Below are 93,549 nucleotides of genomic sequence, written 5' to 3'. Positions count from 1 at the left end.
GGACGCCGCCGAACAATTCTTACAGGAAAGCCCCGTGCCCATGGCACGGGGCTTTCCGCGTTTCCCGTGGTGTTTATGACGGCTCCACCAGCTTTGTGTCGTAGGCCAGGATCACCGCTTGGATGCGGTCCCTCGATCCCGTCTTTGCGAGGACGCGGCTGACGTGGGTCTTCACCGTCGATTCGGCGAGGTGGAGGCGGGTGGCGATCTCGGTGTTGGTCCAGCCCTGGCCGATGACGGTGAGGATCTCGCGTTCGCGCTCGGTGAGAGCGGACAGCCGGGGGTCGGTGTACGGGGCCGTGGGCGTGGAGGGGTCCTGGCGGGTGGACGTCGGCAAGTGGTGGGCGTAGGCGTCCAGGAGGCGGCGGGTCAGGCCGGGCGCGACGACCGCGTCGCCGGTGGCCACGGAGCGGATGCCGGAGAGGAGGTCCTCCGGCTGGGCGTCCTTGACGAGGAAGCCGGAGGCGCCGGCGCGGAGGCCTGCGTAGGCGTACTCGTCGAGGTCGAACGTCGTGAGGATGAGGACGCGGGTGCGGTCGCCGGCGGCGACGATGCGGCGGGTGGCCTCGATGCCGTCCATGCCGGGCATGCGGATGTCCATCAGGATCACGTCGGGGTGCAGTTCGGCTGTCATGCGGATCGCTTCGCTGCCGCCGGACGCCTCGCCGAGGACCGTCATGTCGTCCTGGCTCTCCAGCAGCATGCGGAAGCCGAAGCGCTGGAGGGGCTGGTCGTCGGCGATGAGAACGGTGGTCACTGCGGGGTTTCCTCCGGGAGATGCAGGTGGACGCGCCAGCCCTGTTCGGGGCGGGGACGTGGGCCGGCCTCAAGTGTGCCGCCGTACAGGGCGGTTCGCTCACGCATTCCGGGGAGGCCGCGGCCGTCGGCGGGAGTGTCCGTTCCGGCTGTGCCGGTGTCGGTGATCGTGGCCGTGACGGCGCCCTGGTCGCCGTGGACGAGGGTGATGTCGGCGGTGGTGTTCGCGCCGGCGTGCTTGAGGGTGTTGGTGAGGGCTTCCTGGATGACGCGGTAGACGGTGAGCTGGCGGCCGGCGGGCAGGTCGGCCCGGCCCTCGACCGTGGTGTGGACGGGGAGGCCCGCGGCGCGGACACCGTTGACGAGCTGTTCGAGGTCGGTGAGGGTGGGCTGGGGAGTCAGCTCGGCGGGGTGAGGGCCGGTCTCGTCGTCCCGCAGGACGTCCAGGAGACGGCGGAGTTCGCTCATGGCCTGGCGGCTGGTGGTGCCGATGGCGTCCAGTGCCTGGGCGGCGCGTTGTGGGAACTTGGTGGCCGCGTACTTGCCGCCGTCGGCCAGGCCTGTGATGACGGAGAGGTTGTGGCCGATGATGTCATGCATCTCGCGGGCGATCCGGGCGCGTTCGGCGGCGGCGGCGAGCTGGGCCTGCTGGTCGCGTTCGATCTCGAGGCGGCGGGCGCGGTCCTCCAGGACCTCGGTGTGGTTCTGCCGGGTGCGGACCGTGATGCCGATGAGGGCCACCACGACGACGGACGTCAGCTGAGAGCCGATCTGCTGACTCCAGCGGCCCTCCCCGTGACGTGCCGTGGAGACCGCGACCGGGGTGAGGACGAGGGCGGTCACCCACAACAGGTTGCGCAGCGGAAGGCGCAGGGCGATGTGGTAGATGACGACGAGTTGGAGGAGGGACGCCTGCAGGGCGGTGCCGGTCCATGCGTTGACGAAGGCGAACGGGGCCACAGCGAGCAGGGCCGCCGCGGGGTGCGTGCGCCGCCACAGGAGGGGCACGGAGAAGCCGACACTGAGCGTCAGGAGGAGCCAGGCCGGCGTGTCGGGGTTGTGGGTGGTGGTGAGCCAGCCGCCGCCGAGGACGTCGATGAGGGCGGCGGTCACCCAGAAGCCGGTGATGTGCAGGTCCCACGGCAGTGGGTGGCGCCGGTCCCAGGAGCGCACCCGCCGGGTGACGCGTTGGACGTACTGGGTGAGGGGTTCCGCCGTGCGCTCGCCGGTGCGTTCACTCGCCACCTCACCGATGCCCGCGCCTGTGCGTTCGCCCGTCCGCTTGTCCTCCGCCGCCTCCGCCGCCTTCGTCGTCTCCGTGGTTCTCGTCGTTTCCGTCGCCACGCGGTCCATGGTGGTCGGTTCGTCCGCCGGGCGGAACAGTGAGCGGGACACAGAGTGGAACACCGGGCGGAACACGGCGGGCGCCACGGCGTCGGACGTCCCGGCGGCGCATGGTCACCGCCGCTGCCGCGAGGGAGGCCGCCGCCCACAGGGTCAGGGCGAGCAGTGCGGCGCCGGGTGTGGCCGCGCCCGGGCCGTGCTGGGCGGCGGTGAGGGACTCCAGGGCCTTGGCGGGGAAGTAGCGAGGGGTTTCCTACTCGATCGCCGCGGCCACCTGCGAGGCGAGGACGGCCGAGGTCCTGCACCGCTTCTACGACATCCGCGTCAAGGAGTGGGCGCCCTGCGTTCGGCAAGCCGTCGACCGGGGCGAGGCGGCTGAGGGAACCGATGCCCACGAGGTGATCCGTGCTGTCTCCGTCCCCCCTCTACCACGGCCTGCTGACCACCGGCGAGCGCCTCGCCGAAGCCGCCGCGGCCTCGGCGCGCACGGGAGCGTACCTGCGGGGGTGAAAGGGCCTTGCGTGACCGGCTTCTCGCATCCGTCGCTGAGGGCGGGTCACCGTGCGTGAGCTGCGAGGGCACCGTGGCTCCAGGTCCGTCGGCCTCGGCGGCGAGCCGGGCAATGGACTCGGCCCTGTTCTCGTACAGCTACCGCCAGGTGGCGTGTAGCGCCGAGTAACTACTTGGGGCTGCGGTCGCGCTGCTGGAGGGCGGCGAAGTCGGCGTGCGCCATCTCGACGGCTCGGCTGGGCTGGCAGGGTTTCTTTGTGCGGATTTATGATGGGATGCCCGGGTGAGTGTGGGAAAGTGGGGTGCTACAGGGGGGGACCCCGGCCCGATTCCAGCGGGCCGGGGTCTTTATGTTGTGCTGGGGTGGCGGTTCGGTCAGTATCCGCCGTCTCCGCCGAATCCGCCGTCTCCGCCGAATCCGCCGTGTCCGCCGAAGCGGTGGATGACCCGGAAGCTGCCCACCACTCCGTCCTTGACGCGGACCCCCTTGGTGTGGTGCACCTTGATGCCGTTCGCTTCGCTGTGGGGGCCGACCGTGGCGACGGGGGCGCCGTTGTCGCAGGTCGCCCCGCGGAAGAACTCGACGGTCCTCTTGCTGTCGTTGCGGATGTTGAAGCTCTTGGAGCCCAGGCCGCTCACGACGGTCATGCAGCCGTCCGAGTGGGCGGAGAACGAACGCTCGTTGATCTGGATCCGGCCTTCGAAGCCCCGGCCCTCGTTGCCCCGGCCTTCGTTGCCTCGGCCTTCGTTGCCTCGGCCTTCGTTGCCTCGGCCTTCGAAGCCTCCTTCGTTCTCCTTGCCGGATTCGCCGCCCATGGGGGCCGAGGCGGGGGCGACTGCCTGCTGGACTACGGGGGCGGCCTGGGCCGGCTCGTAGGCGGACGCCGAGGCGTAGGTGATACCGGTGGCGGCCAGGGCCGCGGCGGCCGCGATGGCCGCGGTAACGACGTTGGGACGTGTGATCATCACGCGTTTCTCCTGTCTCGGGGGGTCGGCTGGCCTGCCGACTCGTGATGAACGTACTGACCGATTCCCATATCTGTCATATCGAGACATAAGGGGAAGTCCGTAGATTGACTCCAATCGGGTCATAGGGGGTGCTTGTGTGCCGTGTCGTGGCGTGCTGACGGATAATCAGGTGACTTTTCTTGTATGAGACTTGATGCCCCGATACGCCGTCCGGGGGACTTTGCTGGCACCTGCTCACCCACAGCCGCAGCGTGTCGTTCGTTGACATATCAGGTGAAACCGGCATTCCCGTTGTGCTACCGGGTGGCGAGCGGGGCCTTCGAGCACGCGGGCGGGCCGGTGATGTGACGCGTTGTCGTCCGAAGGGTGAAGTTCCCGTGGAACGTCTCGATGAAGGCGAAGACCTGACGTTGGCCCCAGATCCTCATCCCTGTGCACCTGTGCACCTGTGGCCGGCCGGCGGGTCCACGTGAGCGTCCTAGACGCGTGCCCGCCGCCCGCGACGGGCTCTGTTCATGGTGATGCGGGCGGCTCGTCCGGCGAACCGGAACCTGGTTCATCGGGTCGGAGGCCGGGTGTCATCGCCTTCGCCTCTTGGACGAGGTGGCCCGGCCGTAGTGGGGCGGGCCCGCTCAGAGCCACGGCGGCCATGACGACGACGATGCCCTGGATGACCAGCGAGCAGACGCCCAGGGGTTCCAGCCAGTTGCCGTAGTCGTCCTCGTCGGTGGGAACGGGCGTGGCACGGGTGACGATGTAGCCGATGGTGGTCAGCAACGCGGTGAGCCCTCCCACGACCCAGCCCAACCGCGGTCCGCGGGTCAGAAGAAGAAAGGCGCCCGCAGCGGTACCGACCACGGTGGCGATGAAACCGCCGATGAGGAAGGGCACGTCCGCGTAGATGACCTCGTAGGCGTGGATCCCGGCATCGGCCAGGAGAAGGACTCCGGCCAGGACGCGCGCCCCGCCGTGCTCCGCACGGCCTCGCGGGGTGGAGGCGGGACTGTCCAGCATGATCCATCCCGTGTTCGAGTCCTGGGTCAACAAGTCCCACGCGCCACCACGCGAGCAGGCCAAAGACATGATGCCTGTCGCCGCCGGCGAATCGCGGACACACAGGGTCGGCGTGTCCGGTGCCAGGCTCTTTCGCGCTTCCCTGCTCACCGGTCCGCCCCCTTCGCCGGGCATCTGCACCGGCCGGCGAGTGGACGGCGTGGACATGCCGCCATCCACGCCGTCGACTGCAGGCGGCATGCTGTCGTAGATCTTGGTGGGCGGCCGCAGAAGCCGCCCACTGACTTCCTCACCGAAGCCTGGAGCACCAGACCCGCCGCACCCACGCCCGAGCCGGAGCCGACCCCGAACGCCGACGCCGGCGAGTTACTCGCCGACGCCCGGAGCCTCACCGCGCCCCCGCCCCGACTGCCGATCCGGCCGACACCACCACCACCGCGGCGACGTCGCCGGCGAACGCGGCCCCGGCCGACGACGACCAGGCGGTAGGGCTGCGCGAGGCCCACGAACACCACCTGCGAAGTGCCGTCATCTTTCGTCGAGATTCACGAGGCGAGTGATCACCGACTGTCTCCGGAACCTACCGGCCATCGCTGTGCCTGGAGGTGAACGAAGCCACTCGGCCACGCCGCCACCTGATGACAGCCCCCGACCACCGCACCGAGATGACCATCCGCTTCGCCATCTGGACCAGCTGGTCGTGTACACAGTCAGGGACCGTCAGCGGCGTCCGCCGCGGTTCGCGGTGAGTCCCATCACCGGCGCGCTCGGCGCGCGCTTCCAGTGTGCCGCCCGGGCGGATCAGTACGCCGCCCGGGCGGATCAGCACGCTGCCCGGTCGCTCACCTGACGTAGGCAAGCCGACTCACCCATTGGGACAGCGTGAGCGAGGTGGCCAGGGCCCCTCGGGCCGCACTGTGCCGGGGGCGTCGGTGCCGCGAGCCTTGGCGGCACCCGGCCGACCCGGGCAGGTACGACGGCTGCTGCCGGCCGGGGTCGTACGCCAGGGCCTTGCGAAGAGAGGACAGGTGTGCGGCCACGGCCGTGAGGCAGTGATGCTCGTCCCGGCAGTCGGGGCAGGTCGCCAGGTGGGCGCGGACCGCGCTCGCCTCGCCGGGGTCCAGGACGTTGAGTGCGTGTCCTTCTAGCAGGTCGCCGATGGTGCGGCAATCCTGGGAGGGAGTGAGCATGGCGGGTCCCTTCGTGCAGGGGTGAGAATCGCACCGTCAACGGGGCCGGTGTACGGCTGGTGCGCCGGTACACAGCTCCGTTTCATGACCCCACCATCGCCCGGGGACGGCCCCTCGCGCGTCGTCCCCGTGCAGCAATTCCCGGGTACCACGGCCGCGGTATCCGGCAGGCCGGCCTACGACAGGGCCAGAACGCGCTCCGCGGCCACGCCGGCATTGTTTTTCGGGGAGGCCCTCGGCACCGTCTTCGGGGAGTACGTGGTCCGGGCCGTACGGGCCGGGGAGTGGCCCGCGGTGAGGGCGTTGCGGCCGGCCGCGTTGCGGGATCCGGTCGCGGACATCGCGTTCCTGGACACCTACGAGGTGGCGGTGATGCGTCCCGACGCGTACTGGCGGGAGCGGACGGCGAACGCGGCCGAGGGGGCGGGTGGGGTGCGGCAGTTCGTCGCCGAGACGGCGGACGGTGCCCTGGTGGGCACGGTGGCCGTGGTGGTCGAGGAGGCCGGTACGACGGACTGGGCCGGGGTGCCCGTCGAACGCCGGCAGGGGCATCTCGTCGGGGTGTACGCGGCGCCCGAGCACCGGGGGAGCGGGCTCAGCACGGCGCTGTTCGAGGCCGCGCTGGAGTGGGCGTGGAGGGAGGGCCTGGGCAGGGTGCGGCTCATCGTGCACGCGGAGAACACGCGGGCTCTGGGCTTCTACCGGAAGGCGGGGTTCACCGAAAGCGGGGTGACTGTGCTGTTGGAGGGGAAGCCGGACGAGCACGAGCCGGAGATGGTGGTCGAGCGCTGAACGCTCCCGCTCGGCCTGTCTTCGCCGCTCACACCGGGAGTTCGTCGTGTGGCCAGCGGGAGCGGGACTGTTCTCGGGAGCGGAGGAGGGCCAGGGTGGGCATGCCCCGGTCCGGGCCGGTGGTGAGGAGATCCGGGAGCTGGGGGAGGGGGGCCACGGCCGCCACGTCGTCCAGGATGAGGGTGAATGGTGGGTCGAGCCGACCGGAGGATGACCGTTCGGCCATGCGCCGGCCGTGCTCGACCACGCTTGCGGTGAGGGCCGTCAGCAACGGCATCGCGCCCGGACGGGTGCGGGGATCCTCGATGGATTCACCCACCACATACAGTGTGCCCCCTTCGTGGACGAAGGAATCCAGGGCGAGCGCATCAGTTCGGTGAGGTGTGCAGGCCTCGCGGACGTTGACCGTGGACAGGGCCGACAACGCACGCGTCGTCAGCTGCTGGGCGATGTCCCGGCGTTCCGGGTACGCGGTGAGGGTCGCCTCGAGTTCGCCCGCGGCGCCCGGGGCGGCCTTCGGGTGGGTGCGCAGGATGCGTACGGCGTCCTGGACCTGGGTGCCCTGCGCCCAGCGGTGGATGTGGCGGACGGTACGGCCGTCGATGGCGGCGGCGTGCAGATAGCTCCGCAGGAGGGTCTGGGCGGTGTCGCTGACGGCCTGGTCGAGCCGGGAGGCGGGGCGGACCGGGGCCAGCAGGGCGGCGGCGCGTGCGACGGCCGTGTCCTTGTTCTCGCAGCCGCTCGTGGGCGACCAGTGGAGACGGGCCGGGGTGTCGCAGCGGTGGGTCGGGTCGTAGAGGTGGGTGGGGCCGAGCTTGGCCCGCCCGTCCTTCGTCTCCTCCCAGAGGGCGGGGCTCGAGGTGAGGACGAGGGCGGGGCCCTCCGCGTCCCGTACGGCCGCGGCGGCGGTGGTACGACGGTTGTCCGGGGGGCCGTAGAACACCGGGTGGGCGGAGCGGGTCGAGGGCGCCGGGTTCCTCAAGGGCGGGAGGGCTTCGGACGGGGTGGTTCCGGACGGGGTGGTTTCGGCTTCCTGGGGTGGTGCCGTGACGGGCAGCGGTGCCGTTTCCCGCTCCCGCTCCCCCTCCCCTTCCCGTGCCCGTACGGGCTCAGGCCTGGGCTCGGGTGCCGCTCTCGGTGTCGGTACCTCGTGCTGGATCGGCTCCGCCGCCGTCGTGTCCGCCGCGCGCCCTGCCGCTCGCTCCGCCTTCTGCCGGGCCCGTACCGCCCTCCACCGGGCCAGCGTGCCCAGGACGAAGATGGTCAGGACCATTAGGAGCATCAGCTGGCCGATGAGCAGGCCCCAGAACAGCCCGTACCCCGAGAGGGCGGATGCCGGGGTGTCCGGCCAGGCGCCCGGGATGTCGTGGGGCTCGGAGACGAGGTGGCGCATGGCGACCGGGGTGCGGGTGAAGGTGACGCCGGACGGCCAGGAGCCGCGGGCGAAGAGGCCCGCGAGGCCGGTGGCCGTCCACACCAGCAGGGTGATGCCGAGCAGGAACGCGAGTATGCCGATCAGCAGCCCGTCGGGGATGCCCCCTTGGCTGTTCCGTCCCTGACCCTGCCCGCCGCCGTGACCGTCCGGTCTCACGTGGGATCCCTTCTCCCTACGCCACCGTCGATTCGGAGTCGCCGATGTGCTGTTCCACGAAGGCCGCCGCCCGTTGCTCCGCCTCCAGCTCGGCGGCGCGCAGGGCGTCGTCGGCGGCGGCGAGCTCGACGGAGGACTCGGTCATCGCGCGGTCGGTGAACACCAGGGGGCGTTCGGTCTCGGTGATGAGGTGTTTGACCACCTGCACATTGCCGTTGACGTCCCAGACCGCGATGCCCGGAGTGAGCGAGGGGATGATCTCCACCGCCCACCGGGGCAGGCCCAGCACTCTGCCCGTCGCCCGTGCCTCGTCGGCCTTCTGGGCGTAGATGGTCCGGGTCGACGCCATCTTGAGGATGGCCGCCGCCTCCTTCGCCGCCGCCCCGTCCACGACGTCGGACAGGTGGTGGACGACCGCGACGAACGACAGACCCAGCCGGCGGCCGAACTTGAGCAGCCGCTGGAAGAGCTGCGCCACGAACGGGCTGTTGATGATGTGCCAGGCCTCCTCGACCAGGAAGATGCGCTTCTTGCGGTCGGGGCGGATCCAGGTGTGCTCCAGCCAGACGCCGACGATCGCCATCAGGATCGGCATCGCGATGGAGTTGCGGTCGATGTGGGACAGGTCGAAGACGATCAGCGGCGCGTCCAGGTCGATGCCGACCGTCGTCGGGCCGTCGAACATGCCGCGCAGGTCACCGTCGACGAGCCGGTCCAGCACCAGGGCGACGTCCAGGCCCCAGGCCCGTACGTCGTCTATGGCGACGTTCATCGCCTCCGCCGACTCCGCCTCGGGGTGGCGCAGGCATTCGACGATGTCGGTGAGGACCGGCTGGCGTTCGACGATCGTCTCGGTGACGAAGGCGTGCGCGACCTTCAGCGCGAAGCCGGCGCGCTCGTCCAGGCCGTGCCCCATCGCGACCTCGATGATGGTGCGCAGCAGGGCGAGCTGGCCGGTCGTGGTGATCGACGGGTCGAGCGGGTTGAGCCGGATGCCGTGGTCCAGGGCGGCCGTCGGGTCGAGGCGGATGGGAGTGATGCCGAGTTCCTGCGCGATGAGGTTCCACTCGCCGGCCCCGTCCTCGCCCTGGGCGTCCAGGACGACGACCTGGCGGTCGCGGAAGCGGAGCTGGCGCATGACGTACGTCTTCTCCAGGGCCGACTTGCCGTTGCCGGACTCGCCGAGGACCAGCCAGTGCGGCGCGGGCAGCTGCTGGCCGTAGAGCTGGAACGGGTCGTAGATGTAGCCCTTGCCGGAGTACACCTCGCGGCCGATGATGACGCCGGAGTCGCCGAGACCGGGGGCGGCGGTCGGGAGGTAGACGGCCTGCGCCTGGCCCGTGGAGGTGCGCACCGGCAGCCGTGTCGTCTCGACCTTCCCGAACAGGAACGACGTGAAGGCGTCGGTGACGACGGACAGCGGATCCCGCATCAGAACTCAGCCCCTACCTTCGAATGCCGGTGGCGAACGGGAGTGTGTTCACGAAGGCGCGGTGGTGCTCGCGGTCGCACCACTCCAGCTTCAGGTACGACTTTCCGGCCGATGCCCTGATGGTCCGCTTGTCGCGGGCCAGCGCCTCGGGGTTGCGGGAGGAGACGGTGATGTAGCCGACGAGGTTGACGCCGGCCGCGCCGCTGGCGAGGTCCTCGCCGCGCTGGTCGAGGCGGCCATGGGCGGCGATGTCGCGCGGGTCGACCGTGCGGTTCATCTTCGCGGCGCGGGACGCCTCGGCCTCGTCGTTGGTCTTCTCCGTCAGCATGCGTTCGATGGCGACCTCGGTGGGTTCCAGGTCCATCGTCACGGCGACCGTGCGGATCACGTCCGGGGTGTGGACGAGGAGCGGCGCGAGGAAGTTGACGCCCACCGGGGTCATCGGCCACTCCTTCACCCAGGCCGTGGCGTGGCACCAGGGGGCGCGGGTGGAGGACTCGCGGGTCTTGGCCTGGAGGTAGGTGGGCTCCATGGCGTCGAGCTCGGCCGGCCAGGCGTTGCGCTTGGTCATCGCCTGGATGTGGTCGATCGGGTGGTCCGGGTCGTACATGGAGTGGATCAGCGAGGACAGGCGGCTCTGGCCGAGCGGCTGCCGTACGCGGATGTCGGCCTCCTGGAGCCGGGAGCAGATGTCGGTCAGCTCACGGGCCATGACGACGGCCAGCCCGGCGTCCCGGTCCATCTTGCGGCGGCCCTGGGTACGCACCGCGCGCGCCATCGCGTTGGCCTCGGCGGCCAGATCGCGGTTGAAGTGCATACAGGCGACGAGGTACGCGCGGTGCTGCTCGCTGCTGGTCGACACCATCGACTGCAGCTGGTCGTACGACTGCTGGAGCCAGTACGGCGCCTTGTCGTCCCCGCGCTGCGAGACGTCCTTGGCGTGCGCGTCGGGGTCGGCGGGCAGCGTGCGGGCGAGCATCTGGATGCGGGTGACGAAGCCGTCGCCGTTGGCCACGTGCTTGAGCAGCGTGCCGAAGCGGTCGACGAGCGCCTCCTGGTCCTCCGAGTCGCGCAGGCCGACGCCGGGGCCCTCGATCTCGATGGCGGCGGTCACCGTCTTGCGGTCCGCGTGCAACTGTACGGCGATCTCGTCGGGCCCGAAGGGGGCGGCGAGCCAGGTGATCCGGCCGATCCCGGGCGGCGGGCCGATCTCGATCTCCCGGCCGTCGAGCCGGGTACCGGCCTCGACGACGCCCGAGCGGTACGTCGTGCCCTGGCGCAGGGTCCGCTTGTAACTGCGGTTGATTTCGAACCACTTGTAGAAGGTGCGGCCCCTGTAGGGCATGTACACGGCGGCCAGCGCGATCATCGGGAGGCCCGCGAGCAGCACGATCCGCAGGGACAGGACGGGGACGAGGAGGCCGGCCATCATGCCGAGGAACGCGCCCATGACGATCAGCGCGATCTCACCGGTCTCGCGATTGCGGCCGACGATCGCGTTCGGCCGGGCCCGGCCGATCAGATACGTACGGCGGGGCGTGATCGGATGGGACATATGGGCTTCGGTCGTCAACGCCCTTCACCTCCCATGCTGTTGTTGCTGCTGTTGCGGTTCCCGTGGGGCGTGCTCACCGGGCTGCCCGAGCGGGGGGCGGGTGCGGCGGAGGGGACAGCTCCGCCACCGCCGTTCGAGGTGCGCGCGCTGTGCGCGGCGACTCCGCCGGAGACGGGGTTGGACGGGCGGGCACCGCCGGAGGACTGGCCGCCCCCGCCGCCGTTGTTGTCGGCGCGCGTGCTGTGGGTCTTGATGCCCTGCGCGACCATGGTCGCCGGGGAGCTCATCACGGCGGCGGCCTTGCCTTCGGCGCCCTGCATGAGACGGTTGTTGCGCGAGTTCGCGATCTCGTCGCCGAAGCCCGGCACGAAGCGGTAGATCATCGCACTGGCGAAAATGGCCAGAAGAATGATCGCCAGGCCGGACACCACGGCGGAGAACGCGTTCGGGCCGTCCTCGTTGGACAGCGCGCCCGCCAGACCCAGCACTATGACGATGACCGGCTTCACCAGGATCACCGCGATCATGATGCCCGCCCAGCGCCGGACGTGACCCCACAGGTTCTTGTCGACCAGACCCGCGTACACGACCGTGCCCAGCAGTGCGCCCACGTAGAGCAGCGCCGCGCGGATGACCAGCTCCAGCCACAGCACACCGGCCGCGACGATCGACACCAGCGAGACGACGATCAGCATGATCGGGCCGCCGCCGATGTCGTTGCCCTTCTTCAGGGCGCCGGCGAACGTGCCGAAGAACGTGCTGGTCTGGTCGCCGGTCGCGTTCGCCAGCACGTCGGTGATGCCGTCCGTGGCCGACACGATCGTGTAGAGGATCAGCGGGGTGAACGCGGAGGCCAGCACCGTGAGCCACAGGAAGCCGATCGCCTCGGACAGGGCCGTCGTGAGGGGGACACCTCGTACGGCCCGCTTGGCGACCGCCATCAGCCACAGGAGCAGCGTCAGGATCGTCGACGCGGCGAAGACGACCGCGTACTGCTTCAGGAACGTCGGGTTCGTGAAGTCCACGGCCGCCGTCTCCTCGACGGCGGCACTGAGCTTCTTGATCGTCCAGGACGCGGCATCCGCACAGCCCTGGGCGAGGGAGCCGAGGGGGTCGAGGACGGAGGTCGGGTCGTTGAGGGTGCCGGCTCCTCCGGAGCCGCCGCCGGAGGCTCCGCCTTCGCCTCGTTCGCAGTAGTCCTTGGCAGGACCGACGATGAGGTCACAGTTGTCGTCGTTCGACGGTGTCGGTGATGGAGTGGGGGCCGCGGCAGCACGCGTGGCCAGTAGCAGGGCTGCGGCCTGCACGGCTGTCGTTACAGCGGCGACCTTGAGTACGAGGCGTCGGCTACCGGGCATAGGTGAAGCCTCCGTACTCCTCGACGGCCTTGGCCATCTCCTCGGCGGTAGACGCCCTGTTGTCTCCGGGGACGGGCGCGGGGCCGTCCTTCTGCGCGAAGCTGTCGACCTTCCAGTCGCCGTCCGCCCAGCGCAGCTGAAGGGTCATGGTGAACCAGTCGCTGCTGACCGGGTTGGTCGTGTTCTCGCCGGTCGTGCCGAAAACGCCGGAGCACCAGACCTCGACAGCGGCAGCGGTGTCCGAGTAGCTCGTGACCTTGGTTCCGATCGGCATGGTGCGCGAGACGTAAGCGCTACCGGGGGCCGCCTCGCCGTTCTCGTCCAGGCCGACGTTGCTCAGGAACTCCTTGGAGTACGCCTTGTTGAACCGGTCCTCGAGCGAGGCCTGTTTGTCGGCGACGAACACCTGCTGGACGATCTCGGTCCGCTTGGCGGGCTTGAGGATGTCGGCCGAAACCAGCGCCACCGCGTAGTTCGCCGCCGCGCTTTCCGCCCCCTGGCGGTCGTGGGCGAAGCCGGAGGGGATGCCGGCGTTCGCCGACCGGACCGGCTTCTCCCCCGACGGGGCCGTTGCCGCCGCCTTCGGGGAGTCGTCGGTCTCGTCCGTTGAGGAATCGTCTCCTCCACGGTTCGCGAAGGCGATCGCGGCGATCAGGAGCACCACCACGCCGACCACCGTGACCAGGCTGCGGGACGATGCGCGGCCGCCTCTGCGCCCGCTGCCGTGCGGACCGCCGCCGCTGTCCGGCATGCGGGTGCGGGTCTGGCCCGTGCCGCCGTACCCGCTGGTGTTCTCGTACTCGTCTCCGAGACTCATACCGCGTGCGCCCCCTCAGCGTCGTGCGGAAACACCTCGTACTCCGCGTACTCCTGGTACGACGGTAGCCGTGCTGGTCCCCGCGCGGGCGCGGTGTTATGAGTCGACATCAGGGAAACGCAACCTCAGGCGGTGGGCGCGACGGGCGGGTGGGGTGGAGGGGAGTCCGGGCGTGCCCGGTCAGAGGCATGGGGCGGGGCCCTACACGGCCATTCCGTACACGATGGTGAACACCGTGCCCAGCGAACCGATGATGAAGACGCCGGTGAGACCGGCGATGATCAGGCCCTTGCCCTGCTCCGCGCTGAAGGTGTCCCGCAGCGCCGTCGCACCGATGCGCTGCTTCGCCGCGCCCCAGATCGCGATGCCGAGGCAGATCAGGATGGCGAGCGCCATGACCACTTCGAGCATGACCTTGGCCTCGTTGCCCAGGCTGCCGAAGGGACCCCAGTCGGGAGCGATCCCGCCGATGATGGTGTTGATGTCTCCCTCGTCGGCCGCGAAGAACATGTAAGTCACCGCCCCTGTCGGGTCGTTCCGTGCCTCTGCGGGCATGCAGAGGTCAGGGCCCATTGTCGCCGACGATGACACCGTCGCATGCCGACTCGGCGTCATTAGTTGGCGGGTTTCGTATGGACAACGGCTGTCACCGGCGCGCGCCGGTCCCCGAGAGGGGCGCGGGTCGGTGGGTGATGAATCGTATCGTCACTCTGTGTATCACGGCCGAGCTGTGAAATGGTCGAACTCACCCGCGCGCACGCCCAGGACAAAGGTGTCCCACTTGCGTCGATCCGTGGTGACGGTGGTGTCGGGGGCGGCGGTGGCGCGGATACGGACCGTGTTGTCGTCGCCGGCGACCACCTCGATGCCGGTACGCCGGCCGTCCGTCATCTGCCGTTCCCCCTTGAGCGTCTGAACAAGGATCAGGAAGTCGTCGGCCGTGGTGGTGAGTATTGCTCCGCTGGGGTCGGCGGACTCGGTTATGTGGATGGACCGGGCGGTGAGGGCTACGTGGACGCAGGAGTTACCTTCGGGGCAGTAGGACGACTTCTGCCAGTTGATGGCGGACGGGGTGGTGGCGGCTACGTGGACGCAGGAGTCGCCGTTGCCGCAGTACGACGACTTCTGCCAGGTGAGCGCGGGCATGAGGGCTCCTTCAGAGATCCTTGAGGATGCGGTGGATGAACGGCTGTGACGTCTCGGGGGCGAGGGCCGCCGCCTCCAAGCGGTCGAGTAGTACGCGGTACTTGTGCAGCTGGGCCTCGGCGTCCAGGAACACCGGGCCGTGCGACTGGTCGAGGTTGACCGTGTCGAGCTGTGGCACGGGCCCCTCGGTGTAGTAGATCGACTGGCCGGAGCCGGCGAAGGTGCCTGCGTCGAACGGGATGACCTGTATGGCGACGTGGTCCCGCTCGCTCATCGTCAGGAGGTACTTGAGCTGCTCGCGTGTGACGTCGGGCCCGCCGAACTTCATGCGCAGGGCGGTCTCGTGAATGATCACCTGCTGCGGGGTCGGAGGATCCCTGAAGAGCACCGCCTGCCGCTTGATCCGGAACGACACCCGGTGCTCCACGTCGGGCGGCGGAAGCTCCGGTACCGCCTGTCTGAAGATCTCGCGTGCGTACTCCGTGGTCTGGAACAGGCCGGGGATGTGCACGGTGACGGCGGTGCGCAAGCGCGTGGCGTGGTGCTCCAGCTCGGCCATGTCCAGCAGTGCGGCGGGCAGCAGTTGGCGGTACTCCTCCCACCAGCCGCGTTTCCGCTCGCCTGTCATTCCCGCGATGGCTTCGACCAAGCTCGCGTCCGGGCAGTCGTAGTGGCAGGCCAGGGTGCGTACGCGTTCGGCACTCACTCCGAGCCGTCCGGTCTCCATGTTGCTGACCTGTGCCTGCTTCATGCCCAGCAGTCGTGAGGCCTCCGTCGAGCTGAGGCCGGCTCGCTCGCGCAGCTTGCGTAGTTCGGCGCCGAACCGAAGTTGACGTCCCGTCGGGTTGTTTCTCACGGGTGACTCGCCCGCCTCCGCGCTGTTCGTCACCCACACGGGTGGATGCTCTTAAGTTTCGCTATCTATCGGTGAAGAATATATCTACAACCCGCTAGCTTGGTTGCAGGCGCCCCGCCCCAGAAGCGCACCGATCGACGGATCGGCACCGCCACTGGGCAACCACCGTACGCACTCCACCAACTGCCGTCAGTGATCGGAGACTTCCGTGTCCACCGTAACGCCGCCCTGGTCCTACACCCTTCAGCTCCCGCACGACCCCCGCGCTCCGCGCATCGCCCGGGTCACCCTGCGGACCGTGCTGGGGGCGCACGGTCTCGGTGAACTCGTGCCCACTGCCGAGCTGGTGGCCGCGGAGTTGCTGGCCAACGCGCATCTGCACACCACCGGCCCCTACGCCCTGCGGCTGCGCGCCGCGGAATCGGGGCGGTTGCGGGTCGGGGTGTGGGACACGGACCCGCGGGTGCCGCCCGGCTTCACCGAGGCGGTGGCGCTCGACGCGCCGCCGGACGACGCCGAGAGCGGGCGGGGGCTTCCGCTGGTGCGGGCGTATGCGTCCACGTGGGGTGCGGGGGCGGTGGGGGGAGGGAAGTTGGTGTGGGCGGAGTGCGGTTGAGGCCGTACGCCCGGGCCCGCGCGGCACGCGCGTTCCTCCTCTCACATGATCACCCCGGAGGGGGACGGTCGCCTCTACACTGACGTCGGCAGCGGACTCCTGGACGGCGAGGGGCGGTTGACGGTGCGTAAGGCCTGGATCGCGGCAGGGGTCGCCGGGGGCTCCGTGCTCGCCTTCGTCATGCTGCTCGCCGTCGGTGTCTACGTCGTCGCGGGGAACCTCGCGGGCGGGGTCGGTGGCGGGGCCGCCAAGACGCTGGCGAAGGGGGCCGTGCCGGCCGCGTACCAGCAGCTCGTGGCGACCTGGGGCAATCTCTGCCCGGCCATCAACCCGGCGCTGCTCGCCGCCCAGTTGTACCAGGAGAGCGGGTTCAACCCGAAGGCGCAGAGCCACGCGGCGGCGCAGGGGATCGCCCAGTTCATCCCCGGCACCTGGGCCACCCACGGGGTCGACGGGGACGGGGACGGGGACCGGGACGTGTGGGACCCGAACGACGCGATTCCGTCGGCGGCGACGTACGACTGCGCCCTCGCGGGCTATGTGAAGGACGTCCCGGGAAATGCGACCGAAAACATGCTGGCCTCCTACAATGCGGGGGCGTATGCGGTCATCAAGTACAGCGGGGTGCCGCCGTACAAGGAGACGCAGAACTACGTCCAGCGCATCCTCTCGCTGGAGAAGAGCTTCGCCGCTCCGGTCGGCCGGGTCGACCCGTCCAAGCAGGCGGCCGGAGCCATCGCCTACGCCCAGAAGAAGCTCGGCACGCTCTACCTCTGGGGCGGTAACGGCACCGCTGACCAGGGAGGACGCTTCGACTGCTCGGGGCTGACGAAGGCCGCGTACGAGACTGTGGGGATCACGCTGCCGAGGGTGGCGAACGATCAGTACAACGCGGGACCGCATCCCGCGCGGGACGAGTTGCTCCCCGGTGATCTGGTCTTCTTCTCGGACGACCTCACCAATTCTCGGGCGATCCGGCATGTGGGCATTTATGTCGGTGGTGGGTACATGATCAATGCGCCCCGTCCGGGTGCGGTGATCCGATTCGACCCGATCGACACACCTGACTACTTTGGTGCCACTCGCGTCACCGAGGATGGCGCGAAAGCGCTCCCCACGACGGTTTGAGCGGCCGCTGAACCAGCCCCTGAGCTGCGAAGACGTATCTCTCTTCGATAACGTCTGCGTGATCATTCAGTGGAGTTGGAACGTACGGGCAAGAGTCGTGCGTTCCTGTTGTCGTAGCCCGAACAGTCAGCGGATCTACACACCACGGGGGTGGCCGGAGTGGCGTATCGCACTGTGCGCCGAGAGAGATGACGAAGGGGCCTCAGCACCAATGGCTGGACTCGCCGATTCCGGGTCGAACCCCGACGTCGACCTGCTCTATGACATCAACGGCCTGGCGAAGGCCGCGCCCCCGTGGCTCGACCGCATCATGGAGTTCGTGGGCGAGTTCGGCCTGTTGTTCGCCCTGCTGGCGTTGGTGATGTGGTGCTGGTGGGGCGTCAGGAAGCGGGGCGGCGAGGACGCGGCCCCGACCGTGGCGGCCCTGGTGTGGGCCCCGCTCGCGGCGGGCATCGCGGTCCTGGTCAACGTGCCGATCCGCGAGTTCGTGGAGCGGCGCAGGCCCTTCCTCGACCATGAGGGGCTCGAGGTCCTGGTCGAGGGCAAGACCGACTACTCGTTCGTCAGCGACCACGCGACGCTCTGCATGGCGCTGGCGGTGGGGCTGTTCCTGGCCAACCGGCGGCTCGGGATCATCGGCCTGCTGTTCGGGGTGGTGGGCGGCTTCATCCGGGTCTACATGGGCGTGCACTACCCGACGGACGTCGTGGGCGGGCTCGCGCTCGGCACGGCGGTCGCCCTGCTGCTCTCGCCGCCCGCCATGGCGCTGTTGACCCCGTTGATGCGGTCGGTCGAGCAGTCGCGCCGGGGGGCGTGGCTGATCAAAGGGGGACAGGCCGACGCGCGGGTGATTCCCGGAGAGGCGCGGTCGTCGGAGACGGGGAAGCGGGACCTGGCGGCGTAGGCCGCGCGGCACAGCTCTTCCTGTACTGAACGCGGATCGCCTCGCAGATCGGTCGGTGGGGTGACCCCCCGGGTATGTACCCGGGGGGTCACCCCACCACGTGTTTCCGGCCCTCGGTGCGGGCGAGGCTCCTGGCTCTTCGCGCGGGGCCGCGCCAGCCGCAACTGCAGCGGGCGAAGCAGAAAGGTCCCAGTTCGGCGGTGGTGATCCGGTGCTCCGGGGAGTGCTCCTTGGTGTCCTGCTGTTCCACCTCACCACGGTACCGCCCGGACGGCACCGCGTGAAACGGCCCGTGACGATGTCCGTGACGGGGTTCCCTACCGGTCGTTAACCCTGAAAAAGGGATAGCCCGTGTCGGACGGAGCGGGGGTAGGCGGACCATGGCTGGACGGCAACCGCGGCGTACGCGGATCGGTGATGCGGTCGTTGTTCTCGGGGTGGCCGGCGGGCTGGCGCTCGGTGGTGTCTCGGGGTGCGGCCGCAGCGGGGCCGCGACCGGCGGCGGGGACAGTGGCAGTGGCACGGCCGCCGGTGAGGTGGCGGTGGCCGTGCGGGAGGCCGCGGACGCGCTGGTGGACGCGGGCAGCTCCAAGGCGCGTACGTCCATGGAGATGGCCACCGGCGGCACCCGCGTGACCATCCGCGGGGAGGGCGTCTACGACTACCGGAAGCGGATCGGCCGGCTGAAGGTGTTGCTGCCGCAGGACCCGTCCGGGGAGGCGGTGCGCCTGCCCATCACCGAACTGCTCGCGCCGGGCGCGCTGTTCATGAAGAACCGGGGCGCCGGAGTGCCCGCCGACAAGTGGGTGCGGGTGGACACCGGGACCCTGTCCGACGGGAATCTCGTCACCGGCGGCGTCACCGATCCGTTCACCGCCGCCGAGCTGCTGCGCGGGGCGCGGACGGCGACGTACGTGGGGAGGACGGAGCTCGCGGGCGCCGCGGTGCGCCACTACCGGGGCACCGCGGATCTGCACGAGGCCGCGCACGCCGCCTCGGAGGCGAACAAGGGGCCCCTCGGCGCGGCGGCGGCCGGGTTCGCCACCGCCGAGGTCCCCTTCGACGTCTACCTCGACGACCAGGGACGCATCCGCAAGGTCCGGCACCGCTTCAGCTTCGTGAACGAGGAACAGTCCGACCCGGTCGAGGTCGCCTCCACCACCCTGCTCTACGACTTCGGCGCCCCGGTCGACGTACGCCTCCCGGAGGCCGACGACATCTACGCGGGCCGGATCGCGGAGGAACGGGGCGGGGGAGTGGGCCGGGGCGCGGGCCGAGAGTGACCGGCGTGAACTAGCCCTTACGTGCCATGCGCGGAGGGCCGGGGGCTGCCTACGCTAGGGAGCCTCTGGCCGTATGACCGTATGGATGAGGTGACGTGTGTGGCTCCGCTCGGCGGTGGTGGGATGGTTCAGGACCATGTGGCCCTCGGCGAGATCGAGCTGTGCGGAGAGCTGATCATCGCCGCTTCCGCCGCCCAGGGGCCGCTCAGCCTGGAGAGCATAGACAAGGTGCTGAAGGTGGCCGAGGTGTGCACGGAGTCGACGGTCGGGTCGCGGGCACGCCGGTCGTAGGGGTCCGGCACGTAGGGGTCCGGCACGTAGAGGCTGGGGCCGTATTCGGTCCGTGGCGGTCCGGTCCGTGCGGTCGAAGCCGGTGCTGTTGGTCCGTGGTGGTCGGGGCCGGTGTTGCCCGGTCCGTGGTGGTCCGGGCCGTAGCGGTGCGGGCCGGTGTCGGTGGGTCAGGTGCGGAGCATGCGGGCGATGGCCTGGGTCGCTTCCTTCACCTTGGCGTCGATCTCGTCGCCGCCCTTGACGGCCGCGTCCGCCACGCAGTGGCGCAGGTGCTCCTCCAACAGTTGCAGCGCGAAGGACTGCAGGGCCTTGGTGGAGGCGGACACCTGCGTGAGTATGTCGATGCAGTAGACGTCCTCGTCGACCATCCGCTGGAGGCCCCGGATCTGGCCCTCGATGCGGCGCAGGCGCTTGAGGTGTTCCTGCTTCTCGTGGTGGTAGCCGTGGATGCCCCGGTCGTGATCGGTCACGATGCCGGGTGCGGTGTCGGCCGCCACGTCGGGGGACGTGTCGGTGGAACCATTCACATTCGGGGCATCGGTGATGCTTTTCGTTCCGGTTGTGGCCGTTACTTGCGTCACGTCCGTCACGTCCGTCCCGTCCGTTGCGTCCGGAGAAGAGGGCGCGTCCGCGCCGGCCTCGCTGGTCGTCATCGAGTCCTCCTGGTGCAATGGCGGGCGACATATACCCCTGGTGGGTATATGGTACCGAACTTTGCTGGGTATAGGGACTGTGGCCGGTGCCGTCGGCACCGGCCGTGGTACGGCCTGGGCCGCCCCCGTATCTGTCGGCCCACCTGATGGGTGACACTGGTGGGCGGCCCGTAGTCGTGGCTGGACGGTGCGCCCAGCATCAGCCACACCGAACCCGATGCACCCCGAGGACCCCACGTGCGCTTTCGCCTGACTCCCAGGGAGACGAGCTTCTACGACATGTTCGCCGCATCCGCGGACAACATCGTCACGGGCTCGAAACTCCTCATGGAACTGCTCGGGGCGGACACCCCTGCCCGGGGTGAGATCGCCGAGCGTATGCGGGCCGCGGAACACGCGGGTGACGATGCCACCCATGCGATCTTCCACCAGCTGAACTCCTCGTTCATCACGCCCTTCGACCGCGAGGACATCTACTCCCTCGCGTCGTCCCTCGACGACATCATGGACTTCATGGAGGAGGCCGTCGACCTGGTCGTCCTCTACAACGTCGAGGAACTGCCCAAGGGCGTCGACCAGCAGATCGAGGTGCTGGCGCGAGCCGCCGAGCTCACCGCCGAGGCCATGCCGAACCTGCGCACCATGGACAACCTCACCGAGTACTGGATCGAGATCAACCGCCTGGAGAACCAGGCCGACCAGATCCACCGCAAGCTCCTGGCCCACCTCTTCAGCGGTAAGTACGACGCCATCGAGGTGCTCAAGCTGAAGCAGATCGTGGATGTGCTCGAGGAGGCGGCCGACGCCTTCGAGCATGTGGCGAACACGGTGGAGACCATCGCCGTCAAGGAGTCCTGAGCCCCTTCATGGACACCTTCGCTCTGATCGTGACCATCGGGGTCGCGCTCTTCTTCACGTACACGAACGGCTTCCACGACTCGGCGAACGCCATCGCCACCTCCGTGTCGACCCGCGCGCTCACCCCGCGCGCGGCGCTCGCCATGGCGGCCGTCATGAACCTGGCCGGCGCGTTCCTGGGGTCCGGGGTCGCCGAGACCGTCAGCAAGGGGCTGATCCAGACCCCCGAGGGCTCGACGGGCATGGGGATCCTGTTCGCCGCGCTGGTCGGCGCGATCACCTGGAACCTCATCACCTGGTATTACGGCCTCCCGTCCTCCTCCTCGCACGCCCTGTTCGGCGGCATGGTCGGAGCGGCACTGGCCGGCGGGACGACGGTGTACTGGGACGGGGTGCTCGAGAAGATCATCATCCCGATGTTCCTCTCGCCGGTCGTGGGCCTGCTCGCGGGCTACCTGGTCATGACAGCGATCATGTGGATCTTCCGGAACTCCAATCCGCACAAGACCAGGCGGGGCTTCCGCATCGCCCAGACCGTGTCGGCGGCCGGCATGGCGCTCGGCCACGGTCTCCAGGACGCGCAGAAGACGATGGGCATCGTGGTGATGGCGCTCGTCATCGCCGACGTGGAGGAATACAGCGAGCCGATCCCGGTGTGGGTGAAGCTCGCCTGCGCGCTGATGCTGTCGCTGGGCACCTACGCCGGCGGCTGGCGGATCATGCGGACGCTCGGGCGGAAGATCATCGAGCTGGACCCGCCGCAGGGCTTCGCGGCCGAGGCCACCGGCGCGACGATCATGTTCGGGTCGGCGTTCGTGTTCCAGACGCCGATCTCGACGACGCACGTGATCACCTCGGCGATCATGGGTGTCGGCGCGACGAAGCGGGTGAACGCGGTGCGCTGGGGTGTCGCCAAGAACATCATCCTGGGCTGGTTCATCACCATGCCCGCGGCGGCCCTGGTGGCGGCGGGCTCGTACGGGCTCGTGTACCTGGCATTCCTGTAGCCGGTGCCGGTGCCGGCACCTGACATCTGGCATCTGGCACCTCCTGGTACCTGACACCTGGTACCTGGCAGTGGCCGGCATCTCGCGCCTCGGGCCTCGTGTCCGGCGCCGTACGGACGAACGAACGAATGGGCCCGCCCCCGGTAGTGGGGGCGGGCCCATCTGTGTCCTCGCGGTGGCACCGCCATGCAGCACCGCGAGGGGTTCGGATCAGCCGAAGCGGCCGGAGATGTAGTCCTCGGTGGCCTGGACCGACGGGTTGGAGAAGATGCGCTCCGTGTCGTCGATCTCGATCAGCCTGCCCGGCTGGCCGACGGCCGCCAGGTTGAAGAAGGCCGTACGGTCCGAGACGCGCGCGGCCTGCTGCATGTTGTGCGTCACGATGACGATCGTGAACCGCTCCTTGAGCTGACCGATCAGGTCCTCGATGGCGAGGGTGGAGATCGGGTCCAGGGCGGAGCAGGGCTCGTCCATCAGGAGCACCTTCGGCTCGACCGCGATCGCGCGGGCGATGCACAGACGCTGCTGCTGACCGCCGGAGAGGCCCGAGCCGGGCTTGTTCAGGCGGTCCTTGACCTCGTTCCAGAGGTTGGCGCCCTTGAGGGACTTCTCGACGACGTTGTCCAGTTCGGACTTCTTGTACTTGCCCGCCAGGCGCAGACCGGCCGCCACGTTGTCGTAGACCGACATGGTGGGGAACGGGTTGGGGCGCTGGAAGACCATGCCGACCTCGCGCCGCACGGCGACCGGGTCGATGCCGACGCCGTAGAGGTTCTCGTCGTCGAGCATGACCTTGCCCTCGACCCTGCCGCCGGGCGTGACCTCGTGCATGCGGTTGAGCGTGCGCAGGAAGGTCGACTTGCCGCAGCCGGACGGGCCGATGAAGGCGGTCACGGAGCGGGGCTCGACGGTCATCGAGATGTCCTCGATGGCGAGGAAGGAACTGTAGTAGGCGTTGAGGCCGCTGATGTCGATGCGCTTGGCCATGGGGATCACTGCTTCTTTCGGGTCCGAGTCGCCGACTCTTCGTCTGGCCGCGTCAGCGACCGGTCTTCGGGGCCTTCCAGCGGGCGATGCCGCGGGCCACGAGGTTGAGGATCATGATGAACGCGATGAGCGTCAGGGCCGCCGCCCAGGCACGGTCGTAGGCCGCGCCCTCGCCGCCGCTGTTCTGGTACTGCAGATAGATGTACATCGGCAGTGACGCCTGCGGGTCCTGGAAGGGGTTGGCGTTGATCACGCTCGTACCCCAGACCAGCAGCAGCACAGGAGCGGTCTCACCGGTGATGCGGGCGATGGCCAGCATGACGCCGGTGGTGATGCCGCCGATGGACGTCGGCAGGACGACCTTCAGGATCGTGCGCCACTTCGGGATGCCGAGCGCCAGGGACGCCTCGCGCAGCTCGTTCGGAACGAGCTTGAGCATCTCCTCCGTGGAGCGGACGACCACCGGGATCATCAGGATGCACAGGGCGAGCGAGCCGGCGAAGCCGGAGTAGCCCATGTCCAGGATGATGATCCACAGGCTGAGGATGAACAGACCGGCGACGATGGACGGGATACCCGTCATGACGTCGACGAAGAAGGTGACGGCCTGGGCGAGCTTGCCGCGCCCGTACTCGACCAGGTAGATCGCGGTCAGCACACCGATCGGGACCGAGATCAGGGAAGCGATTCCGACCTGCTCCAGGGTGCCCAGGATGGCGTGGTAGATACCGCCGCCGGGCTCGGTGTCGGCGACGACGCCCATGGAGTGGGTGAGGAAGTAGCCGTCGAGGACCTTCACCCCGCGCTTGAGCGTCTCCCAGATGAGGGAGGCCAGCGGGATGACGGCGATGATGAAGGCGACCCAGACCAGGCTGGTCGCGGTGCGGTCCTTGGCCTGGCGCTTGCCCTCGACCGTGGCCGACAGGACGTAGGAGCCGACGATGAAGAGGACCGCGGCGATCAGCGCCCACTGGATGCTGCTGTCCAGGCCGGCCACGGCGCTGATACCGAGGCCCAGCGCGACGGAGCCGACGGCGACGGCGACGGCGTACCACTTGGGGAGCCGGGCACCGTGCAGGGAGCTCGCGGACTTGGGGGTGATCATTGCGTGGCTCATGCGTTGGCCCCCGAGTACTCCTTGCGACGGGCGATGATCAGGCGGGCGCCGCCGTTGACCAGCAGAGTGATCACGAAGAGCACCAGACCGGACGCGATCAGCGCGTCCCGGCCCATCTCGCTGGCCTCGTTGAACTTGCTGGCGATGTTCTGCGCGAAGGTGCCGCCGCCCGGGTCGAGCAGGCTGGCGTTGATGTCGAAGGACGACGAGAGGATCATGGCCACGGCCATCGTCTCGCCGAGCGCGCGGCCGAGACCCAGCATCGAGGCGGAGATCACGCCGGAGCGGCCGAAGGGGAGCACCGCCATGCGGATGACCTCCCAGCGGGTGGCGCCCAGCGCGAGGGCGGCCTCCTGGTGCATCTGCGGCGCCTGCCGGAAGACCTCACGGCTGACGCTGGTGATGATCGGAAGGATCATCAGGGCGAGCAGGATGCCCACGGTGAACAGCGAGCGCCCGGCGCCGCCGTTCCACTCGAAGATGCCGGTCCAGCCGAGGTAGTCGTTCAGCCAGCCGTAGAGGCCGTCCATGTGCGGCACCAGGACGAGTGCGCCCCACAGGCCGTAGACGATGGACGGCACGGCGGCGAGCAGGTCGATCACGTACGCGATGGGGCCGCCGAGCCTGCGCGGGGCGTAGTGCGTGATGAACAGCGCGATGCCCACCGAGACCGGGACCGCGATGACCATGGCGATGACCGACGACACGACGGTGCCGTAGACCAGGACCGCGATGCCGAACTCCGGCGGGTTACCGCTGGGGTTCCAGTCGAACGACGTGAAGAAGTTGGCCTCGTTGTTGCCGAGCGCGAGGACGGCGCGGTACGTGAGAAAGCCCGCGATCGCGGCCATGATCGCGAGAACGAGGATGCCGGATCCCCGGGAGAGCCCGAGGAAGATCCGGTCGCCGGGGCGGGTGGCGCCGCGGGCGGCGCGCTTCTGCTCGGCCGACGGGGGGACGGGGGGCGGGGCGGTTCGTTGTGTGGATATGTCCATCAGGGTCTCCGGTCTGCGGGATTCCTCGCTGTTCGAGGGTCCCCCTGGCGGCGGTGCACCGGACGGTGCGGCCGGCCCCGGTTCTCGGGGCCGGCCGCACTCGGATCAGCTCAGGCTCGAGACGGTCTCGCGAACCTTGGTGATGATCTCCTTGGGCATCGGGGCGTAGCCGGCGTCCGCCAGCAGGCCCTGACCGTCCTCGGAGGCCATGTAGTTCAGGAAGGACTTCGTGGCGGGCAGGGTGTCCGCCTTGTTGCCCTTGTCGCAGGCGATCTCGTACGTCACCAGGACGAGCGGGTAGGCACCCTCGGCGTCCGGGGTGTAGTCCAGCTCCAGCGCGAGGTCCTTGCCGGTGCCGACGACCTTGGCGGCGCCGATGGCGGCCGTGGCGTTCTCGATCGTGGCCTTGACCGGCTCGGCGGCCTCGGTCTTGACGTCGACCGTCGTGATGTCCTTGGCGTAGGAGAGCTCGAAGTACGAGATCGCACCCGAGGTCTGCTTCACCTGCTGCGCCACACCGGAGGAGCCCTGAGCGGACTGGCCGCCCTTGGCCTCCCACGACTTGCCCGACTCGTAGGGCCAGGCCTTCGGCGCGGCGGCCTTCAGGTACTTGGTGAAGTTGTCCGTGGTGCCGGACTCGTCCGAGCGGTGGAAGGCCTGGATCTTGAGGTCGGGGAGCTTCGCGTCGGGGTTCAGCTTCGCGATCTTCTTGTCGTTCCAGTTGGTGATCTTGCTGTCGAAGATCTCCGAGATGGTGGCGGCGTCCAGGACGAGCGTGTCGACACCCGGGACGTTGTAGCCGACCGCGATCGGACCGCCGACCATCGGCAGGTCGATGGCCTGGCCGTCGGTGCAGATCTTCTTGGAGTCCGCGATCTCCTCCGGCTTGAGGGCCGAGTCGGAGCCGGCGAACGCGGTCTGACCCTGGAGGAAGGCGGTAATACCGGCGCCGGAACCGTCGGGACGGTAGTTGACCTGCACGTCCTTGCAAGCGGCCGTGTAGTTCTTGACCCAGGCGTCGATCGCGTTCTTCTGAGCGGAGGAGCCGGAGGCCTGGAGCTGGCCCTTGGCGTCGGCACAGTCGATGTTGCCGGTCTGAGCGCTTGCGGAGGCGTCACTGGAGCTGCTGGCACCCTTGCTGGTGTCATCCGAGCCGCACGCCGTGAGGGCCAGGGCGCCGGAGACGGCGAGAGCACCGAGAGCGAGGGCACGCCGGTTCTTGCGCTGAAGCTTCACTTGAGTTCCTTCCAGGAGCCGCCGTCCTGAATTCCGGCGGCGTGCGAAGTGCAAAGTCAGTCCGAGCGATGCGAGTGCCCGTTCGGCGGGCGGTTCGCATCGCGTAAGGCCGAAAGTAGGCAGAAGAGGTGAAGCAGCCCGTGGTCGCAAGTGAACGGGAGGTGAACCCCTGTGGACGGTGCGGTGAGGTCACGGAACGCTTACGTCGAGGACACGGGACGATACCGGGCCGATGTCGGGCAGGAGCGGGACAGTGGGACAGTGCGGACACGGCGCGGACCAGTGCGGACACAGTGCGGACACCGGTCGGACATCGGTGCGGCGCCAGTGCGGACAGGCGTGCGCGCAGACGAGGTGCCGGCAGGCGCTGACCGCCGCTATGCCGTCGGGCGGAACGTGGCGAGGAGGGCGTCCACCAGGTCCGCGTCCCTCGGCTCGGTGAGCCGGCGGCGGGCCATGTGCGGGGGGAGCCACAGGATGCGGTCCACCTCGTCGTTGGGGGTGAACGTGCCGGAGACCGCCTCGGCGGCCCAGTAGCGGACGCGCTTCGGGCGGCCGTTCGCCAGATAGTGCGCCGACGGGAGCTCGGCGGCCGCCACGGCGGAGTGCCCCGTCTCCTCGGCGACCTCGCGCAGCGCACCCGCGAGCGCGTCCTCGTCGCGCTTCAGCTTTCCCTTGGGCCAGGACCAGTCGTCGTACTTGGGGCGGTGGACGAGACACACTTCGAGCGTGCCCGTGACCGGGGAACGGCGCCACAGGACGCAGCCGGCCGCCTGGACGATCAGGCGGCCGGCCGGGCGCGGGCTGCGGTAGTCGTGGTCGGACGGGGTCGAGCCCACCGGGGCCTCCCTACAACGAGCCGAGGACATCCTTCTGCCAGCCGCGCTGGAACGCGTACCGCGCCGCCTCCACCTCGTGCCGCTGGTCCGCGTGGAGTACCCCGAGCGCGTACGCCGTGGCCGGGGTGATGCGCGGGGTACGGGCGGCGTTCGCCGCGGCCGCCGAGGCCTCGGACGCGTCCCGGTGCCGGTCGAGGGCCTCGCCGGCGATGAGGAGGCGGATGTCGGGGGGCGGGGCGGCGGCGGTTGTGGGCTCCGCGGCACCCGCGGTTCCGGTGGCCTCGGCGGTTTGGGTAGTCGGGGTGATTTGGGTGGCTTGGGTGGTGCCGTCGGCGGGAGTGGCTGGGGCGGGGGTGCGGTACAGCACCTCGCGGGCGTACCGGTGCAGGCGCAGCAGCAGGCGGACCTGGTGCCAGGGGGCGTCCTGCGGGTGCGGGGCCAGGTCCGGGGACAGCCCGTGGACCAGCGCCTCCGCGTTGTACGGGCTGCCCGCGGTGAGCAGGGGCAGCGCCGTGACGGCGTCGACGAGCCGCTCCCGCGCGGCCTCGGCCAGCGGGCGCAGGTCGACGGCGGAGGCGGCCGGGGTCAGCGGAACCTCGCTGGCCAGCACGGCGACCTTGTCGGCGACGGCGTGGAACCGGGAGGAGCCGAGGGCCTGGAGCGCCGTGGAATGCGCCCGGGTCCGGGCCAGGGTGAGCTGCCGGTCCAGCAGGGCACCGGCCTTGGCGGCACCCACGGTGAGGCTGCCGCGCTCGGTGGCGGTGGCGGTGGTCCCGGTTCCGGCGGCGGTGGCGGGGGAGGCGGAGGCGCCCCTGGCGGCGACGGTGGCCGGGACGGAGGACCGGGCCGGTCCGCCCGGTCCGCCCGCCGAACCGGCCCCGGCCGTCCCCTGGGCCGGGAACGCCGCCGTGCCGGACAGTCGGTGCAGCGCCTGGAGCAGCCGCTCCAGGCGCGTCGAGCAGGCGTGTTCCAGCGCCAGGGTGCCGGAGACCCAGGCCAGCTCCGGGCGCATCGCCTCGGACCAGTCGGGGTCCAGGACCGACTGGAAGGTGTGCAGGCTGCCGCTGATCCGGCGGGCCGACCGGCGCAGCGCGAGCGTCGCTTCGACGGACCCCTCCGAGGCCGCGCCCGCCCCCGTCTCCCGGTGGAGGCGCAGCGCGCGCAGGAACTCGGTGGCCTGGGCCCGTAGATAGCCCGCCAGGGCCTCCGCGGACACCGGAGCGGCCGTCGGACCAGTTGTCAGGCCGGTTGTCAGGCCAATTGTCAGGCCGGTCTTCGGGCCGGTCCTGGAGCCGGGTCCTGAGCCCGGTCCTGAGCCGGTTCTCGGGTCCGTCGGGTCAAGGTGTTGCTGTGCCACGCCGGCGCCTCCGGGCGTCTATGAGCATCTCCTGGATGTGTCGCAGGGGCTGGCCGTCCGCGTCCGTCGCGTGCCGGGTCCACTCGCCGTCCGGGCCGAGGTGCCAGGACGTGGTGCTGTCGGACATGCCGGTCTCCAGCAGCCGGTTCAAGGACGCCCGGTGGGCGGGGTCGGTGACCCTGACCAGCGCCTCGATACGGCGGTCCAGATTGCGGTGCATCATGTCCGCGCTGCCGAACCACACCTCGGGCTCGCCGCCGTTGCCGAAGGAGAAGACGCGGGAGTGTTCGAGGAAGCGGCCGAGGACGGAACGGACCCGGATGTTCTCCGACAGCCCCTCGACGCCCGGCCGGATCGCGCAGATGCCACGCACCCACACGTCCACCGGCACCCCCGCCCGCGAGGCCCGGTACAGGGCGTCGATGATCGCCTCGTCCACCATCGAGTTGACCTTGATGCGGACGTACGCGGGGCGTCCGGCGCGGTGGTGCTGGGCCTCCTTGTCGATCCGGGAGACCAGCCCGTCGCGCAGGGACTTGGGGGCGACCAGCAGCCGCCGGTAGGTCTCGCGGCGCGAGTAGCCGGAGAGGCGATTGAACAGGTCCGAGAGGTCCGCGCCGACCTGCGGGTCGGCGGTGAGCAGGCCGAGGTCCTCGTAGAGCCGGGCCGTCTTCGGGTGGTAGTTGCCGGTGCCGACGTGGCTGTACCGCCGGAGCGTCTCGCCCTCCTGGCGGACCACCAGGGACAGCTTGCAGTGGGTCTTCAGCCCGACCAGGCCATAGACGACGTGGCAGCCGGACTCCTCCAGCTTGCGCGCCCACTTGATGTTGGCGGACTCGTCGAAGCGGGCCTTGATCTCGACCAGGACGAGGACCTGCTTGCCGGACTCGGCCGCGTCGATGAGCGCGTCGACGATCGGGGAGTCGCCGGACGTCCGGTACAGGGTCTGCTTGATCGCGAGGACGTCCGGGTCGGCCGCCGCCTGCTCCAGGAAGGCCTGCACGGACGTGGAGAACGAGTCGTACGGGTGGTGCAGCAGCACGTCCCGGCTGCGGAGCGCGGCGAAGACGTCCGGCGCGGACGCCGACTCGACCTCGGCGAGGTCGCGGTGGGTGCCGGCGATGAACGAGCGGTACTTCAGCTCCGGCCGGTCGAGCCCGTGGATCCGGAAGAGGCCGGTGAGGTCGAGCGGCCCCGGCAGCGGGTACACCTCGGCCTCACTGATCTTCAGTTCGCGCACCAGGAGGTCCAGGACGTCACGGTCGATGGACTCCTCGACCTCGAGACGCACCGGCGGCCCGAAGCGGCGCCGCATGAGCTCCTTCTCCAGGGCGATGAGGAGGTTCTCGGTGTCGTCCTCCTCGACCTCCAGGTCCTCGTTGCGGGTGAGCCGGAAGGCGTGGTGCTGGAGCACCTCCATACCCGGGAACAGCTCCTCCAGGTGGGCGGCGATGACGTCCTCGACGGGGACGTAACGGCCCGGGGAGCTCTCCAGGAAGCGGGACAGCAGCGGCGGCACCTTGACCCGGGCGAAGTGCCGGTGACCGGTGACCGGGTTGCGCACGATCACGGCCAGGTTCAGTGACAGCCCCGATATGTACGGGAAGGGGTGCGCCGGGTCGACCGCCAGGGGGGTCAGCACGGGGAAGATCTGATGCCGGAAGAGGGTGAACAGGCGGGCCTGCTCCTTCTCCGTCAGCTCGCTCCAGCGGACCAGGTGGATGCCCGCGTCCGCCAGCCCGGGGAGGACGTCCTCGTGGAAGCAGGCGGCGTGCCGTGCCATCAGCTCGCGCGAACGGGCCCAGATCATCTCCAGCACCTCGCGCGGCTGGAGGCCGGATGCGGAGCGGGTGGCGACACCGGTGGCGATACGGCGCTTGAGACCGGCCACCCGGACCATGAAGAACTCGTCCAGGTTGCTGGCGAAGATCGCGAGGAAGTTGGACCGCTCGAGGAGGGGGGTGCTCGGGTCCTCGGCGAGCTCCAGAACGCGCTCGTTGAAGGCGAGCCAGCTGCGCTCCCGGTCGAGGAACCTGCCCTGGGGCAGCGGTTCGCCGCCCGTGTCCGACTCCTCGTAGACGTCCAGGTCCGAGTCGATGTCCGGTTCCAGATCGGAGACCGTCCCGGCCACGGTGTGCGGCCGGTGGGCGGCGATCGAGCCCACGGAGGGCTGCGCGTGTTGTACCTGATCCTTGGCGTTGGCGTCGGCTTTGGCATTCGACTGGCTCATGGATCCATTGTTCCGCGCCACGAGCCTCACGGGCGCGTCGGACAGCGCGGGTGGGAGCGACGGTGCCCCTGGGACGGCCCCGTTCCCCCTGCGGGACGGGGGCGGCTCTGGCGCGGCGGGATGCATTCGCCGAGCGTCGCAAGACTGTCTGAATCACCGGTTACGGCGACATGGCGTGCGGGCTATCGGGGGGCGGCCCGCGAGGGTCGGGGCGGGCGCGCGGAGGCCGGATGCCCGGCGCGCGCACCGGGCACCCGCACGCCGGTGGGGTGTCGCTCCGGTCGGGGGGTCCTTGGGGCGACCGTACGTGCTGGGAGGGGTGGGGGGTGCGGGTGGGGGTGCGCGAGGTCCTGGGCGGGGGCGCCGGGGGTGCCGGGGGTGCGGGGGTGCGCGGAGGCTCGGACCGGGGCTCGGGTGCGGGGGCTTGGGCGGGGGCGCCGGGGGTGCCGGGGGTGCGCGGAGGCTCGGACCGGGGCTCGGGTGCGGGGGCTTGGGCGGGGGCGCCGGGGGTGCCGGGGGTGCGCGGAGGCTCGGACCGGGGCTCGGACCGGGGTGCTGCGGGGGCTCGGGTGAGGGCTGGGTGAGGGCTTGGGCGGGTTCTGAAAGTCGGCTGGGATCGAGTGAACCGATCCGCAGAGCTCGTCCGATGAGAGGACGTGAGCGAAACGAGAAGCGATGGTGAGCTGCTGCGTGCCGTTGCCGAGGACGCCGACCGGCGCGCCTTCGAGGAGCTGTACCGGCGCTACGCCCCGTGGCTGACCGCCCGGATGCGCAGCCGGTGCGCCGATGCGGGGATCGTCGACGACGTCGTGCAGGAGACGTTCCTCGCGGTGTGGCGGGGGACGGCCCGGTACCGGGAGAACGCTGCGGCTGCGGTGGGTGCCGCCGGTACGTCGAGTGGAGCTCGTGGGGATGCCGCCGGGTGGCTGTGGCGGATCGCCTCGCGCCGGCTGATCGACGCGCTGCGCGGAGTCGGGGCGCGCGGCCGGCTGCGGCAGACGCTGGCCCGGCTGCGGCACCGGGACGAGGTCTCGGCGGAGGAACGCGTGCTCGCGGAGGTGGAGCACGGGGACCTGGCCGGCGCGCTGGTCCGGCTGTCGCCGGAGCTGCGCGCGGTGCTCCAGGCCACCGTCGTCGACGGGCTGACCACCCGCGAGGCGGCCGTGCTGCTCGGCATACCGCCGGGGACGGTCAAGACGCGGGCGATGCGGGCCCGCAAGCAACTGAGAGAGGCGCTGGCATGACGTACGACTCGACGGACGGCGCGGCCGGTGGTGTGGCGGAGGACGCGAACGGTGGCACGGCCGGACCACCGGTCGGTGGTCCGGCCGGGGGGACAGGGGGCGGCTCGCGGTGGCATGTGCCGGCGGAGGATCTACGGGCGTACGCGCGAGGTGAGCTGGCGGCGCCGATGCTGTGGTCCGCCGACACCCACCTCACCGCCTGCGCGCACTGCCGGGGCGTCCTCGCCGAGGCAGGGGACCCCGTCGCGCTCGACGCGGGCTGGGAACGGCTGGACGCCGAGCTGGACGCGCCCCGGCCGGGGTTCCTGGAGTCCCTGCTGCTGCGCCTCGGCGTCGCCGATCACACCGTGCGCCTCCTCGCGGCCACGCCGATACTGCGCCGTTCCTGGCTGGGCGCGGTCGTCGCCGTGCTGCTGCTGACCGTGGCCGCGGGCCATTTTGGCGCGGCCACCGGTTCGCCCACCGGTTCGCCCACCGGTTCGCCCACCCTCTTCCTCGCCCTCGCGCCGCTGCTGCCGCTCCTCGGGGTGGCGCTGTCGTACGGGCCCGTGCTGGACCCGACGTACGAGATGGCGGTCGTCGCCCCGATGCACGGGTTCCGGCTGCTGATGATCCGTACGGTGGCGGTGCTCGGCGCCGTGCTCGCCCTCAACGGCCTGGCGACGCTGGCCCTGCCCTGGTACGGCGCGGCAGCGCTGGCGTGGCTGCTGCCCGCCCTCGCGCTCAGCGCCACCGGCCTCGCGCTGACGGCCCGCCTGGGTCCGGTGCTGGCACCGTCCCTCGTCGGCGGCGGCTGGATCGCACTGCTGCTCGTCGCGCGGGCGGGCCGGGGGGCCGTGACCGACCCGCTCGCCCCGTTCACCGCGGCCGGGCAGGGGGTGTCGGCGCTGGTCGCCGTACTCGCGGCCGGCCTGCTCTTCCTGTTCCGCGACCGTTTCGACCTCAGCCGGGCGACGGGCACGGCCACGGTCGGTGGCGGTGGCGGTGGTGGCACGGTCTGAAGGCCGCTTCCGCCGTCCCACCTCTGTCGTCCCGCTTCGTCGGCTGCGTCGTCTCGTTCTCTCCCCTCTTCCCTTTCCCTTCCTTCTGCTTCTTCCACGACCTGTACGGGAGTTCTGTATGACCCCGACCGTCTCCGCCTCCGGGCTGAGTCTCCACTTCGGTGGCACCCGGGCCCTCGACGACGTGTCGTTGCGGCTGTCCACCGGTGTCACCGGCCTGCTCGGGCCCAACGGCGCGGGCAAGACGACCCTGTTGAGGGTGCTCGCCACCGCCGTCCCGGCCGACCGGGGCGTGTTCACGGTGCTCGGCCACGACCCCGGCACCTCGCGCGGCCGTCAGGAGGTCCGACGCCGGCTCGGCTATCTGCCGCAGGCGCCCGGTTTCCATCCCGACTTCACCGCCTTCGAGTTCGTCGACTACGTGGCGATCCTCAAGGAGGTCACCGACCGCGCCGCCCGGCACCGCGAGGTGCGGCGCGTACTGGACGAGGTCGGACTCACCGATGTCCGCGGAAAGCGGCTGCGGAAGCTGTCCGGCGGGATGCGCCAGCGGACCGCCCTCGCCGCGGCCCTGGTCGGCGGCCCCGCCTTCCTCGTCCTCGACGAGCCGACCGTCGGACTGGACCCCGAACAGCGCATGCGGTTCCGGGAGTTGATCGCGCAGGCCGGTGAGGGGCGGACCGTTCTGCTGTCCACCCACCAGACCGAGGACGTGGCGATGCTCTGCAACCGGGTGGTGGTCATGGCCGCCGGCAGCGTCCACTTCGACGGCACCCCCGCCGAACTGACCGCACAGGCCGCCGGGCGGGTGTGGAGCAGTGCCGAACGCGACCCCGGCGCGAAGGCGGGGTGGCGCACCGGCCTCGGCACCTTCCGCAACGTGGGCGACCCGCCCGACGGCGCCGACCTCCTCGAACCCACCCTGGAGGACGGCTACCTGCTCACCCTCGACGGTATCGGCGGCGTCGGCGTGGAGGTGGCGGCATGACCACGACGACCACCGCGACCGTGACCCCGCCCGCGGCGACCGCGTCGGCCGGACCGCGCGCGTCCTGGACGGCCGTGCTCGCCCTGGCCGGCTTCGAGGCCCGCAGACTGCTGACACGCCTGCCGGTCCTCATCGCCTTCGCCGTGTACATCGGCTGGACCGTGTGGCGTACGCGCACCTCCTTCGCGGGCTTCCCCGCCCTTCAGGACGCCGACCGCGCCACCCAGACCGCCCCCCTGCTCGTGGGACTCGCGGTGCTGCTCTCCGCCAACCAGGCCGTGCTGCGTTCGCGGCGGTACGACACCGAGCGGCACTTCGCCGTGCTGGTGCTGCCGCCGTGGCGCCGTACCGTCGCGCATCTGCTGTCCCTCGTACCGGCGGTGCTGCTTGTCGCGGCGTGCGTGGGAGGGCAGTTCGGGTGGGAGGCGCTCAAGCCCGGCGCGGTCGGGAACGGTTCGCCGGGCGAACTCCTCGTCGGGCCGCTGTCCGTGCTGCTGCTCGGGACGTTCGGGGTGTTGCTCGCCCGGCTGTTCGCCTCCGCCTTCGCGGCGCCGCTGCTGCTCGTCGTGCTGCTCTTCTCCTCCCTGTTCGCCGCGGTGCCCCAGGACGACGACGCGAGCCGGTGGCTGATGCCGGTGGTCGGCGAGTACAGCACCAGGACCCTGCCGTCCGAACTGCTGGACCGTCCGGCCGCCTGGCACGCCCTGTACCTCGCCGGGCTCGCGCTGAGCATGGCGCTGGCGGCGGTGCTGCTCTCCGGCGAGGGCGCCGGTTCCCGCTCCGGTTCCGGCCGGGGACGGGGCCTTCGGGGCCGGTTCGTCGGCAACTGGAGTGTTCATGCCGGGCTCGCCGGGGCGGTGGCGCTGACGCTGCTGGGCGCGGCGATGCAGACCGGCGGCGTGTCGGCACAGACGGAGAAGGCCCGTATACGGTACTCGACCGTCCCGCAGGACCTGCAGAAGTGCGTCGAACGGGACGGCACGTCGTACTGCGCCTTCCCGGAGTGGACCCCGCGCACCGACGACTGGGCCGAGGTCGTGGGCCAGGTGCGCTCCCTAGCGGGCGACGCCGTGCGGGACCGGCCGCTGGTCGTACGGCAGCGGGTCGAGGCACGGTACGGACTGACCGGCGACGCGGCGATGCCCCCGCTCACCGACCCGAACCAGGTGAGCGTCGGTACGACGTGGGGCGGCAACCGCGTCCCCGAGTTCGCCGTCGCCGTGGCCGGTGTGCTGGTCACCGGGAAGGAGGCGGAGGCGGGCGCCCTGTGCGACGGCCGGCTCGTCACCGTGATGTGGCTGGCGCTGGCCGGCCGGTCCGACCCGCTGTCCGACCTGAGCGACATCCGCCTCGACGACAGCACGTCCGGTTCGGCGATCGTCGTCTCGGAGACGGAACCGCTGTCCATGACCGCGGCGCACACCGAACTCGTCCGCGAACTGCTGGTCCGCCCGCGGGAGGAGACCGGCGCGAAGGTCACGGCGAACTGGGCCGAGCTGACGTCCCCGAAGGTGACGACGGACCGGACCGCGCAACTGCTGGGTCTGGACGCGCCGGAGGAGGCGGACGAGTGCCTGGAGTGAGCGGGGACATGAACCGGGGCACGGGGGCGTGGCGCGCGCTGGTGCGGCCGGTCGTACGGACGCTGCCGTGGCGGGCGATCGGGGTGGCGGGCGGCCTCGGGCTGCTGTTCGCCACCGCGCCCCGGCTGATGGGGGAGGACGCGACCGGCCGGCCGGCGCTGAACGCGCTGCGGATGTCCGCCATCGCCTTCGCGCTCGGCGCGGCCTTCCTGCTGGACGACCCGGCCCGGCACACCACCGCCGCCGTACCGACCCGGCGTGCCGTGCGGCACACCCTGCGCCTGGCCCTCGTGGTCCCGGTCGCGGCCCTGTGGTGGACGGTCGCGCTGCTGCTGGTCCCGGCGGGTGTACGGCCCCCGGTCGGCGGCGTCACCCTCGAAGCGGCGGCGACCCTCGCCCTCGCCCTGGCCGGAGCGGCGTTCGCCGTCCGCCGGTCGGACAGCACGCGGCCGGGCCAGGCCGTCGCGGGTGCCCTGTTCGCGACGGCGGTACTGGCATCCCTGCTGTGGCCGGAGCGCTGGGCCCTGTTCGTGGCGCCGGACGACGAGAGGTGGGCGGCGGCCCACGACCGGTGGACGGTACTGCTGTGCGCGGCCCTGGCGGTGTGGGCGACGTGCGGGGCGGAACCGGTACGGAGGCGGGGCGGCGGAGTCTTCGGGTTCCGCTCCTGAGGTCTGCGGGATCGGGGCGGAGGCCCGTGGGCCGGGGCCCGCGGTGGAGGCGATGCTGCTGGTCGATGCGGCCTGGCGTTCCGGGCTCCGCGAGCCTGTACCGCCGGAGCCGGGTACTCCGGCCGCGACCGTGACATATTCCCGGAAAGTGTCACGGTCGGCGGACTCATGCCCCAGGTCCGCCGGATGCGCCCACAGCGTCCGGAGGCCCGCGGACCCCGGGTCGAGGGTTGTGGGGCTCGCGGTGCGGGGCCGGGTCTCGGGCCCCGGGGCGGAGGCCGCGGGCTGCGGGGCTCGGGTTTCCACTCTCGTGCTGCGGGGCCGGGTTTCGGCCCGCGGGTTCAGGGCCCTACGGCTCAGGTCTCGGGCGGCGGGCTGCCGGTTCGGGTCTTGCGCTGCCGGTCTCGGGTCTCGGGCTGTCGGTTTCGGGTCTCGGGCGGCGGGCTGCCGGTTCGGGTCTCGCGCTGCTGGTTTTCGGGGCCCGGGTCGCGGGCTGCCGGTTCCGGGTCGCGGCGTCGCGGGCCGCGCGGGGGCAGGACTCAGGTCTCGGTGCGGTACATCAGGTCCGTCTCGTGGGTCAGGAAGCCCAGCCGCTCGTAGACGGCCACCGCCGCCTTGTTGTCGGCGTCCACGTACAGCATCGCGGTGGGCAGCCCCTGCTCGGCCAGATGCCGCAGCCCGATCGTCGTGAGGGACTTGCCGAGCCCGCCGCCCTGGGCCTGCGGGCTCACCCCGAGGACGTACACCTCGCCGAGGCTCTCCGCCCGGTGCGCCTTGGTCCAGTGGAAGCCGACGAGACGGCCGTCCCGCTCGGCGAGGAAGAAGCCCTTCGGGTCGAACCAGGGCTCGGCCTTGCGGTCGTCGAGGTCGCGCTGGGTGAGGGAGCCCTGTTCGGGGTGGTGGGCGAACGCGGCGGCGTTCAGCGCGAGCCAGGCGGCGTCGTCCTGGCCGGGAACGAAGGCGCGTACGGTCACGCCCTCGGGGAGCACCGGGTCGGGCAGGTCCAGGTCTGCCAACGGCCTCCGCATCTGCCGCAGTTCGCGGAAAAGCGTGAGGCCCAGGACCTGGGCGAGGTGCCGGGCGGCGGAGTGACCGCCGTGCGCCCACACCCGCAGCCGCTTGCCGGAGGCGCCGAGTAGCGCGGACCCGAGCGCCCGCCCGTGTCCCTGCCCGCGGTGCGAAGGGTGCACGACCAGTTCGGCGGCCGGGGGCTCGACCAGGTCGGTGTCCTCCAACTGGGCGTAGCCGACGAGTTCACCCGCGTCGGCATTGTTTCCCTCGCCCGTGAGGGAGAGCAGCAGATGCGAGACACCCGCCCGCTCCCCGCCGCGCAACTGCAACCGCCCCTGCTCGGACACCGCCTGCTGTCCGTCGGTCCCGGCGGCCTCGTCGAGCAGGGCGAGAACCGCCTCGACCTGCTCCGGGGAGAGCGCGGCGTGCGTCTGGAGCGAGCGGGTGCGGCCGGAGCGTGCGATGTCGTCGCTGGTCATGCGTACGAGGGTAAGCCGATGCCGCCGAAAACGGACGGGACACGGAGAACACCGTGACAGCCGATCGGGCCCGGCAACCACGGGCGGTGCGAAAGATAACCAGGATGTAACCGCGAACCCCCTGTCGTGCTACGCGCGTTGACCCTAGGCTTCCGGGCGGTCGGCGCGCCTCGCGAGGATCCTGTCCGGATTCACGTAGACCGGCCCCGGCCGACCCCGGACGCATCTCGAAGCACGCGGACTCGCCCGGATCCACGCACACTCACCCGGACCCACGCAGACCAACGCAGAACCACGCAGACCCACTGGGGGGCACATGCCAGCCACACCCGCATCACCGGCCTCGTCGGTACAGCGCCGCAGACGCCGTACGAACCGTCTTCTCGCGACCGCGGCCGGTGTGCTCACCGTCGGCGCGCTGACCGCGGCCACTCTGCCCGCCGGTGCGGCGAGCGCCGGTGAGGGCAAGGGCGGCACGTCGCACGGCCACCACAAGGGTCACGACGGCGGCAAGGGCGACAAGGGCCGCTACCAGGACGTGCAGTTGCTGTCCTTCAACGACCTGCACGGCAACCTCGAACCCCCGGCGGGCTCCTCGGGCCGGGTCACCCATCTCCACGAGGACGGGACGACGGAGAACATCGACGCGGGTGGGGTGGAGTATCTCGCCACGCATCTGCGCGAGGCACGCAAGGGAAACCGGTACTCCGTCACCGCGGCCGGCGGCGACATGGTCGGCGCGTCCCCGCTGATCTCGGGCCTGTTCCACGACGAGCCCGCCATCGAGGCGCTGAACAAGCTCGACCTGGACGTCACGTCCGTGGGCAACCACGAGTTCGACGAGGGCGCGCAGGAGCTGGCCCGGCTGCAGAACGGTGGCTGCCACCCCACCGACGGCTGCTACACGGACAAGAAGTTCAAGGGCGCCGACTTCCCGTACCTGGCGGCCAACGTCCTGAACGAGAAGACCAAAAAGCCCCTCCTCAAGCCGTACTGGGTGTGGAAGCAGAACGGCGTCAAGGTCGGCTTCATCGGCGTGACGCTGGAGGGCACCCCGGACATCGTGTCCGCCGAGGGCGTCAAGGGCCTGTCCTTCAAGGACGAGGTCGAGACGATCAACAAGTACGCCAAGGAGCTCCAGCGCCAGGGCGTGAAGTCGATCGTCGCCCTGGTCCACGAGGGCGGCTTCCCGGCCTCGTCCTCCTACAACTACGACTGCGACTCCCCGGGCGCGGGCGACGGCATCTCCGGCCCGATCGCGGACATCGCCAAGAACGTCTCGCCCCAGGTGGACGCGCTGGTCACCGGTCACACCCACGCGGCGTACGTCTGCACGATCCCGGACCCGGCGGGCAACCCCCGCATGGTCACCTCGGCCGCCTCCTTCGGCCGCCTCTACACGGACACGACGCTGACGTACGACCGCCGCACGGGTGACATCGCCCGTACGGCCGTGAAGTCGGCGAACCACGTGGTGACGCGGGACGTCCCGAAGGCGCCGGACATGACCCGGCTGATCGACAAGTGGAACACCCTCGCCGCACCCATCGGCAACCGCGCGATCGGCCACATCTCCGGTGACATCGTCAAGGACGGCACCGAGTCCCCGCTCGGCGACCTGATCGCCGACGCCCAGCTGGAGTACGGCAGGACGCTGGACCCGGAGACCGACCTGGCCCTGATGAACCCGGGTGGCGTCCGCGCGTCCCTCACCTACGCGGCGAGCGCCGCCGAGGGCGACGGCGTGGTCACCTACGCCGAGGGCTTCACCGTCCAGCCCTTCGCCAACACGGTCAACCTCCAGGACTTCACCGGCGCTCAGTTGATCCAGGTCCTCAAGGAGCAGGTGAGCGGCCCGAACGAGGCATCGATGAAGATCCTCCAGATCTCCTCCGGCCTGACCTACACCCTGGACCTGACGAAGACGGGCGCGGGCCGGGTGGTGACGGACTCCATCCGGCTGAACGGCGAGCCGATCGACGGGGCCGCCACCTACCGCGTGGCCACGAACAGCTTCCTCGCGGGCGGCGGCGACGGCTTCCCGACCCTCGGCGAGGGCACGGGCGACCTGGTCGGCGAGGACGACCTGACGGCCCTGGAGCAGTACCTGACGGCCAACTCCTCGGCCACGAACCCGATCGCGCCGCCGGCGGCGGACCGCATCACGATCGTGCGGTAGCCGACCGACGGCCTCGGGGAAGGCCCGGCGCACCTGGCAGGCCGTGCGAGGCCTACGGGACACTGTTGGCGAATGCGCGGGCCCGGGGCATGGATCCGCAGAGTGTGTCACTTTCCCGGAAAGTGACACGCTCTGCGGCAGGAACATCCCCGGGCCACCGCCGTGGACGCGCGGAGACCGGAACCATCAGGCGGGATTGACCAGCAGCGTCGGCCTACGGGTACCGGGTCCCTTCTTCCTGTTCCGGCTCAGGTCCGCTTGGGGCCGGTGAGCGCCTCTCCGATCACGAAGCCGGTAGCGGGGCCCTTCGGGATGTCGACATCGGTTCCGTAGGGGACCCGCACGACGCCCAGCCAGTCGGCTTTGTCGGGCCGAGGTTCGGTGAGGACGGTGACGGTGCCCTGTGCGTCGTAGTCGTCGATGATCACGTACACCGGAATTCCGGCACGGGCGTATTCACGGCGTTCCCTGACCCGGTCGCGGTCTTGATCTCAGACATGGTCTCGGGCCTCTCGTGCGCAAGAGCGGTCATGGTGACGTCACCTCCTCAAGTGGGGGCTGAGCGTGCTCAGGGCACGAGCAACGTGATCACGGTAGGCGTGGCGATACGGCTGACCAGGGGAAACGCCTCCGGATCGCTCGATCGGGTGAGGAACGGCGCCCCGGCCCCGGTGTCTGACCATGGCGAGCAGGGGCGACTACCGCATCCCGGCCGAAGCCGTCGCGGACGAGGACGCCGCCTCTCCTGCCGACACCGAGGTGGAGTAATCGGGGAGGGCGGACGCGTACCGGTCCCGCGCGCATGTCCGGCACGAACCCGTCACGCCGAGACGGCGTCTCCCGCGCCGGGCCACACGACCGCCTGCGCGACGATCACCCGGTCGCCGTTGAACGTGACCGACGGCCCTTCGTGGAGGCGATAACCCATCGCCAGGGCCTCGCTCACACGATGACAGAACGCCACATCATCAGGACCGGTCAGTACGCGGTACACAGGCAGCCCATCCGGTGGTGTCTTCATGATCACAGCGTGCCATACGCACCCTGCCGCCCGTCGAGGCCGGTCGTACCCGTCCACGGAAGCGTCCGGGCAGGGGAGGGCCTGTCGGGACAGGCCGACGATGGCGGCAGTTCGAAGCGAGGACGTGTCTGGTCCACCACGCACCAGGCGCCACGTGCCGCGACGCGCCCTCGGTGTCAGAGGGCCACGAGGTCGATGACGTTGATGACGACGTGGCGGTTGGAGACGACGTAGGTGATGAAGCCGCCCCGGAAGGCCGCCGACCAGCTGTTGTCGCGGTTGCTGAGGGCCGGCGGGCCGAACGGGTTGAGCGTGAGCAGTTTCTCGAGGTTCTCGAGCGAGGTTCGCTGGGAGTCCGGTAAGGCGGCCTTTCGCTCCGCCGCACGGTCCACGTAGCGGATGAGGTAGGCGCTCATCGACGTCCGCCCGCCTCGACGGACCGGCCGTCCGCGTCATAGGCGTGGCCCTCCGCGTCGCGGAACACGAGGCCTTCGGTGTCGTCCTCCGTCATGCGCTTGACGGTCTGCTCCACGGCGTCGAGATAACCGGGTGTGGCGCAGGCACAGGCGAAGGGGAACCACTTGTCGATCGCGGCGTCGAGCGCCGGCTGGTCGAAGTCGGCGGCCGCGCTCAGCCACTCCTGCTCGAAGGCCTGCAGCCAGTCCCGGCGCCGTTGCAGGGCCGCTCGGATCGCCTCGGGTGTCCTCTCGCAGGAGTTCGGATCCACCTCGTGGGCCATGGTCGGCTCCTCATCTCCGGCCGGGGTGTGGCATGGAGGCCGGAGGTCCACGGTAGAGCGCGCGAAGTGCCGGACGGGGCCGGTCGGACGTGTCACTCGCCACCACCCGCCCTGACGCGTTCTCCCCGGCTGACCGCGACACGCAGTACGTCCTCCAGGGACTCCGTCGCCCTGGTGAGCGCGAAGCGCACCGCCCGCTCACCGGCCCTCGGGTCGCCGAGCACGGCTCTGGCACCCGAGAGCACTTGCTCACCCGAGTCCAGCTGGGCCGCCTCGATGTCGTCGCCGGGCATCGAAAAGTCGCCGCCCGGACCACCCGATGATCTGATCTACGGCACCTCGGGGGGCGGGATCGGGGCCCCGGGAAGACGGATCGTGGCCGTCGTGCCCCCGGCGCCGTCCTCGGCGCGGGTCAGAGTGACCGTGCCACCCGCCTGCTGGACCGTGCGGGCCACGATGGACAGGCCGAGGCCCGAACCGGGGAGCGCGCGGGCGGTCGGGGAGCGCCAGAAGCGATCGAAGACGTAGGGGAGTTCGTCGGCGGGGATGCCGGGCCCGTGGTCGCGGACGGTGAGGACGCCGTCGGCGAGGCGGACCTCGACCGTGCCGCCCTCCGGACTGAACTTCACCGCGTTGTCGAGGACATTGACGACGGCCCGCTCCAGCGCGGACGGCTCCGCCCGCACGTACCAGGGCTGTACGTCCGCCGTGATGGTCAGCTCCGGGCCGCGCAGCCGGGCGCGGCGCAGCGCCGACTCCACGACGTCCTGCCAGGCGACGATCTGCGCACGCCCCTCGTGCTGGCCGGTGTCCGGCCGCGACAGCTCCTGCAAGTCGCCGATGAGCGCGGCCAGTTCCGTCATCTGTGCCGTGACCGAGGTGAGCAGCGCCCTGCGGTCCCCGGCGGGCAGGGGACGGCCCGTCTCCTCGCTGCGGGTGAGGAGTTCGATGTTGGTACGCAGGGAGGTGAGCGGGGTGCGCAGTTCGTGGCCGGCGTCCGCGATGAGCTGCTGTTGCAGGTCGCGGGAGCTGGCCAGGGCGGACGTCATGGAGTTGAAGGAGCGGGAGAGGCGGGCGACCTCGTCCTCGGCGTCGTCCTCGACGGGAATGCGGATGCCCAGGTCCTCGGTGCGGGCCACCTCCTCCACGGCCTCGGTGAGTTCGTCCACGGGGCGCAGGCCGGCGCGGGCGACCGCGAGACCGGCGACGGCCGCGCCCAGGACGCCGATGCCGGAGACGAGGAGCAGGATCAGCGCGAGGTCGTTCAGCGTCGACTCGGTGCCCTTGAGCGGGACGGCGACGAGGACGGCGGCCTTGGAACTGGTCAGCGTGCTCGGGTCGTTGATCACCAGCGGCAGGGTCAGCACGCGCACCTCGGCGCCGTCCTGGTCGGTGCCGTCGCGGTACAGGCCCGTCGAGCCGGTTCCCGCGCTCGCGATGACGTCCCGGTCGGACGGGGTGACCTCGATCCTGCCCGCCGAGTTGGGGAACAGGCACACGGTGCCGTCGTCCATGACCACCTGGGAGAAGGTCTCCCCGAAAGCCCCGTCCATGCTGTCCCGAGGCGTGTCCGTGCAGGTGTTCAGTGCCCTGCGGATCTCGTCGACCCGCTGCGGGCCCTGGAGCACCGTCGCCTTCTCCAGGTCGTTGTCGAGCTGCTCGTACAGCTTCCCCTGCACGATGAACCAGCACGTCACCGACACCGCCGCCACCGCGAACGCCACCGCCGCCGCCACCAGCAGCGACAGCCGCGCCCGGATCGGGAGCGAGCGGAACCTGCGGACCAGCCTGTTCACTCCGCGCCGCCCTGCCGCAGGGCGTAGCCGACGCCCCTCACCGTGTGCACCAGACGCGGCTCGCCACCCGCCTCGGTCTTGCGGCGCAGGTACATGACGTACACGTCGAGGGAGTTCGACGACGGCTCGAAGTCGAAGCCCCAGACCGCCTTCAGGATCTGCTCCCGCGTGAGCACCTGGCGCGGGTGCGCCATGAACATCTCCAGCAGTGTGAACTCCGTACGGGTCAGCTCCACCTGGCGGGTGCCCCGCGACACCTCGCGGGTCGACAGGTCCATGCGCAGGTCGGCGAAGGCGAGGACATCGCTGTGCTCGGTGGCACCGGCCACGGCGGCCGCGTACGAGCTGCGGCGCAGCAGCGCGCGGATACGGGCGAACAGCTCGTCCAGCTCGAACGGCTTGACCAGGTAGTCGTCCGCCCCGGCGTCCAGTCCCGTCACCCGGTCGCCGACCGTGTCCCGGGCGGTCAGCATCAGGATGGGCATGGTGTCGCCGGTGGCACGGATGCGGCGGGCGGCGGTCAGGCCGTCCATCCGGGGCATCTGGATGTCGAGGACGACCAGGTCGGGCCGGTACGTCGCCGCCTTCTCCAGGGCGTCCGCGCCGTCGACGGCGACCTCGGTGTCGTATCCCTCGAAGGCGAGGCTGCGCTGAAGCGCTTCGCGTACCGCCGGCTCGTCGTCGACGATCAGGATGCGCTGGGGGTCACGGTCGCCTTCTGCGGGGCTCATGGCTCGGGTTCCTCTGTCTGCACGGGGCGGGGCGGGGGCGCGGGGGCAGGGCTTGGGGCCTGCGGGCTTCAGCCTCTCAAGCTCTCAGGCTCGCACGATCCCCCGGGGCGCGGGCGGCCCCGGTCGGCACCGGGTCAGCCGCGCACGGTACGGCGGTGGCTGCCGCGACCGGGGCTGGGCTTCCGGTGGGGCGGGGGCGGGGTGACTTCCGGGGCCCGCCGTGTCGGCACGCGCAGCTCGGCCGCGACCTCCAGCGCGAGGGCGAGACCGGCGGGGTCGCTGCCGGCGTCGGGTACCTGGTGGGTGACCTGCGGGATCTGCTTGATCATGTCGGACTCCTCGGGTGGGCGCCGCGTCGTCACGTCAGTTCATGGAGCCGGCCCGCAGCGTCGGGAGGTCGGCCTTGAGCGTGTTGACCGGGATGGCGAAGCCCAGGCCCACGCTGCCGGCGTCGGCCGAGGAGGAGCCGCTGCCGCTCGCCGCGTACATCGCGGAGTTGATGCCGATGATGTTGCCGTTCATGTCGATCAGCGCGCCGCCGGAGTTCCCGGGGTTCAGGGACGCGTCGGTCTGGATCGCCTTGTACGTCGTCGTGGCCCCGCCGGTGTCGCCGTTGAACTGCCGGCCGCCGAACGCGAACGGCCAGCCGCCGCCCTGCTGCCCCTGCTGCTGTTGCTGCCCCTGGCTCTCGTTCGTGGAGACGGTCACGTCACGGTTGAGCGCCGAGACGATGCCGCTGGTGACGGTGCCGGTCAGGCCCTCGGGGGAGCCGATCGCCACGACTTCGTCGCCGACCTGAACGCCGTCGGAGTTGCCGAGGGCGGCCGGTGTCAGGCCCGACGCGTTGTTCAGCTTGATCAGCGCGAGGTCCTTCGCGCTCTCCGTGCCGACGACGTCCGCGGTGTACGTCTTGCCGTCGCTGGTCCGCACCGTGACCGAGGAGGCGCCGGCGACGACGTGGTTGTTGGTGACGATCTCGCCGTCGTGGGTGATGATCACGCCGGAGCCGGTGGACGATCCGGCGCTGGAGGTGGCGTTGATCTCGACGATACTCGGGCTGACCGCCTTGGCGACGCCGGACACCGTGCCCTTCTGGCCGGTCGGTACCACGCTGGTGCTGGTGGAGCCGGAGGAGGCAACGGTTCCGCTGCCGGTCAGCTCCTGGATGCCGTACGCGGTGCCGCCGCCCACGGCCGCCGCCACGATCGCCACGGCGGCGAGCAGTGTGGCCGGGCCCCGGGTCCGCTTACGGCGGCGCGCGGGGGCGGTCGGCTCGGACGCGTGGGCCGAGCCCGCGGGGTCCGCCGGGTGCACGACAGGGATCGGGCGCGTTGCCGCCGTCGGACCCGTCGGACCCGTCGGGTGCGCGGTAGTGGTCGGGTGCCCCGGGCCGGCCGGGCCCGTCGAGGGCTGGACACCGGCGTCGGTCGTGACCTGCTGCTGACCCGGCTGCTCAGACCGCTGTCCCGGCTGCGGCAGATGCCCCGGTGCGTACGCCGGCGGGGCCGGCCACTCCGGTTTCACGGGGGAGGAGCGGGACTGGTGGCCGCCCGCCTCGGGGCTCTCGTGTTCGCTGCTGCGGCGATGGCTCTCGGTCATGTCAACGAGCCTGGCGCCCGACGATGAGAGCATCCTGAGTGCCCGCTGAGAAGCCCGACAGAACCTCGTATGCCCGATATAAAGACGGCGGGGCCGCCCGGAGGCCGGGTGTTACCCGCAGCCGCAGGAGCGGCGGATCACCAGTTCGGACGGGAAGATCTTCAGCCGCTCGCGCTGCGAGCCGGCCACCCGCAGCCCGTCGTCGAGGACGAGGTCGACCGCCGCGCGCGCCATCGCCGAGCGGTCGGAGGCGACCGTCGTCATCGGCGGGTCGGTGAGCGCCGCCTCCTTGATGTCGTCGAACCCGATGACCGCCAGCTCGCCGGGCACGTCGATGCGCAGCTCGCGCGCCGCGCGCAGCACGCCGACCGCCTGGTCGTCGGTGGAGCAGAAGATCGCGGGCGGGCGGTGGGGCCCGGAGAGGATGTCGAGCCCGACGCGATAGGCGTCGTAGCGGTTGTACGGGGCCTCGAAGAGGCGGCCCTCGGTCGGGATGCCGGCGTCCTCCATGGCCCGCCGCCAGCCCTCGACGTGGTCGGAGACCGGGTCGCCGACGGAGGGGGTCTCGGCGGTGCCGCCGACACAGGCGACGTACGCGTTGCCGTGTTCCAGCAGGTGGCGGACGGCGAGCTGGGCGCCGCCGAGGTCGTCGGTGACGACGGCGACGTCGTCGATGGCCTCGGGGCGCTCGTGCAGCAGGACGATCCGGGCGTCCCAGGCGTCTATCTCCGCGGCGGCAAGGTCGTTCAGCGCATGGCTGACCAGGATCAGCCCGGAGACGCGCATTCCGAGGAATGCCCGCAGGTAGTGGACCTCGCGCTCGGCCACATAGTCGGAGTTCCCGACCAGCACCATCTTTCCGCGCTCGGACGCGGCCTGTTCGACCGCGTGCGCCATCTCCCCGAAGAAGGGCTGGCGCGCGTCCGGCACGATCAGGCCTACGAGATCCGTACGCCGCGACGCCATCGCCTGGGCGACCCGGTCCGGCCGGTATCCCAGCTCCTTGATCGCGGCGAGTACGCGTTCGCGCGTGGCCGGGGCGACCGGCCTCGGTCCGTTGTTGATGACATAGCTGACGACGGCGGTGGAGGTACCCGCCAGCCGAGCCACATCATCCCTAGTCACCTTGGCCACGCGCGGAGTCTACGCGGATATAACCGGTCGGGGCAGAGCGTGAACGACCTTGTGAACAGCACGGAAACGGCTCGCGTGTGCGGGCGCGGCGCCCGTGCGGGTGCCGTTCACGCCTGGGTCGAGGCCTCGGCGGCGTCCCGGGCGGCCGTCTCGTCCGCATCCGCCGCCTTTTGGCGATCGGACTCGGCCTGCTGCCGGTCGGCCTTCGCCTTGGCCTCCTCGGCGGCCCGCTCGCCCTTCTCCGGCGTAACGAATCGGTAACCCACGTTCCGCACGGTGCCGATCAGCGACTCGTGCTCGGGGCCGAGCTTGGCGCGCAGCCGCCGTACGTGGACGTCGACCGTTCGAGTGCCGCCGAAGTAGTCGTAGCCCCAGACCTCCTGCAGCAGCTGGGCGCGGGTGAAGACGCGGCCGGGGTGCTGGGCGAGGTACTTCAGGAGCTCGAACTCCTTGAACGTGAGATCGAGGACGCGGCCCTTGAGTTTGGCGCTGTAGGTCGCCTCGTCGACGGACAGGTCACCGTTGCGGATCTCCGTGGGGGAGTCGTCGCCGACGATCTGCTGCCGGCCCATCGCGAGCCGCAGCCGGGCCTCCACCTCCGCCGGTCCCGCGGTGTCGAGGAGGACGTCGTCGATGCCCCAGTCCGCGGTGACGGCGGCGAGGCCGCCCTCGGTCGCCACGAGGACGAGGGGGCAGCCGGGACCGGTGGACCGCAGCAGCCGGCACAGGTTGCGGACCTGCGGGAGGTCGCGCCGGCCGTCGACGAGGATGACGTCGGCGCCGGGGGTGTCGACCAGGGCGGGGCCCTCGGCGGGGGCCACCCGCACATGGTGGAGCAGCAGGCCGAGAGCGGGGAGCACCTCCGCCGACGGCTGGAGGGCGTTGGTCAGCAGGAGCAGTGAACTCATCGCACCCCTCCTTCGAGTCCGTCGAGGACGCGGTCCTGGCCCCGGGGCTCGGGCCGTGGTGCTGCCCGCGACCGGGTCGTCATTCGTCCGTGCACGGTTCGCTCGCCCATAACGTCTGGTTCCTCCTCGGTCCCTGCGATGGGGGCACCTCCCACGCCGTTAGGGCAGTGGGGGAGTTTACGGCACCGTTTCGTGCGTTTCGACGGCCCGTACACCGGCGGTTTCCCGCGTCGTATACAACGCTTCCGAAAGCACAAAAGGACTCGGGGGCTTCACTGCCCGAGTCCTCTCTCCAGAAGAATAGCCGACATGAGCACCGATCCGTCAGGTCGTGTGGCGGGTCCCACCAATGGTCCGCATTTCAAGAAACGTGATGTGACGCGTGAAGTCACCTGTGGCGATACGTCTTTTCGGACGTTCTTGCGCACGGTGGACGGCGTGCGGATCGATTCCGTATACAACCCGGCTGCGGCCGGAAGGGTGACCGGGAAGGACGCCTCACGGCCGCCTTCCCATGACCTTGCGTTCGTGATCGCGCACGGGTTCACGGGGGACGTGGACCGGCCGCATGTACGGCGGGTCGCGCGGGCGTTCGCACGGCACGGGGAGCTGTGGGTGGAGCCGGGCACGGGCCGCGCGGAGAACGCGACCCCGAGAGACTGCCGCACCGGACAGGGGATGGGGCCGTGGCCCGGGCGGGCTAGCCTGACCGTGTTCACTGTCAAACGATTGAGGAACCAGTAGATGGCAAAGGTCACGGTGCGGTACTGGGCCGCCGCCAAGGCCGCGGCCGGGGTGGCCGAGGAGTCGTACGAGGCGGTCACGCTCGCCGACGCGCTCGACGCGGCGCGCGAGCGGCACCCCGGCGAACTCACGCGTGTCCTGCGGCGATGCTCGTTCCTCGTCGACAGTGATCCCGTGGGCACCCGCGCACATGAGACGGTACGGCTGGCCGACGGCGGCACGGTCGAGGTGCTCCCGCCGTTCGCAGGAGGGTGAGCGATGACCAACCAGCCGTATCAGGGCTACGACGGGTACGACGGGCGCCGCGAGGGTCACGAGGGTCACGAGGACTACGACCCCTACGGCCGGCCCCAGCCCGAGCCCCAGCACCAGCGGCCTGAAGGACAGGCGCAGGGGCCGTCGCAGGCGTGGCCCGGAGGGCAGCAGGCGTACGACGATCCGCACGCCGCCCAGCAGTACACGCAGCAGTGGCAGGGGCAGACCTGGGAGACGCAGATGCAGCCCCCGGTTCCGCCGACGGCCGCGGAGGAGACGTCGTACCTGCCCCAGCACACCGGACGGACTCCGCAGTCCCCTGCCGCCCCGCAGAACCCGCAGACCCCTCCGGGACCTGCCGGGTACGCGGGTCAGGGTGACGGCGGCGCGCTCGGCGGGCCCGCGGTGTACGCGGGGCACGGGGCGGTCCCCGCCTACGGGGCACCGATCCCCGGTACCAATCCCGGTGCCGCTGCCGGGGCCATGCCCCCGCTCGCCTCCGCCGCGCCCGCCCCGCCTGCCGCACCCTCGGCCTCCGCCGCACCCGCCTCCGATGCCCCCGACGGTCCCGGGTACGGGCCCGCCACCCTCGCCGGGAACACCCGGGTCGCGGACGCGCAGCGTGCCCGCGCGGAGGGGCGTTCGCCGATCATCGAGCCCGGCATGCAGCCGGCGGCGCTCACCGCGCTACTGGGGCTGCTGCTCGCCGGTGGGGCGGCGCTGGGCACGTACGCCCTGCTCGTGCCGCTGGTGGCCCTCCAGGGGCTCACCGCGGCCGGCTGGTTCCGGCTGAACGGCATGTGGCCCGCGCGGCAGGGCATCGCGTTGGGCTTCCTCGGGGCGCTGGTCGCGGACGTGGCACTGCTCGCGTCCGACCGGTCGCCGTCGGCCCTTCTCGGCACGCTCGGCGTGTGGATGCTGCTGTCGCTGGTGCTTCAGCTCCGGTCGCACGCCGATCCCGACGAGCGGATGTACGGCCTGACGGCGACGGTCACCGCGGCCGCGCTGGCGATCGTGGCGAGCGGCTACCTGGCGGCCGGCGCCGACGCGGTGACGGTCGGCGGGATCGGAGTGGCGGCGGCGGTCGTGGCGCGGGCGCTGCCGTTGCCGACACCGGCGTCCGTGGTGGCCGCGCTGCTCGTGGCGGCCGGTGCGGGTGCGCTGGCCGGCGGGATGACGGGGGTCGGCGCCTCGGGCGCGCTGATCGGCGCGGGCGCGGCGGTCTGCGCCCTGATCGGCCACCGCGCCGCGAGCTACGACTACCCGTCCCGGTTCGTCCACTTCACGGCCGGAGTGGCCCTGCCCCTGGCCGCGGCGGCACCGGCGGTGTACGTCCTGGGCCGCGTCGCCGGCTGACGTCCCGGCCGCGTACCGCGGTCCCGTGTCCCGCCTCCTCCGCCGATGGTCGTCGGCGGGGGAGGCCCGTTTCGGCTGCCTGTCACAGGTGATCGACAATTCCGGGGTTCTCCCGGACGTGCGGGCTACTCTCGCGTAGGACGGCTGCCCGGTCGTCGGGGACTGTCGTCGAAACGCACCCAGGTGAGGGAATCAACCGCATGCGCGCACTGCGAATACTGCTGATCATCGTCGTGATCCTGGGCGGCATCTTCGTGATCGTGGACCGCCTCGCGGTCAACTTCGCGGAGGGCGAGGTGGCCGACCGGCTCAAGGCGACCGAGAACCTCAGCACTACCCCCGACGTGTCCATCAACGGTTTCCCCTTCCTCACCCAGATCGCCGGCGGCTCCCTCGACGAGGTGCAGATCGGGATCCAGGAGTACGAGGCCGGTACCGGCGGCGGCAAGCAGAACATCCGGATCGAGGACCTGCACGCCGACATGAAGGGCGTCGAGTTCTCCGGCGACTTCAGCTCCGCCACCGCCGCCGACGCGACCGGTACCGCGAGCGTGACCTACGACGAGCTGCTCAAGACCGCCACGTCCGAGCCCACGCAGGTCGGCCCCGGTGTCACCGCCGGCGTCGTCGGCCTCTCCGACGGCGGCAACGGGAAGATCAAGGTCATGGTGGAGGCCACCGTGCTCGGCACCAAGCTGCCCGAGCCGGTCTCCGTCCTCAGCTCCGTCACCGTCGTGGACGGCGACACCGTGCGGGTCCACGCGGACGGGCTGCCCTCGTTCGGCGGTGTCGAGATGGCCGAGGCGCGGGTGCGGGAGATCACCGACTTCGAGCAGAAGATCGACGGCCTGCCCGGCGGGATCAAGCTCGACAAGGTCGAGGCGGGGAAGTCCGGTGTCGACATCACCGTGCAGGGTTCCCACGTCCGGCTTGCCGGGTAGGTAGGCGGTCGGCGGGGCCACTCCGCCCCCGAGAGGGTCCCGGTGGACCCAGATGTCCGACAGGCGAGACGGAGGCGTCCGTAGAGCAGATCGAGGGTGGGCGCGGTCGGGTCCGGGGCGGGCGGGAGCGGGCTCGCCCCTCCTGTCATCCCATATTGCGGATAACCTTGTCTCAGTATGCGACACGGCGGTGACATGCCCGCCCTGTCCTCCTTACGATCGACGGCATGCAGTGTCAGACGAGCGTCCTCCGAGCGCGGGGACAGGCGGATCTCACGAAGCGGCGGGCAGTGGACCTCTGCCGCGTCGCCGCCATGCTCTGTCGACCTTTCTGAGCGGGCGCCCCGCCGCCCGCGTCCCCACCTCGCCCCGCCGAGGGGCATCCGCGTGCCCGCTCCCGCAGGAGTGCCGCGCACCCGCATTACCCGCACGCCCCGCCGCAACTGCCCCGGAGGAGACAAGAGCATGAGCCGTCACGACGTACTGGTCGACGCCGACTGGGTCCAGGAACACCTGGACGATCCGACCATCGCCCTCGTCGAGGTGGACGAGGACACCACCGCGTACGAGAAGAACCACATCAAGAACGCCATCCGGATCGACTGGACCAAGGACCTCCAGGACCCGGTCCGCCGTGACTTCGTCGACCAGGAGGGCTTCGAGAAGCTCCTGTCGGAGAAGGGCGTCTCCAACGACCACACGGTCATCCTCTACGGCGGCAACAACAACTGGTTCGCCGCGTACGCCTACTGGTACTTCAAGCTGTACGGCCACGAGAACGTCAAGCTCCTCGACGGCGGCCGCAAGAAGTGGGAGCTGGACGCCCGCGAGCTGGTCCCCGGCGACGAGGTGCCCCAGCGGGCGAAGACCGAGTACAAGGCCAAGCCGCAGGACCTGTCCATCCGCGCCTTCCGCGACGAGGTCGTGGACGCCATCGGCGTGCAGAACATCGTCGACGTGCGCTCGCCCGACGAGTTCTCCGGCAAGCTGCTCGCGCCGGCGCACCTGCCGCAGGAGCAGTCGCAGCGTCCCGGCCACGTGCCGACCTCCCGCAACATCCCGTGGTCGAAGAACGCCAACGACGACGGCACCTTCAAGTCCGACGAAGAGCTCAAGGCGCTCTACGAGGACGAGCGGATCGACCTGGCCAAGGACACCATCGCCCTGTGCCGCATCGGTGAGCGCTCCGCGCTGTCCTGGTTCGTGCTGCACGAGCTGCTGGGCGTGGAGAACGTCAAGAACTACGACGGCTCCTGGACCGAGTACGGCTCCCTCGTCGGCGTGCCGATCGAGCTCGGCCCCGCCAAGTAGGCCCTCGCCCGAACCGCGACCCGACCCCGACCAGACCACTAGACCAGTTCAGGAGTACGCCATGTGCGGTGCGAAGGCCGGCGGCCCGGACGCCTCGACGATCAAGCCCGGCGAGACCACGATCCAGGGTCATCTGACCCGTGACGGCGAGCCGGTGACGGGCTATGTCCGTCTGCTGGACTCGACCGGCGAGTTCACCGCGGAGGTTCCGACCTCCGCGACCGGGCAGTTCCGCTTCTACGCGGCGGAGGGCACCTGGACGGTTCGCGCCCTGGTGCCCGGCGGTACCGCCGACCGCACGGTCGTCGCCCAGCAGGGCGGTCTGGCCGAGGTCGCCATCGCGGTGTGAGGGCTCCTCGAAGGGCCGCATCCCACGGGATGCGGCCCTTCGGCATATCTGCACAGCCGCGTACCTGCACGCCTGCGGGTCCGGTTCTACGCTGGAGGTATGTACGCGCGCAGGCGGCATACCTACTTCGCCATGATGGGCACGTGCATCGTGCTGTTCGTCCTGGCCTGCGCCGTGGTGCGGCTCTGGTCGGTCCCGGTGGCCGTGGGCATGTGCGTGGTGGCCATGATCATCCCGCCGTTCGCCGCCATGGTCGCCAACCGGCGCGGCCCCGACGACCGCTGGTGGGACGACCCCTCCGGCGACCCCGAGTCCGACGCGTGGTGGGACGAACTGGACGGGAAGAAGAGGCCCGGGCCCCGGTGAGCCCTCCGTATCAGTAGACGAGCGCCTGCGTGTCGTCCGCCAGCGCCTCCTGGACGAACACCTGCGCGCCCGCGATGCGTACGCCCTCGATGACGTCCTTCTCCGTGATGTCCCGGCGCGCCGCGCACTGGGTGCACAGGGTGAGACGGCCCCCCGCGACGATCGAGTCCAGCAGGTCCGGCAGCGGCGCCGCGTGCGGCAGCTCGAACTCCGCGGCCCTGCCCGGCAGCGCGAACCAGGCCGACTCCCCGGTGAGCCACAGCGAGACATCCACACCGCTGGCCACGGCCACCGCCGCCACCGTGAACGCCTGCGAGCAGCGTTCGGGGGCGTCGGCCCCCGCGGTCACCTTGATCACGAGCTTCTTCGCCATACCCGGATCGTAGTCATTCCCGTCCCGCTCGTTCCGCTCGTTCCGCCCGTGCCCGAGAGCCCGTGCCCGAGAGCTTGTCGCCGGACCGGCCACCGGTCCCGGCCACCGGTCCCGGACACCACCCCGCGCCACCGGGTGGGTGCACGTCGGGGCCGGGGTCCGGCCGCGTAAGCTGAGGAGCAGCCCTGCGCACATCACCGCACCCCCGCTCAAGGAGCACCCCGTGGTTATCTTCTTCGAAGCCCTGCTGGTCCTGGTCGCCGTCGGCGTTCTCGCCTTCGCCGGGCTGGCCGTGAAGAAGCTGTACCAGGGTCAGCGCTGACCGCCCACTCCAGGAACTGCCACTGATGATCGAGATCCCGTCCGACCTCCACAAGGACCTCGTGCCGCTCGCCTTCCTGCTCGGCGACTGGGCGGGCGCAGGCGTGCACGACTTCCCCGGCTCGGAGAAGTGCAATTTCGGGCAGGAGGTCTCCTTCACCCACGACGGCCGGGACTTCCTGGAGTACACCTCCCACAGCTGGGTGCTCGACGGGGACGGCGGCAAGGTCCGGCCGCTCGAGTCCGAGCACGGCTTCTGGCGGATCGACGCCCACCGCAAGGTCGAGGTCACGATGGTCCGCGACGACGGCGTCGTCGAGATCTGGTACGGCGAGCTGGCCCACCAGAAGCCGCAGATCGACCTGGTGACGGACGCCGTGGCGCGCACCGCGGCCGCTCGGCCCTACAGCGGCGGCAAGCGGCTGTACGGCTACGTCAAGAGCGACCTGATGTGGGTCGGCGAGAAGCAGACCCCCGAGGTCGAGCTGCGCCCCTACATGTCGGCGCACCTGAAGAAGGTCGTCACCCCCGAGGACGTCGAGCGCTGGGCCAAGGCCCTGCCCGACGACATGCCGGACGACGGGATCGCCTTCTTCAAGTGAGCCTTGAGGTTCTGGAACCCGGGTTCCGGGATCCAGGTCCTAGACTCGTGGTGTGGTGAGCACCGACTGGAAGAGCGACCTCAGGCAGCGCGGCTACCGGCTGACGCCGCAGCGCCAACTCGTGCTCGAAGCCGTCGACACGCTGGAGCACGCGACCCCCGACGACATTCTCGTGGAAGTGCGCAGGACGGCGTCGGGGGTCAACATCTCGACCGTCTACCGCACCCTGGAGCTCCTGGAGGAGCTGGGTCTGGTCAGCCATGCCCACCTCGGGCACGGCGCCCCGACCTACCATCTCGCCGACCGGCACCACCACCTCCACCTCGTCTGCCGTGACTGCACCGAGGTCATCGAGGCGGACGTGGAGGTGGCCGCCGAGTTCACGGCGAAGCTGCGCGACACCTTCGGATTCGACACCGACATGAAGCACTTCGCGATCTTCGGCCGCTGCAAGGACTGTTCCCCGAAGGGTTCAACTACCGAGTCGTAGGCTAGGGGTATGAAGAGCCCACTGCTGACCCTGCCCGGCGCCGTTCCCGCCGAGGGCGTGGACGAAGGCGTCGCCGCCCACTACGGCGACCTGTTCCGCGAGCAGCGTGCCCTCGCCGGAGGCACCGGCTTCGTCGACCTGTCCCATCGCGGGGTCGTCACCGTCTCCGGGCCGGAGCGGCTGAGCTGGCTGCATCTGCTGCTCACCCAGCATGTCAGCGACCTCCCGCCGCACCAGGCCACCGAGGCGCTGATCCTCTCCGCGAACGGCCACATCGAACACGCGCTCTACCTCGTCGACGACGGCGAGACGGTCTGGGCCCATGTCGAACCCGGCACCCAGGAGGCGCTGATCGCCTACCTGGAGTCGATGAAGTTCTTCTACCGGGTCGAAACCGCCGACCGCACCGCCGACTTCGCGGTGGTGCACCTGCCCGCCGGTTCCATCACGGAGGTGCCCGAGGGCGTCGCCGTCCGTGAGACGCCGTACGGCCGTGATCTGTTCCTGCCCCGTGCCGACCTGGAGTCGTACGCAGGGAAGGCCGGGCCGCCCGCCGGCATCCTCGCGTACGAGGCGCTGCGGGTCGAGCAGCACCGCCCCCGGCTCGGCTTCGAGACCGACCACCGCACCATCCCGCACGAGCTGGGCTGGATCGGCGGTGCGGTGCATCTGCAGAAGGGCTGCTACCGGGGCCAGGAGACGGTCGCCCGGGTCCAGAACCTGGGCAAGCCGCCGCGCAGGATGGTCTTCCTGCACCTGGACGGCAGCGAGGTCCATCTGCCGCCGGCCGGCACCGACCTCCGGCTCGCCGACGACGGTCCGGACGGCCGCCGGATCGGCTTCGTCACCACGTCCGTACGCCACCACGAGCTGGGCCCGGTCGCCCTCGCGCTGGTCAAGCGGAACGTTCCGGTCGACGCCCGCCTGATGGCCGGGGACACGGCGGCGGCACAGGAGACCGTGGTCGAGCCCTGATCCACGTCGAGCCCTGGTCCACGTCGGATGCGGGCCACGTCGGATGTGACGTGGATCAGATCTCGAGGAGGACGGTGAACGGGCCGTCGTTGGTCAGCGACACCCGCATCCGCGCGCCGAAGCGGCCCGTCGCCACCGTCGCGCCCAGCGCACGCAACTGGGCGACCACCTCGTCCACCAGCGGTTCGGCGACGTCCCCGGGGGCGGCGGCGTTCCAGGTGGGGCGGCGGCCCTTGCGGGCGTCGCCGTAAAGGGTGAACTGGCTGATCACCAGGAGCGGCGCGTCGACGTCGCTGCACGACTTCTCGTCCTGGAGCATCCGCACCGACCAGAGCTTGCGGGCGAGCTGGGCCGCCTTCTCCTTGGTGTCCTCGTGGGTGACGCCGACCAGGGCACACAGCCCCTCGCCCTCGATCGCCCCCACCGTCTCGCCGTCCACGACGACGCTCGCGCCGTCCACCCTCTGCACCACTGCACGCATACGTCCATCATGCCGGTCGGCGCACAGATGACCGACGGCGGTCCACGCGGGGCCCCGGGCGGGCTATTTTTACTCCTTACCCCCCATCTGGGGCGGATCAGGGACACTCGGTCACATAGCGGCCACCAGGGGTGGCACGATGTCGGCACACACCGGTCGAGGGGACGGTTGAGGCACATGAGCACACCACCAGGAACCGGGCAGCAGTCCGGGCCTGTCCTGTCGACCCGGGCGGGGGTGGGGGAACACGAGCTCCCCCGCCCGCCCGCACAGCGCACGGACAGCCCGGCACTGCCCGAGGAGAGCCCGGGGCCCGAACCGGCCCCGGCCGTGCGCAGCCTGCCCGAGCTGCGCACGCTGCGCCGCGACGCCCAGCGCGACGAGGCCGACCTCAGTTATGTGCGGCGGCTGCTCCAGGGGCGGATCGACATCCTGCGGGCGGAACTGGCCCGGCGTACGCCGGTGGGCGCGGCCTCGGTCGCCGCGCCGGCGGAGGCGTCCGTGGTGGAGCGGCTCGCGGAGATCCTGCGGGACACCCCGGTGCGCCGGCGTTCGTCCGCCCGTCATGTGACCCTGGGGACGCCGCAGAGCGAGGAGTACGGGCGGCTGGCGGCCGAGATGCTCGCCGAGGTGGAGCTCTCGGACCTGGGTGCGCGTACGGACGGGGAGCTGACGGCCGCGATGGGGCGGCTGGTGGGGTACGAGCGGCAGGTGTCCCGGAGCCGGCAGCGCCTGCAGCGCACCGCCGACGACTGCAGTGCGGAGATCGCGCGCCGGTACCGCGAGGGGGAGGCCCAGGTCGACGACCTGCTGGTGTGAGGCGGGCGGGGCGGGGCGGGGTGTCGGACGGGCGGCTTGCATCCGGTGGCCGGGGCCGTGGGCCGGGCCGTGGACGGTCGGAAAAGCGCGCGACACCCCCTCAGGAGGCGACCTACCGTGAAGCCATGACCCCCAGCGCCGGGACGCCCCGCACCGACATCGACGTACGCCCGATCACCGAGACCGAGTTCGCCGACTGGAACCGGGCCCTGAACACCGGGTTCCTGCGCGAGCCCACCTCTTCCCCGGAGAACCTCGACACACGCCGCCGCCTGCAGTTCCTGCCGGGCCGGTCGCTGGGGGCCTTCGACGACGGCCGCTGCGTCGCGACGTTCCGTTCCTTCGCGCAGGAACTCACCGCCGTCGGCGGGGCCGCCGTGCCCGCCGACGCCATCACGAACGTCAGCGTGACCCCCACGCACCGCCGGCGCGGCCTGCTGACCCGCATGATGGCGCAGGACCTCGCCGCCGCGAAGGAACGCGGGGACGTCGTCGCGACCCTCATCGCCGCCGAGTACCCGATCTACGGCCGCTACGGCTTCGGCCCCGCCACCTGGGCCACCGAGTGGACCGTCGACGTCCCGCGTACCGGTCTCGACCCGCGCCGGTCCCGCCCGGAGGACGGCGGGCGGGTGGACCTCGTGGACGCGGAGGACGTACGCAAGCTCGGCCCGGACCTGCACGAGCGGCTGCGCGGGGTCCAGCCGGGCGCGGTCAGCCGGGCCGACCTGTGGTGGAAGGCCGCCACCGGCGCCGTGCGCTTCCACCCGACGTGGAACGAGCCCTTCTTCGCCGTGTACCGCTCGGCGGGCGGCGAGGTCGAGGGCATGGTCTCCTACACGGCGGACGACACGTGGGGCGATTCCAAGCAGCCGTTGAGCACGGCGCGGGTGGACTGGCTGCTCGCGGTGAGCCCGGCCGCGCAACGGGCGCTGTGGCGCTATCTGTGCTCGATCGACTGGGTCGTGAAGGTGAAGAGCGGCTGGCGGGCCCCCGACGACCTGCTCCCGTTCCTCCTGCCGGACCCGCGCGCCGCCGCCGTGACGACGCACGCGGACTGGCTGTGGGTGCGCGTCCTGGACGTCGTACGGGCGCTGGAGGCCCGGACGTACGAGGCGGCCGGGTCGCTGGTGCTGGAGGTGGCCGACAGTGCGGGGCCGGCCGGCGGGCGCTACCGGCTGGAGGCGTCGGCGGACGGCACCGGGACGTGCGCGGCGACCACCGATGACGCCGATCTGATCCTGGATGTCGCCGAGTTGGCGCCGTTGTGGCTGGGCGACGAGTCGGCGGTGCGGCTGGCGGCGCTGGGCCGGGTCCGGGAAGAACGAGCGGGCGCCGCCCGTGAGGCCGACGCCCTGCTGCGTACGTCCAGGCGTCCATGGTGCCCGGACCTGTTCTGAGCGCTGTCGCGCTCCCTCGGTGGTGTTCCCTTCTCCTTCCCCTCGTCCGGCGGGTGTCCGTGCATCCGTAGCTGTTCTTGCTGTTCTTGCTGTTCAGTTGTGGTTGTGGTGGTTGCGCTGGTGCTGACCGACCGGGTTCCCGGCTCCCCTCCGGAAGGGAAGCCCGGTCGGCGGTTTGAGGAGTGGTCCCCACTGTCACCGTGATGGCCAACCTCCTGGGAGATCCGACCATGTTGCTCAAGTTGGCGACCAACTTCATTTAAGTTATCTCCGCTTGGATGCGGCTCATAACCACCTTCCACTGAACTGCCAAAAGATGGCGAGAAGTTGTAGGGTTTCGGCGTGGACCCGGAATACGCCCCTGTCAATGGACGGAAGAGGTCGCAGCGGCCACAGAGGACACATCGCGAGGTGGCCGACGAGTTGCGCGCCCGGATCAGGTCCGGGGAACTGCGGCCCGGCCAGCGCATGCCCACTCAGGCGAAGCTCGCGGACGAGTTCGGCGTCGAGCGCGGTGCCGTACGCCAGGCGTTGCGCATCCTGCAGTCCGAGCAGCTGCTCACCAACGTCGCCAAGGGTGCCCCGGCGACCGTCGCCGGCCACCCCGGCGGTGCGCCGACCGGCCCGGGAGCGCCGCCCCAGCCCACCACGGCGGCCCTCACGCCCCGCGTCGCGGCCGCCTTCGAGGCCGAGCACGTCGAGATCGACGCCGTCTGCCTGACCGCGATATCCCTCACCCTCGCCATCGGCGAACCGCTGCGCCAGATCCATGCCGGACGGATGAAACCGGCCAAGGTCGACGTCCGCGTCCTGCTGCCCGGCAGGAACATCGACCTCGCCTTCCCGGTGGCGGTCGAGCACCCCGACGGCGGCCGGGGCGACGGCCGTCACGGCGACCGCGGCGACGACCCCGTGCACGAGCGGTGGCTGGCGATGCGCAACGCCCAGGGGCAGGTGCTCCGGCACAATCTGCTCGCCCTGCGCGCCACCCACGGCATCGACGTGCGGGTCTCCTTCCGGGCGCTGCCCTTCACCCCGCCGGTGAAGCTGTACCTGCTCAATGGCGTGGAGGCGCTGTTCGCCTACTACACGCTGTCCCGCAGCGAGGCGCAGATCGGCCAGGAGAGCGTTCAGACGTACGACGCACAGGGCACCCGCTCCGCGCTGTTCGCGTTCGAGCAGGGCGCCGGGATGCGGGACAGCGCCTTCGTGACGCAGTCCCAGCTGTGGTTCAACGCGTTGTGGGAGACGATCAGTTCGGAGTTGCAGCTCACGAGCTGACGTCTCCCTGCCCCTACGGGCAGGGGCTCGGCACGTACGGGTGGTTCAGAGTGCGGGCCGCGCCACCAGCAGCGCGAGCAGGACGGCTCCGGCGGAGCTGACGCCCGGCCTGCGGGCCTTGATGCCGACGGTGAGCAGCAGCAGGCCGACGATGCCGGCGATGCCGTACTTCCATTCGACGTACTGCTCGAGGGTGACGACGAGGACCGCGGAGATGAGAGCGAGGACTGGCACGATGTTCCCCCTTCGTGCTGCTTCGTGCTTTCCTGTGGACGGAAGCGGAACTTCCGCCAACTTGGCCAAGTTGGTAACCAACTCTAGCTAGGTTGTCCCCACTTGGCAGGTACTTATAAACAACTCTTCAACAACTCCCCATAGATGGATCAAAGTTGTAGCGTTTGGTCGTGACCCAGGAGAACGTCGCAGTGAACGGCAACAGCAGGAACCCGCCCCACTCGCCCCAGGAGATCGCCGACATCCTGCGCGAACGCATCCGCGCCGGGGAGCTCAGGGCCGGCGAACGTCTGCCCACCCAGGCCGAGCTCGCCGAGGAGTTCGGCGTGGAACGCGGCGTCGTCCGCCAGGCGCTGCGCGTCCTCGCGGACGACGGCCTGCTGAGCAACGTCAGCAAGGGCAGCCCGCCCCGGATCGCCGAACCGGCCCCGGCGTCGGACGAGCCCCAGCCGACCATGGTCGGTCTCGCCCCCCGTCTCACCGAGGCCTTCTCCGCGGCGCACGTCCGTATCGACGTCGTGTCCCACACCTCCGAGACGCTGATGGTCGCCGTCGGTGAACCCGTCCGGCTGATCCACGAGGGCAGACTCCGTCCCGAATCGATCGAGTTCCGCGTCCTCCTGCCGTCCCGGACCATCAACCTGGCCTTCCCCGTCCTGGTCGACGAGGACGCCGGCGCCGGCGACCCGGTCCACGAGCGCTGGCTGCAGATGCGCAACGCCCAGGCCCAGGTGCTCCAGCACAACCTGCAGGCCGTCCGCCACACCCACGGCATCGACGTCCACGTCAGGTTCCGCGCCCTGCCCTTCACTCCGCCGATGAAGCTCTACCTGCTCAACGGCCAGGAGGCGCTGCTCGGTTACTACATGCTCGCCAGGCGCGAGGAGGAGTGGGGCACCCAGACCCTGGACATGTACGACGCCCTCGGCTCCCAGTCCCTGCTCTTCTCCTTCGCCAAGCAGGCCGGACAGCGGGACCAGGCGTTCGTGGAGGAATCCCAGAAGTGGTTCGACGCCCTCTGGGAAACCATCACCACGGACCTGACACTCTCCTAGTGACTTCTGATGCGACGCAGACCGAACCGGTGACATACGAGACCGAGAGCGACCAGAAGGACCTCAATGATCCGGACGAACTGAAGCAACTGATCAGCGGCGCCCGTGTCGTGCTGTGGGACTTCGACGGGCCCGTCTGCCGCCTCTTCGCGGGCCACTCGGCGGAGCGGGTGGCGACGGACCTCGTCGAATGGTTGGAGGGCCGGGGCCTGCACGGCCTGCTCACGGAGCCCGAACGCGAGTCGCTGGACCCCCACGCGGTGCTCCGCGCCGTCGACCGCAGGCACCCGGGCAGCGACCTGGTGGCCGAGCTGGAGGCGCGGCTCACCCAGGAGGAAATGCTGGCCGCCTCCTCGGCACGGCCCACCCCCTACGCCGACCCCCTGATCCGCACCTGGACCGCGCTGGGCCCCCGGCCGGCCATCGCGACGAACAACTCCCCCCGCGTGGTCCGCACGTACCTGGCCAACCGCGGCCTCCTCGGCTGCTTCGCCCCCCACATCTACGGCCGCACCCAGCAGCTCAGCCGGCTCAAGCCGGACCCCCACTGCATCAACCGCGCCCTGAACGCCATGGACGCGGCCCCGGACTCCGCCCTGATGATCGGCGACACCCCCTCCGACCTCCACGCCGCCGGGGCGGCCGGCGTGCCCTTCCTCGGCTACGCCCGCAACGAGGAGAAGGGGAAGATCCTGCAGGCCGCGGGCGCCACCGTGATCCTGTCCTCCCTGGAACCCGTACTCGCCAGGATCCGCACCGCATCTCAGGCCTGAACCATCAGCAGGGCCGACAGCGCGGCGACCCCACAGGAGGCCGCCGAACGGAGTCACGGCTGACCGTTTCCTTCCACTGGTGGTGAAGTGGCCGACCAGCCGTCCTATTGGACTGGTTGCCGTGAAGTGGTCTGTCGGATTGGGTCGGTCCTCAACCGACTGCCTGCAGCTTGCATCTCCCCCAGCGGATCACGCTGCGCATGCTCCTGCCGGACGCGGGGCTCGAGCTGCCGTATCCCAGGGTCAAGGACGACCCGAGCGATCCACGGCTGAGGGAGCGACTGCGAACCATCACCGAGTCGCACACCGCGTCGCTGCAAGGAGCGCTGAAGGACCTGCAGACCGAGGAGCTGGTGTCTTCGGCCGACCTGCAGGTCCGTCAGACACCGCTGACGCCCACCTTCAAGCTGTATCTGCTCAACGGTGTCGAGGTCCTGCACGGGATGTACGAGGTGATCAAACGGCCGATGGAGCTGGAGGCCGGCGAGGTGATCACGGCTCTGGACGTCCTGGGCCTCGGCGCCACCCTCACTCACCATGTGGAGGACGCGGACCCGACGTCTCCGGGCTCGGTCTTCGTGGACAGCATGCGGCAGTGGTTCGACTCGGTGTGGAACCTGCTCTCCACCGATGCCTGAGCCGGACCCGGGCGGGCTTCCTGTAGCATGCCCGCACCGACTGAGCAAACGCTCTCCGGCGCTCGTATCAAGAGGCTGACAAGCCAATCCCGCACGAGCTCGCGCGGCCCTCACGCAGAGTGGTGGCAACCCACCCGGTGCGCCTGGCGCGCTACTCCGTCGCGCGTCGTTCCCCGTGCGCGACAAGGGCCTCATGCTTACCGTTTGCCATGTCGTGGACTCCTTTCGCACCTCCGGAGCGGTCAGTGGGCGCACCCCCTCCTCCCCGTCTCACTCCCGGGAAACGTCCCCTGCCCGACCAGGGATACCGCGCCTTCGTCGACCTGGCCGAGCGGGAGGGGCAGGCGATCAGCGGCCACCACAACCGGAACTACGTCGTGCCGGTCACACCGGCCATGGCGAAACCGCTGGGACGTGAGGCCGGTACCTCCGTGACCGTGCGGATCCGGCGTTCCGGGGTGCTGCCGGTGGTGATCAGAACCTGGCAGCACGAGGAAGAGATCCTCGGCGCCGTCAAGGGCGTCCTGCCGTATGTGCCCGAGGTCCTGGCCAGGGGAGACGGGTTCGCGATCCACAGCTATGTGGAGGGGGTCCCGCTCTCCGGCGTCTGCGGGAACGGCAAGCGTGTCGACTCCCTGCTCGTCCAGGAACTGGCCCGGCTCCTGGCCCGGATGGCTCTGGTGCGCCGCAACGGTCTCCCCCCGCTGCCACACGCCTGGCCCCACAACGACACGGACAGCCAAGGCTTTCTGCGCGGGTTGACACGTCTCGCGGATCAGCAGATCAGGCAGCCCAACCGGACGGCGTTCGGCGGACTGTTCGCGGCTCTGGGTATTCCCGAGGACGCTCTGCTCAGGCTGGCCGACCGGGTACCCGCCATGGCGCGGCGACCGTACAGCCTGCTCCACGCCGACCTGCATCGCGACAACCTGATTCTGTCCTACACCGGCGACCGGCCACCCATCTGCGTCGACTGGGAGCTGGCGACCTACGGTGATCCGCTGCACGACCTGGCGACTCACCTGGTGCGGATGCGGTATCCGGCACACCAGTTCTCCGAGGTGGTGGACGCCTGGGCGGACGCCATGCGGGAGGTCCGTCCGGCCGCCGTCAACGGTCTGGGCACGGACTTGCGTCACTACGTGGCCTTCGAGCACGCCCAGTCCGTGTATCCCGATGTCATGCGGGCGGCACGATCCCTGGAGGAGTCGTTCACCCAGAAGAGGCTGGACGAGGCAACGGCGGAAGTACGCAGGGCCCTGGAGGCGGCTGCCGAACCACTGCGGCTCAGGAGCGTGCCGGGTGGAGGGGAGACCGAACGGGCACTGTTCCGATGGCTGACGGCCCGTGACGGCCGCCATCGTCTTGACCGCGTCCCGATCTCGGGAGCCTTCGCCTGGCAGCCGGACCGGCGTCTCGAACAGCCCGTCGATTTTCCGGAGTCCGCGGTGCGGAAGGCCCTGGCACTCGAGGGAGCGGCTCCGGCGAGTCGGGTGTTCAAGGGAACCGCGCACCTCAACTCGGTGGTGCGCGTACCGGGTTTCGACCGTCCCGTGGTCGTCCGGCGGAAGCTGCCCGAGGAGTGCCGAAGGGAACGCAGCGTCCTCAGCGAGCACGCCGTGCTGCGGGCCATCGAGGAGGCGTCCGTCCCCGTGGCCGCGCCCAGGGCCCTGGCGCTGGGCGTCAGCTATCCGGAGGACCCTTTCGCCATCCATACCTACGTAGGGCCGGACGATAACGGCCGCCCCCCGAACCACCCGGTCAACGGCCTGCTGCCGCACGAAGCGGACGGTCTCGTGGACCAGCTCCGCGCCCTGACACGGGTGGACTACAAACCACTCGATCCGCTGGCGGGGGCGAGGGGTTTCCACCGCTGGCTCAAAGACCAACTGGTCCTGCTGGTGGCCGAACTGCCCGAGAGGTCACAGCGGCTGGCGCGGCATCTCGGGCTGCCGGACGTCGACCGCCTCGAGCAGATCCTCTCCCGTCACACCGTGAGCGACCGAAGGCCCTCTCTGCTGCACGGCGACCTCAACCCGTGGAATCTGGTACGCGGCGACGAAGCCTTCGCGCTGACCATCATCGACTGGGAGATGGCCCTGGTCGGCGACCCCCTCTACGACCTGGTGCGCCACATGCACCTGACACCCACCCGTCCGGAGATCCGCGACCGGATGTTCCGCCGCTGGGAACGCCGGCTGCCGTCCGAGTACACCCGTGACTGGCAGAAGGACTGGCAGGTGTACCGCTTGCTGGAAATCGTGCGCTCCGCCTACATCGACCTCGACCGCATCGTGACCGGAGCCGGCCTGGACGCTCCCAACGTCCAGCGCGCGGTGGACTCGTACGCGATGACGCTGGCCGTGGCGACCGGCTCGCTCGGCCTTCCGGTCCGTTCCACCGCCAATCCTCGTCTTGCCCGTGCCCTGGTGTAGGCGGAGCATGACGGGCCCTCCGAAATCCGGCGTGGCCACGCGGAGGTGACGGCCGGCCGGGCGTCGTGCGCGGAGGGGATTCGGCATACCGGAGCGCGTGAACGGGGCGGCGGGGGCAGGTGTCGGCCGGTGGCTGCGGCGCTTCCGGGAACGCTTCGAGCCCGTGGGGGACGTCCTCGCAGGGCAGGGCCTTCCTCGGCGGTGCCCTGCTCGGCCTGGTCGCCCACGTCCTCCACGACGCCGCTGTCCTCGTCGATGCGGCTTCCGGCGCGTGCCCCGGCCGGCTCCACCACCGCCTCCAGGACCCGTTCGACCGCCCGGGTCCGGCGGGACATGTCATCGTACGGATGCGCCTCGAACCCTGGGGCCCGGAGCACTCCGATCCCAAGGGCTGCGGGAGCGAACTCGATGTCTGGTCAAGGGAGAGTCATGTGAGCGAGACCGAGGTCACCACCGCACCGCGGCCCCTGCTGCTGGCCGACGGCCGGCCGGCCCTCCACGCGTGGTCGCTGGACCCGGCCCTGCGGCACCTCAACCACGGTTCGTTCGGGGCTGTCCCGCTGGTGGCGCAGGAGCACCAGCAGCGGGTGCGGGAGGAGATGGAGAGCGCGCCGGTGGTCTGGTTCCCCGCGCTGCCGCAGCGGCTCGCGGAGGCCAGGGTCGACCTCGCCGCGTTTCTCGGGGCGGACCCCGGCGACCTCGCCCTGGTGCCGAACGCGAGCGCCGGCGCCAGCGTCGTCTTCGCCAACCTCGAGCGCCGCCACGGCGGGGAGATCGTCGTCACCGACCACGGGTACGGCGCCGTCACCATGGGCGCCGAGCGCCTGGCACGCCGCTGGGGCGGCCGGGTCCGTACGGCCACGGTGCCGCTGGACGCGGACGAGGAGCAGGCGTACGAGGCGGTGGCCGCCGAGCTGAGCGACGCCACCGACCTCGTGGTTGTCGACCAGATCACCTCGCCGACCGCCCGCCGCATGCCGGTGGAGCGGATCGGCGCCGAGACGCGGCGGCGCGGTGTCCCGCTGCTCGTCGACGGCGCGCACGCGCCGGGGCTGATCGCCGCCCCGCTCGCCGGACCGGCCTGCGACTTCTGGGTCGGCAACCTGCACAAGTGGGCCTGCGCGCCGCGCGGCACCGCCGCCCTGGTAGCCCGTGGACCGCAGCGGGACGACCTGTATCCGCTGATCGACTCCTGGGGGGCCGAGGACCCGTACCCCGACCGCTTCGACCAGCAGGGCACGATCGACGCCACCGGCCCTCTCGCCGCCGCCACCGCGATCGGCCTCGTCGAGAGCACCTGGGGCTGGCCCACCGCCCGCCGGTACATGGACGACCTGGCCGGTTACGCCGAACGGACCATCGGCGCCGCGCTCGCCGCACTGACGGGCTTCGACGGCCCGGTGGACGTCGGCATGCCCGTGCCCGGCATGCGGCTGGTGCGGCTGCCCGAGGGACTGGCCGACAGCCGCGTCGCGGCCGACGCGCTGCGCGACCGGGCGGCCGGGGAACTGGGGGTGGAGGCCGCCTTCACCAGTTTCGACGGCATCGGCTATCTGAGGCTCTCCGCCCACGTCTACAACACCGCCGAGGACTACGAGCACTTCGCCGAGCACTGCGTTCCGATCCTCGGCGAGTGGGCCCGCGCGGCCCGCGCACAGAAGCGGCACCGCGCTTCCTAGCGGCCCGTCCGGTGTTCCGCGCAGGTATGGGAACACAGCCGGAGCACCTTCCTGAGCAAGGTGGTGGGCCCGCACTTCGAGCAACTGTGCCGCCAATGGGCCGAACGGCATGCGGATCCCGGCACGTTCGGCGGCATGCCGATCCAGGTCACGGCCGGAACCGTCGCCGACCCCGACAGTCGTACGAGCCTGGAGGCCGACGTCGTCGTACACGGCGCGATCGGCCAGGACCAGGGCATCCTCCTGTCCGTCGGCGAGGCCAAGTGGCAGAAGGTCATGGACCTCGGCCACCTCGAACGGCTCCGCCGCATCCTGCACCTGCTCGCCGCACGAGGCGTGGACACCAGCCACACCACCCCCGCCTGCTACAGCGGCGCGGGCTTCACCCCGGAGTTGCGGGCGGCCGCTGACCGGGGCGAGGTTCTGCTCGTGGACCTGGAGCGGCTGTACCGGGGCTCGTAGAGTCCGCCGGAGCCCGGAGCCCGGAGCCCGGAGCCCGGAGCCCGGAGCCCGGAGCCCGGAGCCGGAGCCGGAGCCGGAGCCGGTTGCTGGTTCCCTCCAGATCCACTCAACGCGCGGTGGCGTCCATGAGGATCGCCTCGATCCGGGCGCGGCATTCAGCGACGAAGGCGGGGAAGGTGTCCCAGTAGTAGGAGATTCCGCTGACGGCCACCGCTATCGCCCAGGCGCGGGCGCGGGTCCAGGCCGGTGTGTCGAGATTCACGGTGTCCCAGTAGGCCTGCCGTGCTTGTGGTGGCAGGTCCCAGAGCGTGGCGTGCTCGGCGTCGGGATGGCCGATCGAGAGCCCTCCGAAGTCGATGAGTGCGTGGAGCCTGCCGTCCCGGACCAGGAGGTTGGTCGGTTTGAGGTCGCCGTGGAGCCACACCTGAGGCCCGGAGGGCTCGGGCAGGGCGAGGGCGGCTCGCCACAGCCGTTCCAGCGTGTCGACGTCGAGCTCGGAACCCACGGTGGACCGGCAATCATCGAAACAGCCGCTGATCCACTCGTCGCACGGCTCCAGACCGCCTCCGCGGTACCAGCTGAGTTCGCCCGCGCGCGTCGCTCCCATGAGGCCGATGCCGTGGAGTTCCCGTACGACCGCCGCCAGGTCGGCGCCGAAGGAGGCCCAGTCCTGGATGGTGTCAGGGCGGGCCTCGTCACCGTCGATCCAGCGGTAGACCGACCAGAGCAGGGGGAAGTCGTTCGTGGGCGTTCCGGCATGGACGGGTTCGGGAATCGGGCAGGAGAGGAGGGGCGCAAGCCGAGGAAGCCAGTCCAACTCCTTCCGCAGGGACTCTCCGTTGCCGCTGGTTCGCGGGAGGCGGATGAGCAGGTCGTCGCCCAGCCGGTACATGGTGTTGTCCGTGCCCGCCCCCGCGGGCGACAACGACAGATCGGCCCACTCCGGCCGCTGCGCCTTCAACAGTGACCGGACCACCGACTCGTCGACCGGAATCTCATTCTCGTGAAGCGTCACGCCGGAAGTCTCACCGCTGGACGGACCGGAGAGCCAACGACTTTTCCTCGCCATGGATCCGGGTGCCGTCCAACGGAAGGCGGGGAACGTGCCGGGGCGAGCGGGTCGTTGCCCGAAAGCGCCGGACCGGGCGTGCGCCGGAACCGTCAGAGTGCGAGCGCGGCGAGCCGCTCTGCGGTGCGGGGACGACAAAGGCAAGGAGAGTACCCACTCCTTGCCACTCTCAACGTATAGCGCACCGGGGGGCTTGCGGCAAGGCCCGGGTGATGCCTCAGAATCGTCGGCCTGGGACGGAACCTAAGGAAATCGGTGATTCGCGAAGAATGCGTGCTGTTGTCGACGTATGGGTCACGTGAGGGTGGCGAACCGCCGGTGGGACCCGCCGTGCGGTGGAGGGCCCGCGGCACGGAGGCCGGGTGTACGCGCCGCCGGAGTGCGCGGAGCGGCCGGTCGGCCGAAATTCAACATCGTCAAATGGGGGTTTTCATGATGGACGTGATCGTGGTCGGTGGCGGGCCGACCGGGCTGATGCTGGCCGCTGAGCTGCGGCTGCGGGGTGTGCGGGTGCTCGTGCTGGAGAAGGAGGCCGGGCCGGCCGGGTACGCCCGTGCGCTGGGGCTGCACGTGCGCAGCGTCGAGGTGATGGATCAGCGTGGTCTGCTGGAGCGGTTCCTCGCCCTGGGCAAGCAGTACGCGGTCGGCGGTTTCTTCGCCGGCATCGACAAGGGGTGGCCCGAACGGCTGGACACCGCGCATGCGTACGTCCTCGGCATTCCGCAGCCGGTCACCGAGCGCCTGCTGACCGAACACGCCGTCGCACTCGGTGCCGAGATCCGGTACGGCTGCGAACTGGCCGGGCTGAGCCAGGACGAGGACGGGGTGACCGCCGAGCTGGCCGGCGGGGGAGACACGCGGTTGCGCTCGCGCTATCTCGTCGGCTGCGACGGCGGTCGCAGCACCGTGCGCAAGCTGCTCGGTGTCGGCTTCCCCGGCGAGCCCTCCCGGGTCGAGACGCTGCTGGGCGAGGTGGAGCTGGACGTACCGCCGGAGACGCTGGCCGCCGTGGTGGCCGAGGTCCGCAGGACCCAGTTCCGGTTCGGTGTCATCCCCCAGGGGAACGGGGTGCACCGTGTCATCGTGCCCGCCGAGGGCGTGGCCGAGGACCGTACGGTCCCGCCGACCCTCGACGAGCTCAAACAGCAGCTGCGGGCGTTCGCCGGTACCGACTTCGGCGTGCACTCACCCCGCCGGATCTCCCGCTTCGGCGACGCCACCCGTCTCGCCGAGCGCTACCGGACCGGCCGGGTGCTGCTGGCCGGCGACGCGGCGCACATCCACCCGCCGACCGGCGGGCAGGGCCTCAACCTCGGTATCCAGGACGCCTTCAACCTCGGCTGGAAACTCGCCGCCGAGGTGGGCGGCTGGGCGCCGGAAGGGCTGCTGGACAGTTACGAGACCGAACGGCGCCAGGTGGCCGCCGACGTGCTGGACAACACCCGCGCGCAGATGCTCCTGCTGTCGGCCGAGCCGGGACCCCGGTCGGTGCGCCGGCTGCTGTCGGAGCTGATGGACTTCGAGGACGTGAACCGCCACCTGATCGAGAAGATCACCGCGATCGGGGTCCGCTACGACTTCGGCGAGGGCCACGAACTCCTCGGCCGGCGGTTGCGGGACGTGGGGCTGAAGCGGGGGCGCCTGTACGAGCTGATGCGCGGCGGCCACGGACTGCTGCTCGACCAGACCGGCGGCCGGCTCTCGGTGGAGGGCTGGGCGGACCGGATCGACCACGTCGTCGACGTCAGCGAGGAGTTGGATGTCCCCGCGGTGCTCCTGAGACCGGACGGACATGTGGCATGGGTCGGCGAGGACCAGCGGGACCTGCTCGGCCGACTGCACAGGTGGTTCGGCGCTGCCGCCGGCTGAGCGCTGCCCCGTCCCGGCCGGCCGGACGGTCGGGACGGTCACGGGACTGGGCAGATCGAACGGGACCGAACCCCTCCTCCGGATGATTGCTCAGTCCGGCGCGATCACCCGGAGAACATCGTGGGCACGCCGACCAATCCTGTGATCCTGCTGCTGGTGTCCTGCGCCACAAGTCCGTTCGTCCTTAACCGGCTTCCGGCGCGGCGCATGAGAAGTCGTACGCGGCCCAGTCGGTGAGCGTGCGATAGCCGAGGCGCTGGTAGAGGGCATTGCTGGTGGGGTTGGCCAGGTCCGCGAACAGGACGACCTCCCGCGCGCCCGCGGCCAGCGCGGCCCGGCTCACCTCCGCCGTCACGGCGCCCGCGTAGCCACGACCGCGCAGGTGGGCCGGGGTGTAGACGATGTCCACCTGGATCTGGCCGCCGATCATCGGGTTCATGCCCGCGATGGAGACGGGGGTGCCGTCCGGGGTCTCCCAGAGCGTGTAGCGCTTGTCGGCGAAGCGGGTGTCGGCCCACGTGCCGGCGTCGATGGAGACGTCTTCCCCGACGGCCTTGGCGAACTCGCCGCACCAGAACATGACGTGCTCAAGGTCCTGCTCGCCCAGGACGCGGCCCCGGCCCGCCGGCAGCGGCTCCGGTGGGGTGAGCGTGCCGAGGCGGTACAGACGGAGCCGCGTGTCGCGGAGTTTCGGCGTCGCGCCGGTGTGCCGCTGCCAGGCCTCGGCGAAAGCGGTGGCGGTGCTGTGGTCCGCGCTGACGGAGGGAAGGGAGTGCCCGAGGGCGGCCAGGCGGACGGCGAGGGAGTCGGCCTGCTCGTGCGTGAGCGGAGAGAGGCCGACACCACGGGGCGGGAGGCGGTAGAAGGTGGCGTGGACCTCGCCCGCTCGCTCCAGCACGCCGAAGACGGGGGCTTCGGTGCCGAACGCCTCCGCCCCACGCGCTCGCACTCTCTCGGCCCAGGTCAGCTGCATGACGTGCGGGCCGGGCCGCGAGCGCAGGAAGTCTCCGGCCCGGGCGAGGAAGTCGCCGACGTCTTCGGTGAGGTGCCAGTCATCCGGTCGCATGCTTCATGATCCCCCGTGCTGGAGGTGTGCCCCGTGGTTTTCCGCCAGGGCGAGGCCGTGGGAGCGGACCTGGTGCAACCCGGCGTGCGGGCCGCTCGCTCCCAGTGCTGGAGCTCCATGACATCGGCGACCACGCAGCTGACGTTGTCGGGGCCGCCGGAGCCGTTGGCGAGGGCGATGAGTTTGCGGACTGCCTGCCCCGGCTCCGTGGCCTCGGAGATCACCCGGTGGATCTCTTCGGTCGGCACGACGGCCGACAGACCGTCGGAGCAGAGCAGGTACCGGTCTGCCTGCCGGGCATCGTGCAGGCGCATGTCGGGGGTGCCATCGGCTCCTCGACTCAGAGCGCGTATCAGCAGCGACCGCTGGGGGTGGGAGGCCGCTTCTTCCGGACTGAGGCGTCCTTCGTCGACCATCGACTGCACCATGGTGTGGTCGTGGGTGATCTGGAACAGCTCTCCGTCGCGCAGGAGGTAGACGCGGGAGTCGCCGATGTGGACGAGGGCGAGTTGTGATCCGGTCCAGAGCATCGCGGTGAGTGTGGTCCCGGCCTCTTCGGGGGAAGGGCCGGTCCCGGCGACGCCGTGCACGGCCTGTTTGGCCTGGTCGATGGCGTCTTCGAGGACGTTGAGCAGATTGCCCGCCGTGATGCTGTCGGTTTCGAGGTGCTTGAGCGCGTCGATGGCGGCCGCGCTCGCGGGGGCTCCTCGACCGCCGAAGCCGTCGGCGACGGCGAGCAGACGGGACCCGGCGTAGGCGGTGTCCTGGTTGCTCTCGCGGACGAGACCGGTGTCGGAAAGAGCGGCGTAACGGATTCCCAGGGGCTTGGCGGTCGAGGACATGGCAGGGTCCTTCCAGGACAGGTGGTCGATGAGGAAGGTGGCAAGGCCCCGTCGTGCGACGGTGTCGGCTTCGACCTGGGCCCAGAACGCGCGGATTTCCTGGGCCGCCGACGCTGTCTCCAGGCCGCAGACGCGCCGGATGCGGGCCAGAGGCATTCCCAGTCGTCGGAGCCAGGCGACCAGCCGGGCCTGATCCAGTTGTTCCGGTGCGTAGAGGCGGTAGCCGGTCACCGGGTCGACACGCGCGGGGGTCAGCAGGCCGAGCTCGTCGTAAAGACGCAGCGCCTTCGGCGACAGCCGGGACGCCTTCGCGAACGCCCCGATGGTCAGCAAACCCATGCTCGTTCCTCCTCATGCCGAGCACGTCGCCCGGCCCCACCGATGCTGAGGGCTCCCCCAGGGTGAAGGTCAACCAAGGGTTCTGCCGGGCCCCGTCCGATGGTCTCCCCCTTGTTCAGGACTGCAGATCCATTCCTGCAGCAGTTCCTGGAGCTGGTGGATCGTCCGGACCGCCTCCGAGGCCGGATCGGCGCCGTGGTGCTCTGTGCCGCGGCCCGTGTGGCAGGGAGGGTGCTGGATGAACATCGAGGCCACCGACTCCAGCGTCCGCCCGACATGGGCTTGTCCGTCGGGGCGGGGCGGTGGCGGGCCGTGAACACGCCCCACCTCGTCGCCCTCGTCCGCGCCGGAGCCCGCTTCGAACGCGGCCGCCTAGTCGAACGTCCCGAAGCCCGCGCGGCATGAGCGATCGCAACCGATCCGCAGAACGCCACCCATGGATCCGGGTCACGGGCGCGGGAAGCGAGCGCGCATGGCGTCGATGCAGGTGTCCCGGGACGTGGGCCCGCCGAACCGAAGACGGTCATAGGCCGTGAACGCCGGTTCCAGCGTGTCGAGTTCGTCGACCAGGGTGTGCAGCCTCTCAGACCACTGTGCTGAACCGGCGTCCGGCTCGTTCGCTGCGGCGCTGATCGCGGTCGTCAGGTGATCCTTGCGCCGAATGGCGGCCGGGGTCACCGAGTGCAGGCACACGTACTGTCCGCTGAGATACGCATTCCACTCCGCCTTCCCGGTGACCGGGTCGGCCCAGTGAGCGGTGAACCACGCTTCGAGCGGCTCCATGCCGCCGGCTTCGTCGGCGTGAGCGAACAGGTCGGCCGGCACCATCTCGGCACCGTCGGAGCGCAGATATCCCGGAAGCGGCAGACGCTGCCCCAGCATCAGCCGGCGGACCGCATCGGCGTCGCGGCCATGGACCGCGCACAGTTCCTCCAGGGCAACGAACTGCGCGCTGACGTATGCGTCATCGGCATCGGTCATCGGATGGTCGCCGTTGACTTCACGGAATCGCTCGGCGAGCTGCTGCTTCAGGTCTGTCTCCGACATCGGGTCGCCTCCGGCGTTTACCAGCGCGGGCATCTCCCGCACAGGACTCGGCACGCTAGCGGCCGGACGGTTCGGCACTCACCGAACCATCGATGGAATCACGACAGCACCTCGCCCTCACTGCGCCCACCGGTCCACAGCTCTTGACGATTAATCGAATTGAGCAGGCATCCGAACGCGGTTGCCCATATGTTCGGCCGCATGGCTGACGAGTGTTTCGGGCATCCACGCCTCGCCGCGATCTATGACCCACTCGACCCTGACCGCAGCGATCTCGACCCGTACGTCCACATGGCGGATGAGTTCGAAGCGCGTCGGGTGCTGGACATCGGCTGCGGGACAGGCGTGTTCGCGCTCCTGCTGGCCGATCGCGGGATCGAGGTGGTCGGCGTCGATCCCGCCCAGGCATCCGTCGACGTGGCGCGCGGCAAGCCGGGCAGTGAGCGTGTGCGCTGGATCTGTGGTGATGCGGCGACGCTCCCGCCGCTGCGGGTTGACCTGGTGACCATGACAGCGAACGTTGCCCAGGCCATCGCCGATCCACAGACGTGGCGGAAGACCCTGCGAGGGGCCTACGAAGCACTGCGACCCGGCGGACATCTGGTCTTCGAGACCCGGGACCCGGTCAGACGCGCCTGGGGAGGGTGGAACCGTGAGGCTTCCTACACGGTGACGGAGATCCCGGGCGTCGGCACCGTCGAGAGCTGGGTCCAGTTGATCGAGGTGAGCGAGCCGCTGGTGACGTTCCGCTGGACGTACGTGTTCGGCGCGGACGGGCAGGTGCTGACGTCGGATTCCACTTTGCGTTTCCGTGGGCAACAGGAGGTGGAGGCCGAGCTGACCGCGCAGGGGTTCGTGGTGGAGGACGTACGCGACGCTCCTGACAGGCCGGGCAGGGAGTTCGTCTTCGTCGCGCGACGTCCGTAAGGGAAACCTGCAAGAGATCTCACTGCGCGGAACGACCGGGGCTCGTCACTTCACTGAGCGGATCCAGCGGGAAACCCGCACAAGCACGGGGAAGGGACACCGGTGGTGGATCACGCTCGGCCGTGCACAGTGTGGCGCACTATTGCAAGCATGTGCTTGCAATAGTTAGCGGAGTGCGGCAGGGTAGAGGCATGGCATCACTCAACGTCGGCAATCTCGGTGACTATCTGCGGGAGCAGCGGCGCAACGCGCAGTTGTCGCTGCGGCAGCTCGCCGATGCCGCCGGGGTGTCCAATCCGTATCTGAGCCAGATCGAGCGCGGGCTGCGCAAGCCGAGCGCGGAGGTGTTGCAGCAGGTCGCCAAGGCGCTGCGGATCTCCGCCGAGACGCTGTACGTGCGCGCCGGCATCCTCGACGCCGAGCGGGACCGCGACGACGTGGAGACACGGGCCGTCATCCTCGCCGATCTCGCCCTGACCGAGCGCCAGAAGCAGGTGCTGCTCCAGATCTACGAGTCCTTCCGCAAGGAGAACGGGTTTGTGGGTCCCGAGGACGGTGAGACGACGGGGAGTGCCGGTGCTGCCGGTGCTGCTCAGGGAGCCGAGGTTGTGGAAGCGGTCGCGGAGGCTTCGAACGCTACGGATGGTTCCGGGGGTGGTGCCGGGATACGGCGGGGGCGCCAGGGCGGTGGCGGTGCGTCCGCCGAGCGCCGGCCTCCCTCCACCAGTAAGGGCGGTACGCCCGCCAAGAGCCGCCCCCGTACGGCAGGCGGCACTGACACCGATCCGCAGCAGACGGCCGGCTGAGCCGGACCAGGGCACCGGCCGCCGCCGCGGATCACACAGACCCTCAGCCGATAAACGAATCCGGGAGGACCCTCACCATGGCCATCACCGACGACCTGCGCAAGTCCCTCAGCAACCCGACCCCCCTCTACTTCGCCGCCGGCACCGCCGACCTCGCTCTGCAGCAGGCCAAGAAGGTGCCGGGGCTGGTGGAGCAGATCCGCGCCGAGGCTCCCTCGCGCATCGAGGCCGTGCGTCACACCGACCCGAAGGCCGTCCAGGAGAAGGCGACCATCAGGGTCAAGGAGACGCAGGAGAGCGTCCAGGCCAAGGTCGGCGAGTTCTTCGGCTCGCTCGACACCGACCTCAAGAAGTTCGGCGAGACCGCTCAGGACCTCGCCCTGCGTGGCGTCGGCGTCGCCGCCGAGTACGCCGTCAAGGCCCGTGAGACGTACGAGAAGGTCGCCGAGCACGGCGAGCAGGCCGTGAAGACCTGGCGCGGTGAGGCCGCCGAGGGCATCGAGGACTTCGCCGTCGCCGTCGAGCCGAAGGCCGAGCCCAAGCCGAAGCTCGAGGTCGTCGAGGCTGTCGAGGTCAAGGAGGACGAGGCGAGCAAGGACGGCAAGGCCGCCTCGACCGCCTTCGCCTCCGACGAGGAGAAGAAGTCCGCCGCCAAGAAGGCTTCGATGCGCAAGGCCACGCCCAAGAAGACGACGCCGCCCGCCAACTAGCCGCGAGCACAGCGGCAGCGGTGAGCAGTGGGTGGAACTGAACGGGCCGGGCACTCTTGGGGTGTCCGGCCCGTTCTACGGATAGCCGGCCGGCGGTTGCGGGTACGGTGACCGCGTAAGGACGAGCCGAGTCGGGTGGTGGACGTTGTGCTGATGCAGGGCTTCGCTGGGTTCATGTGGCTGCTGAGCATGGCCCTGATCGTTTTCAGCGGCTTCGCGTTGATCGACGCGGCCATCCGCCGTGAGGACGCCTATCGCGCGGCGGACAAGAAGACCAAGCCGTTCTGGCTGATCATCCTCGGGCTCGCCTTCGTGGTGAACCTGATCTTCGACATCATGTCGTTCCTGCCGATCATCGGGCTGATCGCGACCATCGTCTACATGGTCGACGTCCGTCCCGCCCTGCGCGGTCTCTCCGGCGGCGGGCGCAGCCACCGGGGCTCCAGCAGCGACGGCCCCTACGGCCCGTACAACGGCGGACGGTGAGCCGGACGGTAAAGGCACCGGCTCGGACAGGTCCTACGGCTGGGGTACCCGGTCCAGGAGGAGTACCGCCACGTCGTCGGTCAGCTCGCCGCCGTTGAGGTTGCGGACCTCGTTGACCGCCGCCCGGAGCAGTTCCTTGCCGCGCAGGCCGTCGGTGAGCTGACGGCGGACCATGCTGACCATGCCGTCCTGGCCGAGCCGTTCTCCGCTGTCGCCGACACGGCCCTCTATCAGGCCGTCGGTGTAGAGCATCAGGCTCCACTCGGCGCCCAGTTCCACCTGGGTACGCGGCCAACGGGCGCTGGGCAGCAGTCCGAGCGCGGGGCCGTTGTCGTCGTACGGCAGCAGCTGTGCGGGGTGTCCCGGGCGGGCGAGCAGCGGTGACGGATGGCCGGCCAGGCACAGGCCCGCCTCCCGGCCGTCGGGGGAGATGTCCACCGCGCAGAGGGTCGCGAAGATCTCGTCGTCCGCGCGCTCGTGTTCCAGCACCTGCTGCAGGGTGCCCAGCAGCTCGTCCCCGGACAGGCCCGCCAGCGTCAGCGCCCGCCAGGCGATCCGCAGCTCCACGCCGAGGGCGGCCTCGTCCGGGCCGTGGCCGCAGACGTCGCCGATCATGGCGTGCACGGTGCCGTCCGGAGTGCGGACGACGTCGTAGAAGTCACCGCCGAGCAGGGCGCGCGAGCGGCCCGGACGGTAGCGGGCGGCGAAGCGGAGCGGGGAGCCGTCCAGGAGCGGCGTCGGCAGCAGTCCGCGTTCCAGCCGGCGGTTCTCCCGGGCGTGCAGTCTGCCCTCGGCGAGCCGGCGCTCGGCCGAGTCGGACCGCTTCCGCTCCACCGCGTACCGGATCGCCCTGCTCAGCAGCCTGCTGTCCAGCTCGTCGCGGAAGAGATAGTCCTGGGCGCCCACGCGCACCGCCTCGGCGCCCCGCTCGGCGTCGCCGGACGCGGTCAGCGCGAGGACGGCGTGCCGGGGCGCGAGCTCCAGCACGTGCTTGAGCACGGCGAGCTCGTCGTCGCCCTCATCGCCGCCGCTCTCGCCACTACCGCCGCCACCGCTGCTTCCGCCACTGCTGTTCGCGCCGTTTGCCGCCCGGCTGCCGGGTGCGGGCAGGGCGAGGTCCAGGAGGATGCAGTGGACGTCGTCGGTCAGCAGCCGCGCGGCCTCGGTGAGGTTGCGGGCGGTGCGGACGCGGACCGGCTTGCCGCTCCGGTCGAGCAGGTCGGGCACGATCGGCGAGCCTGCCGGGTCGTCCTCGATCAGCAACAGGGTGAGGTGGGTGGGGGCGGTCGAGGTCGCCTCGGCGCTGTCCGGCGTGATCCTGGTCCTGGCCTTCCCCGTGCGGTTCGCGGTGTGTTCCGCCGTGTGCGGGACCTTTGCCCCTGCCTCCGGGGCGCCCTCGGTGGGGCCGCCGTTCATGGATGCGGTGTGCGCCTGACCGCTTTCCGCGGCCGGGAACGTTCTCTGCCGCGGTACGGGTGCGGGCATTGTTCCGGGTTCCTTCCCTCCCCCCGAGGGCGTGGCGGGGGCGTGGGCTCTCGGCCCGTCCCGTACTCACCGACTTTGTGCGAGCAGGGGCGTCCCTTTCCAGCGGGGACGATAGCGGGTGTCGGCGCCGCAGCGGAATGGTGTGGAGCACGCCGTTCGGCCATCAGCCAGTGTCATATGCCGCGTTATGGGCAGCAGTTGGACAGGCTCGGAGATGCAGCCGGAATGACGAACGTCACGTCCGCGGGGGTTCGGCGGTGCCAATTGCGTGGATTGGGTCACATGATGCAGGTCACGGGCGGATCGAACGGGGCGGGTTGAGCGGAGTGGGAGGGTGCGAGACCCGGGTCACTCAGTCCGCGGCCGTGTCTGTGTCCGCCGCTGCGTTCGGGCGCGCCTTGGCGTCCTCGGTCGTGTGCGATGCCGCGTCCGCTTTTCCGCTCCCGCTCCCGTTTCTGTTTCCGCTCTCGTTCTTGCTCCCGCCTCCGTTGTCGCTTCCGCTTCCGCCGGCGGTCCCACCCGGGCGTACCACCCCGAGGATCGGCATCGAACCGGCACCGGCGGTCGTCACCGTCCGACCCGGGCGCGGGGCGTGCACCATGGAGCCGTCGCCGATGTACATGCCGACGTGGCTGGCGTCGTCCCAGTAGATGATGAGGTCGCCCGGCCGCATGTCCTTGACGGCGACGCGCGGCAGCTGTCTCCACTGTTCCTGCGAGGTGCGCGGGATGGCCTGCCCGGCCGATATCCACGCCTGTGAGGTCAGCCCCGAGCAGTCGTACGCCTTCGGGCCCTCGGCGCCCCACATGTACGGCTTGCCGATCTGAGCGGTGGCGTACGCGACGGCCTCCCCGCCCTGCTCGGTCGCCTCGGCCGCGGTGCCTTCGAGGGCGCCGGAGTTCAGCCAGGCGGCCTGGGCCTTCTGGGCGGCCTGCCGCTCCAGTTCGGCCAGGCGCTCCTTCTCCTCCTGCTCCAGCTCGGACTCGATCTTCTCGGCCGCCGCGATCCTCTTCTCGATCTTCCTCTGCGCCTTGGCCTTGGCCCTGCGGCCCGTCTCCAGTTTCCGCCACTGGGCTTCGGCGTCCTCCGCGTGCTGCTCCAAGTCCTCCTGGGCGCGCCTCAAGTCACCGAGCAGGCCCTTGGCCGCGTGCTGGCCCTGACGTATCCGGCCCGCGCCGACGAGGAAGTCCTGAGGGGTGTCGCTCAGCATCAGATGGGCCTCGGGCGGCAGCCCGCCGCCGCGGTACTGGGAGGCGGCCGCGGCGCCCACGCGGTCCTTCAGGTCGTCCAGCTTCTTCTGGCCCTTGACGATCTTCCCGGTCAGCTTGACGATCTCAGCGGACTGCTGCTTCGTCTTCTCCTCGACGGCGTTGTACTCCTCGGTGGCGACGGCCGCCGCGCGGTAGAACTTCTCGAGCTTCTTGCGTACGGCTTCGAGATCCTTGGACGGCGCGATCTCGGGGTCCGTGCCGGGATTCGCGCCGGCGCTCGCGGTCGCGCTCGGGGAAGGTGGGGGGGTGGGGGCCGCGAACGCCGTGCCGGGTGCCGCCAGCACGGTGATCGCGCAGACCACGGTCACCGCCGTCGCCGTCAGAGTGCGCCTGCCCGCCTTCATGACCCCGCCCCCAAACTGATTAACCGGTCAGTAACATCCTGCCGTTCGGGGGATGTTGCCACGCCGACCTGTGAAGTGACCAGAGGTGACACTTCCCGTCTCCCCCTCCTCGTCATGACGATCGCCCCGTCGATGTGACGAACGACTCACGGGGATCGTTCCTGACGCCGGTCCGGGTGTCGGAGTGCCGGAGTGCCGACTCGCCCTCGAAGTGCCGAATTGCCCCCCGCGTGCCGACTCACCCCCGGGGCGCCAGGGCCTCCCACCGCACCGTGACTTCACCCTGCCGCCACCGCGCCGGGCCGTCCGTCACCGGCCAGTCGGCCGCGAGATCCCGCACCGTACGGATCCAGCGCTGGCGGGCGCCGTACGAGGCGTAGGGCGCCGCCGCCGCCCAGGCGCGGTCGAAGTCGCGCAGGAAGGCGTGCACCGGCTCGCCGGGGACATTGCGGTGGATGAGGGCCTTCGGCAGGCGTTCCGCCAGGTCCGAGGGGCGCTCCAGGGAGCCGAGGCGGGTCGCGAACGTGACCGTGCGCGGCCCTTCGGGGCCGAGGGCGACCCATACGTGCCGTCGTCCGATCTCGTCGCAGGTCCCCTCGACCAGCAGCCCTCCGCGCGAGCCCCGTCCGGGGGCGGCCGGTGCGAGCCGCGCGCACAGCCGCTGCCATACGGCGGCGACCTCGGCCTCGTCGTACTGGCGCAGGACGTTCGCCGCGCGGACCAGCGCCGGCCGGCCGGGGAGCGGGATCTCGAAGCCGCCGTGCCGGAAGGACAGCCCCTCGTGCTCGTACGGGCGGGCCGCCGTGACCCGGGCCGGTTCGATCTCGACGCCCACCACCCGCGCGCGCGGAGCCACGGTGCGGAGGCGGTGCAGCAGCTCGACCGCCGTCCAGGGGGCGGCGCCGTAGCCGAGGTCGACGGCGACGGGGTGGTCGGCGCGGCGCAGTTCGGCGCCGTGCGTGGCCGCGATCCAGCGGTCCATGCGGCGCAGACGGTTCGGGTTGGTCGTCCCGCGCGTCACCGCGCCCACGATGGGGGTCCCCCCGCTCGAGCGGAGTCGAGAGTGGGGGAGAAGCCGAGAGTGGGGGAGGGAGGCGGCGCGGGCGGTCATGCGTACGAGGGTATGCGGGCCCCCGGAACGGGTCCGCATCAGCCGGTGCCGTGCCTCCCGTGCCTCTCGCGCACCCCGCGCACCCCGCTCGTTTCGCGCACCCCGCGCTCGAACGGTTGAGCGACACCCGGTAATGATTCGGCAAAGACCCGATCCGGGGAGGCCGCCCGGAAATGGGAACGCCTTCCTCCGGTGTTGGGGAACTGGAGGGCGCACCGTATGCCCCCCGAAAGTCATGCCCGCAGCGAGGAGGACCGGCACGTGAGCCAGTACATCGCCAGGCTCGGGTGGCGCTCCCCCGCCGCGCCCCCGCGGCTGCGTCTGCACCGCAGGCCCCGCCGTGTGGCGATGCTCTCCGTGCACACCTCCCCGCTCCACCAGCCGGGAACCGGCGACGCCGGCGGCATGAACGTCTACATCGTGGAGCTCGCCCAGCGCCTCGCCGCGATCAACATCGAGGTCGAGATCTTCACGCGCGCGACCGCCGCCGCCCTCCCGCCCACCGTCGACCTGGCGCCCGGTGTCCTCGTCCGGCACGTCGACGCAGGCCCTTACGAGGGCCTCGCCAAGGAGGAGCTGCCGGCCCAGCTGTGCGCCTTCACGCACGGTGTGATGCAGGCGTGGGCCGATCACCGGCCCGGGTACTACGACCTGGTCCACTCCCACTACTGGCTCTCCGGCCACGTCGGCTGGCTCGCCGCCCAGCGCTGGGGCGTCCCCCTGGTGCACGCCATGCACACCATGGCCAAGGTCAAGAACGCCAACCTCGCCGATGGCGACACCCCCGAACCGGCGGCCCGCGTCATCGGCGAGACCCAGATCGTCGCCGCCGCGGACCGGCTGATCGCCAACACCGCCGAGGAGGCGGACGAGCTCGTACGACACTACGAGGCCGAGCGGGACAAGGTCGCCGTCGTCCATCCCGGCGTCAACCTGTCCCGCTTCCGCCCCGCCGACGGAAGGGCCGCCGCGCGCGCCCGCCTCGGCCTGCCCCAGGACGCCCTGATCCCGCTCTTCGCGGGCCGCATACAGCCCCTCAAGGCTCCGGACGTGCTGCTCCGCGCGGTCGCCGTCCTGCTCGGCGAGCGTCCCGAGCTGCGCTCGAGGATCTGCGTCCCCGTGGTCGGCGGTCCCAGCGGCAGCGGCCTCGCCAAGCCCGAGGGGCTGCAGAAGCTCGCCGCCCGCCTGGGCATCGCCGACGTCGTACGGTTCTGTCCCCCGGTCGGGCAGGAGCAGCTCGCGGACTGGTTCCGGGCCGCCTCCGTCCTCGTCATGCCGTCCTACAGCGAGTCCTTCGGGCTGGTCGCCATAGAGGCGCAGGCGGCCGGTACTCCGGTGCTCGCGGCCTCGGTCGGCGGACTGCCGGTGGCCGTACGGGACGGGGACACCGGTTTCCTCGTCCAGGGCCACGACCCGCGCGCGTACGCGCGCGTGCTGCGCGATTTCGCCGACGCACCGCACCTCGTCGACCGGATGGGCGAGGCCGCCGCCCGGCACGCCCGGTTCTTCGGCTGGGACAGGGCGGCCGCCGCCACGGCCGACGTCTACACGGCCGCGACGCAGGCGCACCGCCCTCACGTACGCTCCCACCATGGCTGACAGGGCGGCGGAAGCGGAACAGCGGGCGGCACAGGTCGTCGAGGGTGTGCTGAAGGACGCCGAGCTCGACTGGGAGAGCCCCGCCCCCGGCACGTACGTCGTGAAGCTGCCCGGCACCCGGAAACTGTCCACGACCGTCTCCCTCCTCGTCGGCCGTCACTCGCTCTCCCTCAACGCCTTCGTCGTCCGCCACCCCGACGAGAACGAGGCCGCCGTCCACCGCTGGCTCCTCGAGCGCAACCTCAAGCTGTACGGCGTGGGTTACGCCGTGGACCCGCTCGGCGACATCTACGTCACCGGCCGCTTCCCGCTGGCCGCCGTCACCCCCGACGAGGTCGACCGGCTGCTCGGCCAGGTCCTGGAGGCGGCCGACGGAAGTTTCAACACCCTCCTGGAGCTCGGGTTCGCCACCGCGATCCGCAAGGAGCACGCCTGGCGGGTGTCGCGCGGAGAGTCGACCAGGAACCTGGACGCGTTCACCCGCCTGTTGCAGCGCCCTTCGGGAGAGTGACGACGGCGCAGGTGACCGTCGGCGGCGACGCGGCCTACGGGCCGTCGGCCCGGTAGCGACCGGGCGTGACCGGTGAGGACCCGCGAGAACTCGGGGGAACCCGTGGGAGGCTGCCCCCATGCCGCCCGGCCCACCGCCCCGCCGCCGCCCGGTCCTCTTCCTGGACGTGGACGGCCCGCTCATCCCGTTCGGGGCACCCGGGTCCGGGGCGTTGGCCCGGGGCCCGCTCCCCGAGGGGGCAACCCGTTGCTGGACCGGCTCGACCCCACGGTGGGTCCCCGGCTGCTGGCCCTGGGCTGCGACCTCGTATGGGCCACGACCTGGCTCGACGACGCGAACGACACCGTGGCTCCCCGCATCGGCCTGCCGACGCTGCCGGTGGTGCCGTGGCCGGACGAACCCCTCACCACCGGCGCCCTCACCACCGGCGCCCCGCGGGGCCTGCACTGGAAGACGCGCCCCCTGTGCGAGTGGGCCGGCCACCGCCCGTTCGTCTGGCTGGACGACGAGATCGGCCCGATGGACGAGCAGTGGATCGCGGCGGCCCACCCGGCCCCGGCCCTCCCGCACCGGGTGGACCCGGCGAGGGGCCTGACGGAGGAGGACTTCGCGGTGGTGGGGGAGTGGCTGCGGCGGGGACAGACCCTGAACCGGTGACCCACTGCTTCAGGGCCCAGGTCATGGGGTGACCGGTAGGGCGAGGGCGGCCGCAGACACGTGGTCTGCGGCCGCCCGGGGGCCTGCCTGTGCGGTGATTCCGGTCGGTCAGTCGCGGCCGAAGATCTTCTTGCTGGAGCCGAGGCGCAGGAAGACGGTCTCGCCGGAGGCGTCGTCCAGGGCGTCGTTGTCGGTCACGGCGTAGACGCGGCCGTCGCCGCCGACGGTCAGCCCCTCGAGCTTCTCCTGGGTCCAGCCGTTCGTGGTCCTCAGGTCGGGCAGTACGTCGTGGGCGAGCTTCTTGCGCAGGACGGGCAGCTTGTCCGACGGCGCGGCCGATGCCGGCAGGTCGACGGTGTAGACGCGCTTGACCTTCGCGGCGGGACCGTTCAGCTTGTCCCGCTCGATGACGGCGAGCCTGTCGCCGACCACGGTGATCTCGGAGAGGCCGATCCAGTCGCCGGGAGTGGTGGTGCTGCCGATGCGGTAGCCGTACCAGCTCCAGGTGCCGACCGCGACGTCGTACCGGCCGAGGCGGACGATCCCGGACGGGTCGCCCGCGACCTCGCGCTGCAGCGCGGCCCAGACGATCTCGCGGCCGCGGCGGTCGGTGGTGGCGGTGACGCCCTCGAAGCCCTGGCCGCCGAGACCCGAGGCGACGTCCGCCGGCAGGGCGACGACCTGCCGGGTGACACCGGAACGGTCCAGCCGGACCAGCTTGTTGCCGGCGCCGGTCTTGCCCTCCACGGCGAGCCAGTAGCCGCCCTGCGGCCGCGCGAAGATGCCCTCGGCGTCGTAGCCGACGGGCTGCCCCTCGGCATCCTTGACGGTCAGCTCACGGGTGATCAGCGCCGGCTGCCCCTTGGACCGCTGCTTCGTGTCGACGGTCAGGACGCGGGTGGGCGTGTACGCCGCGTCGGTCACGCTGACCAGCTGGTCCCGCTTGCCGGGCACGGCGGACAGCGCGCCCAGGGCGCCCCAGCCGATCGGTGCGCCGGTGGAGTCCGACGCCGAGACGATGCTCGGGAACGCCGGGGTGCCCTTGCCCAGGCGGAACAGGCTCACCGAGGCCCGGACGCCGGCCGAGGCGTCGTCCACCTCGCTGGAGACCGCGAGCAGACCGCGCTCGGGGATCGGCAGCAGGCCCTCGGGGCCGTTGGTGGCGGGCAGTATCTGACGGAAGACGGGGGCGGTCGGCCGGCTGATGTCGTAGACGGCGACGAAGTTGCTCCGCTCCGAGCCGACGAAGGCGTAGCGCACGCCGTCGTACTCGGCGACGGCCAGGCCCTCGGGCTCGGTGCCCTTCTTCCCGGCCCGGCCCTCGTTGTGCAGCCCGTGGCGCACGGCGAGCCGTTCGAAGGTGTTGCCCGCGTCCCAGGCCACCTTGCCGGTGCGGCTGTCGAAGACGGTCCAGCCGCGGGAACCGCCGCGCCAGTCGCCCTCGTTGGCGGTCGCGAAGTAGCGGTCGTCGATCCAGTTCAGCGCGTCGGGCTCGCGCGGTACGTCGGTGATCGAGCCGGTCAGGTCGATCGTGCCGTCCTTGACCGTGTCGATGCCGTCGACCGACACCGTGCCGGCGCTGAACGCCTTGGTGACCTTGCCCGTCGGCACGTCCACCAGGACGATGCCGTTGTTCTCCTGCAGGGTCACCGCGAGCTGGTTGCGGCCGTTGAGGGAGACGTACTCCGGCTCCGGGTCGGTCGGCTCGGTGATCCCGGCCGCGACGAGCTCGGGCAGGGCCCTGCCGTCCTTCTGGGTCAGCGGCACGGACCGGACCCGCCACTTCGCCAGCGAGGTGCCCTTCAGGTCGACGATCTGCACGAAACCGGCGGGGAGCTGGGGCAGGTCGCCCTCCTTGCCGCCGGTCGGCGTCGCCTCCTCGTCGCGCTCGTTCTCGATCGCGATGGCGGCGTACCGCTGGTCCTTGCTGATCGCGATGGAGTCGGGCTGCCCGCCGAGGTCGTGGCTCGCCACCCGCTTGCGGTCGCGCAGCGAGATGACGTCGAGCCGGCCGGACGGGTCGGTGAAGGAGGCGCTGGTGTTCACCACCACCAGCACGTACTGGCCCACCACGGACACCGAGGTCGGCTCGTCCTCGGCGTCGCCGAGCTCGGACAGGGACAGCGTGCCGAGTCCGCGCGGGCGGTCGGCACGGCTGATGTCGAGGAAGCCGATCCGCTTGCCCGCGGCGTCGGTGTAGACGAGCGTGCGGCCGTCCTCGCTGGTCGCCGAGATCTCGGCGACGGTCTCGGCGGCGGGGTCCTCACCGGCCGGCCGGTTCTGGAAGACCGGGAAGGTGGCGGTCCGCTCGAAGGCCACCGCCCGGTGACGCTCCTGAGCCTTGTGGTCCGCAGCCTTGTGGTCCGCGCTCGCCACGCCCGTGCCGGCCAGGGCGGTGGCGGCGACGACACATGCCGCGAGAGCGGCGGTGGTTCTCTTGGAGGGCATTTTCGCTCTGTTGCAGTCCGGCTTCGTCGCCGGATCGTCGCACCCGTGTGCCCGCGCTGACGGACGCCTGGATGAACAACGGACAAAGATCGCCTACATCGCCGGCGGCCGACGGAGACAGGCTCTATAGGCCCGTTCAACTCCCTTACGCATCACCTCTGTTCACCCTCCGGGCCGGTGAATGGGTTGATGGCCGGGCGGGTGGGCGCTGCCGTTCGGTCAGTCGGTCCGACGCAGTGTGCCCGGGGGGCGGTGCGGCCAGGAAGCGGTGGAAGGGGCGAGGCACGGTGCCGGTGATCCCCTCGACCGTGGCCGTCGTCCGGTCCTCGGTGGATCCGCAACCCACCCGCAGGGTGCGGGCCCAGCCCTGCGTCGGTAGTGCCACCGACCAGGAGCACAGCCCTTCAGGGCCACGTGAGTTCGATACGGTCATGTCGTACGGCGTAGGCCGCTGGACCGCCCTTCTCCACGGCTCGATGCATCGCATCACGGTGTGCGATGAGCCGTTCGACCATCTCGGCGCTGCGAAGCTGCTGGTTGTCGAGGTGGAACAGCACCGCCTCGCGCTCCAGGACGGGCCGGATCCCCAGGCACGGGTCTTGATCCGCCCGTCCTTCGAACGGGATGCGGGGGCGGCGGGGCCGCGTACAGTCCTCCCCATGCCCGAGGTGCAGTTGCTCCGTCCGGACCATGCCTCCGCGCTACTCGCCTTCGAGTGGGAGAACCGCGCCTATTTCGCCGCGTCCGTCCCTGACCGGGGCGATGACTACTTCGCCCGGTTCGACGAGCGGCACCGCGCCCTGCTTGCCGAGCAACAGGCCGGGAACTGCTACTTCCACGTCTTGGTCGGCGCCGCGGGCGAGGTGCTGGGGCGGGTCAACCTGGTGGACGTGGCGGACGGCGGTGCCGAACTCGGGTACCGGATCGCGGAGCAGGCCGCGGGCCGAGGGCTGGCCGCCTCGGCCGTGCGGGAGGTGTGCGGCCTCGCCGTCAGCAGGTACGGGCTGACCGTCCTGCGGGCCGCGACCGACCTCGACAACGCGGCGTCGCGGGCCGTGCTGGCCCGTGCTGGATTCATCGTTACCGGCGAAACGGTGGCCTCTGGTCGGCCGGGCCTGACGTACGCCCGTAGCCTTGAGGACTTCTCCAGCCTTGAGGACTTCTCCGCCCCGGGAGTCGATGCCGATCGCTCCTGCTCGTCCTGGCGGCGTGATGCGAACAGCGGAAAGAAGCCGTGAGTGATCCACTGCCATCCGGTGGGGCAAGACGGTCCGGGCGGAGTGCGAGGGTCGAAGTGCCGACCGACGGGCCGTGAGCCGACAGCATCCGTATCCGCGTTCGTACCGACGTACAACCATTGGGCATCCGTCCGTGTCCAGGATTGCAGGTCAGGTGCTCACGGGCACCGCACGGACAACGGAGAACCATGCGCGCCTCACGCACCATCCTCGCCACCGCCACGGCACTCGCGGCAGCGGTCTGCACCTCCCTCCTCGTCGCCCCGGCGGCGGTCGCGGCCCCTGCCAAGTTCGCCGACGACTTCAACGGCGACGGCTACCGCGACTTCGTCATGCTCGGCGGGACGCACGGCAAGGACGGCAGGGTCACCGTCGTCTACGGCACGTCGACCGGCCCCGGCACGCGCGTCCAGACCATTCATCAGGACTCGCCCGGCATACCCGGTGCGGTGGAGTCGGGTGACGACTGGGGGTTCGCCGCGACCAGCGCCGACCTCGACCGCGACGGCTACGCGGACCTGGTCGTCGCCTCACCGGGCGAGAAGGTCGGCAAGATCCAGATGCGCGGAGGCCTGACCGTCGTCTGGGGCGGGTCGAAGGGGCTCGGCGCCGGCACCGTCTTCCACTCGCCCATCGCGCCGGAGTACGAGAACTCGGGCGATCAGTTCGGCCTGGACGTCGTCGCGGGCGACTTCGACGGCGACGGCGACCAGGACCTCGTCGCGATCAGCAACAGCCAGGCCGGCGCGGTCCTGCTCAAGGGCCCCTTCACCCGCAGCGGCGGGAAGAGCGGCTGGCAGTCCCTCGGCAAGAGCTACGGCTACCTGCACGCGTCCCAGCTGACGGCGGGCCGGGTCACCGCCGACGGCGCCACCGACCTGTACATCCTCGGCAGCGATCTCCAGAGCGATGACGACGGCGTGGACCTGCGGGCCTACTTCCACCGCGGCGGCGCCGACTTCACCCGGAGCGCGAGCGAGACCCGCGTACCGGACGACGGCGGCCACCAGCTGGGCGGCGGCCCCGTCACCGCCATCGGCGACTTCGACAAGGACGGCTACGGCGACCTCGCCATCGGGCGCGGCTACGAGCAGCCGGACGGCGAGAAGGGCTACGTCACGGTCCACTACGGCGGCTCCTCCGGTCCGAACACCGCCCGCAAGCCGGTGAAGTTCACGCAGAACACGGCGGGCGTGCCCGGCTCCTCGGAGAAGGGGGACTACTTTGGTGCTGCCGTCGTCGCCGGCGACGTCAACGGCGACGGCTACGCGGACCTCGCCGTCGGCGCCCCCGGGGAGGATCATGCGGGCAAGCGCCAGGGCGGCACGGTCACGGTCCTGCTCGGCCGCAAGGGCGGCCTGTCCGGCACCGGAGCCAAGGCGTACCACCAGAACACGTCCGGTGTCGGGGGAGCCGTCGAGAACGACGACTACTTCGGTCAGAACCTGAAGCTCACCGACTACACCCGCGACGGCCGCGCCGACCTGGTCGTCGACACGAACGACCAGCTGGACAACACCCGCTGGGGCCTGGTCCACCTGCTGAAGGGCTCGAAGTCCGGCATCACCGGCACCGGTTCGAAGTCGTTCACGGTGAAATCGCTCAAGCTGACGTACAAGACGCTCGGCGGCCCCTTCCCCCACTGACACCGGGCGGACGAGCAGGAGCCCCCTGCCGACGGAAGAAACCGCAGAGAGGGGGCTTACGGCCCCACGTGGATTGCCCTCCCCCGCGAAGGCGCGCAGGCACTGGACGCCGAACTTCGTGCCCTGCGCGCACTCGTCCTTCGCCTGGAAAGTCCCCGCCCCGCTCCCGGCCCACCCGGCACATGAACACCGCTTCAGGGGTCCGAACCGGGCGCCGTGTCCGGTGGGGCGGGGCAGCTCCGGCTCCTATACGGGGTCGGGCGGCCGCTCCGAGATCCGGATTTTCTTCGGCTTCACTCCGACTCGCGCGGCCTTGCTGCTCCTCGGCGGTGACAAGGCCGGAAACCGGGGGCGCTGGTACCGCGACAACATCCCTCTGGCCGAGCGGCTCTACCACGAGTACACCAGCGGCGAGGATGAGGGAGTAGTCCTGCCCAAGAGGCTGCGCAGGACTGGGAGGTTCTGGAGCAGGAGCCGCACGATGCGTTGGCTTGGCCGGCGGGAGGAATCAGTTCCGGCCGCTGCCGTCCACGATGACCGGGGTGCCGTTGCCCGAGCCGCAGGGCACGGCGTAGACCGGGTTCTCCTTGGCCGCTTCCCTGTACGCGTCGATGCACTGGTTCATCAGAACCTTGTCGGTCAGAGAGTCGTTGAGGATCTTGTTGGCGCGGGCGATGCCCTCGGCTTCGATCTTGCGGCGCTTGGACTCCTCTTCCGCCGTGCGGGTTGCCTCGACGGCCCGCTCAGTGGCCTCCTTTTGCTGGATCTTGCGGTCGATCTGCTTCTGGAGGGCGTCCGAAGGCTTGACGTTGCGCAGGTTCACGGCGGTGATGTCGATACCGCGGGGCGCGAGTCGTTCCTTGATCAACTCACCGATCTCCGCGTTGATCTTCTCCCGGGCCGAGGCGTAGCCCTGCTCGCTGGTGTAGCGGGCGAAGACGTTCCGGACGATCTCCCGGCTGTCCGGGTAGACCAGCCGCTGCTGAATGGCCTCCTCGTTCCCTGCCAGCCGGTACAGCTCCCCCGCCTTGGCCGGTGTGACCGCCCACTTCACGGTCGCCTCCACGTACATCACACCCCCCTGGGAGGACCGCACCTCGACGACGTCCTTGTCGGAGAGGTTGAGGTCGACCGGACGGGTCGAGAAGGGCGTGACATCGGTGAACGGCGTCTTCAGATGCATCCCGGACGTCATCGGCGCACCCACTCTGCCGAACGTCACCGGCACGCCGACCTCGTAGGCGCTGACGACGTACACCGTGCTGGCGATGGCACAGAGCACGCTGCCGAGCAGTGCGGCGCCGGCACCCAGCCGAAGCCGGAGCGAGTTTCGGGCACGGGCGACGAAGTACATCACCACGGCGGCGAGAACGAGCAGGCATGACAGTACGAGCACGGTGACCCCCCTGAGAGACCCTGAGCGGCACCCCCCGGCACCGCTCGCCAGTGGAGGATATGGCATCCGAAGTGCGGGGAGACCAGCGGGCGTTCGCAAGCGGCGTCACTGCCACGGCGCCATCCTGCGTGCTGTTGTCCAGCACCTGCGTCGGCATCCTTCCCGACCACATCGTCGACCTGGGGCTGAGCGACATTGACCGGGTTGGCGATGTCAGGCGGCTTCGACAACGTGACTCTTGTTCTCGAAGCCGGCGCGCCATACGCCAGAAGGCCACGGCGAAGCCCTGCGCCGCACTGACATCCGCACTGCACGGTCACGCAACTCGAGCGAGTATTTCCTGGGGGCAGCCATGACCGATGTTCCTCTCATGAGTCCCATCTGACTTGCTGTCACCTCTCCCCGCATCTCGGGGGAACCTCGGCGAGCGGGTTCACCTGAAGACGGGCCGGCTGATGTCGTACACGGCCTGCGAGGTGGCCGGCGGGGGCGCGTACGTCGCGGACACCGACGAGCTGGCCGAGCTCGCGTGGGTTACCCACGCAGAGATCCCGCGGTACGTCCCGTATGGGTTGTTCGAGCCGGTGCAGCAGCACCTCGATGTGGTCCTGCACCGCTGACGAAGGTCACCGCAGGCGCCGGAGGAGCCTGCGAGTCGTTGTGGCGCCTGCTGGCTCCCAGGCCGGCGGCGGCTGGGCAGGTGGTCTGGCTTGAGCGGGGCCGGCCGACCGGACGACAGGGGTGCGGCCGGTGGCGGGGATGACTCCCAATCACCGGCCACCGGTTCCTGTATGGGTGCCTTGCCTGTGTGCTCAGTCCTCGTGCGGGCGGAGCCTGTCAGCCCCGCAGCGACGATGCCGCCCAACCGGTCGTACTCGAGAAGGTCCTCGTGGGTCATGAAGGTGACGAGGGCTTCATGGTGCCGGACGACGTACTTGTGCAGGAGCTCGGCCAGTTCGCGCGCGGCTGCAGCTGCTTCGGCTCCGGCTGCGGGGCTGTGGACATAGACGCGAGCGGCCTGGAGCGGGGCGGAGACAGGAGCGCGGGCCCGGCCGGGGGCCGGGCCGCGCGGTGAGCGGAGCGAGCCGCCTTGAACCAGTAGAGAAAGTTGTAACTCAGTCTCCGCATCCGGCACCGTCGTTCAGTCGGCGATGTCGACCCCGTATCCACGTGCGAGGGCGTCGAGGCCGTGGTCGTAGCCCTGGCCGACGGCGCGTAGGCGCCAGACCGGACCCCTGCGGTAGATCTCCGCGAGCAGCATGGTGCGTTCGGTGGTGGCGGCGTCCAGGGTGGCCCGGGCGAGAGGCGCCCCGCTGCTGCCGGGGGCCGCACCGATCTGGATCGCGCCGACCGTTCCGAAGGCGGCGGCGCCGTCGATGGCGGCAGCGACGATGATCTTCCGCGTCGCGGGCGGCAGGGACGCCAGGTCGAGGGCCATGGTCTGTTCGGCAGGGCCTCCGGTCAGCAGGCGCGCTGTCCCGGTGGGGCTCTCCGGGGCTCCGTAGAAGATGAAGTCCTCGTCGAAGGTGACCTGTTCGTCCTCGTCGAGGAGGAAGGCGACGACGTCGATCTCGCAGTCGGACTGCGGGGCCCAACCGGCGGTGACGTACCACTCCGGCGCGGGTCCGCTGTGCGGCATGGGCAGGTCGATGACGCCGCCCCTTGGCATCACGTGCGGCTCCTGAAGCCGGAGAGCCCTCGTGTTCTGGTCCGTTGCGGTCGGAGAGGTGAGCCAGTGCAGGTCGTGCACCGGGAGTCCAAGGGCGGTGATGCGCCTCATGCGCCGGTCGCCCTCCCCTTCCGGCAGGAGCACGACGTCGGTGACGCCGGCGGACAGGTTGATCGCCGCGGACCCGCCCAGCTCGACGACGCGGGTACGAGCTGCCACGGCATCGGCATGGACACCACCGAGCACCAACACCCGGCGTCCCGCCAGGGGCTTGTCCAAGGTGCCGGCGGAAGGCTTCGGTGGACGCGGAGCGGGGACTGACACACCGGGGGAGGCCGTGGGGAGGGCCGCTGCTTCCGGGGCGGGCGCGGCAGAGGTTGTGGTGGGCACCGGCTCCAGGGGCCTGATCCGTTCTGCTTCCGGCTCAGCCACCGGGGCACCCCTGACGGCCGTCGCCTCATGCGCTGTTCCCGGCCGTACGTCGGCCAGCAGCCGCAGGAAGGTCTGCTCGTCGATGACCGGCACGCCTTCGGCGAGTGCACGTCGGGCTTTTGCCGAATCGGACGCCGGTTCGTTGGTGACCAGCACGCTGGTGTGCCGGCTGACGGAGGTCATCAGGTTCAGCCCGGCGGCGACCGCGCGCCCGACCAGCTCCGCCCGGGCGTGGGCGGTCTCACCGGTGATCGCGACCTTCATCCCCTGCCGGAGCGGTCCGCCGGGAGTCGGACGTCCCGGATTGCGGTAGGCACAGGGGGCCTTCGGCGGCTTCGGCGTGAACTGGGAATCTGCCCGCGGTGGGCAGGTCACCAGCGGCAGGGGCAGATCGAGCCGAGCTGCTTCGCGCAGTGACGCCCGCAGGATCCCGGCAAGCACCCGGGTGTCGTCCAGCGCATCGTGAGCGCGCTGCTGGGGGACGCCGTAGTGGGAGGCGAGGGTGCCGAGCTTCAGGTCGTCCGTAGGCGGATCCACCTGACGGTTCAGGGCCAGGGTGCACAGCCGCTGCGACACCGGCAGCCACATCCGCGCACGGGCGAACTCGTAGGCCAGGAAGTCATAGTCGAACTGGGCGTTGTGGGCTACCAGGATCCGGTCCTGGAGCATCGCTCCGATCCGCCCGGCGACCTGGTCGAAGGTCGGTGCACCCTGCAGCCGCTCGACGGTGAGCCCGTGCACCTCCACTGGGCCCGGATCGCACCCAGGATCGAGCAGTGTCGAGAACTCCCCGGTCTGTTCGCCGTCCGGACCGATCGTGATGACCGCAACGGACAGTACCCGGTCCCGCCGGGCCATGAGCCCCGAGGTCTCCACATCGATCAGGGCCCAGTCGTAGGCGTAGTCGCCCATGGCGGGCATGTCGAAGGAGGGGGAGAGGAGACTCATGGTGCCAAGGATGAGCCGATATGCGGTCTTCCTTCAAGCCGCATGGCGATCTGCCTTCGTCTGGAAGGCTGTGACGAGGTGGTCATGTCACGTCGACTGCAGAACCGGCGGGTGTCGCGAGTGCCGTCAGTGCTTCAGCGCCAGTTCTTGGAATGGGTCTACCGGCTGATCCGCAAGCTGCTTATCGCTCCCCTTGGGCCGGTGTGACGGGACCGCCGTGAGCGAGTGAATTGCGCACGGCCCGCATACGATCGAGGGCGCGCGACCAGCGGTCATCGAGCTCTCGTACTAGGCGCGCGTGCTCTCCTCTCCTACTAAGAAGTCATCTCATTTGGTGAGTCTGCGGTAGCAGATCAGGGTGCAGGCGATGCTGGTGAA

At 70.5% G+C, this 93,549-nt stretch carries 91 protein-coding genes, 4 pseudogenes and 1 riboswitch; of the genes and pseudogenes, 48 read left to right on the top strand and 47 right to left on the bottom strand.

Going from position 1 to position 93,549, the window contains the following annotated elements; genetic code table 11:
• Positions 1-73: 73 nt before the first annotated feature.
• Positions 74-757, bottom strand: coding sequence for a response regulator (locus ACFPZI_RS31385; RefSeq protein ID WP_381370266.1), 684 nt, complete (start codon positions 755-757; stop codon positions 74-76).
• Complete coding sequence (locus ACFPZI_RS31380) at positions 754-2,109, bottom strand: sensor histidine kinase (protein ID WP_381370287.1); 1,356 nt, start codon at positions 2,107-2,109, stop codon at positions 754-756. Before ACFPZI_RS31380 ends, ACFPZI_RS31385 begins: the two co-directional genes overlap by 4 nt.
• A gap of 251 nt (positions 2,110-2,360) precedes the next feature.
• Here ACFPZI_RS31380 and ACFPZI_RS31375 point away from each other — a divergent pair.
• A pseudogene (locus ACFPZI_RS31375) lies at positions 2,361-2,610 on the top strand (TetR-like C-terminal domain-containing protein); the annotation flags it as partial.
• Positions 2,611-2,985: 375 nt separating this feature from the next.
• Here the strand turns inward: ACFPZI_RS31375 and ACFPZI_RS31370 are convergent.
• Positions 2,986-3,576 carry a hypothetical protein gene (locus tag ACFPZI_RS31370; RefSeq protein WP_381370263.1) on the bottom strand — a complete coding sequence of 197 codons (591 nt, stop codon included), beginning with the start codon at positions 3,574-3,576 and terminating at the stop codon, positions 2,986-2,988.
• A gap of 516 nt (positions 3,577-4,092) precedes the next feature.
• Complete coding sequence (locus tag ACFPZI_RS31365; RefSeq protein ID WP_381370261.1) at positions 4,093-4,593, bottom strand: hypothetical protein; 501 nt, start codon at positions 4,591-4,593, stop codon at positions 4,093-4,095.
• Here ACFPZI_RS31365 and ACFPZI_RS31360 point away from each other — a divergent pair.
• Positions 4,592-4,843: a hypothetical protein gene (locus tag ACFPZI_RS31360; protein WP_381370258.1), complete on the top strand. Its 252-nt coding sequence runs from the start codon at positions 4,592-4,594 to the stop codon at positions 4,841-4,843. The two genes, ACFPZI_RS31365 and ACFPZI_RS31360, sit on opposite strands and share 2 nt — an antisense overlap.
• A gap of 454 nt (positions 4,844-5,297) precedes the next feature.
• Positions 5,298-5,362, bottom strand: a riboswitch (Fluoride riboswitch).
• Between the two features lie 73 nt (positions 5,363-5,435).
• Here the strand turns inward: ACFPZI_RS31360 and ACFPZI_RS31355 are convergent.
• Positions 5,436-5,783: an anti-sigma factor family protein gene (locus tag ACFPZI_RS31355; RefSeq protein WP_381370255.1), complete on the bottom strand. Its 348-nt coding sequence runs from the start codon at positions 5,781-5,783 to the stop codon at positions 5,436-5,438.
• 258 nt (positions 5,784-6,041) lie between these two features.
• On the opposite strand from ACFPZI_RS31355, the gene ACFPZI_RS31350 reads away from it, so the two are divergent.
• Complete coding sequence (locus ACFPZI_RS31350) at positions 6,042-6,575, top strand: GNAT family N-acetyltransferase (protein ID WP_381370284.1); 534 nt, start codon at positions 6,042-6,044, stop codon at positions 6,573-6,575.
• 28 nt (positions 6,576-6,603) lie between these two features.
• Here ACFPZI_RS31350 and ACFPZI_RS31345 read toward each other — a convergent pair whose 3' ends face one another.
• The 8 genes from ACFPZI_RS31345 to ACFPZI_RS31310 form a co-directional block, all read right to left on the bottom strand.
• Positions 6,604-8,166 carry a type VI secretion protein gene (locus tag ACFPZI_RS31345; RefSeq protein ID WP_381370252.1) on the bottom strand — a complete coding sequence of 521 codons (1,563 nt, stop codon included), beginning with the start codon at positions 8,164-8,166 and terminating at the stop codon, positions 6,604-6,606.
• 16 nt (positions 8,167-8,182) lie between these two features.
• The gene (locus ACFPZI_RS31340) at positions 8,183-9,598 is read right to left on the bottom strand and encodes an ATP-binding protein (protein ID WP_381370249.1); all 1,416 of its coding nucleotides are present in this window, start codon (positions 9,596-9,598) and stop codon (positions 8,183-8,185) included.
• 13 nt (positions 9,599-9,611) lie between these two features.
• Positions 9,612-11,153, bottom strand: coding sequence for an SCO6880 family protein (locus ACFPZI_RS31335; protein ID WP_381370246.1), 1,542 nt, complete (start codon positions 11,151-11,153; stop codon positions 9,612-9,614).
• 14 nt (positions 11,154-11,167) lie between these two features.
• Positions 11,168-12,511: a hypothetical protein gene (locus ACFPZI_RS31330; protein WP_381370243.1), complete on the bottom strand. Its 1,344-nt coding sequence runs from the start codon at positions 12,509-12,511 to the stop codon at positions 11,168-11,170.
• Positions 12,501-13,328, bottom strand: a complete 828-nt coding sequence (locus ACFPZI_RS31325; RefSeq protein ID WP_381370240.1) for a DUF8175 domain-containg protein — start codon at positions 13,326-13,328, stop codon at positions 12,501-12,503. Before ACFPZI_RS31325 ends, ACFPZI_RS31330 begins: the two co-directional genes overlap by 11 nt.
• A gap of 201 nt (positions 13,329-13,529) precedes the next feature.
• On the bottom strand, positions 13,530-13,838 hold the full coding sequence (locus tag ACFPZI_RS31320; RefSeq protein WP_381215746.1) for a hypothetical protein: 309 nt from the start codon (positions 13,836-13,838) through the stop codon (positions 13,530-13,532).
• Positions 13,839-14,045: 207 nt separating this feature from the next.
• Positions 14,046-14,474, bottom strand: coding sequence for a DUF397 domain-containing protein (locus ACFPZI_RS31315; RefSeq protein ID WP_381370237.1), 429 nt, complete (start codon positions 14,472-14,474; stop codon positions 14,046-14,048).
• 10 nt (positions 14,475-14,484) lie between these two features.
• A complete protein-coding gene (locus tag ACFPZI_RS31310) occupies positions 14,485-15,330 on the bottom strand; it encodes a helix-turn-helix domain-containing protein (protein ID WP_381370234.1) in 846 nt (281 codons plus the stop codon).
• A gap of 208 nt (positions 15,331-15,538) precedes the next feature.
• Between ACFPZI_RS31310 and ACFPZI_RS31305 the strand changes: the two genes are divergently transcribed.
• From ACFPZI_RS31305 to ACFPZI_RS31295, 3 genes are all read left to right on the top strand, one after another.
• Positions 15,539-15,946, top strand: a complete 408-nt coding sequence (locus ACFPZI_RS31305; RefSeq protein WP_381370231.1) for an ATP-binding protein — start codon at positions 15,539-15,541, stop codon at positions 15,944-15,946.
• 117 nt (positions 15,947-16,063) lie between these two features.
• Positions 16,064-17,074, top strand: coding sequence for a C40 family peptidase (locus ACFPZI_RS31300; protein WP_381370281.1), 1,011 nt, complete (start codon positions 16,064-16,066; stop codon positions 17,072-17,074).
• A 211-nt stretch (positions 17,075-17,285) separates the two neighbouring features.
• The gene (locus ACFPZI_RS31295) at positions 17,286-17,978 is read left to right on the top strand and encodes a phosphatase PAP2 family protein (protein WP_381370228.1); all 693 of its coding nucleotides are present in this window, start codon (positions 17,286-17,288) and stop codon (positions 17,976-17,978) included.
• Positions 17,979-18,066: 88 nt separating this feature from the next.
• Here the strand turns inward: ACFPZI_RS31295 and ACFPZI_RS31290 are convergent, their stop codons facing one another.
• Complete coding sequence (locus ACFPZI_RS31290) at positions 18,067-18,228, bottom strand: hypothetical protein (protein WP_381370225.1); 162 nt, start codon at positions 18,226-18,228, stop codon at positions 18,067-18,069.
• A 130-nt stretch (positions 18,229-18,358) separates the two neighbouring features.
• Between ACFPZI_RS31290 and ACFPZI_RS31285 the strand changes: the two genes are divergently transcribed.
• Positions 18,359-19,261 carry an SCO4651 family lipoprotein gene (locus ACFPZI_RS31285; RefSeq protein WP_381370222.1) on the top strand — a complete coding sequence of 301 codons (903 nt, stop codon included), beginning with the start codon at positions 18,359-18,361 and terminating at the stop codon, positions 19,259-19,261.
• A 123-nt stretch (positions 19,262-19,384) separates the two neighbouring features.
• Complete coding sequence (locus ACFPZI_RS31280) at positions 19,385-19,552, top strand: hypothetical protein (RefSeq protein ID WP_381370220.1); 168 nt, start codon at positions 19,385-19,387, stop codon at positions 19,550-19,552.
• Between the two features lie 167 nt (positions 19,553-19,719).
• Here the strand turns inward: ACFPZI_RS31280 and ACFPZI_RS31275 are convergent, their stop codons facing one another.
• The gene (locus ACFPZI_RS31275) at positions 19,720-20,205 is read right to left on the bottom strand and encodes a metal-sensitive transcriptional regulator (RefSeq protein ID WP_381370218.1); all 486 of its coding nucleotides are present in this window, start codon (positions 20,203-20,205) and stop codon (positions 19,720-19,722) included.
• Positions 20,206-20,442: 237 nt separating this feature from the next.
• Between ACFPZI_RS31275 and ACFPZI_RS31270 the strand changes: the two genes are divergently transcribed.
• Positions 20,443-21,063: a DUF47 domain-containing protein gene (locus tag ACFPZI_RS31270; RefSeq protein ID WP_381370215.1), complete on the top strand. Its 621-nt coding sequence runs from the start codon at positions 20,443-20,445 to the stop codon at positions 21,061-21,063.
• A gap of 8 nt (positions 21,064-21,071) precedes the next feature.
• Entirely contained in the window at positions 21,072-22,070 is a 999-nt protein-coding gene (locus ACFPZI_RS31265; protein ID WP_381370212.1) for an inorganic phosphate transporter, read from the top strand.
• A 210-nt stretch (positions 22,071-22,280) separates the two neighbouring features.
• Here the strand turns inward: ACFPZI_RS31265 and pstB are convergent, their stop codons facing one another.
• The 7 genes from pstB to ACFPZI_RS31230 form a co-directional block, all read right to left on the bottom strand.
• Positions 22,281-23,057: a phosphate ABC transporter ATP-binding protein PstB gene (gene pstB, locus ACFPZI_RS31260; protein WP_381370209.1), complete on the bottom strand. Its 777-nt coding sequence runs from the start codon at positions 23,055-23,057 to the stop codon at positions 22,281-22,283.
• A 52-nt stretch (positions 23,058-23,109) separates the two neighbouring features.
• Entirely contained in the window at positions 23,110-24,174 is a 1,065-nt protein-coding gene (gene pstA / locus ACFPZI_RS31255; RefSeq protein ID WP_381370206.1) for a phosphate ABC transporter permease PstA, read from the bottom strand.
• A complete protein-coding gene (gene pstC / locus ACFPZI_RS31250; RefSeq protein ID WP_381370203.1) occupies positions 24,171-25,169 on the bottom strand; it encodes a phosphate ABC transporter permease subunit PstC in 999 nt (332 codons plus the stop codon). The genes pstA and pstC overlap by 4 nt, the downstream gene beginning before the upstream one ends.
• Positions 25,170-25,274: 105 nt before the next feature.
• Complete coding sequence (gene pstS, locus ACFPZI_RS31245) at positions 25,275-26,405, bottom strand: phosphate ABC transporter substrate-binding protein PstS (protein ID WP_381370200.1); 1,131 nt, start codon at positions 26,403-26,405, stop codon at positions 25,275-25,277.
• A gap of 377 nt (positions 26,406-26,782) precedes the next feature.
• Positions 26,783-27,244 carry an NUDIX hydrolase gene (locus ACFPZI_RS31240; RefSeq protein ID WP_381370197.1) on the bottom strand — a complete coding sequence of 154 codons (462 nt, stop codon included), beginning with the start codon at positions 27,242-27,244 and terminating at the stop codon, positions 26,783-26,785.
• Between the two features lie 10 nt (positions 27,245-27,254).
• On the bottom strand, positions 27,255-28,601 hold the full coding sequence (locus ACFPZI_RS31235) for a CHAD domain-containing protein (protein WP_381370194.1): 1,347 nt from the start codon (positions 28,599-28,601) through the stop codon (positions 27,255-27,257).
• The gene (locus ACFPZI_RS31230) at positions 28,582-30,957 is read right to left on the bottom strand and encodes an RNA degradosome polyphosphate kinase (protein ID WP_381370191.1); all 2,376 of its coding nucleotides are present in this window, start codon (positions 30,955-30,957) and stop codon (positions 28,582-28,584) included. Before ACFPZI_RS31230 ends, ACFPZI_RS31235 begins: the two co-directional genes overlap by 20 nt.
• Positions 30,958-31,487: 530 nt before the next feature.
• Here ACFPZI_RS31230 and ACFPZI_RS31225 point away from each other — a divergent pair.
• The 5 genes from ACFPZI_RS31225 to ACFPZI_RS31205 all read left to right on the top strand — a co-directional run bounded on the left by ACFPZI_RS31225 (position 31,488) and on the right by ACFPZI_RS31205 (position 36,318).
• Positions 31,488-32,075: an RNA polymerase sigma factor gene (locus ACFPZI_RS31225; RefSeq protein WP_381370189.1), complete on the top strand. Its 588-nt coding sequence runs from the start codon at positions 31,488-31,490 to the stop codon at positions 32,073-32,075.
• Positions 32,072-33,076, top strand: coding sequence for a cupin domain-containing protein (locus tag ACFPZI_RS31220; protein ID WP_381370186.1), 1,005 nt, complete (start codon positions 32,072-32,074; stop codon positions 33,074-33,076). Before ACFPZI_RS31225 ends, ACFPZI_RS31220 begins: the two co-directional genes overlap by 4 nt.
• Positions 33,077-33,194: 118 nt before the next feature.
• Entirely contained in the window at positions 33,195-34,064 is an 870-nt protein-coding gene (locus tag ACFPZI_RS31215; RefSeq protein ID WP_381370183.1) for an ABC transporter ATP-binding protein, read from the top strand.
• Positions 34,061-35,647 (top strand): ABC transporter permease, encoded by a 1,587-nt coding sequence (locus tag ACFPZI_RS31210; protein WP_381370180.1) that lies wholly within the window; start codon positions 34,061-34,063, stop codon positions 35,645-35,647. Before ACFPZI_RS31215 ends, ACFPZI_RS31210 begins: the two co-directional genes overlap by 4 nt.
• A gap of 8 nt (positions 35,648-35,655) precedes the next feature.
• The gene (locus tag ACFPZI_RS31205; protein WP_381370177.1) at positions 35,656-36,318 is read left to right on the top strand and encodes an ABC transporter; all 663 of its coding nucleotides are present in this window, start codon (positions 35,656-35,658) and stop codon (positions 36,316-36,318) included.
• Between the two features lie 539 nt (positions 36,319-36,857).
• Here the strand turns inward: ACFPZI_RS31205 and mshD are convergent.
• Positions 36,858-37,808: a mycothiol synthase gene (gene mshD, locus ACFPZI_RS31200; protein ID WP_381370174.1), complete on the bottom strand. Its 951-nt coding sequence runs from the start codon at positions 37,806-37,808 to the stop codon at positions 36,858-36,860.
• 316 nt (positions 37,809-38,124) lie between these two features.
• Between mshD and ACFPZI_RS31195 the strand changes: the two genes are divergently transcribed.
• Positions 38,125-39,987: a bifunctional metallophosphatase/5'-nucleotidase gene (locus ACFPZI_RS31195; RefSeq protein WP_381370171.1), complete on the top strand. Its 1,863-nt coding sequence runs from the start codon at positions 38,125-38,127 to the stop codon at positions 39,985-39,987.
• Positions 39,988-40,235: 248 nt separating this feature from the next.
• On the opposite strand, the gene ACFPZI_RS31190 is transcribed toward ACFPZI_RS31195, so the two are convergent.
• The 11 genes from ACFPZI_RS31190 to ACFPZI_RS31140 form a co-directional block, all read right to left on the bottom strand.
• On the bottom strand, positions 40,236-40,421 hold the full coding sequence (locus ACFPZI_RS31190; RefSeq protein WP_381370168.1) for a hypothetical protein: 186 nt from the start codon (positions 40,419-40,421) through the stop codon (positions 40,236-40,238).
• 386 nt (positions 40,422-40,807) lie between these two features.
• The gene (locus ACFPZI_RS31185; protein ID WP_381370165.1) at positions 40,808-41,008 is read right to left on the bottom strand and encodes a DUF1737 domain-containing protein; all 201 of its coding nucleotides are present in this window, start codon (positions 41,006-41,008) and stop codon (positions 40,808-40,810) included.
• A gap of 176 nt (positions 41,009-41,184) precedes the next feature.
• Positions 41,185-41,424: a hypothetical protein gene (locus ACFPZI_RS31180; protein ID WP_381370162.1), complete on the bottom strand. Its 240-nt coding sequence runs from the start codon at positions 41,422-41,424 to the stop codon at positions 41,185-41,187.
• The gene (locus tag ACFPZI_RS31175; protein ID WP_381370159.1) at positions 41,421-41,747 is read right to left on the bottom strand and encodes a hypothetical protein; all 327 of its coding nucleotides are present in this window, start codon (positions 41,745-41,747) and stop codon (positions 41,421-41,423) included. The genes ACFPZI_RS31180 and ACFPZI_RS31175 overlap by 4 nt, the downstream gene beginning before the upstream one ends.
• A 92-nt stretch (positions 41,748-41,839) precedes the next feature.
• Positions 41,840-42,040, bottom strand: a complete 201-nt coding sequence (locus ACFPZI_RS31170) for a sulfatase (RefSeq protein ID WP_381370156.1) — start codon at positions 42,038-42,040, stop codon at positions 41,840-41,842.
• A gap of 36 nt (positions 42,041-42,076) precedes the next feature.
• Positions 42,077-43,543, bottom strand: a complete 1,467-nt coding sequence (locus ACFPZI_RS31165; RefSeq protein WP_381370153.1) for a sensor histidine kinase — start codon at positions 43,541-43,543, stop codon at positions 42,077-42,079.
• Positions 43,540-44,274, bottom strand: a complete 735-nt coding sequence (locus ACFPZI_RS31160) for a response regulator transcription factor (protein WP_381370150.1) — start codon at positions 44,272-44,274, stop codon at positions 43,540-43,542. The genes ACFPZI_RS31165 and ACFPZI_RS31160 overlap by 4 nt, the downstream gene beginning before the upstream one ends.
• Positions 44,275-44,408: 134 nt before the next feature.
• Complete coding sequence (locus tag ACFPZI_RS31155; RefSeq protein WP_381370147.1) at positions 44,409-44,603, bottom strand: hypothetical protein; 195 nt, start codon at positions 44,601-44,603, stop codon at positions 44,409-44,411.
• A gap of 34 nt (positions 44,604-44,637) precedes the next feature.
• On the bottom strand, positions 44,638-45,873 hold the full coding sequence (locus ACFPZI_RS31150) for a S1C family serine protease (protein ID WP_381370145.1): 1,236 nt from the start codon (positions 45,871-45,873) through the stop codon (positions 44,638-44,640).
• 111 nt (positions 45,874-45,984) lie between these two features.
• Complete coding sequence (locus tag ACFPZI_RS31145; protein ID WP_381370142.1) at positions 45,985-47,007, bottom strand: LacI family DNA-binding transcriptional regulator; 1,023 nt, start codon at positions 47,005-47,007, stop codon at positions 45,985-45,987.
• A 107-nt stretch (positions 47,008-47,114) separates the two neighbouring features.
• Positions 47,115-47,915, bottom strand: a complete 801-nt coding sequence (locus ACFPZI_RS31140) for a winged helix-turn-helix transcriptional regulator (RefSeq protein WP_381370139.1) — start codon at positions 47,913-47,915, stop codon at positions 47,115-47,117.
• A 309-nt stretch (positions 47,916-48,224) separates the two neighbouring features.
• Between ACFPZI_RS31140 and ACFPZI_RS31135 the strand changes: the two genes are divergently transcribed.
• The 8 genes from ACFPZI_RS31135 (at position 48,225) to ACFPZI_RS31100 (ending at position 53,237) form a co-directional block, all read left to right on the top strand.
• On the top strand, positions 48,225-48,659 hold the full coding sequence (locus ACFPZI_RS31135) for a hypothetical protein (protein ID WP_381370136.1): 435 nt from the start codon (positions 48,225-48,227) through the stop codon (positions 48,657-48,659).
• Complete coding sequence (locus tag ACFPZI_RS31130) at positions 48,660-48,914, top strand: MoaD/ThiS family protein (protein ID WP_381370133.1); 255 nt, start codon at positions 48,660-48,662, stop codon at positions 48,912-48,914. It begins immediately after the preceding gene.
• Between the two features lie 3 nt (positions 48,915-48,917).
• Positions 48,918-50,270 (top strand): hypothetical protein, encoded by a 1,353-nt coding sequence (locus ACFPZI_RS31125; protein WP_381370130.1) that lies wholly within the window; start codon positions 48,918-48,920, stop codon positions 50,268-50,270.
• A gap of 200 nt (positions 50,271-50,470) precedes the next feature.
• Positions 50,471-51,211, top strand: a complete 741-nt coding sequence (locus tag ACFPZI_RS31120) for an LmeA family phospholipid-binding protein (RefSeq protein WP_381370128.1) — start codon at positions 50,471-50,473, stop codon at positions 51,209-51,211.
• A 227-nt stretch (positions 51,212-51,438) separates the two neighbouring features.
• On the top strand, positions 51,439-51,546 hold the full coding sequence (locus ACFPZI_RS31115; RefSeq protein WP_350849312.1) for an Ms5788A family Cys-rich leader peptide: 108 nt from the start codon (positions 51,439-51,441) through the stop codon (positions 51,544-51,546).
• A 130-nt stretch (positions 51,547-51,676) separates the two neighbouring features.
• On the top strand, positions 51,677-52,522 hold the full coding sequence (locus ACFPZI_RS31110; RefSeq protein WP_381370125.1) for a sulfurtransferase: 846 nt from the start codon (positions 51,677-51,679) through the stop codon (positions 52,520-52,522).
• A 61-nt stretch (positions 52,523-52,583) separates the two neighbouring features.
• Complete coding sequence (locus ACFPZI_RS31105) at positions 52,584-52,871, top strand: DUF1416 domain-containing protein (protein ID WP_055606626.1); 288 nt, start codon at positions 52,584-52,586, stop codon at positions 52,869-52,871.
• A gap of 99 nt (positions 52,872-52,970) precedes the next feature.
• A complete protein-coding gene (locus ACFPZI_RS31100) occupies positions 52,971-53,237 on the top strand; it encodes a DUF3099 domain-containing protein (protein ID WP_381370122.1) in 267 nt (88 codons plus the stop codon).
• Positions 53,238-53,247: 10 nt separating this feature from the next.
• On the opposite strand, the gene ACFPZI_RS31095 is transcribed toward ACFPZI_RS31100, so the two are convergent.
• Positions 53,248-53,610 carry a DsrE family protein gene (locus ACFPZI_RS31095; RefSeq protein ID WP_042174837.1) on the bottom strand — a complete coding sequence of 121 codons (363 nt, stop codon included), beginning with the start codon at positions 53,608-53,610 and terminating at the stop codon, positions 53,248-53,250.
• 347 nt (positions 53,611-53,957) lie between these two features.
• Between ACFPZI_RS31095 and ACFPZI_RS31090 the strand changes: the two genes are divergently transcribed.
• Genes ACFPZI_RS31090 through ygfZ form a run of 3 tightly spaced genes read left to right on the top strand, consistent with a single transcriptional unit; the run spans position 53,958 to position 55,998 of the window.
• Complete coding sequence (locus tag ACFPZI_RS31090) at positions 53,958-54,533, top strand: heme-binding beta-barrel domain-containing protein (RefSeq protein WP_381370119.1); 576 nt, start codon at positions 53,958-53,960, stop codon at positions 54,531-54,533.
• A gap of 52 nt (positions 54,534-54,585) precedes the next feature.
• Entirely contained in the window at positions 54,586-55,023 is a 438-nt protein-coding gene (locus ACFPZI_RS31085; RefSeq protein ID WP_381370116.1) for a Fur family transcriptional regulator, read from the top strand.
• A 9-nt stretch (positions 55,024-55,032) separates the two neighbouring features.
• Positions 55,033-55,998, top strand: a complete 966-nt coding sequence (ygfZ, locus tag ACFPZI_RS31080; RefSeq protein ID WP_381370113.1) for a CAF17-like 4Fe-4S cluster assembly/insertion protein YgfZ — start codon at positions 55,033-55,035, stop codon at positions 55,996-55,998.
• A 55-nt stretch (positions 55,999-56,053) separates the two neighbouring features.
• Here the strand turns inward: ygfZ and dtd are convergent, their stop codons facing one another.
• A complete protein-coding gene (gene dtd, locus ACFPZI_RS31075) occupies positions 56,054-56,479 on the bottom strand; it encodes a D-aminoacyl-tRNA deacylase (protein ID WP_381370111.1) in 426 nt (141 codons plus the stop codon).
• Positions 56,480-56,656: 177 nt separating this feature from the next.
• Between dtd and ACFPZI_RS31070 the strand changes: the two genes are divergently transcribed.
• The 3 genes from ACFPZI_RS31070 to ACFPZI_RS31060 all read left to right on the top strand — a co-directional run bounded on the left by ACFPZI_RS31070 (position 56,657) and on the right by ACFPZI_RS31060 (position 59,979).
• The gene (locus ACFPZI_RS31070; protein WP_381370108.1) at positions 56,657-57,298 is read left to right on the top strand and encodes an RsiG family protein; all 642 of its coding nucleotides are present in this window, start codon (positions 56,657-56,659) and stop codon (positions 57,296-57,298) included.
• A 125-nt stretch (positions 57,299-57,423) separates the two neighbouring features.
• Positions 57,424-58,698 (top strand): GNAT family N-acetyltransferase, encoded by a 1,275-nt coding sequence (locus ACFPZI_RS31065; protein WP_381370105.1) that lies wholly within the window; start codon positions 57,424-57,426, stop codon positions 58,696-58,698.
• 342 nt (positions 58,699-59,040) lie between these two features.
• Positions 59,041-59,979 (top strand): winged helix-turn-helix domain-containing protein, encoded by a 939-nt coding sequence (locus tag ACFPZI_RS31060; RefSeq protein WP_381370102.1) that lies wholly within the window; start codon positions 59,041-59,043, stop codon positions 59,977-59,979.
• Between the two features lie 45 nt (positions 59,980-60,024).
• Here the strand turns inward: ACFPZI_RS31060 and ACFPZI_RS31055 are convergent, their stop codons facing one another.
• Complete coding sequence (locus ACFPZI_RS31055; protein WP_381370099.1) at positions 60,025-60,213, bottom strand: hypothetical protein; 189 nt, start codon at positions 60,211-60,213, stop codon at positions 60,025-60,027.
• Between the two features lie 164 nt (positions 60,214-60,377).
• On the opposite strand from ACFPZI_RS31055, the gene ACFPZI_RS31050 reads away from it, so the two are divergent.
• The 6 genes from ACFPZI_RS31050 (at position 60,378) to ACFPZI_RS31025 (ending at position 67,255) form a co-directional block, all read left to right on the top strand.
• The gene (locus ACFPZI_RS31050; protein WP_381370096.1) at positions 60,378-61,268 is read left to right on the top strand and encodes a GntR family transcriptional regulator; all 891 of its coding nucleotides are present in this window, start codon (positions 60,378-60,380) and stop codon (positions 61,266-61,268) included.
• The gene (locus ACFPZI_RS31045; RefSeq protein WP_381370093.1) at positions 61,268-62,041 is read left to right on the top strand and encodes an HAD family hydrolase; all 774 of its coding nucleotides are present in this window, start codon (positions 61,268-61,270) and stop codon (positions 62,039-62,041) included. Before ACFPZI_RS31050 ends, ACFPZI_RS31045 begins: the two co-directional genes overlap by 1 nt.
• A gap of 170 nt (positions 62,042-62,211) precedes the next feature.
• Complete coding sequence (locus ACFPZI_RS31040; protein ID WP_381370090.1) at positions 62,212-62,679, top strand: hypothetical protein; 468 nt, start codon at positions 62,212-62,214, stop codon at positions 62,677-62,679.
• 245 nt (positions 62,680-62,924) lie between these two features.
• Positions 62,925-65,114 carry a phosphotransferase gene (locus ACFPZI_RS31035; RefSeq protein WP_381370087.1) on the top strand — a complete coding sequence of 730 codons (2,190 nt, stop codon included), beginning with the start codon at positions 62,925-62,927 and terminating at the stop codon, positions 65,112-65,114.
• Positions 65,115-65,545: 431 nt separating this feature from the next.
• Positions 65,546-66,793, top strand: coding sequence for an aminotransferase class V-fold PLP-dependent enzyme (locus tag ACFPZI_RS31030; protein WP_381370084.1), 1,248 nt, complete (start codon positions 65,546-65,548; stop codon positions 66,791-66,793).
• A gap of 135 nt (positions 66,794-66,928) precedes the next feature.
• A complete protein-coding gene (locus ACFPZI_RS31025) occupies positions 66,929-67,255 on the top strand; it encodes a hypothetical protein (RefSeq protein WP_381370081.1) in 327 nt (108 codons plus the stop codon).
• A 106-nt stretch (positions 67,256-67,361) separates the two neighbouring features.
• On the opposite strand, the gene ACFPZI_RS31020 is transcribed toward ACFPZI_RS31025, so the two are convergent.
• Positions 67,362-68,270, bottom strand: a complete 909-nt coding sequence (locus ACFPZI_RS31020; protein WP_381370078.1) for an aminoglycoside phosphotransferase family protein — start codon at positions 68,268-68,270, stop codon at positions 67,362-67,364.
• A gap of 486 nt (positions 68,271-68,756) precedes the next feature.
• On the opposite strand from ACFPZI_RS31020, the gene rox reads away from it, so the two are divergent.
• Positions 68,757-70,193, top strand: coding sequence for a rifampin monooxygenase (rox, locus tag ACFPZI_RS31015; RefSeq protein ID WP_381370278.1), 1,437 nt, complete (start codon positions 68,757-68,759; stop codon positions 70,191-70,193).
• Positions 70,194-70,377: 184 nt separating this feature from the next.
• On the opposite strand, the gene ACFPZI_RS31010 is transcribed toward rox, so the two are convergent.
• The 3 genes and pseudogenes from ACFPZI_RS31010 to ACFPZI_RS31000 all read right to left on the bottom strand — a co-directional run bounded on the left by ACFPZI_RS31010 (position 70,378) and on the right by ACFPZI_RS31000 (position 73,487).
• The gene (locus ACFPZI_RS31010) at positions 70,378-71,259 is read right to left on the bottom strand and encodes a GNAT family N-acetyltransferase (protein ID WP_381370075.1); all 882 of its coding nucleotides are present in this window, start codon (positions 71,257-71,259) and stop codon (positions 70,378-70,380) included.
• Between the two features lie 116 nt (positions 71,260-71,375).
• Positions 71,376-72,440, bottom strand: a pseudogene (locus tag ACFPZI_RS31005) (MerR family transcriptional regulator); the annotation flags it as partial.
• Between the two features lie 447 nt (positions 72,441-72,887).
• On the bottom strand, positions 72,888-73,487 hold the full coding sequence (locus ACFPZI_RS31000) for a DUF6058 family natural product biosynthesis protein (protein WP_381370275.1): 600 nt from the start codon (positions 73,485-73,487) through the stop codon (positions 72,888-72,890).
• 201 nt (positions 73,488-73,688) lie between these two features.
• Between ACFPZI_RS31000 and ACFPZI_RS30995 the strand changes: the two genes are divergently transcribed.
• The 4 genes from ACFPZI_RS30995 (at position 73,689) to ACFPZI_RS30980 (ending at position 76,416) form a co-directional block, all read left to right on the top strand.
• Positions 73,689-74,414, top strand: a complete 726-nt coding sequence (locus ACFPZI_RS30995; RefSeq protein WP_381370072.1) for a class I SAM-dependent methyltransferase — start codon at positions 73,689-73,691, stop codon at positions 74,412-74,414.
• 191 nt (positions 74,415-74,605) lie between these two features.
• Positions 74,606-75,220: a helix-turn-helix domain-containing protein gene (locus ACFPZI_RS30990; protein ID WP_381370070.1), complete on the top strand. Its 615-nt coding sequence runs from the start codon at positions 74,606-74,608 to the stop codon at positions 75,218-75,220.
• Positions 75,221-75,297: 77 nt separating this feature from the next.
• Positions 75,298-75,930: a hypothetical protein gene (locus ACFPZI_RS30985; protein ID WP_381370067.1), complete on the top strand. Its 633-nt coding sequence runs from the start codon at positions 75,298-75,300 to the stop codon at positions 75,928-75,930.
• Positions 75,931-76,083: 153 nt separating this feature from the next.
• The gene (locus ACFPZI_RS30980) at positions 76,084-76,416 is read left to right on the top strand and encodes a DUF2516 family protein (RefSeq protein WP_381370272.1); all 333 of its coding nucleotides are present in this window, start codon (positions 76,084-76,086) and stop codon (positions 76,414-76,416) included.
• Positions 76,417-76,449: 33 nt separating this feature from the next.
• Here ACFPZI_RS30980 and ACFPZI_RS30975 read toward each other — a convergent pair whose 3' ends face one another.
• From ACFPZI_RS30975 to ACFPZI_RS30965, 3 genes are all read right to left on the bottom strand, one after another.
• A complete protein-coding gene (locus ACFPZI_RS30975) occupies positions 76,450-77,901 on the bottom strand; it encodes a PP2C family protein-serine/threonine phosphatase (RefSeq protein ID WP_381370064.1) in 1,452 nt (483 codons plus the stop codon).
• Positions 77,902-78,253: 352 nt separating this feature from the next.
• Positions 78,254-79,516 carry a C40 family peptidase gene (locus tag ACFPZI_RS30970; RefSeq protein ID WP_381370061.1) on the bottom strand — a complete coding sequence of 421 codons (1,263 nt, stop codon included), beginning with the start codon at positions 79,514-79,516 and terminating at the stop codon, positions 78,254-78,256.
• A gap of 238 nt (positions 79,517-79,754) precedes the next feature.
• On the bottom strand, positions 79,755-80,546 hold the full coding sequence (locus ACFPZI_RS30965; RefSeq protein WP_381370058.1) for a class I SAM-dependent methyltransferase: 792 nt from the start codon (positions 80,544-80,546) through the stop codon (positions 79,755-79,757).
• A 342-nt stretch (positions 80,547-80,888) separates the two neighbouring features.
• On the opposite strand from ACFPZI_RS30965, the gene mshA reads away from it, so the two are divergent.
• The 3 genes and pseudogenes from mshA (at position 80,889) to ACFPZI_RS30950 (ending at position 83,394) form a co-directional block, all read left to right on the top strand.
• Positions 80,889-82,226, top strand: a complete 1,338-nt coding sequence (gene mshA, locus ACFPZI_RS30960; protein WP_381370056.1) for a D-inositol-3-phosphate glycosyltransferase — start codon at positions 80,889-80,891, stop codon at positions 82,224-82,226.
• Entirely contained in the window at positions 82,219-82,737 is a 519-nt protein-coding gene (locus ACFPZI_RS30955; RefSeq protein WP_381370053.1) for a type III secretion system chaperone family protein, read from the top strand. Before mshA ends, ACFPZI_RS30955 begins: the two co-directional genes overlap by 8 nt.
• 118 nt (positions 82,738-82,855) lie before the next feature.
• Positions 82,856-83,394: pseudogene (locus ACFPZI_RS30950) on the top strand (HAD domain-containing protein).
• Between the two features lie 108 nt (positions 83,395-83,502).
• Here ACFPZI_RS30950 and ACFPZI_RS30945 read toward each other — a convergent pair.
• Entirely contained in the window at positions 83,503-85,842 is a 2,340-nt protein-coding gene (locus ACFPZI_RS30945; RefSeq protein ID WP_381370050.1) for an esterase-like activity of phytase family protein, read from the bottom strand.
• A gap of 659 nt (positions 85,843-86,501) precedes the next feature.
• On the opposite strand from ACFPZI_RS30945, the gene ACFPZI_RS30940 reads away from it, so the two are divergent.
• Entirely contained in the window at positions 86,502-87,080 is a 579-nt protein-coding gene (locus ACFPZI_RS30940; protein ID WP_381370269.1) for a GNAT family N-acetyltransferase, read from the top strand.
• A 188-nt stretch (positions 87,081-87,268) separates the two neighbouring features.
• On the top strand, positions 87,269-88,726 hold the full coding sequence (locus ACFPZI_RS30935) for an FG-GAP and VCBS repeat-containing protein (protein WP_381370047.1): 1,458 nt from the start codon (positions 87,269-87,271) through the stop codon (positions 88,724-88,726).
• 508 nt (positions 88,727-89,234) lie between these two features.
• Here the strand turns inward: ACFPZI_RS30935 and ACFPZI_RS30930 are convergent.
• A complete protein-coding gene (locus ACFPZI_RS30930; RefSeq protein WP_381370044.1) occupies positions 89,235-90,122 on the bottom strand; it encodes a prohibitin family protein in 888 nt (295 codons plus the stop codon).
• Between the two features lie 419 nt (positions 90,123-90,541).
• On the opposite strand from ACFPZI_RS30930, the pseudogene ACFPZI_RS30925 reads away from it, so the two are divergent.
• Positions 90,542-90,742: pseudogene (locus tag ACFPZI_RS30925) on the top strand (NUDIX hydrolase); the annotation flags it as partial.
• Positions 90,743-91,011: 269 nt separating this feature from the next.
• Complete coding sequence (locus ACFPZI_RS30920; RefSeq protein WP_381370041.1) at positions 91,012-91,197, top strand: hypothetical protein; 186 nt, start codon at positions 91,012-91,014, stop codon at positions 91,195-91,197.
• Between the two features lie 66 nt (positions 91,198-91,263).
• Here the strand turns inward: ACFPZI_RS30920 and ACFPZI_RS30915 are convergent, their stop codons facing one another.
• Entirely contained in the window at positions 91,264-93,171 is a 1,908-nt protein-coding gene (locus ACFPZI_RS30915; protein WP_381370038.1) for a TerD family protein, read from the bottom strand.
• Between the last annotated feature and the right edge of the window lie 378 nt (positions 93,172-93,549).

It is taken from the genome of Streptomyces chlorus, assembly GCF_042655885.1.
In the GTDB taxonomy this organism is placed as follows: domain Bacteria; phylum Actinomycetota; class Actinomycetes; order Streptomycetales; family Streptomycetaceae; genus Streptomyces; species Streptomyces chlorus.
The sequence above is the reverse complement of the archived record's forward strand: the minus strand, read 5'-3'. Positions and strand labels throughout refer to the sequence as shown.

Bases quoted from the DNA above. Each gene is read 5' to 3' on its own strand.
- ACFPZI_RS31380 (WP_381370287.1), bottom strand. From the start codon at position 2,109: ATGGACCGCGTGGCGACGGAAACGACGAGAACCACGGAGACGACGAAG.
- ACFPZI_RS31370 (WP_381370263.1), bottom strand. From the start codon at position 3,576: ATGATCACACGTCCCAACGTCGTTACCGCGGCCATCGCGGCCGCCGCG.
- ACFPZI_RS31360 (WP_381370258.1), top strand. From the start codon at position 4,592: ATGATCCATCCCGTGTTCGAGTCCTGGGTCAACAAGTCCCACGCGCCA.
- ACFPZI_RS31365 (WP_381370261.1), bottom strand. From the start codon at position 4,593: ATGCTGGACAGTCCCGCCTCCACCCCGCGAGGCCGTGCGGAGCACGGC.
- ACFPZI_RS31355 (WP_381370255.1), bottom strand. From the start codon at position 5,783: ATGCTCACTCCCTCCCAGGATTGCCGCACCATCGGCGACCTGCTAGAA.
- ACFPZI_RS31340 (WP_381370249.1), bottom strand. From the start codon at position 9,598: ATGCGGGATCCGCTGTCCGTCGTCACCGACGCCTTCACGTCGTTCCTG.
- ACFPZI_RS31335 (WP_381370246.1), bottom strand. From the start codon at position 11,153: ATGTCCCATCCGATCACGCCCCGCCGTACGTATCTGATCGGCCGGGCC.
- ACFPZI_RS31330 (WP_381370243.1), bottom strand. From the start codon at position 12,511: ATGCCCGGTAGCCGACGCCTCGTACTCAAGGTCGCCGCTGTAACGACA.
- ACFPZI_RS31325 (WP_381370240.1), bottom strand. From the start codon at position 13,328: ATGAGTCTCGGAGACGAGTACGAGAACACCAGCGGGTACGGCGGCACG.
- ACFPZI_RS31320 (WP_381215746.1), bottom strand. From the start codon at position 13,838: ATGTTCTTCGCGGCCGACGAGGGAGACATCAACACCATCATCGGCGGG.
- ACFPZI_RS31315 (WP_381370237.1), bottom strand. From the start codon at position 14,474: ATGCCCGCGCTCACCTGGCAGAAGTCGTCGTACTGCGGCAACGGCGAC.
- ACFPZI_RS31295 (WP_381370228.1), top strand. From the start codon at position 17,286: ATGGCTGGACTCGCCGATTCCGGGTCGAACCCCGACGTCGACCTGCTC.
- ACFPZI_RS31285 (WP_381370222.1), top strand. From the start codon at position 18,359: ATGGCTGGACGGCAACCGCGGCGTACGCGGATCGGTGATGCGGTCGTT.
- ACFPZI_RS31280 (WP_381370220.1), top strand. From the start codon at position 19,385: ATGGTTCAGGACCATGTGGCCCTCGGCGAGATCGAGCTGTGCGGAGAG.
- ACFPZI_RS31275 (WP_381370218.1), bottom strand. From the start codon at position 20,205: ATGACGACCAGCGAGGCCGGCGCGGACGCGCCCTCTTCTCCGGACGCA.
- ACFPZI_RS31265 (WP_381370212.1), top strand. From the start codon at position 21,072: ATGGACACCTTCGCTCTGATCGTGACCATCGGGGTCGCGCTCTTCTTC.
- pstB (WP_381370209.1), bottom strand. From the start codon at position 23,057: ATGGCCAAGCGCATCGACATCAGCGGCCTCAACGCCTACTACAGTTCC.
- pstA (WP_381370206.1), bottom strand. From the start codon at position 24,174: ATGAGCCACGCAATGATCACCCCCAAGTCCGCGAGCTCCCTGCACGGT.
- pstC (WP_381370203.1), bottom strand. From the start codon at position 25,169: ATGGACATATCCACACAACGAACCGCCCCGCCCCCCGTCCCCCCGTCG.
- ACFPZI_RS31230 (WP_381370191.1), bottom strand. From the start codon at position 30,957: ATGCATCCCGCCGCGCCAGAGCCGCCCCCGTCCCGCAGGGGGAACGGG.
- ACFPZI_RS31220 (WP_381370186.1), top strand. From the start codon at position 32,072: ATGACGTACGACTCGACGGACGGCGCGGCCGGTGGTGTGGCGGAGGAC.
- ACFPZI_RS31215 (WP_381370183.1), top strand. From the start codon at position 33,195: ATGACCCCGACCGTCTCCGCCTCCGGGCTGAGTCTCCACTTCGGTGGC.
- ACFPZI_RS31210 (WP_381370180.1), top strand. From the start codon at position 34,061: ATGACCACGACGACCACCGCGACCGTGACCCCGCCCGCGGCGACCGCG.
- ACFPZI_RS31205 (WP_381370177.1), top strand. From the start codon at position 35,656: ATGAACCGGGGCACGGGGGCGTGGCGCGCGCTGGTGCGGCCGGTCGTA.
- mshD (WP_381370174.1), bottom strand. From the start codon at position 37,808: ATGACCAGCGACGACATCGCACGCTCCGGCCGCACCCGCTCGCTCCAG.
- ACFPZI_RS31195 (WP_381370171.1), top strand. From the start codon at position 38,125: ATGCCAGCCACACCCGCATCACCGGCCTCGTCGGTACAGCGCCGCAGA.
- ACFPZI_RS31185 (WP_381370165.1), bottom strand. From the start codon at position 41,008: ATGAAGACACCACCGGATGGGCTGCCTGTGTACCGCGTACTGACCGGT.
- ACFPZI_RS31180 (WP_381370162.1), bottom strand. From the start codon at position 41,424: ATGAGCGCCTACCTCATCCGCTACGTGGACCGTGCGGCGGAGCGAAAG.
- ACFPZI_RS31175 (WP_381370159.1), bottom strand. From the start codon at position 41,747: ATGGCCCACGAGGTGGATCCGAACTCCTGCGAGAGGACACCCGAGGCG.
- ACFPZI_RS31170 (WP_381370156.1), bottom strand. From the start codon at position 42,040: ATGCCCGGCGACGACATCGAGGCGGCCCAGCTGGACTCGGGTGAGCAA.
- ACFPZI_RS31160 (WP_381370150.1), bottom strand. From the start codon at position 44,274: ATGAGCCCCGCAGAAGGCGACCGTGACCCCCAGCGCATCCTGATCGTC.
- ACFPZI_RS31155 (WP_381370147.1), bottom strand. From the start codon at position 44,603: ATGATCAAGCAGATCCCGCAGGTCACCCACCAGGTACCCGACGCCGGC.
- ACFPZI_RS31150 (WP_381370145.1), bottom strand. From the start codon at position 45,873: ATGACCGAGAGCCATCGCCGCAGCAGCGAACACGAGAGCCCCGAGGCG.
- ACFPZI_RS31140 (WP_381370139.1), bottom strand. From the start codon at position 47,915: ATGAGTTCACTGCTCCTGCTGACCAACGCCCTCCAGCCGTCGGCGGAG.
- ACFPZI_RS31135 (WP_381370136.1), top strand. From the start codon at position 48,225: ATGAGCACCGATCCGTCAGGTCGTGTGGCGGGTCCCACCAATGGTCCG.
- ACFPZI_RS31130 (WP_381370133.1), top strand. From the start codon at position 48,660: ATGGCAAAGGTCACGGTGCGGTACTGGGCCGCCGCCAAGGCCGCGGCC.
- ACFPZI_RS31125 (WP_381370130.1), top strand. From the start codon at position 48,918: ATGACCAACCAGCCGTATCAGGGCTACGACGGGTACGACGGGCGCCGC.
- ACFPZI_RS31120 (WP_381370128.1), top strand. From the start codon at position 50,471: ATGCGCGCACTGCGAATACTGCTGATCATCGTCGTGATCCTGGGCGGC.
- ACFPZI_RS31115 (WP_350849312.1), top strand. From the start codon at position 51,439: ATGCAGTGTCAGACGAGCGTCCTCCGAGCGCGGGGACAGGCGGATCTC.
- ACFPZI_RS31110 (WP_381370125.1), top strand. From the start codon at position 51,677: ATGAGCCGTCACGACGTACTGGTCGACGCCGACTGGGTCCAGGAACAC.
- ACFPZI_RS31105 (WP_055606626.1), top strand. From the start codon at position 52,584: ATGTGCGGTGCGAAGGCCGGCGGCCCGGACGCCTCGACGATCAAGCCC.
- ACFPZI_RS31100 (WP_381370122.1), top strand. From the start codon at position 52,971: ATGTACGCGCGCAGGCGGCATACCTACTTCGCCATGATGGGCACGTGC.
- ACFPZI_RS31095 (WP_042174837.1), bottom strand. From the start codon at position 53,610: ATGGCGAAGAAGCTCGTGATCAAGGTGACCGCGGGGGCCGACGCCCCC.
- ACFPZI_RS31090 (WP_381370119.1), top strand. From the start codon at position 53,958: ATGATCGAGATCCCGTCCGACCTCCACAAGGACCTCGTGCCGCTCGCC.
- ygfZ (WP_381370113.1), top strand. From the start codon at position 55,033: ATGAAGAGCCCACTGCTGACCCTGCCCGGCGCCGTTCCCGCCGAGGGC.
- dtd (WP_381370111.1), bottom strand. From the start codon at position 56,479: ATGCGTGCAGTGGTGCAGAGGGTGGACGGCGCGAGCGTCGTCGTGGAC.
- ACFPZI_RS31070 (WP_381370108.1), top strand. From the start codon at position 56,657: ATGAGCACACCACCAGGAACCGGGCAGCAGTCCGGGCCTGTCCTGTCG.
- ACFPZI_RS31065 (WP_381370105.1), top strand. From the start codon at position 57,424: ATGACCCCCAGCGCCGGGACGCCCCGCACCGACATCGACGTACGCCCG.
- ACFPZI_RS31025 (WP_381370081.1), top strand. From the start codon at position 66,929: ATGCCGATCCAGGTCACGGCCGGAACCGTCGCCGACCCCGACAGTCGT.
- rox (WP_381370278.1), top strand. From the start codon at position 68,757: ATGATGGACGTGATCGTGGTCGGTGGCGGGCCGACCGGGCTGATGCTG.
- ACFPZI_RS31010 (WP_381370075.1), bottom strand. From the start codon at position 71,259: ATGCGACCGGATGACTGGCACCTCACCGAAGACGTCGGCGACTTCCTC.
- ACFPZI_RS31000 (WP_381370275.1), bottom strand. From the start codon at position 73,487: ATGTCGGAGACAGACCTGAAGCAGCAGCTCGCCGAGCGATTCCGTGAA.
- ACFPZI_RS30995 (WP_381370072.1), top strand. From the start codon at position 73,689: ATGGCTGACGAGTGTTTCGGGCATCCACGCCTCGCCGCGATCTATGAC.
- ACFPZI_RS30990 (WP_381370070.1), top strand. From the start codon at position 74,606: ATGGCATCACTCAACGTCGGCAATCTCGGTGACTATCTGCGGGAGCAG.
- ACFPZI_RS30985 (WP_381370067.1), top strand. From the start codon at position 75,298: ATGGCCATCACCGACGACCTGCGCAAGTCCCTCAGCAACCCGACCCCC.
- ACFPZI_RS30980 (WP_381370272.1), top strand. From the start codon at position 76,084: ATGCAGGGCTTCGCTGGGTTCATGTGGCTGCTGAGCATGGCCCTGATC.
- ACFPZI_RS30975 (WP_381370064.1), bottom strand. From the start codon at position 77,901: ATGCCCGCACCCGTACCGCGGCAGAGAACGTTCCCGGCCGCGGAAAGC.
- ACFPZI_RS30970 (WP_381370061.1), bottom strand. From the start codon at position 79,516: ATGAAGGCGGGCAGGCGCACTCTGACGGCGACGGCGGTGACCGTGGTC.
- ACFPZI_RS30955 (WP_381370053.1), top strand. From the start codon at position 82,219: ATGGCTGACAGGGCGGCGGAAGCGGAACAGCGGGCGGCACAGGTCGTC.
- ACFPZI_RS30945 (WP_381370050.1), bottom strand. From the start codon at position 85,842: ATGCCCTCCAAGAGAACCACCGCCGCTCTCGCGGCATGTGTCGTCGCC.
- ACFPZI_RS30940 (WP_381370269.1), top strand. From the start codon at position 86,502: ATGCCCGAGGTGCAGTTGCTCCGTCCGGACCATGCCTCCGCGCTACTC.
- ACFPZI_RS30935 (WP_381370047.1), top strand. From the start codon at position 87,269: ATGCGCGCCTCACGCACCATCCTCGCCACCGCCACGGCACTCGCGGCA.
- ACFPZI_RS30915 (WP_381370038.1), bottom strand. From the start codon at position 93,171: ATGAGTCTCCTCTCCCCCTCCTTCGACATGCCCGCCATGGGCGACTAC.